The sequence below is a fragment of the Mesorhizobium sp. BR1-1-2 genome (genome assembly GCF_020165435.1).
GTDB lineage: Bacteria > Pseudomonadota > Alphaproteobacteria > Rhizobiales > Rhizobiaceae > Mesorhizobium.
In genome coordinates this window covers 1-112,381 of record NZ_JAIUID010000003.1, presented here as the reverse complement: position 1 = coordinate 112,381, position 112,381 = coordinate 1, and the positions used below count along the sequence as shown (strand labels likewise).

At 64.3% G+C, this 112,381-nt stretch carries 110 protein-coding genes (1 of these 110 cut by a window edge); 48 read left to right on the top strand and 62 right to left on the bottom strand.

Going from position 1 to position 112,381, the window contains the following annotated elements:
• From LB551_RS07025 to tesB, 3 genes are all read right to left on the bottom strand, one after another.
• Positions 1-214 carry the beginning of an ammonium transporter gene (locus LB551_RS07025; protein ID WP_411910484.1) on the bottom strand. 968 nt of this gene lie to the left of the window's left edge, so the window shows 214 of its 1,182 coding nt (coding positions 1-214); it begins with the start codon at positions 212-214; its stop codon lies beyond the left edge, outside the window.
• A 203-nt stretch (positions 215-417) separates the two neighbouring features.
• Positions 418-756, bottom strand: coding sequence for a P-II family nitrogen regulator (locus LB551_RS07020; RefSeq protein WP_013528889.1), 339 nt, complete (start codon positions 754-756; stop codon positions 418-420).
• Positions 757-1,005: 249 nt separating this feature from the next.
• Positions 1,006-1,866: an acyl-CoA thioesterase II gene (gene tesB, locus LB551_RS07015; protein ID WP_224625118.1), complete on the bottom strand. Its 861-nt coding sequence runs from the start codon at positions 1,864-1,866 to the stop codon at positions 1,006-1,008.
• A gap of 99 nt (positions 1,867-1,965) precedes the next feature.
• Between tesB and LB551_RS07010 the strand changes: the two genes are divergently transcribed.
• On the top strand, positions 1,966-3,225 hold the full coding sequence (locus LB551_RS07010) for a ubiquinone biosynthesis hydroxylase (protein WP_224658643.1): 1,260 nt from the start codon (positions 1,966-1,968) through the stop codon (positions 3,223-3,225).
• A 13-nt stretch (positions 3,226-3,238) separates the two neighbouring features.
• Here LB551_RS07010 and LB551_RS07005 read toward each other — a convergent pair whose 3' ends face one another.
• Together LB551_RS07005 and LB551_RS07000 are read right to left on the bottom strand one after the other, a co-directional pair.
• The gene (locus LB551_RS07005; protein WP_140550698.1) at positions 3,239-3,595 is read right to left on the bottom strand and encodes a YciI family protein; all 357 of its coding nucleotides are present in this window, start codon (positions 3,593-3,595) and stop codon (positions 3,239-3,241) included.
• Positions 3,592-3,819 carry a hypothetical protein gene (locus LB551_RS07000; protein ID WP_224625120.1) on the bottom strand — a complete coding sequence of 76 codons (228 nt, stop codon included), beginning with the start codon at positions 3,817-3,819 and terminating at the stop codon, positions 3,592-3,594. The genes LB551_RS07005 and LB551_RS07000 overlap by 4 nt, the downstream gene beginning before the upstream one ends.
• 212 nt (positions 3,820-4,031) lie before the next feature.
• On the opposite strand from LB551_RS07000, the gene LB551_RS06995 reads away from it, so the two are divergent.
• A complete protein-coding gene (locus tag LB551_RS06995; protein ID WP_140492697.1) occupies positions 4,032-4,457 on the top strand; it encodes an OsmC family protein in 426 nt (141 codons plus the stop codon).
• A 48-nt stretch (positions 4,458-4,505) separates the two neighbouring features.
• Here the strand turns inward: LB551_RS06995 and LB551_RS06990 are convergent, their stop codons facing one another.
• The 6 genes from LB551_RS06990 to LB551_RS06965 all read right to left on the bottom strand — a co-directional run bounded on the left by LB551_RS06990 (position 4,506) and on the right by LB551_RS06965 (position 9,147).
• Positions 4,506-5,132, bottom strand: a complete 627-nt coding sequence (locus LB551_RS06990; protein WP_140559263.1) for a YceH family protein — start codon at positions 5,130-5,132, stop codon at positions 4,506-4,508.
• A 105-nt stretch (positions 5,133-5,237) separates the two neighbouring features.
• The gene (locus LB551_RS06985) at positions 5,238-6,017 is read right to left on the bottom strand and encodes a succinate dehydrogenase iron-sulfur subunit (protein WP_140518103.1); all 780 of its coding nucleotides are present in this window, start codon (positions 6,015-6,017) and stop codon (positions 5,238-5,240) included.
• A 39-nt stretch (positions 6,018-6,056) separates the two neighbouring features.
• Positions 6,057-7,892: a succinate dehydrogenase flavoprotein subunit gene (sdhA, locus tag LB551_RS06980; RefSeq protein WP_140550702.1), complete on the bottom strand. Its 1,836-nt coding sequence runs from the start codon at positions 7,890-7,892 to the stop codon at positions 6,057-6,059.
• Between the two features lie 4 nt (positions 7,893-7,896).
• Entirely contained in the window at positions 7,897-8,292 is a 396-nt protein-coding gene (gene sdhD / locus LB551_RS06975; RefSeq protein ID WP_140518101.1) for a succinate dehydrogenase, hydrophobic membrane anchor protein, read from the bottom strand.
• A 2-nt stretch (positions 8,293-8,294) separates the two neighbouring features.
• The gene (sdhC, locus tag LB551_RS06970) at positions 8,295-8,714 is read right to left on the bottom strand and encodes a succinate dehydrogenase, cytochrome b556 subunit (RefSeq protein ID WP_140550703.1); all 420 of its coding nucleotides are present in this window, start codon (positions 8,712-8,714) and stop codon (positions 8,295-8,297) included.
• 247 nt (positions 8,715-8,961) lie between these two features.
• Positions 8,962-9,147: a hypothetical protein gene (locus tag LB551_RS06965; protein WP_224658642.1), complete on the bottom strand. Its 186-nt coding sequence runs from the start codon at positions 9,145-9,147 to the stop codon at positions 8,962-8,964.
• Positions 9,148-9,568: 421 nt separating this feature from the next.
• On the opposite strand from LB551_RS06965, the gene LB551_RS06960 reads away from it, so the two are divergent.
• Entirely contained in the window at positions 9,569-9,931 is a 363-nt protein-coding gene (locus LB551_RS06960) for a hypothetical protein (RefSeq protein WP_224625122.1), read from the top strand.
• On the opposite strand, the gene LB551_RS06955 is transcribed toward LB551_RS06960, so the two are convergent.
• On the bottom strand, positions 9,915-11,117 hold the full coding sequence (locus LB551_RS06955) for a sensor domain-containing diguanylate cyclase (protein ID WP_224658641.1): 1,203 nt from the start codon (positions 11,115-11,117) through the stop codon (positions 9,915-9,917). The genes LB551_RS06960 and LB551_RS06955 overlap by 17 nt on opposite strands.
• A 189-nt stretch (positions 11,118-11,306) precedes the next feature.
• Entirely contained in the window at positions 11,307-12,503 is a 1,197-nt protein-coding gene (locus tag LB551_RS06950) for a GGDEF domain-containing protein (RefSeq protein WP_224658640.1), read from the bottom strand.
• A 160-nt stretch (positions 12,504-12,663) separates the two neighbouring features.
• Between LB551_RS06950 and LB551_RS06945 the strand changes: the two genes are divergently transcribed.
• On the top strand, positions 12,664-12,978 hold the full coding sequence (locus LB551_RS06945; protein WP_140492726.1) for a hypothetical protein: 315 nt from the start codon (positions 12,664-12,666) through the stop codon (positions 12,976-12,978).
• Between the two features lie 87 nt (positions 12,979-13,065).
• Here the strand turns inward: LB551_RS06945 and leuC are convergent, their stop codons facing one another.
• From leuC to rplS, 9 genes are all read right to left on the bottom strand, one after another.
• Complete coding sequence (gene leuC, locus LB551_RS06940; RefSeq protein WP_224658639.1) at positions 13,066-14,475, bottom strand: 3-isopropylmalate dehydratase large subunit; 1,410 nt, start codon at positions 14,473-14,475, stop codon at positions 13,066-13,068.
• Between the two features lie 66 nt (positions 14,476-14,541).
• The gene (locus LB551_RS06935) at positions 14,542-14,703 is read right to left on the bottom strand and encodes a hypothetical protein (RefSeq protein WP_181172466.1); all 162 of its coding nucleotides are present in this window, start codon (positions 14,701-14,703) and stop codon (positions 14,542-14,544) included.
• Between the two features lie 47 nt (positions 14,704-14,750).
• Entirely contained in the window at positions 14,751-15,122 is a 372-nt protein-coding gene (locus LB551_RS06930; protein ID WP_140550707.1) for a VOC family protein, read from the bottom strand.
• A gap of 160 nt (positions 15,123-15,282) precedes the next feature.
• A complete protein-coding gene (locus LB551_RS06925; RefSeq protein WP_224658638.1) occupies positions 15,283-15,918 on the bottom strand; it encodes a class I SAM-dependent DNA methyltransferase in 636 nt (211 codons plus the stop codon).
• Positions 15,919-15,974: 56 nt separating this feature from the next.
• Positions 15,975-16,790: an amino acid ABC transporter permease gene (locus tag LB551_RS06920; RefSeq protein ID WP_140550709.1), complete on the bottom strand. Its 816-nt coding sequence runs from the start codon at positions 16,788-16,790 to the stop codon at positions 15,975-15,977.
• A 116-nt stretch (positions 16,791-16,906) separates the two neighbouring features.
• Positions 16,907-17,704 (bottom strand): transporter substrate-binding domain-containing protein, encoded by a 798-nt coding sequence (locus LB551_RS06915; RefSeq protein ID WP_140550710.1) that lies wholly within the window; start codon positions 17,702-17,704, stop codon positions 16,907-16,909.
• Between the two features lie 176 nt (positions 17,705-17,880).
• Positions 17,881-18,390: a MarR family winged helix-turn-helix transcriptional regulator gene (locus LB551_RS06910; RefSeq protein ID WP_140643310.1), complete on the bottom strand. Its 510-nt coding sequence runs from the start codon at positions 18,388-18,390 to the stop codon at positions 17,881-17,883.
• A complete protein-coding gene (locus LB551_RS06905; RefSeq protein WP_181172449.1) occupies positions 18,387-18,803 on the bottom strand; it encodes an organic hydroperoxide resistance protein in 417 nt (138 codons plus the stop codon). Before LB551_RS06905 ends, LB551_RS06910 begins: the two co-directional genes overlap by 4 nt.
• A 154-nt stretch (positions 18,804-18,957) precedes the next feature.
• Positions 18,958-19,497: a 50S ribosomal protein L19 gene (gene rplS / locus LB551_RS06900; RefSeq protein WP_140492749.1), complete on the bottom strand. Its 540-nt coding sequence runs from the start codon at positions 19,495-19,497 to the stop codon at positions 18,958-18,960.
• A 305-nt stretch (positions 19,498-19,802) separates the two neighbouring features.
• Here rplS and LB551_RS06895 point away from each other — a divergent pair, with 305 nt between their 5' ends.
• On the top strand, positions 19,803-20,555 hold the full coding sequence (locus LB551_RS06895; RefSeq protein WP_224658637.1) for a sulfite exporter TauE/SafE family protein: 753 nt from the start codon (positions 19,803-19,805) through the stop codon (positions 20,553-20,555).
• Here LB551_RS06895 and trmD read toward each other — a convergent pair.
• Positions 20,537-21,238 (bottom strand): tRNA (guanosine(37)-N1)-methyltransferase TrmD, encoded by a 702-nt coding sequence (trmD, locus tag LB551_RS06890; protein WP_224658636.1) that lies wholly within the window; start codon positions 21,236-21,238, stop codon positions 20,537-20,539. The genes LB551_RS06895 and trmD overlap by 19 nt on opposite strands.
• The gene (gene rimM / locus LB551_RS06885) at positions 21,235-21,837 is read right to left on the bottom strand and encodes a ribosome maturation factor RimM (RefSeq protein ID WP_224658635.1); all 603 of its coding nucleotides are present in this window, start codon (positions 21,835-21,837) and stop codon (positions 21,235-21,237) included. Before rimM ends, trmD begins: the two co-directional genes overlap by 4 nt.
• Before the next feature lie 262 nt (positions 21,838-22,099).
• Between rimM and LB551_RS06880 the strand changes: the two genes are divergently transcribed.
• Positions 22,100-23,038, top strand: a complete 939-nt coding sequence (locus LB551_RS06880) for a tyrosine recombinase XerC (protein ID WP_224659007.1) — start codon at positions 22,100-22,102, stop codon at positions 23,036-23,038.
• A gap of 172 nt (positions 23,039-23,210) precedes the next feature.
• Positions 23,211-24,278 carry a TraB/GumN family protein gene (locus LB551_RS06875; RefSeq protein WP_224658634.1) on the top strand — a complete coding sequence of 356 codons (1,068 nt, stop codon included), beginning with the start codon at positions 23,211-23,213 and terminating at the stop codon, positions 24,276-24,278.
• A gap of 529 nt (positions 24,279-24,807) precedes the next feature.
• Here LB551_RS06875 and lpdA read toward each other — a convergent pair.
• From lpdA to mdh, 11 genes are all read right to left on the bottom strand, one after another.
• Positions 24,808-26,211 (bottom strand): dihydrolipoyl dehydrogenase, encoded by a 1,404-nt coding sequence (gene lpdA / locus LB551_RS06870; protein ID WP_224658633.1) that lies wholly within the window; start codon positions 26,209-26,211, stop codon positions 24,808-24,810.
• Positions 26,212-26,237: 26 nt separating this feature from the next.
• The gene (locus LB551_RS06865; RefSeq protein WP_224658632.1) at positions 26,238-26,993 is read right to left on the bottom strand and encodes an SDR family oxidoreductase; all 756 of its coding nucleotides are present in this window, start codon (positions 26,991-26,993) and stop codon (positions 26,238-26,240) included.
• The gene (locus LB551_RS06860) at positions 26,990-27,496 is read right to left on the bottom strand and encodes a hypothetical protein (RefSeq protein ID WP_411970934.1); all 507 of its coding nucleotides are present in this window, start codon (positions 27,494-27,496) and stop codon (positions 26,990-26,992) included. Before LB551_RS06860 ends, LB551_RS06865 begins: the two co-directional genes overlap by 4 nt.
• Positions 27,497-27,534: 38 nt before the next feature.
• Positions 27,535-28,821 carry a 2-oxoglutarate dehydrogenase complex dihydrolipoyllysine-residue succinyltransferase gene (gene odhB, locus LB551_RS06855; protein WP_140550721.1) on the bottom strand — a complete coding sequence of 429 codons (1,287 nt, stop codon included), beginning with the start codon at positions 28,819-28,821 and terminating at the stop codon, positions 27,535-27,537.
• Between the two features lie 46 nt (positions 28,822-28,867).
• Entirely contained in the window at positions 28,868-31,852 is a 2,985-nt protein-coding gene (locus tag LB551_RS06850; protein ID WP_224625137.1) for a 2-oxoglutarate dehydrogenase E1 component, read from the bottom strand.
• Between the two features lie 147 nt (positions 31,853-31,999).
• Entirely contained in the window at positions 32,000-32,902 is a 903-nt protein-coding gene (sucD, locus tag LB551_RS06845; RefSeq protein ID WP_224658631.1) for a succinate--CoA ligase subunit alpha, read from the bottom strand.
• Between the two features lie 26 nt (positions 32,903-32,928).
• The gene (locus LB551_RS30085) at positions 32,929-33,204 is read right to left on the bottom strand and encodes a PIN domain-containing protein (protein WP_411970933.1); all 276 of its coding nucleotides are present in this window, start codon (positions 33,202-33,204) and stop codon (positions 32,929-32,931) included.
• 449 nt (positions 33,205-33,653) lie between these two features.
• Complete coding sequence (locus tag LB551_RS06835; RefSeq protein ID WP_224658630.1) at positions 33,654-34,151, bottom strand: DUF1579 family protein; 498 nt, start codon at positions 34,149-34,151, stop codon at positions 33,654-33,656.
• Positions 34,152-34,154: 3 nt separating this feature from the next.
• Positions 34,155-34,526 (bottom strand): cupin domain-containing protein, encoded by a 372-nt coding sequence (locus tag LB551_RS06830; protein ID WP_140550727.1) that lies wholly within the window; start codon positions 34,524-34,526, stop codon positions 34,155-34,157.
• A 4-nt stretch (positions 34,527-34,530) separates the two neighbouring features.
• Positions 34,531-35,724, bottom strand: a complete 1,194-nt coding sequence (gene sucC / locus LB551_RS06825) for an ADP-forming succinate--CoA ligase subunit beta (RefSeq protein WP_224658629.1) — start codon at positions 35,722-35,724, stop codon at positions 34,531-34,533.
• A 30-nt stretch (positions 35,725-35,754) separates the two neighbouring features.
• On the bottom strand, positions 35,755-36,723 hold the full coding sequence (gene mdh, locus LB551_RS06820; RefSeq protein WP_140492808.1) for a malate dehydrogenase: 969 nt from the start codon (positions 36,721-36,723) through the stop codon (positions 35,755-35,757).
• Between the two features lie 235 nt (positions 36,724-36,958).
• Here mdh and LB551_RS06815 point away from each other — a divergent pair, with 235 nt between their 5' ends.
• Entirely contained in the window at positions 36,959-37,387 is a 429-nt protein-coding gene (locus LB551_RS06815) for a GNAT family N-acetyltransferase (protein ID WP_224658628.1), read from the top strand.
• Positions 37,388-37,442: 55 nt separating this feature from the next.
• On the opposite strand, the gene zapE is transcribed toward LB551_RS06815, so the two are convergent.
• From zapE to LB551_RS06800, 3 genes are all read right to left on the bottom strand, one after another.
• On the bottom strand, positions 37,443-38,642 hold the full coding sequence (gene zapE, locus LB551_RS06810; RefSeq protein WP_140550730.1) for a cell division protein ZapE: 1,200 nt from the start codon (positions 38,640-38,642) through the stop codon (positions 37,443-37,445).
• A 29-nt stretch (positions 38,643-38,671) separates the two neighbouring features.
• Positions 38,672-39,211, bottom strand: coding sequence for a protease inhibitor Inh/omp19 family protein (locus LB551_RS06805; RefSeq protein ID WP_140550731.1), 540 nt, complete (start codon positions 39,209-39,211; stop codon positions 38,672-38,674).
• 136 nt (positions 39,212-39,347) lie between these two features.
• Positions 39,348-39,791: a VOC family protein gene (locus LB551_RS06800; protein ID WP_224658627.1), complete on the bottom strand. Its 444-nt coding sequence runs from the start codon at positions 39,789-39,791 to the stop codon at positions 39,348-39,350.
• A 130-nt stretch (positions 39,792-39,921) separates the two neighbouring features.
• Here LB551_RS06800 and LB551_RS06795 point away from each other — a divergent pair, with 130 nt between their 5' ends.
• The 8 genes from LB551_RS06795 (at position 39,922) to LB551_RS06760 (ending at position 47,227) form a co-directional block, all read left to right on the top strand.
• Positions 39,922-40,923 carry an MBL fold metallo-hydrolase gene (locus tag LB551_RS06795; RefSeq protein WP_224658626.1) on the top strand — a complete coding sequence of 334 codons (1,002 nt, stop codon included), beginning with the start codon at positions 39,922-39,924 and terminating at the stop codon, positions 40,921-40,923.
• Positions 40,924-41,007: 84 nt separating this feature from the next.
• Entirely contained in the window at positions 41,008-41,169 is a 162-nt protein-coding gene (locus tag LB551_RS06790; RefSeq protein ID WP_140550734.1) for a DUF1328 family protein, read from the top strand.
• Between the two features lie 72 nt (positions 41,170-41,241).
• Positions 41,242-42,126 (top strand): diaminopimelate epimerase, encoded by an 885-nt coding sequence (gene dapF, locus LB551_RS06785; RefSeq protein ID WP_224658625.1) that lies wholly within the window; start codon positions 41,242-41,244, stop codon positions 42,124-42,126.
• Entirely contained in the window at positions 42,126-43,451 is a 1,326-nt protein-coding gene (mtaB, locus tag LB551_RS06780; RefSeq protein ID WP_224658624.1) for a tRNA (N(6)-L-threonylcarbamoyladenosine(37)-C(2))-methylthiotransferase MtaB, read from the top strand. The genes dapF and mtaB overlap by 1 nt, the downstream gene beginning before the upstream one ends.
• A gap of 159 nt (positions 43,452-43,610) precedes the next feature.
• The gene (gene ftsY, locus LB551_RS06775) at positions 43,611-45,296 is read left to right on the top strand and encodes a signal recognition particle-docking protein FtsY (protein ID WP_411970938.1); all 1,686 of its coding nucleotides are present in this window, start codon (positions 43,611-43,613) and stop codon (positions 45,294-45,296) included.
• A gap of 51 nt (positions 45,297-45,347) precedes the next feature.
• Positions 45,348-46,022, top strand: coding sequence for a septation protein A (locus tag LB551_RS06770; RefSeq protein ID WP_140550738.1), 675 nt, complete (start codon positions 45,348-45,350; stop codon positions 46,020-46,022).
• 23 nt (positions 46,023-46,045) lie between these two features.
• Entirely contained in the window at positions 46,046-46,666 is a 621-nt protein-coding gene (locus LB551_RS06765; RefSeq protein ID WP_140550739.1) for a pyridoxamine 5'-phosphate oxidase family protein, read from the top strand.
• 30 nt (positions 46,667-46,696) lie between these two features.
• Positions 46,697-47,227 carry an NADPH-dependent FMN reductase gene (locus LB551_RS06760; RefSeq protein ID WP_224658622.1) on the top strand — a complete coding sequence of 177 codons (531 nt, stop codon included), beginning with the start codon at positions 46,697-46,699 and terminating at the stop codon, positions 47,225-47,227.
• A 3-nt stretch (positions 47,228-47,230) separates the two neighbouring features.
• On the opposite strand, the gene LB551_RS06755 is transcribed toward LB551_RS06760, so the two are convergent.
• Complete coding sequence (locus tag LB551_RS06755; protein WP_013892236.1) at positions 47,231-47,437, bottom strand: tautomerase family protein; 207 nt, start codon at positions 47,435-47,437, stop codon at positions 47,231-47,233.
• Between the two features lie 25 nt (positions 47,438-47,462).
• On the bottom strand, positions 47,463-48,380 hold the full coding sequence (locus LB551_RS06750; protein WP_140550741.1) for an SMP-30/gluconolactonase/LRE family protein: 918 nt from the start codon (positions 48,378-48,380) through the stop codon (positions 47,463-47,465).
• A 309-nt stretch (positions 48,381-48,689) separates the two neighbouring features.
• On the opposite strand from LB551_RS06750, the gene LB551_RS06745 reads away from it, so the two are divergent.
• Positions 48,690-48,857 carry a hypothetical protein gene (locus tag LB551_RS06745; RefSeq protein ID WP_140550742.1) on the top strand — a complete coding sequence of 56 codons (168 nt, stop codon included), beginning with the start codon at positions 48,690-48,692 and terminating at the stop codon, positions 48,855-48,857.
• A gap of 113 nt (positions 48,858-48,970) precedes the next feature.
• On the opposite strand, the gene LB551_RS06740 is transcribed toward LB551_RS06745, so the two are convergent.
• Positions 48,971-49,564, bottom strand: coding sequence for a hypothetical protein (locus LB551_RS06740; RefSeq protein WP_224658621.1), 594 nt, complete (start codon positions 49,562-49,564; stop codon positions 48,971-48,973).
• A 44-nt stretch (positions 49,565-49,608) separates the two neighbouring features.
• On the bottom strand, positions 49,609-50,226 hold the full coding sequence (locus tag LB551_RS06735; RefSeq protein WP_140880321.1) for a TetR/AcrR family transcriptional regulator: 618 nt from the start codon (positions 50,224-50,226) through the stop codon (positions 49,609-49,611).
• Between the two features lie 73 nt (positions 50,227-50,299).
• Between LB551_RS06735 and LB551_RS06730 the strand changes: the two genes are divergently transcribed.
• Complete coding sequence (locus LB551_RS06730) at positions 50,300-51,583, top strand: MFS transporter (RefSeq protein ID WP_224658620.1); 1,284 nt, start codon at positions 50,300-50,302, stop codon at positions 51,581-51,583.
• A gap of 88 nt (positions 51,584-51,671) precedes the next feature.
• On the opposite strand, the gene LB551_RS06725 is transcribed toward LB551_RS06730, so the two are convergent.
• Positions 51,672-51,953: a hypothetical protein gene (locus tag LB551_RS06725; protein WP_140550746.1), complete on the bottom strand. Its 282-nt coding sequence runs from the start codon at positions 51,951-51,953 to the stop codon at positions 51,672-51,674.
• Positions 51,954-52,151: 198 nt separating this feature from the next.
• Between LB551_RS06725 and typA the strand changes: the two genes are divergently transcribed.
• Positions 52,152-53,981: a translational GTPase TypA gene (gene typA / locus LB551_RS06720; protein WP_224625154.1), complete on the top strand. Its 1,830-nt coding sequence runs from the start codon at positions 52,152-52,154 to the stop codon at positions 53,979-53,981.
• Positions 53,982-54,019: 38 nt separating this feature from the next.
• Entirely contained in the window at positions 54,020-54,580 is a 561-nt protein-coding gene (locus LB551_RS06715) for a hypothetical protein (RefSeq protein ID WP_224625155.1), read from the top strand.
• A gap of 44 nt (positions 54,581-54,624) precedes the next feature.
• Here LB551_RS06715 and LB551_RS06710 read toward each other — a convergent pair whose 3' ends face one another.
• On the bottom strand, positions 54,625-55,251 hold the full coding sequence (locus LB551_RS06710) for a DUF1062 domain-containing protein (RefSeq protein WP_224658619.1): 627 nt from the start codon (positions 55,249-55,251) through the stop codon (positions 54,625-54,627).
• Between the two features lie 384 nt (positions 55,252-55,635).
• On the opposite strand from LB551_RS06710, the gene LB551_RS06705 reads away from it, so the two are divergent.
• The gene (locus tag LB551_RS06705; protein ID WP_224625157.1) at positions 55,636-56,250 is read left to right on the top strand and encodes a LysE family translocator; all 615 of its coding nucleotides are present in this window, start codon (positions 55,636-55,638) and stop codon (positions 56,248-56,250) included.
• 62 nt (positions 56,251-56,312) lie between these two features.
• On the opposite strand, the gene LB551_RS06700 is transcribed toward LB551_RS06705, so the two are convergent.
• Complete coding sequence (locus tag LB551_RS06700) at positions 56,313-56,636, bottom strand: hypothetical protein (protein ID WP_224625158.1); 324 nt, start codon at positions 56,634-56,636, stop codon at positions 56,313-56,315.
• Between the two features lie 130 nt (positions 56,637-56,766).
• Positions 56,767-57,330, bottom strand: a complete 564-nt coding sequence (locus LB551_RS06695) for a peroxidase-related enzyme (protein WP_224625159.1) — start codon at positions 57,328-57,330, stop codon at positions 56,767-56,769.
• A gap of 135 nt (positions 57,331-57,465) precedes the next feature.
• Between LB551_RS06695 and LB551_RS06690 the strand changes: the two genes are divergently transcribed.
• Both LB551_RS06690 and LB551_RS06685 read left to right on the top strand, forming a co-directional pair.
• A complete protein-coding gene (locus tag LB551_RS06690) occupies positions 57,466-62,298 on the top strand; it encodes an NAD-glutamate dehydrogenase (RefSeq protein ID WP_224658618.1) in 4,833 nt (1,610 codons plus the stop codon).
• A gap of 172 nt (positions 62,299-62,470) precedes the next feature.
• Positions 62,471-63,847 (top strand): MFS transporter, encoded by a 1,377-nt coding sequence (locus LB551_RS06685; protein ID WP_224658617.1) that lies wholly within the window; start codon positions 62,471-62,473, stop codon positions 63,845-63,847.
• A gap of 108 nt (positions 63,848-63,955) precedes the next feature.
• Here LB551_RS06685 and purH read toward each other — a convergent pair whose 3' ends face one another.
• The 4 genes from purH to htpX all read right to left on the bottom strand — a co-directional run bounded on the left by purH (position 63,956) and on the right by htpX (position 70,025).
• On the bottom strand, positions 63,956-65,572 hold the full coding sequence (purH, locus tag LB551_RS06680) for a bifunctional phosphoribosylaminoimidazolecarboxamide formyltransferase/IMP cyclohydrolase (protein ID WP_224658616.1): 1,617 nt from the start codon (positions 65,570-65,572) through the stop codon (positions 63,956-63,958).
• Between the two features lie 90 nt (positions 65,573-65,662).
• Positions 65,663-67,387 (bottom strand): heparinase II/III family protein, encoded by a 1,725-nt coding sequence (locus tag LB551_RS06675; RefSeq protein WP_140550755.1) that lies wholly within the window; start codon positions 67,385-67,387, stop codon positions 65,663-65,665.
• Positions 67,388-67,635: 248 nt separating this feature from the next.
• Entirely contained in the window at positions 67,636-69,057 is a 1,422-nt protein-coding gene (locus LB551_RS06670) for an RsmB/NOP family class I SAM-dependent RNA methyltransferase (protein ID WP_263495722.1), read from the bottom strand.
• Positions 69,015-70,025 carry a zinc metalloprotease HtpX gene (gene htpX, locus LB551_RS06665; RefSeq protein ID WP_224658614.1) on the bottom strand — a complete coding sequence of 337 codons (1,011 nt, stop codon included), beginning with the start codon at positions 70,023-70,025 and terminating at the stop codon, positions 69,015-69,017. The genes LB551_RS06670 and htpX overlap by 43 nt, the downstream gene beginning before the upstream one ends.
• Before the next feature lie 118 nt (positions 70,026-70,143).
• Here htpX and LB551_RS06660 point away from each other — a divergent pair, with 118 nt between their 5' ends.
• Positions 70,144-70,362, top strand: a complete 219-nt coding sequence (locus LB551_RS06660) for a DUF1674 domain-containing protein (protein WP_224658613.1) — start codon at positions 70,144-70,146, stop codon at positions 70,360-70,362.
• A gap of 164 nt (positions 70,363-70,526) precedes the next feature.
• On the opposite strand, the gene LB551_RS06655 is transcribed toward LB551_RS06660, so the two are convergent.
• The gene (locus tag LB551_RS06655) at positions 70,527-71,192 is read right to left on the bottom strand and encodes an HAD-IA family hydrolase (RefSeq protein WP_224658612.1); all 666 of its coding nucleotides are present in this window, start codon (positions 71,190-71,192) and stop codon (positions 70,527-70,529) included.
• A gap of 199 nt (positions 71,193-71,391) precedes the next feature.
• Between LB551_RS06655 and LB551_RS06650 the strand changes: the two genes are divergently transcribed.
• From LB551_RS06650 to LB551_RS06640, 3 genes are all read left to right on the top strand, one after another.
• Complete coding sequence (locus LB551_RS06650; protein WP_224658611.1) at positions 71,392-72,261, top strand: transglutaminase-like domain-containing protein; 870 nt, start codon at positions 71,392-71,394, stop codon at positions 72,259-72,261.
• A 290-nt stretch (positions 72,262-72,551) separates the two neighbouring features.
• Entirely contained in the window at positions 72,552-74,030 is a 1,479-nt protein-coding gene (locus tag LB551_RS06645) for a TadE/TadG family type IV pilus assembly protein (RefSeq protein WP_224658610.1), read from the top strand.
• A 364-nt stretch (positions 74,031-74,394) separates the two neighbouring features.
• Positions 74,395-75,663: an SAM-dependent methyltransferase gene (locus tag LB551_RS06640; RefSeq protein ID WP_224625168.1), complete on the top strand. Its 1,269-nt coding sequence runs from the start codon at positions 74,395-74,397 to the stop codon at positions 75,661-75,663.
• Between the two features lies 1 nt (position 75,664).
• On the opposite strand, the gene LB551_RS06635 is transcribed toward LB551_RS06640, so the two are convergent.
• Together LB551_RS06635 and acs are read right to left on the bottom strand one after the other, a co-directional pair.
• On the bottom strand, positions 75,665-76,405 hold the full coding sequence (locus tag LB551_RS06635) for an MOSC domain-containing protein (protein ID WP_224658609.1): 741 nt from the start codon (positions 76,403-76,405) through the stop codon (positions 75,665-75,667).
• 8 nt (positions 76,406-76,413) lie between these two features.
• Positions 76,414-78,369 (bottom strand): acetate--CoA ligase, encoded by a 1,956-nt coding sequence (acs, locus tag LB551_RS06630; protein ID WP_224658608.1) that lies wholly within the window; start codon positions 78,367-78,369, stop codon positions 76,414-76,416.
• Between the two features lie 303 nt (positions 78,370-78,672).
• On the opposite strand from acs, the gene LB551_RS06625 reads away from it, so the two are divergent.
• On the top strand, positions 78,673-78,945 hold the full coding sequence (locus LB551_RS06625; RefSeq protein WP_140492921.1) for an usg protein: 273 nt from the start codon (positions 78,673-78,675) through the stop codon (positions 78,943-78,945).
• Between the two features lie 236 nt (positions 78,946-79,181).
• On the opposite strand, the gene LB551_RS06620 is transcribed toward LB551_RS06625, so the two are convergent.
• Positions 79,182-80,216: an aldo/keto reductase gene (locus LB551_RS06620; RefSeq protein WP_224658607.1), complete on the bottom strand. Its 1,035-nt coding sequence runs from the start codon at positions 80,214-80,216 to the stop codon at positions 79,182-79,184.
• Between the two features lie 77 nt (positions 80,217-80,293).
• Complete coding sequence (locus tag LB551_RS06615; RefSeq protein WP_224658606.1) at positions 80,294-81,475, bottom strand: MFS transporter; 1,182 nt, start codon at positions 81,473-81,475, stop codon at positions 80,294-80,296.
• Between the two features lie 124 nt (positions 81,476-81,599).
• On the opposite strand from LB551_RS06615, the gene LB551_RS06610 reads away from it, so the two are divergent.
• Positions 81,600-82,505: a LysR family transcriptional regulator gene (locus LB551_RS06610; RefSeq protein ID WP_224658605.1), complete on the top strand. Its 906-nt coding sequence runs from the start codon at positions 81,600-81,602 to the stop codon at positions 82,503-82,505.
• Between the two features lie 55 nt (positions 82,506-82,560).
• Here LB551_RS06610 and LB551_RS06605 read toward each other — a convergent pair whose 3' ends face one another.
• From LB551_RS06605 to LB551_RS06590, 4 genes are all read right to left on the bottom strand, one after another.
• Positions 82,561-83,610 (bottom strand): aldo/keto reductase, encoded by a 1,050-nt coding sequence (locus tag LB551_RS06605; RefSeq protein ID WP_224658604.1) that lies wholly within the window; start codon positions 83,608-83,610, stop codon positions 82,561-82,563.
• Between the two features lie 126 nt (positions 83,611-83,736).
• The gene (locus LB551_RS06600; RefSeq protein ID WP_224625174.1) at positions 83,737-84,138 is read right to left on the bottom strand and encodes a type II toxin-antitoxin system VapC family toxin; all 402 of its coding nucleotides are present in this window, start codon (positions 84,136-84,138) and stop codon (positions 83,737-83,739) included.
• On the bottom strand, positions 84,138-84,392 hold the full coding sequence (locus LB551_RS06595; protein WP_113192000.1) for a type II toxin-antitoxin system Phd/YefM family antitoxin: 255 nt from the start codon (positions 84,390-84,392) through the stop codon (positions 84,138-84,140). The genes LB551_RS06600 and LB551_RS06595 overlap by 1 nt, the downstream gene beginning before the upstream one ends.
• 90 nt (positions 84,393-84,482) lie before the next feature.
• The gene (locus LB551_RS06590; protein ID WP_224658603.1) at positions 84,483-85,145 is read right to left on the bottom strand and encodes a YggS family pyridoxal phosphate-dependent enzyme; all 663 of its coding nucleotides are present in this window, start codon (positions 85,143-85,145) and stop codon (positions 84,483-84,485) included.
• 152 nt (positions 85,146-85,297) lie between these two features.
• Between LB551_RS06590 and leuS the strand changes: the two genes are divergently transcribed.
• From leuS to LB551_RS06575, 3 genes are all read left to right on the top strand, one after another.
• Positions 85,298-87,922: a leucine--tRNA ligase gene (leuS, locus tag LB551_RS06585; RefSeq protein WP_224658602.1), complete on the top strand. Its 2,625-nt coding sequence runs from the start codon at positions 85,298-85,300 to the stop codon at positions 87,920-87,922.
• Positions 87,909-88,484 carry an LPS assembly lipoprotein LptE gene (lptE, locus tag LB551_RS06580; protein ID WP_224658601.1) on the top strand — a complete coding sequence of 192 codons (576 nt, stop codon included), beginning with the start codon at positions 87,909-87,911 and terminating at the stop codon, positions 88,482-88,484. The genes leuS and lptE overlap by 14 nt, the downstream gene beginning before the upstream one ends.
• A 262-nt stretch (positions 88,485-88,746) precedes the next feature.
• A complete protein-coding gene (locus tag LB551_RS06575; RefSeq protein WP_224658600.1) occupies positions 88,747-91,308 on the top strand; it encodes a DNA translocase FtsK in 2,562 nt (853 codons plus the stop codon).
• Positions 91,309-91,377: 69 nt separating this feature from the next.
• On the opposite strand, the gene fsa is transcribed toward LB551_RS06575, so the two are convergent.
• Positions 91,378-92,034, bottom strand: coding sequence for a fructose-6-phosphate aldolase (fsa, locus tag LB551_RS06570; protein WP_140550775.1), 657 nt, complete (start codon positions 92,032-92,034; stop codon positions 91,378-91,380).
• Positions 92,035-92,124: 90 nt separating this feature from the next.
• On the opposite strand from fsa, the gene LB551_RS06565 reads away from it, so the two are divergent.
• From LB551_RS06565 to LB551_RS06530, 8 genes are all read left to right on the top strand, one after another.
• Positions 92,125-94,308, top strand: coding sequence for a primosomal protein N' (locus LB551_RS06565; RefSeq protein WP_224658599.1), 2,184 nt, complete (start codon positions 92,125-92,127; stop codon positions 94,306-94,308).
• A gap of 44 nt (positions 94,309-94,352) precedes the next feature.
• Positions 94,353-95,048 carry an aspartate/glutamate racemase family protein gene (locus LB551_RS06560; RefSeq protein WP_224658598.1) on the top strand — a complete coding sequence of 232 codons (696 nt, stop codon included), beginning with the start codon at positions 94,353-94,355 and terminating at the stop codon, positions 95,046-95,048.
• Positions 95,049-95,143: 95 nt separating this feature from the next.
• Positions 95,144-95,539 carry a DUF4345 family protein gene (locus LB551_RS06555; RefSeq protein ID WP_140518245.1) on the top strand — a complete coding sequence of 132 codons (396 nt, stop codon included), beginning with the start codon at positions 95,144-95,146 and terminating at the stop codon, positions 95,537-95,539.
• A gap of 235 nt (positions 95,540-95,774) precedes the next feature.
• Entirely contained in the window at positions 95,775-96,335 is a 561-nt protein-coding gene (locus LB551_RS06550; protein WP_140550778.1) for a F0F1 ATP synthase subunit delta, read from the top strand.
• Positions 96,335-97,864 carry a F0F1 ATP synthase subunit alpha gene (gene atpA, locus LB551_RS06545; protein ID WP_140550779.1) on the top strand — a complete coding sequence of 510 codons (1,530 nt, stop codon included), beginning with the start codon at positions 96,335-96,337 and terminating at the stop codon, positions 97,862-97,864. The genes LB551_RS06550 and atpA overlap by 1 nt, the downstream gene beginning before the upstream one ends.
• Positions 97,865-97,910: 46 nt before the next feature.
• Positions 97,911-98,795 (top strand): F0F1 ATP synthase subunit gamma, encoded by an 885-nt coding sequence (locus LB551_RS06540; RefSeq protein ID WP_224658597.1) that lies wholly within the window; start codon positions 97,911-97,913, stop codon positions 98,793-98,795.
• A 70-nt stretch (positions 98,796-98,865) separates the two neighbouring features.
• Positions 98,866-100,452, top strand: coding sequence for a F0F1 ATP synthase subunit beta (gene atpD / locus LB551_RS06535; RefSeq protein WP_224658596.1), 1,587 nt, complete (start codon positions 98,866-98,868; stop codon positions 100,450-100,452).
• Positions 100,453-100,565: 113 nt separating this feature from the next.
• The gene (locus LB551_RS06530) at positions 100,566-100,973 is read left to right on the top strand and encodes a F0F1 ATP synthase subunit epsilon (RefSeq protein ID WP_140641182.1); all 408 of its coding nucleotides are present in this window, start codon (positions 100,566-100,568) and stop codon (positions 100,971-100,973) included.
• A 53-nt stretch (positions 100,974-101,026) separates the two neighbouring features.
• On the opposite strand, the gene LB551_RS06525 is transcribed toward LB551_RS06530, so the two are convergent.
• On the bottom strand, positions 101,027-102,517 hold the full coding sequence (locus LB551_RS06525) for a mannitol dehydrogenase family protein (RefSeq protein ID WP_224658595.1): 1,491 nt from the start codon (positions 102,515-102,517) through the stop codon (positions 101,027-101,029).
• Positions 102,518-102,878: 361 nt separating this feature from the next.
• On the opposite strand from LB551_RS06525, the gene LB551_RS06520 reads away from it, so the two are divergent.
• The 7 genes from LB551_RS06520 to LB551_RS06490 all read left to right on the top strand — a co-directional run bounded on the left by LB551_RS06520 (position 102,879) and on the right by LB551_RS06490 (position 108,554).
• Positions 102,879-103,856, top strand: a complete 978-nt coding sequence (locus LB551_RS06520) for a TRAP transporter substrate-binding protein (RefSeq protein ID WP_140550783.1) — start codon at positions 102,879-102,881, stop codon at positions 103,854-103,856.
• 79 nt (positions 103,857-103,935) lie between these two features.
• The gene (locus tag LB551_RS06515; RefSeq protein ID WP_140550947.1) at positions 103,936-104,487 is read left to right on the top strand and encodes a TRAP transporter small permease; all 552 of its coding nucleotides are present in this window, start codon (positions 103,936-103,938) and stop codon (positions 104,485-104,487) included.
• Positions 104,488-105,768: a TRAP transporter large permease gene (locus tag LB551_RS06510; protein WP_140560745.1), complete on the top strand. Its 1,281-nt coding sequence runs from the start codon at positions 104,488-104,490 to the stop codon at positions 105,766-105,768.
• Positions 105,769-105,776: 8 nt separating this feature from the next.
• The gene (locus LB551_RS06505; RefSeq protein ID WP_140518248.1) at positions 105,777-106,553 is read left to right on the top strand and encodes a FadR/GntR family transcriptional regulator; all 777 of its coding nucleotides are present in this window, start codon (positions 105,777-105,779) and stop codon (positions 106,551-106,553) included.
• Positions 106,554-106,575: 22 nt separating this feature from the next.
• Positions 106,576-107,427 carry a 5-dehydro-4-deoxy-D-glucuronate isomerase gene (kduI, locus tag LB551_RS06500; protein ID WP_224658594.1) on the top strand — a complete coding sequence of 284 codons (852 nt, stop codon included), beginning with the start codon at positions 106,576-106,578 and terminating at the stop codon, positions 107,425-107,427.
• Positions 107,424-108,188 (top strand): 2-dehydro-3-deoxy-D-gluconate 5-dehydrogenase KduD, encoded by a 765-nt coding sequence (gene kduD, locus LB551_RS06495; RefSeq protein WP_224658593.1) that lies wholly within the window; start codon positions 107,424-107,426, stop codon positions 108,186-108,188. The genes kduI and kduD overlap by 4 nt, the downstream gene beginning before the upstream one ends.
• A 27-nt stretch (positions 108,189-108,215) precedes the next feature.
• Positions 108,216-108,554 (top strand): cupin domain-containing protein, encoded by a 339-nt coding sequence (locus tag LB551_RS06490; RefSeq protein ID WP_224625186.1) that lies wholly within the window; start codon positions 108,216-108,218, stop codon positions 108,552-108,554.
• Between the two features lie 224 nt (positions 108,555-108,778).
• Here LB551_RS06490 and LB551_RS06485 read toward each other — a convergent pair whose 3' ends face one another.
• Positions 108,779-110,200 carry a coniferyl aldehyde dehydrogenase gene (locus LB551_RS06485; protein WP_224658592.1) on the bottom strand — a complete coding sequence of 474 codons (1,422 nt, stop codon included), beginning with the start codon at positions 110,198-110,200 and terminating at the stop codon, positions 108,779-108,781.
• 188 nt (positions 110,201-110,388) lie between these two features.
• Here LB551_RS06485 and recQ point away from each other — a divergent pair, with 188 nt between their 5' ends.
• Entirely contained in the window at positions 110,389-112,230 is a 1,842-nt protein-coding gene (recQ, locus tag LB551_RS06480; RefSeq protein WP_224658591.1) for a DNA helicase RecQ, read from the top strand.
• Positions 112,231-112,381 lie beyond the last annotated feature (151 nt).

The following is a 112,381-nucleotide window of genomic DNA, read 5'->3' as shown; positions in this document are numbered from 1 at the left end:
ACTTCGAGAAGCCGCCGAGATAGGCATTCATGCCGCCGCCGTCGGAAAAGGCCAGCGAATAGCCGAACATGAACCACAGCACCGTCACCAGGCAGGTGATGGCGAAGCTCTGCATGACGGTGGCAAGCACGTTCTTCTTGCGCACCATGCCGCCGTAGAACAGCGCCAGGCCGGGGATGGTCATCATCAGCACCAGCGCCGTCGAAGTCAGCATCCAGGCGGTGTTGCCGGTGTCGAGCACCGGGGTGGGAGCGGCCGGCGCGGCGGCAGCCGCGGCCGGAGCCGCTTCCTGCGCGAAGGCGGCGACGCTGCCCAACGCTGCGAGAGCGAGCGAGCCAAAAAGGGCGGCGCGTCCCGTCTTCTTCAAGGTGGAAGGAATATTCATTGAACTCTCCATTGGAATACGTGTTCGCCGCTTCAGAGCGCGTCGGTGTCTGTTTCGCCGGTGCGGATGCGCACCGCTTGGTCGATGCCGAAAACGAAGATCTTGCCGTCGCCGATCTGACCGGTCTTGGCGGCTGCGGTGATGGCCTCCACGGCCTTGTCGACCATGTCGGCGCTGACCGCGACCTCGATCTTGATCTTCGGCAGGAAACTGACCGCGTATTCCGCCCCGCGATAGATTTCCGTGTGCCCCTTCTGACGCCCGTAGCCTTTGACTTCGGTGACGGTCAGGCCCTGGATGCCGACGGCGGTAAGCGCTTCGCGTACCTCGTCGAGCTTGAACGGCTTGATGATTGCCATCACGATTTTCATAAGGTTTCACCCTTTTGCTGTTGCGGTCCCCCGCGTTTGCACACCTTCACCGATCCCGAGGAGCCGGAGAGTGCCGACGAGGATTCAAGCTCCGTGCCAATTGCCGAAGCAGCGGGTTAACTTGTTGTAAAAAAAGGATTTGACGCGCCCGCAATCGCACCGTGCCGATGGGCGCGGCACAGCTTCTGCTTAATAATTAAGCAATTTTCGGAAAACGCCTATTTTGGCGGCTTTGGTTGAAAAGACTGCTCAACGCTTGAGCCGGATCAAGCCTTCCTGGGCCATCGAGGCGATCAGCGTGCCGTCGCGGGCATAAAGCGTGCCGCGGCTGAACCCGCGCGATCCCGAGCTCGAGGGGCTGTCCTGCGCGTAGAGCAGCCAGCCGTCGAGCGAATGCGGGCGGTGAAACCACATCGAATGGTCGAGGCTGGCCGCCTGGATGTCGGGATCGAACAGCCCGCGCCCATGCGCGAAGGTCGAGGTGTCGAGCAGCGTCATGTCGGAGAGATAGGCGAGCAGCACCGATTGCAGCGCGCGGTCGTCTGGGACGGGGCCGGCGAGGCGGATCCAGACATTCTGCCGGGGCGGCAGCTTGTCGCGGCTTTCATAGTGCTGGAGATTGACCGGCCTGAGCTCCAGCGGTCGCTCGCGCGCCCAGAAGCGTCGCACCGCTTCCGGAACCCGGTCGGCATTTTCGAGCAGTTGGCGCTGCGTCTTCAGCCCTTCCGGCGGCGGCACGTCGTCGGGCAAAGCGAACTGGTGCTCCAGCCCCTTCTCATCGACCTGGAACGAGGCTTCCAGCGAGAAGATCGCGTTCCCGTGCTGGATCGCCAGCACCCGGCGGGTGGTGAAGGAGCCGCCGTCGCGGATGCGGTCGACCTCGTAGATGATCGGCACCTTGATGTCGCCCGGCCGCATGAAATAGCCATGCAGCGAATGCACGTAGCGGTCGGGCTCGACGGTCCGCTGTGCCGCTACCAGCGCCTGGGCGATGGTCTGGCCGCCGAACACGCGCTGCCACTCCACTTGGGGGCTGCGACCACGATACAGATTGTGTTCCAGCCTCTCGAGGTCGAGAATGCGCAGAAGCTCGTCCATGGCCGCCGTCATGTGTCGTGACCTCGCCTCAAGATTTCCTTGGCGGGTTTCCGACAGGAAGGACGGGCCGTCAAGGGCGGAGGGCAGGCTGGCTTGCAAGGAGCGAAGACCATGGAAGGCAAGGCAGAGGCTAAAACCAGGTCCGGGCTCGATGTTCTGGTCGCCGGCGCCGGCTATGTCGGCCTGGCCACCGCCGTGTCGCTGAAACAGGCGCAACCGGGGCTTGCCGTGGCCCTGGTCGATGCCGCGCCCGCCGGCTCCTGGCAAAGGGACGGCCGCGCCTCGGCCATCGCGGCGGCCGCCTGCCGCATGCTCGAGCGGCTCGGCGTCTGGGCCGAGATCGCGCCGGAAGCGCAGGCGATCACCGAGATGATCATCACCGATTCGCGTACCGCCGATCCGGTGCGCCCGGTCTTCCTCACTTTCGACGGCGAGGTGGCGCCGGGCGAGCCCTTCGCGCATATGGTGGCCAACCGGGTGCTGAACGGCGCCTTGCGCCGCAGCGCCGAAAAGCTAGGCGTCGACATCATCGAAGGCGTTGCCGTGCAAGGGTTCGAAACCAATGGTGCGGGCATCACCGTGCATCTGGCCGACAGCGCTACGCTGAAGGCGCGGCTGCTGGTCGCCGCCGACGGCGTCAACTCGAAGCTGCGTGACATGGCCGGCATCAAGACGGTGAAGTGGGAATACGGCCAGTCCGGCATCGTCTGCACCGTGGCGCATGAACGGCCCCACAACGGTCGTGCCGAAGAGCATTTCCTGCCCGCCGGCCCGTTCGCCACGCTGCCGCTGAAGCCGGGCGAGGACGGTTCCAACCGCTCGTCGATCGTCTGGGTCGAGCGGTCGGAGGATGCTCAGGCGCTGGTCGCCGGCGACGACCTCCTCTTCGAGCATGAGTTGGAACAGCGTTTCGGCCTCAAGCTTGGCGAGATCCGCGTCGCCGACAAGCCGCGCGCTTGGCCGCTGGGTCTTACCATCGCGCGCGCCTTCGTCGCGCCGCGCGTGGCGCTTGCCGGCGATGCCGCCCACGGCATCCACCCGATCGCCGGCCAGGGCCTCAATCTCGGCTTCAAGGATGTCGCCGCCCTGGCCGAGGTGATCGTCGAAGCCGACCGGCTCGGCCAGGATATCGGCGCGCTAGACGTGCTCGAGCGCTACCAGCAATGGCGCCGTTTCGACACGGTGCAGATGGGCGTCACGACAGATGTGCTGAACCGGCTGTTTTCCAACGACATCGGCCCGCTGCGCGCGGTGCGCGACATCGGCCTCGGCCTGGTCGAACGCATGCCGCGGCTGAAGGAATTCTTCATCCGCCAGGCGTCGGGGCTTTCAGCCGGCACGCCGCGTCTTTTGAAAGGCGAAGCGATCTGACCCGCCGCGCCGCCTATGACCCGGGCACGTCATAGATCGCCCGGACCTCGATCGTGCCGAGTTCGGCCAGCGGAATGCCGCCAGCGATGTCCAGCGCCTCCTGGAGGTCCTTCGCCTCGATCATGACGAAGCCGAGCAACTGCTCCTTGGTTTCGGCGAACGGGCCGTCGGTGACCAGCCGCTTGCCCTTGCGACGACGCACGGTCTTCGAGGTCTTCACCGATTGCAGCGCCTGCGCGACGATGAGCTTGCCTTGTTGGTCCAAGGACCGGTCATAGGCCAGCGAATCGGCGTCGAGCTTGGCCGAACCTTCCGGGGTGAGCGCATGGAGGTCTTTCTCCTCACCATAGACCAGGCAGACATATTTCATTTCGCGCTCCCTTGCTGCGAGGAATCATAGGATGCGGCGACGAGCGTGTCAGCCTTGCCTTCGACCGCTGCCGCATGGTCGAGAAGGCATGCCGCGACCGCGATGATGGCGACAGCAGCCAGCAGCCTGCGGACGCCGGACGGCGGCTGTTCCAGCCAGAAGTCTTGCCGTCGTTGAGCCTTGCGGCCTGGGATCTTCCATACTGCGAAAAACAGATTGTCCATGTGAACCTCCATCCGGCCACAATCCCGTGGTCGCCCGCAGGACGGTCGGGCCGAACGGAAGCCGACATTTTTGCACGCGGATTTTTTCGAAAGGAATGAACCGTCATCGCGCCGTGGTCCAAACAGCGCAGTGGTCTTCGCGCATGCCCGCGCTATAGTTGGCCGGACGCTGGGCTCACCTGGACAAGTTCACGACAACCAAGGAGGAATTCATGGACCGCACCGCAACCGCCGTCTGGAAGGGCAATCTGAAGGACGGCAAAGGCACGCTCGACAGCCAGAGCGGGACCCTGAACGGCACGCCCTATTCGTTCAAGGCACGCTTCGAGGACGAGAGCGGCAAATCCGGCACCAATCCGGAAGAGCTGATCGCGGCCGCGCACGCCGGCTGCTACGCCATGCAGCTGTCGCATTTCCTGGCCGAGAACGGCACCCCGGCGGCCGAACTCGACGCCAAGGCCGTGGTGACGCTGGTTCCCGGCACCGGCATCACGGGCAGCGCGATCACCCTTGTCGGCAAGGTGCCCGGCATCGACGCGGCGAAGTTCAAGGAATTGGCCGAGAAGGCCAAGGCCGAATGCCCTGTTTCCAAAGCTCTGGGCGCTATCAACGTATCGCTCGACGCCAGGCTCGGCTGAGACCCCGGCATCCCGGCGCGCATGGTCGCGCCGGGCACCCTCGAGCAATTAGGCACCCAGCGCGTCGAGCCGGGCGCGAAGGGCTGCGACTTCCTGCTCCAGCGCCTCCACTCTCGCTTCGAGGTCGGAAGCGGGCACGGCCGATGCAGTGCGCTGCGCCGACAGGGCGGCAACGTCCACCGGCCCGGCGAGGAGATGCACATAGCGATCCTCGCGTTGGCCTGGACCGCGCGGGATTTCCTGGACGAGCGGCGGTCGACGGCCGATCAGCATATCGAGCTCACCGCGCAAATCCTCGATCGATGAAAACCTTGCCATGCGCTCGCTGCGTGCCAGCAATTCATGCGCCGTCTGCGGCCCGCGCAGCAAAAGCAGGCCGACCAAGGCGGTCTGCGGCGTGGTCAGCGAGAAGCGCTGCGCCATCTGGTGCTCGTAGCGCTCGACGCGGGAGCCGAACATCTGCCGCACCAGCCCCTTCTGCTCAAGCAGCTTCAGCGCCCGGTGCACCTCTGTCTGCTCCAGCGCCATGACGGGCTCGCGCGCCGTCTTCTGGTTGGCGGCGGCAAGTGCTGCGTTCAGCGTCAGCGGATAGACGTCCGGCGTCAGCTCCTTCTTCTCGATGAGGCAGCCGAGCACACGCGCTTCGGGAGGAGACAGGATGGGAAGGTCCGTCATTGGATTGCAATCCTTTCTGAAGCTGGCAGGACAGCGCCCCTCTGTCCTGCCGGAGAAGAGGGGGCGCGAAGGATCGCTGCGTTCAAGACTGCCGCGAGCGAGCGCCTAAACCCTTCTCTCCACCATCATCTTCTTGATTTCCGCGATCGCCTTGGCCGGATTCAAGCCCTTGGGGCAGGTCTGCGCGCAGTTCATGATGGTGTGGCAGCGATAGAGCCGGAACGGGTCCTCGAGATTGTCGAGCCGCTCGCCCGTGGCCTCGTCGCGGCTGTCGATCAGCCAGCGATAGGCCTGCAGCAAGGTTGCCGGGCCGAGATAGCGGTCGCCGTTCCACCAGTAGCTCGGGCACGAGGTCGAGCAGCAGGCGCACAATATGCACTCGTAGAGCCCGTCGAGCTTCTCGCGCTCCTCATGGCTCTGCAGCCATTCCTTGGCAGGCTGCGGTGAGACCGTCTTCAGCCACGGTTCGATCGAGGCGTGCTGGGCGTAGAAATTGGTCAGGTCGGGCACGAGGTCCTTTATGACGGGCATATGCGGCAGCGGGTAGATCTTGACGGCGCCCGATATGTCGTCGCAGCCCTTGGTGCATGCGAGCGTGTTGGAGCCGTCGATATTCATGGCGCACGAGCCGCAGATACCCTCGCGGCAGGAGCGACGCAAGGTCAGCGTCGGGTCGATCTTGTTCTTGATCCAGAGCAGCGCATCCAGCACCATCGGCCCGCAATCGTCCATGTCGACGAAATAGGTGTCCATGCGCGGGTTCTCGTCATCATCCGGCGACCAGCGGTAGATGCGATATTCCCTGAGATTGGTCGCGCCTTCCGGCTTCGGCCAGGTCTTGCCCTGCTGGATCTTCGAGTTCTTGGGGAGCGTGAGTTCGACCATTACCTCAGGTCCTTTCGGATGACGCGGCTGGACGTCATTTCAATACACCCTGGCCTTGGGCGCGATCTTGGCGAGACTGATGCCGCCGTCCTTTTCGGCCAGCAGCGGTTCGGTGTGCACCGGACGGTAGGAGAGCGTCACCTCACCGGTCTCGCTCAGATGGGCGAGCGTGTGCTTGCGCCAGTTGGCGTCGTCGCGGGCCGAGAAATCCTCCCGCGCGTGCGCGCCACGGCTCTCCTTGCGCGCCTCGGCGCCGTAGACCGTGGTGATGGCGTTGGCCATCAGGTTTTCCAGCTCCAGCGTCTCGACCAGGTCGGAGTTCCAGATCATCGAGCGATCGAAAACCTTTATGTCCTTGAGCTCGCCCCAGATCTGCGAAATGCGCTTGCAACCGTTCTCCAGCGATTCCTGCGTGCGGAACACCGCCGCGTCTTCCTGCATGGCGCGCTGCATCTTTTCGCGCAGAACCGCCGTCGGCGTCGAGCCGTTGGCGTGGCGCAGCCGATCGAAGCGGTCCATGATCTTGTCGACCGAGGCCTGGTTGGGCGACGGGATTGCCGACTTGCGATCGATGACCTGGCCGGCGCGGATCGCCGCCGCGCGTCCGAACACGACCAGGTCGATCAGCGAGTTCGATCCCAGTCGGTTGGCGCCGTGCACCGAGGCGCAACCGGCCTCGCCTACCGCCATCAGGCCGGGCGAGACCTGATCAGGATTAAGGATCGTCGGGTTGAGCACCTCGCCCCAGTAATTGGTCGGCACGCCGCCCATATTGTAGTGCACCGTCGGCAGCACCGGAATCGGCTCCTTGGTGAGATCGACGCCGGCGAAGATCTTTGCCGATTCCGAGATGCCGGGCAGCCGCTCATGCAGTACCGCCGGATCGAGATGGTCGAGGTGCAGGAAGATATGATCCTTGTTCTTGCCGACGCCGCGGCCCTCGCGGATTTCCAGCGTCATGCAGCGCGAGACGACGTCGCGCGAGGCAAGGTCCTTGGCCGACGGGGCGTAGCGCTCCATGAACCGCTCGCCCTCGGAGTTGACGAGATAGCCGCCCTCGCCGCGCGCGCCTTCGGTGATCAGGCAGCCGGCCCCGTAGATGCCGGTCGGGTGGAACTGCACGAACTCCATGTCCTGTAAGGGGAACCCCGCCCGCGCGGCCATGCCGCCGCCGTCGCCGGTGCAGGTGTGGGCCGAGGTCGCCGAGAAATAGGCGCGGCCATAGCCGCCTGTCGCCAGCACAACCATCTTGGCCGAGAAGCGGTGGATGGTGCCGTCGTCGAGGTTCCAGGCGACGACGCCGGTGCATGTGCCGTCCGGCTCCATGATCAGGTCGAGCGCGAAATACTCGATGAAGAACTGTGCGTTGTTCTTCAGCGACTGGCCGTAGAGCGTGTGCAGGATGGCGTGGCCGGTGCGGTCGGCGGCCGCACAGGTGCGCTGCACGGGCGGGCCGTCGCCGTAATTCATCATGTGGCCGCCGAACGGCCGCTGGTAGATCTTGCCCTCCTCGGTGCGCGAGAACGGCACGCCGTAATGCTCGAGCTCGTAGACGGCGGCCGGCGCTTCACGCACCAGATATTCCATGGCGTCCACATCGCCCAGCCAGTCCGAACCCTTGACGGTGTCGTACATGTGCCACTGCCAGGAGTCCGGGCCCATGTTTGAAAGCGAAGCGGCAATACCGCCCTGCGCCGCAACCGTGTGCGAGCGGGTCGGGAAAACCTTGGTGATACAGGCGGTGCGCAGGCCCTGTTCGGCCATGCCCAGCGTAGCGCGCAGCCCCGCGCCCCCGGCACCGACGACCACGACGTCGAATTTGTGGTCGACATAGGTATAGCCTGCCGTATTGGCTTGTTTCGCGTCCTTGGCCAAAACGTCAGCCTCCGAATGCCAGTTTGAGCAGGGCGAAGAGCGAAGCCACGCCGACCGCTACGGTGAAGAAAGTGTTGAGGGCGATCAGCGCCAGCTTCATGCCTTCGCCATGCACGTAATCCTCGATGATCACCTGCATGCCGATCCGCATGTGATAAAGCGGCGAGATGAGCACAAGGGCCATCATCAGCGCCACAAGCGGGTTGGCGAGCGCTGCCCGCACCTCCGCATAGCCGGCGCCGTTGAGCGCGACCAGGAACCCGGTGAAGAACAGGATCAGCGGGATGTTGGCGATTGCCGTGAGGCGCTGGCGCCAGAAATGCCCGGTGCCTTCGCGGGCGGAGCCCAGGCCGCGGACTTTCGCCAGCGGCGTGCGCATGTCGGTCTTTCCAGTGCTCATGGTCAGGCTCCTCGCGCCATATAGCCGGCGATCCAGATCAGCAGCGTGAGCAGGATCGAGCCGGCCAGGGTCGCCCAGGCGATCTTGGAGGCGGTATGCTTTTCGAGGCCAGCGCCGGTGTCCCAGATCAGGTGACGCACGCCGCCCAGCATGTGATGCATGAGCGCCCAGGTGTAGCCGAACAGGATCAGCCGTCCGAGCCAGGTTCCGAAGGCCCAGCTCACCCAATCGAAAGTGGCTTGCGAGCTCGCCGCAGCCATCAGCCATATCGCGACCAGGAGCGTGCCGAAATAGAGCGCGCCGCCGGTGATGCGATGGATGATCGACATCGTCATGGTGATCGGCGGCCGGTACACGCTGAGGTGCGGCGAAAGCGGCCGTTCACGTCTGGCGAATTCGCGGGTGGCTGGTGATTTGCTCATGGCTCCCCCAGTTCGGCGTTCCTGGAGCCTCAGGTGGAAATGCGGCATTGCCGCTTCCGGTTGCGACTTCGGACAGCCGGTTTCTAATGCTCTTTTTGCACCGCGTCAAAGCCAGAAAACCGTTTCGAAAACGTAATTTAGTCTGATTAAAAGGCAGGTCCGGGCTTCAATCGATTAGGCGTCGACGATGCCAAGCCGGCCCGTTCTCGCTGCGGTGCAGCATATATGTGGCGGACGCGGGCTCGGCTCAGCGGGTGCAGGTCAGCGGCGCCGAGCCCGCCTTCATCACCAGCGCCTCGCGACCGTCGATCACGATCGCGTCATGTGTCTCGCCGTAACGGCTGTTCTGGTTTGCCGGCGCAGCCGGCAGGTCCTCGCTGGTACCGTCGGGACCCAACACCCGCACCGAGGAGCCGAGATTTTCGATGGTCATCCTGCCGCCGTCGGCGCAATTGTAGGTGCGGTGCGCGGCTGTGGCGCGGTGGCGTCAGCAACGAGGGCAAGCGACACGGGAGCGCCGCTTTTGTTGCCGCCTTCGCAGCGTCGTTCTCCGGCACGCAGGCCACCGCGACCAGCAGCGGAAGCAGCGCGAACGCCACCCGTAGTTTCCGGCGCAACACCATGGGCTGTCCTTCCGCGCGTTGGAATGCGCATGACCATGAAAACCGGAATCGGTTTGGCGACATGCGCGAGGGTGCGGGCAAGCGTGGCCGAATGATGACCGGCCGGCTTTCGCTCCTGCGTTAACCATGTTTATCAAGACATGGGTGAGAACCGCGCCAGCCCCTTAACAAAGGTTAAGAAAAGGTTAATTTCCGATTCGAGGAGGCTTTGTCTCCAACATGGAGGACGCCATGCGTTCGAATTCGGGCAGATCGCGCCTTGCGGCGCTCACAGTGGCGGTATTGGCCGTCGGCTCCGCCGCGCCGGCGCTGGCGGACGGACGCCACCAGGATCGGGTCTACGCCGATTCCTTCGGCAATCTCGTCATCGACAGTGCCGCCGGCTACAAGCGTATCCTCGTCGGCGAAGGCAAGCTCGCCAAGCAACTGTCCGACTATACCAGCGCCGGCCAGCCCAAGGTAATCTACGAGAACGGGCCTGACGCGATATCGGGCTATGGCGATTGCTATCGGCCGCCGGTGTTCGTGAAGGGGCGCAGTTATATGTATGGCCTCTCCGACGGCGAGATGCCTGAACTCAGCCCCTGCCGCTGAACAGCGCCACGGCCTCTGGCCTGGCTGGCCCGGCGGAAACGCGCACGCAGTCGCGCCCGGCATCCTTCGCCTGATAGAGCGCTTCATCGGCACGTCGCATCAGGTCGGAAAAATGCTCGCCGGCATGAAGTTCGGCAACGCCGAAGCTCGCCGTGCAGCGATTGTCGGCGGGGAGCCCGTCGATGGGCAGCGTCCCGAAGGCGCTGCGCGCGCCTTCAGCGAACAGCCGCGCGGCGACGAGATTGGTGCCGGGCAGGATGATGGCGAACTCCTCGCCGCCTATACGACCGGCGACATGGTGGTCGGCCGCGGCCTCGCGCAGGAAGCGGGCAAAGGCCTCGATGACCCGGTCGCCCGAGGCATGGCCGTAATTGTCGTTGATGGACTTGAAGTGATCGAGATCGGCGATGACCAGCGCGACTGGGACGCCGCGGCGCGCCGCGTCTCCCAGCGCCGTCTCGGCGTGACGCTCGAAGCCGCCGCGGTTGAGGAGCCGCGACAGCGTGTCCGTTTCCGATTTCGACGTCGCCTCGGCGAGCACGTCGCGCACCAGTATGGCCAGCGCCAGCAAGGCCAGCGCCACGCCGAACACGGTGCCGAGCGATTGCGACGCCAGGGCATAGCTGGTCTGCAGATAGGATTGCGGGGCGGCGCCGCGGCCGCCAAGCGCATCGGCGATGAATGGCTTGCTGGCGAACTGCACGGCGCTGGCCGCCAGCACCGCCATCAGCATCCGGTCGAGCCGGTCACGCCTTTGCCTGGACGACCAGACGATGCCGAACCCGGTAAGCTGCATGACGGCGTAGGGCAGTTGGTAGGCCATCTTGCTGGCAAGGGACTGGCGCGGCAGATCCTGGGCGAAATAGACCGCGACAGAGGCAAAGGCCAGGACCAGGAGCATCGCCGACCAGGGCGGCGTCACGCCGTATCTATGCGCAAGCCCGCCGTTGAAGGCGATGGTGGCGCCAAGGAAAACGGCGAAGGCTGCGACGACCACCAGCCGCGCATTGTCGAAGGCGGGGATGCTGAATTCAACGACGAAATAGGCCATGCCCAGCACATAGCCGAACGCCAGCCAGCGTGCCGAGACACGTCCGATGTCATAGACGGCGATCGCCATGAAGGCCGCCGCCAGCAGCCCGGCAACGAACAGATTGATGACAAGGATGAAGTCCGCGCCGCCCATGATTTCCCAAGCCCCTGACGGCAGCAAACCATCGACGGGCGAAAAAGAAGTTAACGTGAGGTCATACCGGGGCTCGCGCACGCCTCGGAGATTGGCCGGATGATGTTTGCCATCGCCCTTCACGGCGAAGCAAGGAACGAAGCGGTGCGGCGCGGGTCTTGGATGATAAAGGCGTCAGGCTGATCGCCTTCAGCCGGCTTTGAGCGGCTCCGGCACAAACAGCGTTTCCGGCCGCTCATAGGACAGGCGCACGCTGTCGCGCCCGTTTTTCTTGGCCTTGTAGAGGGCCTCGTCGGCGCGGCGCATCAACGGCTCCAGCGCTTCGTCGCCGCTGCGCGCCGCCACGCCGAAACTGGCGGTGACCTTGGTGCCGGGCGGAAGTCCGTCGACGCCGCCGGCCGAGTAGGCCACGCGCACGGCCTCTGCGAACAGCCGCGCGGCGGCAAGATCGGTCAAGGGCAGGAGCACCGCGAATTCCTCGCCGCCGATACGTCCGGCCTCACCGCGCGCACCGGCGGCGGCGCGAAGCCTGGCGGCGAAGTCAGCGATCACCCGGTCGCCCGCGGCATGCCCATGCAGGTCATTGAGCGCCTTGAAGTGGTCGAGGTCGGCGAGCACAAGGGCCACCGGCAATTTCGCCGCCGCGCAGCGTTGCAAGAGCAGGGCCGCCCGTTCCTCGAAGCCGCGCCGGTTGAGCAGGCCCGACAGCGGATCGGTGTAGGTCTCGACCTTCAGCGCCTTCATCACGTCGAGGGCTGCGGCGGAGAACAGGCAAAGCGCAATCAGCAGCGACAGCAGTGCGTGCGACAGCAAGGCTGTCGTCCAATAGGATGATGTATAGAGCTCGTCATAGGTCGCGAAAGGCCCATGCGCGACGATAACGGCAAGCGTGCGCACGAAGAAATTCAGCCCCGCGAGCAACGCCAGGACGAACAGGATCTTTTCCGTCGGGCCATTGTCACGCACATTGCGCAATTCGGCGGCCGCCACCAGGCTGATGCCGCCGAGTGCGAAGTTGATGACGAGGACCCGCCATGTCAGGTCCGGCTGGACGAACAGGAACCAGCAAAAAGCGGCCATGCCGCCGCTCGCCAAGACGCAAAGCCCGGCATAGGGCACTCGCCGGCCATACCGCGCCACGATCGCGCCGGCCAGGCAGGATCCGGCAACGCAGAAGCATAGATTGGAGAGCAGCTTCGACGATGCCAGGCCAACGGGCAGCGTGAAATGCTGGAACAGGAACCCGGCCGCCGCGAGCGAATAGCTGACCGCCAGCACGGCCAGATAGGGACGGTGGCGCTGATAGAACCAAAGCACGAGGAACGCCGCGCCAAGGGCCAGCGCGATCGTCGGGTTTAACAACGCTATCAGCAGGCCGGTGTCCAAAGGACCGTGACTTCCCCTCGCTTGACGTCAGGGAAGACCTTAGGCCGCAAGCCCAAACAAGCGGTTAAGCGAAAGCGAATATGCGTCACGCTGGTGCGGAGCGTGACGTGGAACCGGCGCGCCGGACCTGCGTTTGTCCAGCGCAGAAGAGGAACCGATAATGGCCGATACAATCACCCTGACCGATCACGAGGCAATCCGTTCGTGGGCCGCGTCGCGCGCCGGCTTTCCGGCCATTGTCGATGTGTCGCCCGAAGCCGGCACGCAGGCGATGCTGCGGCTGGTGTTCGGCCAGCACGCCTATGAGGACGAAGACCAACCGGAGCGTCCGATCAATGCCGGAGGTTATGAACTGGTCGAGTGGGACGAATGGTTCAAACTCTTCGATGAACGCGGGCTGGCCCTGGTGGTCGCCGCTGAAGAACCCGGGCGCCGCGAGCAGTTCCACGAGATCATCCGCCGCGACGACCGGTGAAGCCGCAACATGTGCTGGACGCTCAAGCAGAAGGCCCGAATCGCATCGCGATCCGGGCCCTTGCGTTTCGATCGAACCAGCCGCGATTTACTTCCAGTTGCGGATATCGACGAAGTGGCCGGCGATCGCCGCCGCCGCAGCCATGGCCGGCGACACCAGATGGGTGCGTCCCTTGAAGCCCTGCCGGCCCTCGAAATTGCGGTTCGAGGTCGAGGCGCAGCGCTCATGCGGCTTCAGCCGGTCGTCGTTCATGGCAAGGCACATCGAGCAGCCCGGCTCGCGCCAGTCGAAGCCGGCGGCGAGGAAGATCTTGTCCAGCCCTTCGGCCTCGGCCTGTTCCTTGACCAGGCCGGAGCCCGGCACGATCATGGCATTGACGCGCGGATTGACTTTTCGGCCCTCGACCACCTTGGCGGCGGCGCGCAGATCCTCGATGCGGCCGTTGGTGCAGGAGCCGATGAAGACGCGGTCGAGGGCGATGTCGGTGATCTTCGTTCCCGGCGTGAGGCCCATATAGTCTAGCGCGCGCTGCTTTGAGGTGCGCTTGTTTTCGTCGGTGATGTCTTCCGGGTTCGGCACAATCCCTTGCACCGAGACAACATCCTCCGGGGACGAGCCCCAGGAGACGATCGGCGGCAGTTTGGCCGCATCGAGCACGATCACCTTGTCGAAATGCGCGCCTTCGTCGGATTGCAGCGTCTTCCAGTAGGCGAGCGCGGCGTCCCAGGCGGCGCCCTTGGGCGCGCGCGGCTTGTCCTTGACATAGGCGAAGGTCGTCTCGTCGGGTGCAATCAGGCCGGCGCGCGCGCCGCCCTCGATCGACATGTTGCAGATCGTCATGCGGCCTTCCATCGACAGCGAGCGGATCGCCTCGCCGGCATATTCGATGACATAGCCGGTGCCGCCGGCGGTGCCGATCTCGCCGATGATGGCGAGGATGATGTCCTTGGCAGTTACGCCTTCCGGCAACTGGCCGTCGACGCGCACCAGCATGTTCTTGGCCTTACGCTGGATCAGCGTCTGCGTCGCCAGCACGTGCTCGACCTCCGACGTGCCGATGCCGTGCGCCAGCGCGCCGAAGGCGCCGTGGGTGGAGGTGTGGCTGTCGCCGCAGACGATGGTCATGCCGGGCAAGGTGAAACCCTGTTCCGGCCCGATGATATGGACGATGCCCTGGCGGATGTCGTTCTCGGAATAATATTCGACGCCGAAATCCTTGGCGTTCCTGGCCAGAGCCTCGACCTGGATGCGGCTTTCCTCGTTCTTGATGCCGAACTTGCGCTCGGGCGAGGTCGAGACGTTGTGGTCGACCACGGCCAGCGTCTTTTCGGGATGACGGACTTTGCGGCCACTCATGCGCAGGCCCTCGAAGGCCTGCGGACTGGTCACCTCATGGACGAGGTGGCGGTCGATATAGAGCAGGCAGGTGCCGTCGTCCTGGCGGTCGACGACGTGGTCGTCGAAAATCTTGTCATAGAGGGTGCGCGGTGCGCTCATGTGCGTAAATCCGTCGATATGAGAATGGGAAGGGCAGGCGCCGAGATGTCGGGCGGAACGAGTTGATCAGTCGGCCCGCGTAAGTCGGCTGGTCGGCGCGCCACAGACGCGCGCGGAGAAGCGCGACGGCAGGCGTTTTCTGTCCTGCAGCACGAACCCCTTGTAGGCCGGATCGCCAAAAAGCTCTTCCATGGCGGGGTAGATAGCAATGTTTTGGGTTTTCGGCAATTGCGTGCCTTCGCGGAACCTGGTTCCTAGGCCACGAAATGGGGAGATTACTGTCTGTCCTTCTTGAATTCGAACAGCTCAATGACGTTGCCCGATGGATCTTCAAGCAGGATAGCCCGGCCCGCACCGCCATCGCTGATGTTCCCTCGGAACGTCACTCCGGCCGCGCGCAGCCGGTTGATCAGGTCGTCCAACCCCTTGGTTACGACCATGAACCTGTTCCACCCACCTGGCTTCGGATTACCTCCGGCCTGACCACCGCTTCCCGCACCGGGAGCGCTGAGATACAAGGTAAGGTCGTCGCGAAGCAGCGCTGCGAACTTGCCAGGATTGTGCATTTCGACCTTGAATTCGAGACTGTCCCGGTAAAATTCTACCGCCTTGTCTACGTCGGCGACGATATAACGGACGGACGCCATTCAAACCGTCTCCTCTCGTGAGGAATTACTAGGGCCGCGCCATAGCCGCTTTCGCCTGGCGCAGCCCACACTTTCGGAACGCACCTAGCTTTCGGAACGCACTTACTTGCACATAGTTCCGGCCACTGGCGTTTGGATGCTGAAAACAGCCATCACTGCTCTACAGGATTTCGAACACGAAGCTCTTCACCAGCGCATCCGGCTCGGCGATGGCGTAGCAGCGGAACCATGGGCTTTGCTCGACCGGGCGCCATTTGCCCGCCTGCTCCAATTCGTCGAACACGGCCTGAAACCGGCCGCTCTCAAACACCTGGTCGCGCACGGTGAAGATGGCGTGGCCGCCTTTCTTCGTGATGCGCACCAGTTCGTGCAGGCCGGAAGCCGGCGCATGGCTGATGGTGAACACGCCGGTCGAGAAGAAGGCGCGGAAATGCCCGTCGGACCAGGGCAGCGGGCCGCCCAGCATTGCCTGCTTCAGCTCGCCATAGGCGTTGCGGCTGCCGGCGATCTTCAGCATGTCGTCCGACAGGTCGAGCCCGGCGATATCGCCGTAGCCCAGCGCCTTCAGCGACGGCCCGGACAGGCCGGTGCCGCAGCCGGCGTCGAGCAGCGGCCCATCGCCGGCCGGCACATGGCGCGCCACCCAGGCGGTGATGAGGAACGGCAGGAGATAACCGAGCGAAGCGGTCTCGCTGTCATAGGTCGCGGCCCATGCGGCATAAGCCTGCGCCAGGGTTTCGGGCGTATCGGCCGTATAGACCGAGTCCAGCGCGGCATTGGCCTTGTCGATGTTCATGGACATGCTCCTCCTCCAGTGCGCAGTCGGAACGTAACGCCGTCCTTGCCGAAAGACTATTCCTGATGCTGGCGGCGCAGCCGCCGTTCCAGCGCCCGGAGCGCCAAAGACAAACCGACGGTCAGGATGAGATAGATGTAGGCTGTTATCGAATAGGTCTCGAAGAAGCGGAAGGAGCCGGCGGCATAGACCTTGCCCATCTGCGTGATGTCGGCGACGCCGAGCACCGAAACCAGCGAGGAATCCTTGACCAGGGCGACGAAGTCATTGCCGAGCGGCGGCAGGATCGTGCGGATCGCCTGCGGAAAGACGATCAGCCGGAAGCGTTGCGTCCGCGTCAGCCCGAGCGCCTTGGCCGCTTCGATCTGGCCCTTCTCGACCGCCTGAATGCCGGCCCTGAACACCTCGGAGATGAAGGCGGAATAGCCGATGGTCAGCGCCATGATGGCGCGCCACAAGAGCGAGACGTCGCGCACCTGCAACTCGCCGAGATAGCCGGCGCTCTGCAGCGGCGCGGTCAGCGTGTTCCAGGCCGCGACGAAAGCCGGTGCGCCGGCAAACGCGATCCAGAACAAAAGCACCAGGATCGGCACACCACGGATGATTTCGACATAGAAACGCGCGATCTGCCGCAGCCACTGCGAACCCGACAATCCCATCAGCGCGATGCCGAGGCCGATCATCGAGGCCAGCGCGAAGGCGACAATGGTGACGAAGACGGTGACGCCGATGCCCTTGGCGACAGTGGCGAAGACCTGGGCATAGAGATCGCTGGCGGCGATGGCGAGCGCGGCGACCAGGGCAAGGACAAGGGCGGCGGCCAGCCACCAGGGAAATTCAGGTCTGGCGGAGGAGGAAGTCGAGGACGGCATCAGATATTGCCGGTGACAAAGATACCAAGGGTGCGTTCTGTCACACCCCCCTCTGGGCGCAGAGTCAGCGCAAGTTCCCGCGCATGACCATCACGCAATGCGCGTAACAACGAGGCTCACTGCCCCATCTTGTAATCAAGGAACCATTTTTTGTTCAGCGCGTCGAAGGTGCCGTCGGCCTTGAGCGCGGCGATCGCGGCGTTGACAGGCTTCACCAGATCGGAGCCCTTGGGGAAGATGAAGCCGAAATCCTCGGTGCCGAGCGGGCCGCCGATCAGCTTCAGCTTGCCCTCGGAAGCATCGACATAGCCCTTGCCCGCGGTGCCGTCCGTCAGCACCACATCGACGTCGCCAGTCTTCAGCGCCTGCACGGTGGCACCGAACGTCTCGAACAGCTTTATGCGCGGGTTCTGCTCATTGCCGTCCAGCACGCTGTAGACGGCGGTGTAGAAGGGCGTCGTGCCGGCCTGCGCGCCGATCAGCCCGTCCTTGAAGGCGCCGAAGGTCTTGGCGTCGGTGAAGCGGCTCTCGTCGCCGCGCACCAACATGAACTGTTCCGAGCGCATATAAGGGTCGGAGAAATCCACCTTCTGCTTGCGGTCGTCCTTGATGGTGATTCCGGTCATGCCGATGTTGTACTGGTTGTCGGAAACCGCCTGGATCATCGCGTCCCAGGAGGTGTTCTGGTACTCGACGGTGAAATTCAGCCGCTTGGCGATCTCGTTCATCGCGTCATATTCCCAGCCGATCTGTTTTCCGGTCTTGGCATCGATGAACTGCAGCGGCGGATAGGCGTTTTCCGTCACCACCACCACCTTCTTGCCGCCAAGATCGGGCAGCGCCTGGGCGAAGGCGGCAACGGGCGCGAGCATGAGGGCGAGCAGGCCGGCCAGCAGCAGTTTCGATTTGGTCATGACACACTCCCGGAAGTGAAAGCGCCCGGACATGGCCGGGCCTGCAAAGGAAATCCGGCGCCGACTTTAGCTCTCCGCAAGCGCCATGCAAGACGCTCCGCTACGCCACGGCTGGCGAAAAACGCAAATAGATACTTTCGGCCGGGATTTTTCGGAACGATCCTTGCCGTGGCCGATCAGCCGCGCTGCGGCGCTCCGGCATCGGCCTCGCGCAGCCCCGCGACAAAGCGGGTCAGCGTGCCATGCAGCGACTTCAGCTCGGCTGGGTCGAGAGGCAGGCTGCAGAGCATGGCGGCGGGGATGTCCCTGGCGCGCTCGCGCAGGGCCTGGCCCTTGGCGGTCGGCTCGACCAGCACGCGGCGCTCGTCGGCAGGATCGCGCCGGCGCGTAACCAGGCCGCCGGCCTCGAGCCGCTTGAGCAGCGGCGTCAGCGTCGCCGAATCGAGGCCTAGCGCCTCGCCGAGCTCGCCTACCGTGCTCGGCGCGCGCTCCCACAGCGCCAGCATGGCCAGATATTGCGGATAGGTCAGGCCAAGCGGATCGAGCAACGGCCGGTAGAGCTTCGTCATCAATCCGCTTGCCGAATAGAGCGCGAAGCAGAGTTGATCGCGGAGCCTTGGAACCGCGCTGGTCCCGGCGTCATCCGCCGGGACCTGGTCGGCCGTGTCTTTGGTTTTCGCCGTCATGTCGCCTTTGCCGAAATCGCCACCTCGATATTGCCCCTGGTTGCGTTGGAGTAGGGGCAAATCTGGTGCGCCGCCGATACAAGCGCTTCTGCGGCCGCCTGATCAAGGCCTTTCGTCTCGGCCGCCAAGGAAACGCCGAGCTTGAAACCCTCGCCATTGGGAAGAAGGTCGACGGTCGCGGTTACCGCGGCGTCGGCAAGCGGAAGCTTCTGTTTGCGCGCGACGAAGCGGATGGCGCTTTCGAAGCAGGCGGCGTAGCCGATGGCGAAAAGCTGCTCGGGATTGGTGGCGCCGCCCGGCCCGCCGAGCTCCTTGGGCATCGCCAGATCGACCTTGAGCAGACCGTCGCTGGTCTCGCCATGACCGGCGCGGCCGCCGGTGACGCGAGCCTGTGTGGTATAAAGTGCCATAATACATCTCCAATTACATTGTACACGATTAATTAGTGCACTATTAAACGTTTCGTCAACACCCGGATCCTGATCCTGCGGAGAAAAAGCGATCACAGTCTGGTGAAACGAAAAAAGGCGGCCGAAGCCGCCTTTTCAAAATCCTTCGTCGAAAACCTTATTCGGCGGCAGCGGCTTCCGCAGCCTTGGCGGCTTCGTCGGCGGCCTTCTTCTCGGCGGCTTCCTTGGCGGCCGTCTCGGCGGCCAGCGCCTGCGCGGCGGCAACCTTCTCGGCCTCGATGCGCGCCTTCTCGGCGTTCAGCGCATCGCGCTCCTCATCGTTGAGCTTGCGGGCGCGCACGCCGGTGTTCTCCGAAATACGGGCCGACTTGCCGCGACGGTCGCGCAGGTAATAGAGCTTGGCACGACGCACCTTGCCGCGACGCACGATCTCGACGCCTTCGACCATTGGCGAAAACACCGGGAAGACGCGCTCGACACCTTCGCCGTAGGAGATCTTGCGGACGGTGAAATTTTCCTGGAAGCCCGAACCGGCGCGGGCGATGACGACGCCTTCATAGGCCTGGACGCGGGTGCGGGTGCCTTCGGTCACGCGGACCTGGACGCGCACGGTGTCGCCGGGCTGGAATTCGGGAAGCTTGCGCTTGGCTTCGATCTTGGCGGCCTGTTCGGCCTCGAGCTGACGGATGAGATCCATCTCAATAATCCACTTCTTGTTCTTCCGACAGTCAGAGCGCCCGGCGCTCGCCTTGCAGTTCCAATGACCGCTCGGCTATGCCCTTTGTTCGAGAACATCGGGCAGGGGCGACTACACCGCCATTGTTGACGGGTCCGGCAGATTTCTCCCGGTTCGGCGGGCACATACAGCTATTTCGACGCTTTGTCACGTCTTGGCCGCGTCTTTTTTGCTCGCGTGCACCATCGTATCCGTCCACTGCCGGGTTGCAAGGGCCCTTCAAGCTGCCTAAGGCGGGGCAACCATAGTTCTCCGACGGCATCCTCATGTCCTTTTTCGACGCGGTCCTGCTATTCATGGCGGGTTTTCTTTCGGGCGCCGCCAATGCGGTCGCGGGCGGCGGCACCTTCATCACCTTCGGTGCCATGACCTTGGTCGGCCTGCCGCCGATCGTCGCCAACGCCACCTCCTCGGTGACGCAATTTCCCGGCTATATCACCTCGACGCTGGCCTACCGGGACGACATCCGTCATTTCTGGCGTGGCGCCCTGCTGCTCTGCATGATATCGGCGCTCGGCGCACTGGCCGGCGCACTCATCCTGTTGGCGCTGGACAATCCGTCATTTCGCGTCCTGGTGCCGTGGCTGCTGCTGGCCGCGACGGCGCTGTTCGCCGCCGGGCCGTGGCTGAAGCCCGCACCCAAGCCGGGGCATGAGGCTTCTGTGGGCTCCTTGGCCGGCTCGCTGGCGCAGTTCGTCACGGCCATCTATGGCGGCTTCTTCGGGGCCGGCATGGGCGTGATGATGCTGGCGACGCTCGGCCTCACCCAGGCCGGCGACTACCACCGCCTGAACGCGCTGAAAAACATGCTGGCCATCGTCATCGCGGCGGTCGCCATCGTCGTCTTCGTCTCGGGTGGCGTCGTCGCCTGGCCGCAGGCGATCATCATGATCCCCGGCGGCGCGCTGGGCGGCTATGCCGGCGTGTGGATCGCCAAGCGCGTGCCCCAGAATGTTGTGCGCGGCTTCGTCGTCGCGGTGGGGCTGTTTCTCGCCTTCTACTATTTCGCCAAGGGCTGAGGCGAGCCGAGCAAGTCCGGCCGCCGTTCTCGAGTCAGCTTCTCCGACTCTGCCCGCCGCCAAGCTGCGATCTTGCCGTGGTTGCCCGAGGTCAGCACCTTGGGAATGGGCCGGCCCTCGAATTCCTGCGGCCGCGTGTAATGCGGGTGTTCGAGCAGGCTGTTTTCAAAGCTTTCTTCTTCGCCCGACACCGCATTGCCCATCACTCCGGGCAGCAGCCGCACCACCGCGTCGAGCAGCACAAGCGCCGCCGGCTCGCCGCCGGACAGAATGAAGTCTCCGACCGAGACTTCCTCCAATTTCCGCGCGTCGATCACCCGCTGGTCGACGCCTTCGAAGCGGCCGCACAGGATGACGGCGCCTAGCCCGGCGGCGAGCTCCCGCACACGCGCCTGGGTCAGAGGTTCGCCTCGCGGGCTCATCAGAAGGCGGGGACGCTCGTCACCCGGCGGTGAAGCATGGTCGATCGCCCTGGCCAAGACATCGGCGCGCATCACCATGCCGGCGCCGCCGCCGGCCGGCGTGTCGTCGACGGTGCGGTGCTTGTCGGTGGCAAAGTCGCGGATCTGGATCGCCTCCAGCGACCATGTGCCGGCCTCCAGCGCCCGCCCGGCCAGCGACAAGCCGAGCGCGCCCGGAAACATCTCGGGATAGAGCGTCAGCACGGAGGCTTTGAATGTCACCGGTTGCCTCCGGCGTCCCTCGGTCCGCGCGGCCGGCCCTTCGGATCGAAGTCCTGTTCGCGCCCGCGAGCCTGGCCATCCTCTTCGTCGACCAGCCCGGCCGCCGCCGGATCGATGCGCACAAAGCCCTCGGCGATCGACACGCCAGGCACCGCGGCCTGCGTGAACGGGATCAGCACGCCCTTGCGGCCGGAGAGCGTCACATCGAGGATGTCGCCGCCGCCGAAATTGTGCACGGCGACGACCTTGCCAAGGACGGCTCCCGTATCGTCCCGAACCTCCAGACCGATCAGGTCGGCATGGTAGAATTCGTCCTCCTCGCCATCATCGGGCAGCATGGAGCGATCGACGAACAGCTCCGTGCCGGCCAGCGCCTCGGCCGCGTTGCGATCGCTGACGCCCTTGAAGCGCACCACGACGACGGTGTTGGCGGGCCGGATGTCGATGATCTGGAAGGCGCGGCCGTCCCTCGCATAGAGCGGCCCGTAGTCGGCCAGCGCCAGCGGCTCGCCAGTGAAAGTCTTGACGCGCAATTCGCCCTTGATGCCGTGGGCGGCACCGATCACGGCCATCTGGACGGGGTTCTGGGGCTTGGACATGGCGCTTTTACCCTTCGTCATCCACGGGCGGAGCAAGCGCGAAGCGGCTGCGCAGACCCGAGGATCCATTCCGTTATGGTGGCCAAAACGCACGGCGGTTCAAAAAGACCCACAGGGGTCGGGCCTCTCGGCCAATCGCCAGGGTTTTGACTTGCCACCAATCGACTGTCTCCTAGCCCCAGCGGCTTGTCATTTCAATGACGGCCTCTTCACCGCTTCCTAACCCGGCTGCCGGAAAATGACGGCGAACGGGAACGACGCCATGCAGGAATTCCTCATCCCGGCAAAGCCGGACCTCCAGGCAGCCCGCGAAAGCTGGCTGAAGATGCTGGCGCGCGAACGCCGCCTGTCGCCGCAGACCGTCGAAGCCTATGAGCGCGACACGCGTCAGTTCCTGCATTTCCTGACAGGACATTGCGGCGGCCCGCCCGGCATTGCCGACATCGCCGACCTGCGCCCGGCCGACCTGCGCGGCTTTCTCGCCGCCCGCCGCACCGCCGGCGCCGGCGCCCGCACGCTCGGCCGTGGGCTGGCCGGCATCCGCTCGCTGCTGCGGTTCCTCGAACGGCGCGGCCTGGTCAACGCGGCAGGCGCCACGGCCCTGCGCGCGCCGCGCCAGCCCAAATCCCTGCCGAAGCCGTTGACGGCCAGCGATGCAAAGCATGTCGTCTCGGTCGAGGGCCAATTGGCGGAGGAACCCTGGATCGCCGCCCGCAACGCCGCCGTGCTGACGCTGCTCTACGGTTCGGGCCTGCGCATTTCCGAGGCGCTTGGACTGGCCGGTGCCGATCTTGCCTCGGAGGCCGAGACGGTGCTGCGCGTTACCGGCAAGGGCGACAAGACGCGGCTGGTGCCGGTGTTGCCGGTAGCGCTCAAGGCGGTTGCCGAATACCGCCGGCTGTGCCCCTACCACCTTGATCCCAAGGGCCTGTTGTTTCGCGGCGCGCGCGGCGGCCCACTCAACCCGGCCATCGTCCAGCGCGAGATGGCCAGGCTGCGCTCGGCGTTCAACCTGCCGGACACGGCAACGCCGCACGCCCTGCGCCATTCCTTCGCCACTCATTTGCTCGGCCGTGGCGGCGACCTGCGCACCATCCAGGAACTGCTTGGCCACGCCAGCCTGTCGACGACGCAAATCTACACCGGCGTCGACACTGCGAGACTGTTGGAGATCTATGAATCGGCTCATCCGAGGGCGTGAAGTATTGGGGTGTGCGAGGCTTGCGGACTTCGCCACGGGATGACGATGGGTGGCGGCTCAACTAACCACAGGCCGTTCAGTAATTCGAGCGATCGTCAAAACTGATTGAACCGGAGACAATTTCATTCTCCCGGTTAACCGTTTTGCCGTTTTTCCAGCTTAGGAAAGGATCATGAAACGGGTCATCGTCATCGCCGACCGCGCTGCGCTCTTCTCGCTGAAGCTGCTGTTGGCGCTCCATGTGCTGTTTTTCCTGTCTCTGCTCGCCGTCCTGTTGTTCGCGGCCGGCAAGGCGCATGCCGAAATCCCGTCCTGCACGGGTGCCGACATGTTGTCGGCCTTGCAGAAGAGCGACCCGTCCACCTATCGCAAGATCGAGGCGGAAGCCGCCGCAACGCCGAACGGCAAGGGCCTGCTGTGGAAGCTGGAGAAGACGGGCGAACAGCCGTCCTTCCTGTTCGGCACCATGCACATGACCGATCCGCGCGTCACCGCGCTGCCGCCGGCGGCGCAGAGGGCCTATGACGGCGCCGGCACCGTCGTGATCGAGACCACCGAAGTGCTCGACAAGCAGAAGATGATGGCGGCCTTGCTCAAGGAGCCGGAGCTGATGATGTTCACCGACAGCACGACGCTGTCGTCGCTGCTGTCGCCCGACGATGCTGCGGTTGTCGATAAGGCGCTCGATGAACGCGGCATCCCGCCGGCAACCGTCGCCAAGATGAAGCCGTGGATGCTGTCGGCCATGGTGGCGCTTCCAGCCTGCGAGCTCGCCCGAAAGGCCGGCGGCGCGCCGGTGCTCGACGTCAAGCTTGCCGAGGATGCCAAGGCCTCCGGCAAATCCGTCGAAGGGCTGGAAACCGTTGCCGATCAGCTGCGCGCCATGGCCTCGCTGCCGATTGCGTTCCACATGAAGGGACTGGTCGACACGCTGAAGCTCGGCGACAGGATGAACGACGTCAACGAAACCATGATCGTGCTCTACCAGCGCGGCGAGACCGGCATGTTCTGGCCGCTGTTTCGCACCGTGCTGCCCGGCGAAACTGGCGACGCGACGGGCTATGCGGCATTCGAGCAGACCATGATCACCAGCCGCAACAAGGCGATGGTCGATCATGCCGGACCATTCCTCGCCAAAGGCAACGCCTTCATCGCCGTCGGCGCACTGCATCTGCCCGGTCCCGAGGGCCTGGTCGAGGATTTCCGCAAAGCCGGCTATACTGTCACCGCTGTCGATTGAGTCGCGTGGGCAGTGGAGGAACCAGGCGCCGCGTTTTCGGCGCTTTCCTTCCCTAGCGTGAAACCCCTTCAACGGTTGCGCGTTGATGGCTGTTGATTGATCATTTTCATCCACGGAGGACACTTTTATGGCGAATCCATCAAATGACACGCCCAGGCCAGGTGGCGGTGGCAGCCCTTGGCTGATTGCATTGGTCGTCGTTATTCTGGCTGTAGTCGCGTATTATGTTTTCGGAAGAAGTGGTGAGCATCCGGCGACCGAACCGCCGGCCGCGAGCACACCGGCCCCGGCTCCCGCGCCCGCGGAACCGATGAAGCCCGCCGAACCGGCACCCGCGCCTGCCCCGGCACCCGCGCCGGCTCCTGCACCGGCGACACCGGCTCCCGCGCCGGCCCCAGCTCCCGCGCCCGCACCGGCCCAGTAATCCGGGCCACGGCTTTCAACGAAGAACGGCCCGCCTTCCGGTGGGCCGTTCTGCTTTGGGGTAGTTCCTGACGAAAAGCCGTTTCACGGCTTTCCGGGGATAACTCTAAATATGGATCGGCTTGAAGAACGTCGCCAATGCCGCTTCCTTCACTGCTTCCGACATGGTCGGATGGGCATGGCAGGTGCGGGCGAGATCTTCCGACGAGCCGCCGAATTCCATCAGCACCGCCGCCTCGTGGATCATCTCGCCGGCGCCGAAGCCAACGATGTGAACTCCGAGCACGCGGTCGCTGGCCTTGTCGGCCAGAATCTTGACGAAGCCGTCAGTGTGCAGCATGGCGCGCGCCCGGCCATTGGCGGTGAACGGGAACTTTCCGACCTTGTAGTCGATGCCGGCCTTCTTCAATTCCTCCTCGGTCTTGCCGACCGAAGCGATCTCCGGGCTGGTGTAGACAACGCTCGGAATGACGTCGTAGTTCACATGGCCGGCCTGGCCGGCAATCGTCTCGGCCACCGCCACGCCCTCATCCTCGGCCTTGTGCGCCAGCATCGGCCCGGCGATGACATCGCCGATGGCATAAATGCCTGATACGTTGGTCCTGAGGTGCGCGTCCGTCTTGACCCGCCCGCGCTCATCGACCTCGATGCCCGCTTCCTTCAGGCCGAGGCTGTCGGCGAAAGCGCGGCGGCCGGTGGCGATCAGCACCATGTCGGCCTCGATCGTCTCGGCCGCGCCGCCTTTCACAGGCTCGAAAGTGACGCTGGCGCCCTTCTTGGTCTTGGCTACGCCGGTGACCTTGGCGCCGAGCTTGAATTCGAAGCCCTGCTTGGAGAGCAGCCGCTGGAATTGCTTGGAGACCTCGCCGTCCATACCGCCGAGGATGGTGTCGAGGAATTCGACCACGGTGACCTTGGCGCCGAGCCGCGCCCAGACCGAGCCGAGCTCGAGCCCGATGACGCCGCCGCCGACCACGACCAGATGGCCGGGCACCTTGTCCAGCGACAGCGCGCCGGTCGAGGACACGATGACTTTCTCGTCGAAGTCGACCTTGACGCCTGGAATACCGGCGACGTCCGAGCCGGTGGCGATGACGATGTTCTTCGTCTCGATTTCCTCGACCTTGCCGTCCTCGCTCGTCACCGACACCTTGCCCGCAGCGACCACCGTGCCGACGCCGCGAAAGCTGTCGATCTTGTTCTTCTTGAACAGGAACGCGACGCCGTTGACGTTCGCCGTCACCGTCGCGTCCTTGTGCGCCATCATCTTCTTCAAATTGAGCTTCGGCGTCACTTCGACACCCAGCGTATCGAAGGAATGGCCGGCCTCGGCGAACATCTCGGAGGCATGCAGCAACGCCTTGGACGGGATGCAGCCGATGTTGAGGCAGGTGCCGCCGAAGGTCGGGTTCTTCTCGACCACCGCGACCTTCAGCCCGAGCTGCGCCGCCTTGATGGCGCAGACATAGCCGCCCGGTCCCGAGCCGATGATTACGACGTCATAAGCCATGTTTGTTTCCCTTTTTCTTGGGGCGCTCAGCGGCCGCCGCTGACATTCAGAATCGCGCCGGTCGCGTAGGACGCGGCATCGGACAACAGGTAGAGAACCGCGCCCGCGACCTCGTCCGCGGTGCCGGCTCTTTTCATCGGCAGAAGATCGCGGAACCGTTCTATCCGGTCCGGCTGTCCACCCGAGGCATGGATTTCGGTATCGATGATGCCCGGCCGCACCGCATTGACGCGGATGCCTTCCAGCGCCACCTCGCGGGCGAGCCCGATGGTGAAGGTGTCGATCGCGCCCTTTGAGGCGGCATAGTCGACATATTCGCCCGGCGAGCCCAAAGTCGCCGCCGCAGATGAGATGTTGACGATGGCACCGCCCGAACCGCCGTGACGGCTCGACATCCGCTTCACCGCTTCGCGGGCGCAGAGGAACGACCCCACGACATTGATGCGCATCATGCGCTCCAGCCGTGAAACATCCATCTCATCGATGCGCACCTTGACGTCGACGATGCCGGCGTTGTTGACGAGAGCGTCGAGCCGGCCATAGGTGCGGTCGACGGCTTCAAACATGGCAACGATATCGGATTCGACGCCGACATCGCCCCTGACCGCAAAGGCCTCGCCGCCCGCAGCCTTGATTTCGCCGACCAGCGCCTCGGCGGCTGTCCGGTTGGAGGCGTAGTTGACCGCCACGCGATAGCCAGCCTTCGATCCGAGCCGGCAAATGGCGGCGCCGATGCCGCGGCTGCCGCCGGTGACAAGCAGCACCTTTTGCGCTTCACTCATTCCTGGCATCCCTTCAAGGCAAACACATCCGACGGCACTTTCGAAAACCCGGCGCCGCCATAGGCGGTGGATTGATGCAACACCGGACCGAGATCGGGCAGGATCAGCGTCTTCGGTGCTTTGACGCCTTCGGCCGGCAACAGGCCGATGCCGCCCTTCTCATCCGACGTATAGATGACGCCGTTCCACAAGGTGCAGGCGGCAAGCTCGGTGCCGGTCACGTCGCCTGCCGGGCATTTGTACATCAGCGCCCCGTTCGGCCGCGAAACACCTTCATTCCATTGGACGATGCCGTTCAGCACCACATTCTTGTCGAGGATCAAGCGGAACGTGTTGGTGACGGTCGCCGACGTGCCGGTCGGAGCAAAATTGATCTCACTGCCGCTCTGGGCATCGCCGTAGACGGCGAGTTCGATTGGGCATGCGGCATTAGCGTGGACGGCGGCGAATGCCATACCGGCCGCCAGCGCTATCGGTCCGGCGGGCCCAGGGACCAGGGCCATTATTGGCTACTCCGACCGCGAGCCGCCATCCGACCGCCTCAGAGATCAAGCACCAACCGTTCCGGATCCTCCAGGCTTTCCTTGACACGAACCAGGAAGGTGACCGCTTCCTTGCCGTCGACGATGCGGTGATCGTAGCTCAGCGCCAGATACATCATCGGCCGGATCACGATCTGGCCGCCGACCACCACGGGCCGGTCCTGGATCTTGTGCATGCCCAGAATGCCCGACTGCGGCGCGTTGAGGATCGGCGTCGACATCAGCGACCCGTAGACGCCGCCGTTGGAAATCGTGAAGGTGCCGCCCTGCATGTCCGCAACCGACAGCTTGCCGTCGCGCGCGGCGATGCCAAGCCGGCCGATCTCCTTCTCGATCTCGGCGATAGACATCTGGTCGGCGTCGCGCACGACAGGCACGACCAGGCCCTTTTCAGTGCCGACGGCGACGCCGATATGGGCGTAGTTCTTGAAGATGATGTCGGTGGCGTCGATCTCGGCGTTGACCGAGGGGATTTCCTTCAGCGCGTGCGTGACGGCCTTGGTGAAGAAACCCATGAAGCCGAGCTTTACGCCGTGCTTCTTCTCGAACACGTCCTTGTACCTGGTCCGGAGCGCCATCACCGCGCTCATGTCGACCTCGTTGAAGGTCGTGAGCATGGCGGCGGTCGACTGCGCTTCCTTCAGCCGGCGAGCGATGGTCTGGCGCAGCTTGGTCATGCGCACGCGCTCCTCGCGCGCGGCATCGTCACCCGACGAGGGTGCGCGGGCGACCGCTGGCGCGGCGGGTGCGGGTGCCGCCTTTGGCGTCTCGGCCGGCTGCGACGGCGCGCCCTTGGAGATGGCATCGAGCACGTCGCCCTTCAGCACCTGGCCGCGCTTGCCCGAACCGGAAAGCTGGTCGACCGACAGATTGTTCTCGGCGATCAGTTTCGCCGCCGCCGGCGCGGGCGGCATGGCGCGCGGCTCGACCGGACCGGCGTCACCGGCGACCTTGGCGGTCTCGGCGGCGGCCTGCTTGGTGGTCTGCGCCGCGTCGGGGCTGGATGCCTGCGCCACGGCTTGCGGCTTGGTCACTGGTGCGGCGGCGCCGCCGGCCGAAATCGAGCCCAGAAGCGCGCCGACCCCGACCGTCTCGCCTTCCTTGGCGGCGATCTCGCCCAAGGTTCCGGCGCCCGGCGAGGGAACTTCGACCGTCACCTTGTCTGTTTCGAGCTCGACCAGCGGCTCGTCGGCGGCAATGGCATCGCCCACCTTCTTGAACCATTTGCCGATGGTCGCCTCGGTGACGGATTCGCCGAGAGTGGGAACGCGGATTTCGGTAGCCATTGTGCCTGTCCGTTTCTGTCTGTCTGTTCTATTCGCTCAACTCTGCTTACTCGCCGAGCGCGTCTTCGAGCAAGGCGGCGAGCTGAGCGAGGTGCTTGGACATCAAGCCGGTCGCCGGCGAGGCCGATGCCGGCCGGCCGGTGTAGCGCACCCGCTGGTGCTTGGCGTCGATATGCGCCAGCACCCATTCCAGATACGGGTCGATGAACGACCAGGCGCCCATGTTCTTGGGTTCCTCCTGGCACCACACCATTTCGGCATTGCGGAAGCGCGACAATTCGGTGATCAGCGCCTTGGCCGGGAACGGGTAAAGCTGTTCGACGCGCAGCAGATAGATGTCGTTGATGCCACGCTTCTCGCGCTCCTCGTAGAGATCGTAATAGACCTTGCCCGAGCACAGCACGACACGGCGGATCTTGGAATCCTTGGTCAGCTTGATGGCCTGGTTGGGCAACAGCTGGGCATCGTCCCACAACAGCCGGTGGAACGAGCTTTCGCCCGACATTTCCGGCAGCGTCGACACCGCCCGCTTGTGGCGCAACAGTGACTTCGGCGTCATCAGGATCAGCGGCTTGCGGAAATCTCGCTTCAACTGCCGGCGCAATATGTGGAAGTAATTGGCCGGCGTCGTGCAGTTGGCCACTTGCATGTTGTCTTCGGCGCAGAGCTGGAGGAAACGCTCAAGCCGGGCAGACGAATGTTCCGGCCCCTGGCCCTCATAGCCATGCGGCAGCAGGCAGACGAGGCCCGACATTCTGAGCCACTTGCGCTCTCCGCTGGATATGAACTGGTCGAACACCACCTGGGCGCCATTGGCGAAGTCGCCGAACTGCGCTTCCCACAGCGTCAGCGCCTTCGGCTCGGCCAGGCTGTAGCCATATTCGAAGCCGAGCACGGCTTCTTCGGACAGCATCGAGTTGATGACCTCATAGCCGGCCTGCGCCGCCGAAAGATTGTTGAGCGGGATGTAGCGGGTCTCGTCGCGCTGGTCGTAGAGCACGGAATGGCGCTGCGAGAAGGTGCCGCGCTCCGAATCCTGCCCGGAGAGGCGGATCGGGTTGCCGTCGAGCAGGATGGCGCCGAAAGCCAGCGCCTCGGCCGTCGACCAGTCGATGCCTTCGCCCGATTCGATGGCCTGGCGGCGGTTTTCGAGGAAGCGGATGATCGTCTTGTGCGCCTCGAAATCCTTCGGCACCTCGGTCAGCTTCTTGCCGATCTCCTTCAGCGTCTTGACCGGCACGGCGGTCTTGCCGCGTCTTGTTTCATCCTGATTGTCGGCTGTGCGCAAGCCCGACCAGGCGCCATCGAGCCAGTCCGCCTTGTTGGGCTTGTAGTGCTGGCCGACTTCCCATTCGGATTCCAGATGCTCACGCCAGTCGGCCTTGAGCTTGTCGAACTCGGCCTGGGTCATGTGGCCTTCGGCGATCAGCCGGTCGGCATAGATCTGCACCGTCGTCTTATGGGTGCGGATGTTGCGATACATGATCGGCTGCGTGAACGCCGGCTCGTCGCCTTCATTGTGGCCGAAGCGGCGATAGCAGAACATGTCGACCACGACAGGCTTGTGGAACTTCATGCGGAATTCGATTGCCACCTTGGCGGCATGCACCACGGCTTCCGGATCGTCGCCATTGACGTGGAAGATCGGCGCCTCGATCATCTTGGCGACGTCGGACGGGTAGGGAGACGAGCGCGAGAAGCGCGGATTGGTGGTGAAGCCGATCTGGTTGTTGATGATGAAATGCAGCGTGCCCGCGACGCGGTGGCCGCGCAGGCCCGACAGGCCGAGGATCTCGGCAATGACGCCCTGGCCGGCAAAGGCGGCGTCGCCATGCAGCAAAAGCGGCAGCACCTTGGCTCGCTCTTCCAGCGGCACGATCTCCTCGCGGCCACGGCCGAACAGATAATCCTGTTTGGCGCGCGCCTTGCCCATCACCACCGGGTCGACGATCTCCAGATGCGAGGGATTGGCGGTCAGCGACAGGTGTACCTTGTTGCCGTCGAACTCGCGGTCCGACGAGGCGCCGAGATGGTATTTGACGTCGCCCGAGCCCTCGACCTCGTCGGGCGCGGCCGAGCCGCCCTTGAATTCGTGGAAGATGGCGCGATGCGGCTTGGCCATCACCTGGGAGAGCACGTTGAGGCGGCCGCGGTGCGCCATGCCGAGCACGATCTCCTTCAGCCCGAGCTGGCCGCCGCGCTTGACGATCTGTTCCAGTGCAGGGATCAGCGCTTCGCCGCCGTCGAGGCCGAAGCGCTTGGTGCCCTTGAACTTGACGTCGGCGAACTGCTCGAAGCCCTCGGCCTCGATCAGCTTCTGTAGGATCGCCTTCTTGCCGGTCGCGGTGAAGGAGATCTCCTTGTCGGCGCCCTCGATGCGCGCCTGGATCCAGGCCTTCTCTTCCGGATCGGAGATGTGCATGAATTCGACGCCCAGCGTCGAGCAATAGGTGCGGGTCAGGATGTCGAGCATCTGACGGACGGTGCCGAATTCGAGCCCGAGCACATTGTCGAGGAAGATCGGCCGGTCATAATCGGCTTCGGTGAAGCCGTAATTCTCCGGCGACAGTTCGTTATAATCCTCGAGCGTGGCGATGCCGAGCGGGTCGAGATTGGCGTGCAGATGGCCGCGCATGCGGTAGGCGCGGATCATCATGATGGCGCGCACGGAATCGCGCGTCGCCTGATGCACGTCGGCGTCGGAGGGGACAGCGCCGTTGACGGCAGCCTTCTCCTTGACCTTCTTTTCGATGTGCTTTTCGACCAGGCCCCAATTGCCGTCGAGCGCCGACACCAGCTCGCCATTGGCCTGCAGCGGCCAGGAGGGCTTGGCCCAGGAGGCGCCCTTGGCGTTCTTGCGGACATCCCCGGCATCGTCCTTCAGGCCGGCGAAGAACTCCTGCCATTCGGGATTGACCGAGGCTGGATCATCCTCATACGCCGCATAGAGCGCGTCGATATAATCGGCATTGCCGCCATAGAGGAAAGAGGTGAGCGAAAACTGGTCGTTGGCCTGATCTTGTCGTGCCATTTTTGTTCGCGGAGCCTGGCTCCGTCTCCTGTTTTTGGAGGGGAGTAGGGCAGTAGGGGAGTAAGGCAGTAGGGAAAGCAGGCGGCGCCGCGCTCATCCCGTTCTTCCTATTCCCCTACTGCCATACTGCCTTACTCCCTTACTGCCTTAACCCTTGATCGCCTCGACCAGCGTCGTGCCCAGCCGGGCCGGCGATGGCGAAACTTTTATCCCGGCCGATTCCATTGCCGCGATCTTGTCCTCGGCGCCGCCCTTACCGCCCGAGATCACCGCGCCGGCATGGCCCATGGTGCGGCCGGCCGGTGCCGTGCGGCCGGCAATGAAGCCGGCCATCGGCTTGCTGCGGCCGCGTTTGGCCTCGTCCTTGAGAAACTGCGCGGCGTCTTCCTCGGCCGAGCCGCCGATCTCGCCGATCATGATGATCGACTTGGTCTCGTCGTCGGCGAGGAACATTTCGAGCACGTCGATGAATTCGGTGCCTTTGACCGGATCGCCACCAATCCCGACGGCGGTGGTCTGGCCGAGGCCGACATTGGTGGTCTGGAACACGGCTTCATAGGTAAGCGTTCCCGAGCGCGAAACAACACCGACCGACCCCTTGCGGAAGATGTTCCCGGGCATGATGCCGATCTTGCATTCGTCGGGGGTGAGCACACCGGGACAGTTCGGGCCGATCAACCGCGACGTGGAACGGTCGAGCCGCGCCTTGACCTTGATCATGTCCATGACAGGTATGCCTTCGGTGATGCAGACGATGAGCGGGATTTCGGCCTCGATGGCCTCGATGATGGCTTCGGCAGCACCCGCCGGCGGCACATAGACGACGGAAGCGTTGGCGCCGGTCCTGGCCTTGCCTTCGGCGACGGTAGCGAAGATCGGCAGGTTCTCGCCCTTGGCGCCGGTCCAGGTCTCGCCGCCCTTCTTGGGATGGATGCCGCCGACCATCTTGGTCCGGTGATAGGCCAGCGCCTGTTCGGTGTGAAACGTGCCGGTCTTACCGGTCAGGCCCTGCACGAGCACCTTGGTGTTCTTGTCGACGAGAATGGACATGGTGAGAACGCCTCTGAATTCAGCGATTACAAGAAAGGATTGACGGCTCGCACCGAGCCATAAACCTGGTTGCGGTTGAGATCTTCGGTGTAGAAAATCGGCGCGCCGAGATATTCGGCCGCGGCAAGAAGCGCGGCGTCGTCATAGTGAATTCGGTAGTGGCGTGCGAGGTCCAGCCCTGCGCGAACATAGCTTTCGTCGACAGGCGCCAGCGGACAAGTGCCGAGGTGGACCAGCCATTGGTCGACCGGATCATCCCTAAGAAGGGATTTGGTCCGCGATACGGCGACGAATTCGGCCAAAGTTTGCCCCGAAACGCCAAAGATGGTCCCCGAGACAAGTTCTGCAGTGATTGGCGCGCGGCGCGGATCACGATTTTTCTCCGTAGATCAGGACGTTCGTCTCGAGAAAGCAATCGATCTTCCCGGTCGGCATGGGCGTCCCTTCGATCCCACCTGTAGGAAGCGTCGGCGCTGTCGCTTCGTTTCGCGGCCTCATCCATGAGCCGCTCCATTCCCGCCTTGGCCCAAGCGATCCGGTCTTCCTGCTCGACCTCATGCGCAAGCGGCGAATGGATGTGGGCGTTGAGCGTCGTCTTGCAGCGTCCCGCAAGGCCTCGCGCCTTCTCGAGCAGAGCTTCGTCCATGGCCAGGGTGACGTCCTTCATCGTCCGTCTCCACATAAATACACAGGCATTATAGGTGTGTTTATGTGTGGTCCTTCAACTGGCTTGCCTGCGATCAGCATCTGCTCAGCCTTCCCTCATCTCGGAAGGCGAGACGCGCCGGTAGACGCCGCTCACCATGTCTTGCCAGGCGTCACTGCCGGCGGGTTTGAAATGCAATCGCATGCGGTAAGCGTCGGGACCGTCGAAAATATATGCCACGCGCGCCGCGCCGCGCGGCGACGAGCGCTCCAGAGTGAGTTCGTCGCCATTCCACGCGCCGGTAGCCGGTGACATCGGCACAAATCCCATCGAGTCGAATTGGTGCATGGTGACGGTGCCGTTCTGTTGGTCGAAGCCGAACACATTGTGGGCGCCGAAAGAGACCGTGCCGTCGCGGCGCTGGCGATAGCGCTGCACCACGAACTGGCCGCCGAACTCCGCTTCCGCTATCACTTCCGAAGTCGCAATACCTTCATCGGTCCATTGCGTCGCCGCCACCTCTTCCACGCCGTGCCACGCGCCGACCAGCGCCTGCAGGCGCTGGTGATCGGCCGAGAGCGAGGAGAAGGAGGCCGCGTTCATGGCTCAGAGCCGCTTCAGGTCGGTAACGGTGAGATCGCTCTTGGCGTTGCCGGTGTTGAGCGTCGTCGCCGGCTCGAACATCAGCACCACCGGCTCCAAGGTCAGCGAACGCGGCCGGTGCTCGACGCCGCGCGGCACGACGATGAAATCGCCTTCGCCGAGCTCGACCGGACCGTCGCGGAAATCGATGGCGATGCGGCCGCGCAGCACGAGGAAGGCTTCGTCCTCATCGACATGGGCATGCCAGTCGAAGGCCGCGCCGAACTTGGCGACCTTCGCCTGGCTGTCATTGACGTCGCCGGCGATATGCGGATCGAAGACCTTGGTGATCTTCTGATCCGCCGCCTCGACGAGATTTATCTTGCGCGGAGGCACTTGATCAGCCCTTCACCGCCGCCACGATCTTCTTGGCGGCGTCATCGAGATCGTCGGCCGACACGACGTTGAGGCCGCTGTCGTTGATGATCTTCTTGCCGAGTTCGGCATTGGTGCCTTCAAGGCGCACGACCAGCGGCACTTTCAGGCCCACTTCCTTGACCGCGGCGATGACACCTTCGGCGATGATGTCGCACTTCATGATGCCGCCGAAGATGTTGATCAGGATGCCCTTGACCGCCGGATCCCGGGTGATGATCTTGAAGGCCGCCGTCACCTTCTCCTTCGACGCGCCGCCGCCGACATCGAGGAAGTTGGCCGGCTCGGCGCCGTAGAGCTTGATGATATCCATCGTCGCCATGGCGAGGCCGGCGCCATTGACCATGCAGCCGATATTGCCGTCGAGCGCGACATAGGCGAGGTCGTATTTCGACGCCTCGATTTCTTTCTCGTCCTCTTCGGTGGTGTCGCGCAGTTCGAGCACATCCGGGTGGCGAAACAGCGCGTTGTTGTCGAACGACACCTTGGCGTCGAGCACGCGCAGGCGGCCGTTCTTCATGACGATCAGGGGATTGACCTCGAGCAGGCTCATGTCCTTCTCGACGAAGGCCTTGTAGAGGATCGAGAACAGCGTGTCGCCGTCCCTGGCAGCGTCGCCATCGAGCTTCAGCGCGCCATTGAGTTTCTTCACGTCATCCGCCGTCACGCCCTTTTCCGGATCGATGGCGACGGTGATGATCTTTTCCGGCGTGTCGTGGGCGACCGCCTCGATGTCCATGCCGCCTTCGGTCGAGACGACGAAGGCGATGCGGCCGACCGAGCGATCGACCAGGATCGACAGGTAGAGCTCGCGCTCGATGTCGGCGCCGTCCTCGATATAGAGCCGGTTGACCTGCTTGCCAGCCGGGCCGGTCTGCTTGGTCACCAGCGTGTGGCCGAGCATCTCGTTGGCGTTGTCGACGACGTCGGCGACCGACTTGGCCAGCCGCACGCCGCCCTTGGCGTCGGGGCCGAGCTCCTTGAACTTGCCCTTGCCGCGGCCGCCGGCATGGATCTGGCTCTTCACCACATAGAGCGGGCCGGGCAGCGCCTTGGCGGCGGCTTCAGCCTCGCTCGCCTTGAACACCGGCACGCCTTCGGCCACCGGCGCGCCAAAGCTCTTCAGCAGCGCCTTGCCCTGATATTCATGGATGTTCATCTGGATCGTCTCCGGATCAGCTGCTGGGGTTCACTTCGAGGCGAGTTGCGGCGCGATCTTGACGCAGGCCTCGGTCAGGCCCTGCACCGCTGCCACCGAGCTATCGAACATCTTCTGCTCTGGCTTGGAAAGCTCGATCTCGATGACGCGCTCGACGCCACCGGCGCCGATCACCACGGGAACGCCGACATAGGTGTTCTTCACGCCATACTGGCCGGAAAGATGAGCCGCGCAAGGCAGCACACGCTTCTTGTCCTTGAGATAGGCTTCGGCCATCGAGATCGCCGAGGCGGCCGGCGCATAATAGGCCGAGCCCGTCTTCAACAGGCCGACGATCTCGGCGCCGCCGTCGCGGGTGCGCTGCACGATCTGGTCGAGCTTCTCCTTCGAGGTCCAGCCCATCTTGACGAGATCGGGCAGAGGAATGCCTGCGACCGTCGAATAGCGGATCATCGGCACCATGGAATCGCCATGGCCGCCGAGCACGAAGGCGGTGACGTCCTCGACCGAGACCTTGAACTCCTCGGCCAGGAAATAGCGGAAGCGAGCGCTGTCGAGCACGCCGGCCATGCCCACGACATGGGTGTTGGGCAGGCCGGAGAATTTCTGCAGCGCCCAGACCATCGCATCCAACGGATTGGTGATGCAGATGACGAAGGCCTTCGGCGCATATTTCTTCAGGCCGGCGCCGACCTGTTCCATGACCTTGAGGTTGATGCCGAGCAGATCGTCGCGGCTCATGCCCGGCTTGCGCGGCACGCCGGCGGTGACGATGCACACGTCGGCTCCCTCGATGCCGGCATAGTCGTTGACGCCGGTCAGCCTGGAATCGAACCCGTCGACCGGCGACGATTGCGCGATATCGAGCCCCTTGCCCTGCGGGATGCCTTCGGCAATATCGAACAGAACCACGTCGCCGAGGTCCTTGAGGCCGATCATGTGAGCGAGCGTGCCGCCGATCATGCCAGAGCCGATAAGCGCTATCTTGTTGCGTGCCATGTCAGGATAGTTTCCCTTTGTTCGTGACGTCGCTCAAATCGCTGACGATCTGCTGGCGGCGTCGAGGAAGAGACCGGAATGCTGCGGGAATCCCGCGAGATTTCGCCGCACCCAATAGCCCCGCCGCCGTGTAAATTCAAACGATTATTTTGGAGCGAGCGTTTTCAATCGGTTAGACTAACTGGGATTTACGTAAACGTAAAAATTTTGGGCTGGATTGGAGAGAATTTACACGATGAAGATGGAGATCGTAAGACTTGAAGCCGGCGATGACGCCCTTGTGATGCAGGTCGCCGACGATGTGTTCGACGAACCGGTCAGGCCGGATCGATTGGCAGCCTATCTCAGGGAACCCGGCCATTTCATGGTCGTGGCGCTCGCCGACGGCGTGACCGTCGGTCAATGCGCCGCCGTCATCCACCGTCATCCCGACAAGGTGACGGAGCTCTACATCGACGAGGTCGGCGTATCGCCGGCCTTCCAGCGCCAGGGCATCGCACGAAAGATGCTCGACGCGATGTTTGCGATCGGCAGGGAGAATGGCTGCGAAGAAGCCTGGGTCGGCACCGAGCCGGACAACCGTGCCGCCCGCGCGCTTTACGAGTCGCGCAAGGAACCGCACGGTCCAGCGGAAGATTTCGTGATGTATGTATACGACTTGTAGGGCTCTCATAGCAGGAGCCGTACGGATCAGCCTTCGAAGGACCCGTCGGCTGGTTCTAGGCTTGCGCCTGCGCTTCGGTCGGCGTCGCCTTCGCCTTCCGCCGTTCCGCCCAAGCCTCCAGCCAGTCGCGGCTCTGCATCTCGATCAGCCGCGAAGCTGTGCGTTCGAACTCGAACACCTCGACGCCGCGCTTGGCTACATAGAGTTGCTGCGGCGGCGCCTCCGCGCTCACCACCAGCCTGGTGTGATGGTCGTAGAGCGTGTCGACCAGGAGGATGAAGCGCTTGGCTTCGTTGCGCCTGCCTTCACCCAGCACTGGAATGTGGTCGATAAAGACGGTCGAGAAGCGGTCGGCAATGACTAGATAGTCGCGCGCGCCGAGCGGTTTCTCGCACAGATCGGCGAAGGAAAATCGCGCGGCGTCGCCGGCGGCGCGCGGAACGGCCAGCTGCCGGCCCTTGACGGCAAGCGACGTCTCGGCCGTCGGCGCACCGCGCGTCATCGTTTGCCAGGCCGCGTCCAGCGCCTCATCGGCCGCCGCATCGGCAGGCGTGACATAGACCGGCGTACGGGCAAGCTTCTCCAGCCGATAGTCCTTGTCGGCATCGAGCGAGAGCACTTGCGCGTGCCGTTCCAATATGCCGATGAAGGGCAGGAAAAGCTGACGGTTCAGCCCGTCGCGATAGAGGTTCTCCGGCGCTACGTTCGACGTCGCCACCAGCACCACGCCGCTGGCGAACAGCGCCGAAAACAGCCGGGACAGGATCATCGCATCGGCGATGTCGGTGACCGAGAACTCGTCGAAACACAGCACCCAGGCCTGTTCGGCAAGCGCCCGCGCCACCGGCGGAATCGGATCGTCTTCCCTCACCGTGCCATCCTTGCGCTCCTGCCGGTGCTTTTGGATGCGGTCCTGCACCTCGGCCATGAAGTCGTTGAAATGCACGCGGCGCTTGCGCCGCACCGGCAGCAGCTCGAAGAACAAGTCCATCAACATGGTCTTGCCGCGGCCGACGCCGCCATGGATGTAGAGGCCCTTGACCGCCTCGTGCGTTTCGCGCCTGCGAGCGAAGAGCCAGCCAAGCGCGCTCGATTTGTGCGCCAGCCGCTTCACCGAAATCTCTGATATCAGCCGGTCGAGAGCGGTGACGATCCGCTCCTGCGCCGGATCGCGTTCGATGGCACCGGTGTCGACCAGATGGTCGTAACGCTGCCTGACGGTCACATGGGTCTGGAGGCCGTCACGCAGATGCATAGGTCACGTCGTTGTCGAGGGGGCTTGGCTTACCTTGTAAGCGAGATCGGCAGGCCATTGGAAGTCTGGCCGTCGAATTTCGAGCCGCCTGAGGAATAGAGCCGCGCCAGCGTGCCGCCATTCTCGTCATAGAGGGTCAACTGCTTGCCGGCGACGTTCCACGACTTGATGCCGTCGATCGGCGCCGGGCAATGCAGTGGTCCGGCGCGGAAGCCGGCGCCGAATTTGGTCTGCGGCGTCGCCACCTTGCAGCTCTGGCCGGAAACGCTGGCGTTCCACACACCGGCGACACTGGCCGCGGTCAGGTCCGGCGCACCCGCCGGCGCCGAACCGTCCGGCGGCAAGGAGGCGACCTGGCTGTTCTGCGGCGCGGTCGGGAATTGCGACGGATCCGTGGTGCCGGGAGAAGCTGGGGGCGGCAACTGGTTGGCCGTCACCTGACCGGAGGGCGCCGGCTGCAGCGGCGCCGGCTGCTGGTCGTCCATCGAGGAGAACCGTGAGGTTGAGCAGCCGCTCGCAACGAGCGCCGCCAGCGATACGGCCACCAGGCCGGTTTTCGAAAAAGTCATTCCAACCTCCGTCGGATCCGGCGGGGCTGCCGTCCGCACAATGTCACCCCCCACCAAGATGGAGAAGGTGGCGAAATTTCAACCCGATATGGTTAAAATAGGGTTTGCGCCAAGAATTGTTGCAAATTTGTCGCAATCATCCTGCCAGCGGAGCGCTCGGTACGAATATATAGCCGTCCGGCCCGACGACATAGCTCTCGCGCAGGCCGTGCGGCTTATCGATCGCTCCGGCCAGCACGATATGGCCATGATCGCGCGCGGCGGCCTCGACCGCATCCGGGTCGGCGCCGTAAAGACGCAGCTCGATGCCGGCGCCGCGTGTCTCGGCGCCGGTGATCGTCCCTGTCATGGCATTGTCGAGATAGGAATGGTCGGCGTGCAGCATGAACACCGAGCCCAGCAGCTCGATTGCCGCGAAATCCTCGTCGGCATAGATGATATCGGCGCCGAGCACGTCGCGGCAGAAGGCTTCCATGGCCGCCATGTCGCTCACCAGAAGATTGACGCCGATGCCGCGCGCCAGCGAGCGGCCGAAATCCCCGGCCTTCATCCACGGTGTCCTCGTCCGCTTCATCGCCATGGCGTCGTCCTCCCTCGATCCGATCCTACTCGAGCCAGCCGCTCGGGCCGCTGGCATTCGACCGGCAAACGCTTGCGCCAGCCGGCACAGGGCTTATGTCTATCAAGACGAAATTCGCTGGAGCCGCAAATTGGCTGCGAGACCGAAAGCCGCCAATCGCTATTACAATGGCCCGCCTAGCGATCATTTCGACGGAACCTTGTTCTTCAATCCCGGCGGCCAGCCGCCGGCGCGTTTCGCCGATCTGCTGAAATGGCAGTTCAACGGCCAGCGCTCGAAATGGCCGGCCACCAATCCGAGCTCCTTTCCGCAGGCAAAGCCGCCCGCGCGTGTCGAGGGGGCCGGCCTGGCCGTGACCATGGTCGGTCATTCCACGCTGCTGGTCCAGACCGCGGGCCTGAACATCCTCACCGACCCGGTATGGTCGCTGCGGGCCTCGCCATTCTCCTTCGTCGGGCCGAAACGCGTCAATGCGCCGGGCATCGCCCTGGCCGACCTGCCGCCGATCGATCTCGTGCTGGTCAGCCACAATCACTACGACCATCTCGACATCGCGACGCTGAAGCAGCTCAAGGCCCGGCACGACCCGCTGGTGATGACCCCGCTCGGCAATGACGTCCTCATTGTCGGCGCGGTTCCCGGCATGCGGCTGTCGGCGCATGACTGGGGCGACAGGGTCGACATCGGTGGCGTGGCCGTCCATGTCGAGCCGGCGCATCACTGGTCGGCGCGCGGCACACGCGACCGGCGCATGGCGCTGTGGGCCGCTTTCGTCATCGAGACGCCGGCCGGCCGGATCTATTTCGCAGGAGATACCGGTTTCCACAACGGCATCAACTACCGGCTCATGGCTCACAAGCACGGCGGCTTCCGCTTCGCCATCCTGCCCATCGGCGCCTATGAGCCGCGCTGGTTCATGGCCTCCCAGCACCAGAACCCGCAGGAGGCGGTGCAAGGCATGACATTGTGCAACGCTGCCTATGCGGCCGGTTGCCATTGGGGCACGTTCCAGCTCACCGACGAACCGATCGACGAGCCGGCACGCAAGCTCGACGAGGCGCTGGAGGCCGAGGGCCTGCCGCGCGAGCGGTTTCGCGCCTTGCGGCCGGGCGAGGTCTGGGACGTGCCCTGACGAGGCCGGATGCGGCCGCGGAACCCAAGCGCTATCGGCGCGTTTGTGGGCGGGTCACACTCTATCGCTTCGCGAGGCATTTCCATGCTCAGATGGATCATCATTCTCCTGATTATCGCCGCCGCTGCGAGCCTGCTCGGCATGCCCGCATTGGCAGGTGCGGCCGCCACCGGTGCGCGCATCCTGATCGGCATCGTCCTGATCATCTTCCTGCTGATCCTGCTTGGCGTCTTCGCCGTGACCTGAAGGCGCGATGCACTGGTAATTCCCGCCCGTTTCCGCCATATAGCGGCAAATAGCACGGAATGACCGGAAGAAATGGCAGGCACCGCCCCCTTCGCCAAGATGAACGGCATCGGCAACGAGATCATCGTTGCCGACATGCGCGGCCGTGCCGACCGGGTGACGGCGGCGGCGGCGATCGCGCTCAACGCCGATGCCTCGACGCGGTTCGACCAGATCATGGCGATCCATGACGCGCGGACGCCGGGCACGGCCTATTTCGTCGACATATTGAATTCGGACGGCTCGGGCGCGCAGGCCTGCGGCAACGGCATGCGCTGCGTCGTCCAGGCGCTGGCCGCCGAGACCGGACAAAAGACATTCACCTTCGAGACCGTCGCCGGGATCCTCAATGCGCAGGAACATGCCGACGGCTCGATCTCGGTCGATATGGGCACGCCGCGTTTCGGCTGGCGGGACATTCCGCTCGCCGAGGAATTTCGCGACACCCGCATGATCGAATTGCAGGTCGGCCCGATCGACGCCCCGGTGTTGCATTCGCCCTCGGTCGTCTCCATGGGCAATCCGCATGCCATCTTCTGGGTCGACCGCGACGTCTGGTCCTACGAACTCGATCGCTTCGGTCCGCTGCTCGAAAACCATCCGATCTTCCCCGAGCGCGCCAACATCACCATCGCGCAGGTAAGCTCGCCCGACAGCATGATCATCCGCACCTGGGAACGCGGCGCCGGCCTGACCAAGGCTTGCGGCACGGCCGCCTGCGCCTCGGTGGTCGCCGCGGCCCGCACCAGGCGGACCGGACGCAGCGTCAGCCTGCTGACCCCCGGCGGCGGCACGCTGAATGTGGAATGGCGCGACGATGACCATGTCATCCTGACCGGCGCCGCCGAATGGGAGTTTTCCGGCAGCTTCGATCCCTCGAGCGGCGCCTGGGCGCGCGACACCGAAAGCGCGGCCTGATGCCCGCTCCTTTCAAGGATGGCGATGTGGCGAAGGGCCCCAATCGCATCGAGATGGTGACCTTCGGCTGCCGGCTGAACACCTATGAATCCGAGGTGATGCGGCGCGAAGCCGAAACCGCGGGCCTCGGTGCGCTGGCGGGTGGCGCTGTTATCTTCAACACCTGTGCTGTCACCGGCGAGGCGGTGCGCCAGGCCAAGCAGGCGATCCGCAAGGCCCGCCGAGACAATCCTGAGGCTCGCATTATCGTCACCGGCTGCGCAGCGCAGACCGAGCCGCAGAATTTCGCTGCCATGGACGAGGTCGATCTCGTCCTCGGCAACGAGGAGAAGCTGAAGGCCAATTCCTATCGCGCGCTGCCGGATTTCGGCGTCAACGACAGCGAGAAGGCGCGCGTCAACGACATCTTCTCCGTACGCGAGACCGCCGGCCATATGGTCGATGCCATCGAGGGCAGGGCACGCGCTTTCGTGCAGGTGCAGAATGGCTGTGACCACCGCTGCACCTTCTGCATCATCCCCTATGGTCGCGGCAATTCACGCTCGGTGCCGATGGGCGCCGTGGTCGAGCAGGTCAAGCGGCTCACCGGCAATGGCTATGCCGAGATCGTGCTGACCGGCGTCGACATGACCAGTTTCGGCGCCGACCTGCCGGGCGCACCGAAACTCGGCAGGCTGGTGAAGACCATCCTTCGCCAGGTACCGGACGTGAAGCGCCTGCGCCTCTCCTCCATCGATTCCATCGAGGCCGACGACGATTTGCTCGACGCCGTCGCCACCGAGTCGCGGCTGATGCCGCATCTGCATCTGTCGCTCCAATCGGGCGACGACATGATTTTGAAGCGCATGAAGCGCCGGCATCTGCGCGACCAGTCGATCCGCTTCTGCGAAGAGGTGCGCAAGCTGCGCCCAGACGTCGTCTTCGGCGCCGACATCATTGCCGGCTTCCCGACCGAGACGGAAGCGATGTTCGAGAATTCGGCAAAGATCGTCGAGGAATGCGGGCTGACCCATCTGCACGTCTTCCCGTTTTCGCCGCGCGAAGGCACGCCCGCCGCGCGCATGCCGCAGGTCCGCCGCGAAGTGGTCAAGCAGCGCGCCGCCCGCCTGCGTGCCGCCGGCGAGACTGCATATCGCCGCCATCTGTCGTCGCTTTCCGGAACGCGCCAGTCGATCCTGATCGAGCGCGACGGGCTCGGCCGCACCGAAGGGTTTACGCTTGCCGCGCTCGCCACCGGCGCGCCGGGCGAGATCGTTGAAGCAACAGTCACCGGCCATGACGGCGCCCGGCTGATCGCGGCTCCGCTTGCCGCCCGCGCCGCCTGAGAAACGCAAGAGATGGCCGGGTTCTTCAAGAAGATATTTTCGTTCGGCAAGAAGGAGGTCGTCGAGGAGCGCGTCGACGAGACCGCCCCGCTGCCGCCGATCAAATGGGATCAGCTCGAAGCGCTGAAGCCGGCGGCCGAGCAGGCCGTTCCGGAATTCCTGAAGCGGGAGGAAACCCAGGCTCAGCCTGCCGTCGAGCCCGCGCCGCCCGAGGAGCCGACCCCCGAGCCTGCCCCGGCCATTCCGCCGGTGCCGGCGCCGGCCGTTCCGCCCGAGCCGGAACCGCTGCCGCAGCCGCCGCCGGAAGAGGAACCGGCATCGACGCCCGAGCGCCCGGAGCCGCCGGCCCCCGAGGAAGTTCCGACACCCCCGGCCATTCCGGAGCCTGCGCCCGAACCGCGGCCGCAGGAGGTACCGCCACCAGCGCCCGCCGAGCCGGAAATTGTCCCGTCGCGCCCGGAGCAGCTGCCGGAACCGGCACCCGTCGAAGTACCGACTCCCGCCGAAGTTCCGATCGAGACACCGGCGCCAATCGAGATTCCTGCGACACCGTCTTCCGCGCAGCCTTCACAGGCCGGCGCCGCCCCTCATCGGCCTGCAGGCACCTTCTCCCCGTATAATGACGGGGAGAAGGAAGAAGCTGCAACGCCAACGCCTCCCTCTCCCCGTCATTCACGGGAAGAGGGTAAGGGTGAGGGGCAGCGCCGACCTGTCGAGAACCTGGCACCCAGTGCCGAAACCGCCGCCGAAATCTCGCCGCCTATTCGCCAGCCTGCGCCCATCGAGTCGCAGCCTGTACGCGCCGAAATCGCGCCGGAACCTGAGGCAGTTCCCGCGCCGAAGCCCACGCCCTCCCCCGTCAAGGTGACGGTCGCCAAAAAGGTGGAGCAGAAGGCGGAGCCGCAGAAGGCGCCGGAGCCGGCGCCGCGGCGCTCCTGGTTCCAGCGCATGCGGGACGCGCTTGCCCGCTCCTCGCGCGAATTGTCGGGCAACATTGCCGGCGTCTTCACCAAGCGCAAGCTGGACGACGACACGCTGCAGGACCTGGAGGACGTGCTGATCCGCGCCGATCTCGGGCTGGAGACCGCGTTGCGCGTCACCGATGCGTTGGCCGCCAGCCGCTACGGCAAGGATGTCTCCGACGCCGAGGTCCGCGCCGTGATGGCGCAGGAGGTGGAGAAGGTGCTGACCCCCGTCGCCCTGCCGTTGGAACTCGACCTCAGCCACAAGCCGCATGTCATCCTGGTGGTCGGCGTCAACGGCACCGGCAAGACCACGACCATCGGCAAGTTGGCGGCCAAGCTGACCGAGGGCGGCCTGTCGGTGATGCTGGCCGCCGGCGACACGTTCCGCGCCGCCGCCATCGAGCAGCTCAAGATCTGGGGCGAGCGGACGAAATCGCCGGTCATCGCCTCGAAGCTCGGCGCCGATGCCGCCGGTCTCGCCTACGATGCCTTCGAGAAGGCGAAGGAAGCAGGCTCCGACGTGCTGATCATCGACACGGCCGGCCGCCTGCAGAACAAGGCCGAGCTGATGGCGGAGCTCGAGAAGATCGTGCGCGTGCTGGGCAAGCTCGATCCGGAAGCGCCGCACACCGTGCTGCAGACGGTCGACGCCACAACCGGCCAGAACGCGCTCAACCAGGTCGAGATCTTCCGCAACATCGCCGGCGTCAACGGCCTGGTGATGACCAAGCTGGACGGCACGGCGCGTGGCGGTATTCTGGTGGCGATCGCGGCAAAACACAGATTGCCGGTCTATTTCATCGGCGTCGGCGAACAGGTCGACGACCTCGAACCGTTCTCGGCAAGCGAATTCGCCAGGGCGATCGCTGGCGTTGCGTAACGGCATGATCCCGGAAGTTGCCTCAACCGGATCGTGCGTAAGAAGGAAGATATGAACCCACCCATTCTCGAACGCGATCCGTCCGACCCGCAGAAAGAGAAGAAGGAAGGCGTCAACCCGCTGCTCAAGCTCGTTCTCGAGCTAGGGCCGCTGCTGGTGTTCTTTTTCGCCAATGCGCGAGGCGAATGGCTGACGCAGAAATTCCCGGCGCTGGCTGAATTCGGCGGCCCGATCTTCGTCGCCACCGGCCTCTTCATGGCCGCCACCGCGATCGCACTGGTCGCGTCCTGGCTGCTGACCCGCACCTTGCCGATCATGCCGATGGTGTCGGGCGTCGTCGTCTTCATTTTCGGCGCGTTGACGCTCTACCTGCAGGACGACATTTTCATCAAGATGAAGCCGACCATCGTCAACACGCTGTTCGGCGGCGTGCTGCTCGGCGGGCTGTTCTTCGGCAGATCTCTGCTCGGCTACGTCTTCGATTCCGCCTTCAGGCTCGATGCCGAGGGCTGGAGAAAACTCACCTTCCGCTGGGGCCTGTTCTTCCTGTTCCTGGCTCTCGTCAACGAGGTGGTGTGGCGGAATTTTTCGACCGATGCCTGGGTTACCTTCAAGGTCTGGGGCATCATGCCGATCACGCTTCTGTTCACCTTCAGCCAGATGCCGCTGATCCTGCGCCATTCACTGGACGACAAGGCCGGCGGCGAAGAGAAGGCCGGCAAATAAGGCCTGCAAATTGGGGGAGTGCCATGGAATTCGTCACCACGCGCGAAGAGCTGCGGACGATCTACAAGACGCCGCGTCCGACGGATGGTTCGATCCGCAAGGAATTGAAGGCGCTGGACGGCCATTGCCGCTCCTTCATCGGCAAGAGCCCCTTCGTGCTGATCGGCTCCTCCGACGGCCAAGGCAATGCCGATGTGACGCCCAAAGGCGACAAGCCAGGCTTCGCCGCCGTGCTTGACGACAGGACCATCGCCATCCCCGACCGGCCCGGCAACAACCGGCTGGATACGCTGGAGAACATCCTGCTCAATCCGTCGGTCGGGCTGCTGTTCCTCATTCCCGGCATGAACGAGACGCTGCGCGTCAATGGCGATGCCCGCATCACCGTCGATGCGGGTTTGCGCGAACGGCTGGCCGTCGACGGCAAGGAGCCGCAGAGCGTCGTCGTGGTCGCCGTCAAGGCCGCCTACATGCATTGCGCCAAGGCCTTCATGCGCTCCGATCTGTGGAAGCCCGACAGCTGGTACGACCGCGCCACGCTGCCGACGCTCGGCCAGATCCTGCGCGACCAGCTGGCGCTCGCCGATTCGGCAGAGGCGACCGACCGCTGGCTGGACGACGAATACAAGCAGACAATGTGGTAGCGTGCGCGGAAGATTCGTCCGAGCGTCGCCTTGCTGAACCTCCTTGCCATTTCCGGCAGCCTGCGGGCGGCCTCCACCAATTCGGCCCTGGTCGCGGCACTGGCGCGGAACGCGCCAGAGAGCTGCCGCGTCGCCATCCATGAAGGGCTCGGCCTGCTGCCGATCTTCAACCCCGACGACGAGGGTGAGCGGACACCGTCGGAGGCGTCCAGGCTGATCGACGCCGTCACCGCCGCCGATGGCGTCATCATCTCATGCCCGGAATATGCGCATGGCGTGCCGGGCGGCCTGAAGAATGCGCTCGACTGGCTGGTGTCGCGCGACGCCGCCGTCGACAAACCGGCCATACTCGTGCACGCCTCGCCGCGCTCGCTCCATGCCCGCGCCGCATTGGCGGAGATCATGCGCACCATGTCGTTCGCGCTTCATGACGGCGAGCTGGAGATCGGGCTGCTCGGCAAGAGGCCGGCTGAGGTGGAGGCTGTCCTGGGAGGGCAGGCGAACGTGATGGCAATGCACGATGCGTTGTCCGCTTTCGCGGATTTCATTCGCGCGCGTTAGCGCCTACCCCTTCCTCAACGTCTCGACATCAGTCTTGCCGACGTACCAGTCGCGGGCATTGACCTCCTCGAAGACCACCCAGACATCGTCATTGCCGAGCCCGGTGGCGTCCATGATTGCCGCCGTGACTTTTTTGGCGATGTCGGCTTTCTTGCCGGCCGGATCGGCGGCGATCACTTCCTTGACGATGCGGATGTTGACGAATGGCATGACGTCCTCCCCTTATAATTTCAGCTCAGTAGGTCTTGGCGCCGTTCACCATCAGCCGGACCATGTAGAGCGAGGTGGTGCCGGCGATGTAGAGACAGTTCAGCTTGGCGCCGCCGAACACGCAATTGGCGGTCACCTCGGGCACCTTGACCTTGCCGATCAGCGTTCCGTCCGGATCGTAGCAATGGATGCCGTCGGCGGCGCTGGTCCAGATGCGCCCGGCATCATCGAGCCTGAAGCCGTCGAACAGGCCCGCGGTGCAATCGGCGAAGACTTTTTCACCCGAGACCTTCTTGCCGCCTTCGCCGACATTGAATACCCGCATGTGCGCCGGGTTCTGCGCGCCATGCGTGCGGCCGGTGTCGACGACATAGAGCTTGCTCTCGTCGAGCGAGAAAGCGAGCCCGTTCGGCCTGACCATGTCGGTGATGACGGCCTCGACCTCGCCCGTGCCGGGGTCGACCCGGTAGACATGGCAGGCGCCGATTTCGCTTTCGGCCTTGTCGCCCTCGTAATCGGTGTCGATGCCGTAGGTTGGATCGGTGAACCAGATCGAGCCGTCCGACTTGACCACCACGTCATTGGGCGAATTCAGCCGCTTGCCCTTCCATTTGGCGGCGATGGTGGTGACCGAACCGTCGAACTCGGTGCGGCTGACGCGGCGCCCCGAATGCTCGCAGGTCACCAGCCGGCCCTGCCGGTCGACGGTGTTGCCGTTGGAATTGCCGCATGGCTGCCGAAACACGCTGACGCTGCCGTCGGTTTCGTCGTACCGCATCATGCGATTGTTCGGGATGTCCGACCAGACGACATAGCGGCCGGCGGCGAACCAGGCCGGCCCTTCCGCCCATCGGCAGCCGGTGAAGAGCTTGTCCACTTGCGCATTGCCGTTGAACAGCCGCGCAAAACGCGGATCGAGAATTTCATAGTCGGCCGCGGCCATTCTTTCCTCCCGGTAACGTTGGCAATCCGGCGGCGATCAAGCCAGCAGGAGATCGATATGGCAAGGTCGTCGGCGATGACATTTCCGCAATTTGTAAGACAAAACGACCGGAACAGGCATTCCCATCATGCGAAGGGCAACGCGCCGGCGCCGGGGATGGCGTTCAGGCGCCATTAACCGGCTATGCACATAGCGCAATGGTGCATTGCAACATCTTCTTTTTGCGATGCACCATTCCTATGTCATGCTCCGTATCGATCAAGGGAGGAAGAAACCGGCCGCCAAATGCGGCACAGAAGGAAACTCGCTATGATCCTCGACAGCCTCTTGACCCGCGCCCGCAGCAGCATTGCCAAGCGCAAGCACTATAACCGCCTCGTCGCTGAAATCGACAGCTTCTCCAGCCGCGATCTGGCCGATATGCGCGCCGACCGCTCGGAAATGCTTTATCAGGTCCACAAGCAGATCTACGGCTGAGCCCACAACAAGCAGATCCGCGCGCCCCGAGACACTGCTGTTCCCAGCGGCGATGACGAGGGCGCGTCAACCCGAAGCCTATGACGCGTCGGCGAGAGGCGAACGCTTGTCCTTCAATTGTCGACGCGTCCGAAAGCCGGCACCTCGCCGATGACGGTGCGCCGATCCTTGCCGCAGGCGAAGGACCGTGCTTTCTCGTCGGCAAGCTTGCGCGCCTGATCGTTGGCAGCAGGATTTCCTGTAGCCAGCACCAGCGCGACCGTGCAGCCGTCGCGCGCATCCATTTGCGCGACCTTGGAGACGAGCAGCACGTCGGTGGGTTTCTTTTCGTCTTCCGGATTGCTGATCGAGCGGCGGTGAATGACCGCGAACGGCACCGTCTTGTCGCCGTCGGTCTCGATGCGCCACTCGATCCTGGCGCCTGAGGAATTGAAGCCGGAGAAACTTTCCCAGACCGATGTCATGTCGCCGCTGGGCGGGAAACCATAAAACAGCGATTCGCGCGCATCGTCATAGGCGATCAGCACCGGGTATCCACGATAGCCCGAACAGGCGAGGTCGGCCCAGTCGCCATCGCCGTCCCCGGCCCGCGCATAGGTGACGCAGTCGTTCTTCCAGTCGAGATCGGTGTAGGCGCTCGATATCTCGCCGGCATGCGCTGCCTGGCAGACGCTGGCGAGAACGAGCGGAAGAACCAGGCTGCGCATCGCGGACATCTCCGTTGAAGGTCGCAGCAGCCTATCGCCAAACACTATTTCTTCAAGCTCGCCTCGATCAGCAGATCGGCGTTTATGGCTACCGACGCCGCCGGGCCGCCGGCTCCGAACAACTGGCCGCTGATATAGGCGCCTTCGATCAGAAGGAGCAGACCATCGCCCAGCGTGTCGGCGTCGGCGGCATCCATCGCGGCGGCCATGGCGCGCAGGCGGCGGCGCAGTTCCTGCTTGTTGTCCTCGCTCACCACGCGCGCCGGATGGCCGCGCTCGGGATATTCTACGGCCGCATTGGTCATGCCGCAGCCGCGATAGTCAGGCTTCTGCGTGCGCTTGCCGACGCGGGTCAGGAAGGCTCGGATTTGCGCGCGCGGATCGCCGGGATAGGCGTCCACCGCCTCGTCGAAGCGTTCCCAGAACTCGAGATCGTATTGGCGCAGATAAGAGGCGGCCAATTCGTCCTTGGAGGGGAAGCTGCGATAGAGGCTGGGCTTCGTGACCCCGGCGCGCCTGACGATCTCGTCGACGCCGATTGCCCTGATGCCTCGCCTGTAGAACAGGTCGCGCGCCACGCCGAGTATCTTTTCCGCCGCCTTTGGCGGAGCCGACGCGTGAGCGCTGCTGATGGACGGTTCAATTTTATTGTCTGGTGGCATTCGCGGTCTCGGTTGACACTGTTACCGATCGGTACGTATACATGTTCCACCCTGCAACGTACCGGTCAGTAACATGCTAGCTCAATCCCGCCCGTCTGGCCAGCGCTACGCTTTCGTCGTGGTCGCCGTCATCTTTCTCTGCCTACTGATCGCGGCCGGCCTGCGCTCCGCGCCAGCCGTCATGATGCTGCCGCTAGAGGAAAGTTTCGGCTGGCGGCGGGATGTGGTGTCGCTGGCCGCCGCGGTCGGCATCTTCCTCTATGGCTTGACCGGGCCGTTTGCCGCCGCGCTGATGGAACGGATCGGGCTGCGGCGCACGCTGCTTGCCGCGCTTGTCGTGATGTCGGCCTCCACCGCGCTCAGCCTGCTGATGACCAAGCCATGGCATCTGCTGATCACCTGGGGCGTGTTTTCCGGCGTCGGCTCCGGCGCGGTCGCCACCGTGCTCGGCGCCACCATCGTCAACCGCTGGTTCAAGACCAATCGCGGTCTCGTCATGGGCTTGATGTCGGCCTCCAGCGCCACCGGTCTGCTGGTCTTCCTGCCGCTGCTGGCCTCGCTGGCGCAGTCAGGCGGCTGGAAGCCGGTCGTGATCGCCATCTCCGTCGCGACGGCCTGTCTCGTGCCGCTGGTGCTGCTGCTGGTGCCGGAACGCCCGGCATCGATCGGCATGGTGCGCTATGGCGCGGAAGCCGACGACGTGCCGCCGGTACCGCCGGCGGCACAAGGCAATTTCCTGACCCACACGCTGGCCACGCTGCGCCGCGCCGCCGGCACGCGCGTCTTCTGGTATCTGTTCGCCACCTTCTTCGTCTGCGGTTTCACCACCAACGGACTGGTCGGGACACATCTCATCGCGTTTTGCGGCGACATGGGCATCAACGAGGTTCAGGCGGCCGGCCTGTTGTCGCTGATGGGGATTTTCGATCTGATCGGCACCACGCTGTCGGGCTGGCTCACCGACCGTTTCGATCCGCGCAAGCTGCTCGGCGTCTATTATGCGATCCGCGGCCTTTCGCTGATCTATCTGCCCTATTCCGGCTTTTCGGCGACCAGTCTGATCATCTTCGCCGTGCTTTACGGTCTCGACTGGATCGCCACCGTGCCGCCGACGCTGCGGCTCGCCAATGAAGCCTTCGGCGACCGCAGCGGCCCGATCGTGTTCGGCTGGATCGTCGCCGGCCACCAGGTGGGCGCGGCAACCGCCGCCTTCTTCGGCGGCACCATGCGCGAACTGCAGGGCAATTACGAACTGGCCTTCCTGATCGCCGGCATGACCGCGATTGCCGCCGCCTGTATCTCGCTCCTGATCAACACCAGCCGGCCGGCGTTCGACCCGGAGCCGCAGGCGGCATAGTGCGCCTTCGAACGAGGGTGCCGTCGGTCAGATAGGCGATCTTTCGATAAGGGCGAGATTGGCGGCTTCGCCGACGGCGCGCAGCCGATCAGTCGGGATAGCAGACCGTCGGGACGTTGGGCCAAACCGCGCTATCGCAGTTGGCGCTTTCCTGCCTTTGCTTGAAGGCCGCGCTGACCGGTCCCGTTACGACCGGGTCGACGCCATCGGGCGCATCCGCAAAGACCTGTTCTGCGCTCGGGATATCGTTCGGCAGAGCGGGCCGCGCTTCCTTGAGCGTCGCCGCGGATTGGGCGGCGCCGGCAGCCAGCAGCACGGCGAGGGCCGCGGTTGCGAGAATCGGCCGAAATTTGACGACTGCGTTGGTCATGGTGTTCGAACTGCCCGGGCCCGCAAAAGGTTCCCGCCTTGGTTAACAAAACCATTTCACATGGCGATGCTTAAGATTTGATGATTATTTGGTGTCGCGCTTCCTCTTTCGCAATTGCGAAAAACCCTGTATGAGCCGCGCAACCGAAAGAGGCAGCGCCTTTTGGCCTGCTGCCTGCAACGCTCCCGAGACCAGATCATGAACCTCCGCAATATCGCGATCATCGCGCACGTCGACCATGGAAAGACCACCCTTGTCGACCAGCTTCTGAAACAATCCGGCGCCTTCCGCGACAATCAGCGCGTCGCCGAACGCGCCATGGATTCCAACGACCTCGAAAAGGAACGCGGCATCACCATCCTGGCCAAGGCGACCTCGGTCGACTGGAAGGGCACCCGGGTCAACATCGTCGACACCCCCGGCCACGCCGATTTCGGCGGTGAAGTCGAGCGCATCCTGTCGATGGTGGATTCGGCGATCGTGCTGGTCGACGCCGCCGAAGGCCCGATGCCGCAAACCAAATTCGTCGTCGGCAAGGCGCTCAAGGTCGGCTTGAGGCCCATCGTCGTCATCAACAAGATCGATCGGCCGGACGCCCGCCATGTCGAGGTGGTCAACGAGGTGTTCGACCTGTTTGCCGCGCTCGACGCCACCGACGAGCAGCTCGACTTCCCGATCCTCTATGGCTCGGGCCGCGACGGCTGGGTCTCGGAAAATCCGGAAGGTCCCAAGGACCAAGGCCTGTCGCCGCTGTTCGACCTCGTCCTCAAGCATGTGCCCGCGCCGACCGTGCATCCCGGCCCGTTCCGCATGATCGGCACCATCCTGGAAGCCAATCCGTTCCTCGGCCGCATCATCACCGGCCGCATCGAAAGCGGCACGCTGAAGGCCAACCAGGCGGTCAAAGTGCTGCATCATGACGGCACCCAGATCGAAACCGGCCGCATCTCCAAGATCCTGGCCTTCCGCGGCCTCGAGCGCCAGCCCATCGAGGAAGCGCAGGCGGGCGACATCGTCGCCATTGCCGGCCTGTCCAAAGGCACCGTCGCCGACACGTTCTGCGACCCGAGCGTGAGCGAGCCGCTGCATGCGCAGCCGATCGATCCGCCGACCGTGACCATGTCTTTCCTCGTCAACGATTCACCGCTGGCCGGCACGGAAGGCGACAAGGTGACCAGCCGCGTCATCCGCGACCGCCTGCTGCGCGAAGCCGAAGGCAATGTCGCGCTCAAGATCGAGGAATCGCCCGATAAGGATTCCTTCTTCGTGTCGGGCCGTGGCGAATTGCAGCTTGCCGTGCTGATCGAGACCATGCGCCGCGAGGGCTTTGAAATCGCCGTGTCGCGGCCGCGCGTGGTCATGCAGAAGGGCGAGAACGGCGAATTGCTGGAGCCGGTCGAGGAAGTCGTCATCGACGTCGACGAGGAGCATGCCGGCGTCGTCGTGCAGAAAATGTCCGAGCGCAAGGCCGAGATGGTCGAATTGCGCCCCTCCGGCGGCAACCGACAGCGCCTCGTCTTCCACGCGCCGACGCGCGGCCTGATCGGCTACCAGTCGGAACTCTTGACCGATACGCGCGGCACCGCCGTGATGAACCGGTTGTTCCATGCCTATGAGCCCTATAAGGGCGAACTGCCCGGCCGCACCAACGGCGTGCTGATCTCCAACGAGCAGGGCGAGTCCGTCGCCTATGCCATGTGGAACCTGGAGGATCGTGGCCCGATGGTCATCGATCCGGGCGTCAAGGTCTATCAAGGCATGATCATCGGCATCCACTCCCGCGACAACGATCTGGAAGTGAACGTGCTGAAGGGCAAGAAGCTGACCAACATCCGCGCCGCCGGCAAGGACGAGGCGGTCAAGCTGACACCGCCGATCCGCATGACGTTGGAGCGCGCGCTGGCCTGGATCCAGGACGATGAGCTGGTCGAGGTGACGCCGAAGACCATCCGTCTGCGCAAGCTCTATCTCGACCCCAACGAGCGCAAGCGCTTCGAGAAATCATCCAAGGCCGTCGGCGCGGCGTAGAGGCAGGCGCCAGAAGGCACGAACGAAATAGGCGAACCATGGCTGTCATTGCCGGCAAAGACTTGGAACGCTACTGGCAACATCACGACGCGCTGTTGGCGTTTCATAGTCTGTTCAACGAGCGGGAGACGGTGGACGAACGTGCCATTGCTTTAGTCGGCGCCACGTTTCTCGATAACATCCTTGAGCATATGCTCGTCAACTTCATGGTAGATGACGAGAAAGAATCGAAGAGGATGGTTGGTTTAGACTGTCCGTTGGGCACGTTTTCAAGCCGGGTAACCGCGTCTTACTGTCTCGGACTAATCTGCAAGACGGTGCGTGACGACCTTCGCGCCGTTGGCAAAATTCGCAACAAGTTCGCACACCAACTTGAGGCAGCGTTTGACATAGAGCCAATTCGCGGATGGTGCCTCTCGCTTAGGTGGCATGAGTTTTCCATGATGATGAAGGCTCCGGCAGATGCCACGCCGCGAGATGTTTTTAAGGTGGGCGTCAACCAACTGATCACTCACCTAAGTGGCATTTTGAGCATGGCTCGCTTGGAGCGCCGCAAGATGCGCGACGATGACCATGGTGGGCCGACACTGCTGAGATAGTTCCGGCGACATACTCAAGTGCAGAATGACCTTTTTTATTAATGTCACCCTGCCGCTGCTGAGATGACGACCTGCCGGTCAGGTTCGCCGGTCAGATCGATGTGGATCGTCGTTCCCGCACGCGCCGGCTTACGCAAAGCCCTGGCGCCGTCGGGAGCGACAACCAGCCGCCGCTTCTCCTCCAGCGCCTGAAGCCTCGACCGCGAGATGCCGAGTTCGCCGGCGAGCAGGCGATCGAGCCGCAACGATGTCGGCATTTCAAGCACGAGCCTGATTTCAAGCGCAGTTGCGTTCTCGTCTATGTTGCCGAGCCGATGCTTGCGAACAGCGACATCGGGGAACTCCTCGACCCGCCCCACCCGGTTGCGCAGTGCGACGATGTCGAAGGCGTAGCGCCGCGCCAGTGCCGGGTCGTTGCCTTCGAGCGCCCGCCGCAGTTCCGGTTCGATGTCGCGGCGGTTGCAGCGTTCGAAGATGCCGAAATTCCAGGAATTGTCGCAGTCGATGCAGCGATAGATCAGCCAGACATCGATGCGTTTGCCATTGGCGTTGACGCGAAATTTGCCGCTGCTGCGATGGGCTTTGACGCCGCCGCAGCGATTGCAGGTGGTCAGGAGGCGTGGTGCGGTTTGAGGTGCGATCGTCCAGCGGATGCGCAAGGTAGAAGACATGCCGGTAAGCCCTTCCCGTCGGGAAGTTCATCAGCTCGGCTATGTCGAGATACCCAGGCGGGCACGGCGTGGCGGTAGGCTGCGGTTCTTGGAATCGGGCGTCGCGGCGCATGCGACAGCGGCTCAGCAGTGCCAAACCGGTCTCGAACCGCCGCCCAGAGGAACACATGAAATGGAAAAAGGCACCGTTGTGGCGGCGCCATGCATTGTGTCGGGGGAGTTGACGAGACCGGCGGTTACGTAGGCAAAGTGAAGCTCGAAATTGTTTCGCGGCGATCTATCTAGCCGCGAGATGCCGGGCCGGCAAGCATGTTGATGCTACCGAAGCTCGATCGCTTGCGCTAATGTCTGGCATCGAAGGTTTTTCAAGCCGAGATCCTCGCCATGCACCTCACCTCGCTCCTGATCTTCGCCGCCGCGCTCTTCGTGGCCGCCGGTTCGCCGGGCCCTTCGATCGCGGCACTCGTCGCCCGCGTCATCGCCAAGGGATTTCGCGACGTGTTCCCGTTCCTGCTCGCCATGTGGATCGGCGAGGGCATCTGGCTGTCGCTGGCGGTGTTCGGGCTGGCGGTGGTGGCGCAGACCTTCCATTTCGCTTTCGTCATCGTCAAATGGGTCGGCGTCGCCTATCTCGCTTTTCTCGCCTGGAAGATGTGGACGGCGCCCGTCGAAGCGAAGGAAGGCGAGATGCCGCGCGAGGATTCGGCCGGCAAACTGTTCTTCGCCGGCATGGCCGTGACGCTCGGCAACCCCAAGATCATGATGTTCTACCTGGCCTTGCTGCCGACCATCATCGACCTTGCTTCGGTGACGGTGGTCGGCTGGGTCGAGCTGACCGCGACCATGGCCGTGGTCCTAGTGGTCATCGACCTCGCCTGGGTGCTGGCCGCCGCCCAGGCGCGCAAGCTCCTGAAGAGCAAGCGCGCCATGAGAATCGCCAACCGCGTCAGCGCCACCACCATGGCCGGTGCAGCCGCGGCGATCGCGGCGCGATCATAGGACATCCTCCCAACCGAAGCGGTGCTTCGGCAAGAGAGATCAGGCTTAAAACGGACGCTACGTCACTTCATTTCAATGATCGGGGCGATCTCAACGCTGAAAGCCGGGTTCATCAGGATAGGACATTCCTTGGCTTTGCCGACGGCGTCGTCGATGTCATCTGCTTCAATGATTGTGTAACCGGCGGTCGGGTTGCTGCCGCCATTGTTCTCGACCTTGCCGTCGGGCAGCACCGTCTTCGACATGCCGACCGGATTGCCGCCATCGACCACGGCCGAGCCGAGCTTGCCGTACCAGCCGTTCCAGGCATCCATGGCCGCTTTGCGTTCGGCCTCCTCGGCCGGCATCTTGCCGGAGCCGTGATAGACATAGAGAAATTTCGCCATGTTCTCCTCCCTTGTCGGCGGCATCGAACCGGCATGCGGATCATGCCGCCCGGCGATCATCGGACCAAACCGGGAAACAAGCAATGAGAATGAGAGACAGCTAATGTATGGCAAGGTCAGGCCCTGCTCGTCACCTTGCCATGGCGTGGTACTCGGGGTTCGGCCGCATATCGATTGCCGCCGCCACCCGGTTCGACATGTTGAAGAAGGCGGCCGTGGAGGCGATGTCCCAGATGTCGCGGTCGGTGAAGCCGGCCATGCGCAGCGCCGCGCGGTCGGCTTCGACGATCTTGGCCGGCTCCTCTGTCAGCTTGACCGCGAATTCCAGCATCGCGGTCTGCTTCGGTGAAAGGTCGGCGGCGCGGAAATTCATCACCATCATCTCGCCGAGCGAAGGGTCGCCCGACAGCTGCCGCACGGCGGCGCCATGCGCCGTCAGGCAGTAGTAGCAATGGTTGATGGAGGAGACGGCGACCGCGATCATCTCGCGCTCCAGCTTCGACAGGCCTGAATCGCCCAGCATCAGATCATTGTACATGTCGGTGAAGGCACGCAGCTTCTTGTCGTCGAAGGCATAGGCGCGCAACACGTTGGGGACCAGGCCGAGCTTCTCCTCGCATTTGGCGAAATAGGTCCTGGTCGCATCGCTCAGCTCAGCAGCGGCGAGATCGAGCGCGGTGATCTTGTCGGTCATGGCATTCCTCCTCGTTGGTCGCCGGCTGCCGCCGAATTGCGATAATTCTTGGCACGCCGTCAAACCTTTGTCGCCAAATAGCGGTCATCTGCTACAGATGTCCGCAAAAGCATACGACGGGAGGAAAGAAGCGTCATGGCCAGCGTGAAATCGGCGAGCAGGTCGAAGAAGAAAGCCACGGCGATGCCGAAGACGCAGGAAAGGCCAGCCAGGCTCGCCGACTACCTGCTCGCCCGCGCGCCTGCAGAAGACATTGCCGCCTATGAGGTGGCGGACCTCGAACGCGCTGCGGATCTCGCCGGCCGCGCCGTCGCCGGTCACAAGAAGGGCGCGTGCGCCGTCGCCGTCGATACCGATTCCGGTGTCGTTCGCGAGGGCCGACCCGTCACGATCGTCACCGTCGTCAACGACAATATGCCTTTCCTGTTCGATTCCATACTCGGCGAGATCACCGAGAGTGCCGGCGAGCCGACCCTGGTCACCCACCCCGTCATCACCGTCCGCCATGGCAAGGACGGCGTCGAGGAAATTCTCGGCGACGGCAATTTCGCCCGGGACGACGGCAGCCACGACCGGCTGAGCGTCATTCACGTCCATATTCCCCGGCTGACCCCGGAGCAGGCGAACGGCTTGGCCGAGCGGCTGCGCAAGATACTCGGCCAGGTCCATTCCGCCGTCAGCGACTGGAAGCCGATGTTGGCCCGCCTCGACCAGGCGATTTCGGAATTCCGCTATTCGGCGGTGCCGCTGGACAAGAAGAGCGTGGCCGAGGCGATCGCCTTCCTGGAGTGGCTGCGCGACGACAATTTCACTTTCCTCGGCATGCGCGAATTCACATATGTCGGCGGCGAGGAAAGCGGCACGCTGGAGCGTGCCGACAAGCCTGGTCTGGGCATATTGTCCGATCTGGACGTGCTGGTGCTGCGGCGCGGCACCGAAGCGGTGACGACAACGCCGGAGATCCGAGCCTTCCTGCATGGGCCGGAGCCGCTGATCGTCACCAAGGCCAATGCCAAGTCTTCCGTGCACCGGCGCATCTATCTCGACTATATCGGCATCAAGACCTACACCGCCAAGGGCGCGCTGGCGGGCGAACTGCGCATTGTCGGCCTGTTCACGTCGACCGCCTACACGCGCTCGGTGATGAAGATCCCCTATCTCAGGTCGAAGGCCGAAACCGTCATAGCAAAATCCGGTTTCGACCGGCACGACCATTCCGGCAAGGCGCTGATCAACGTGCTGGAGAGCTATCCGCGCGACGAGCTTTTCCAGGTGCCGGTGCCGATCCTGAGGAAGCATGCCGCGGCCATTCTGGGCCTCATAGAGCGGCCGCGCGTGCGGGCACTGGTGCGCGCCGACCAGTTCGACCGCTTCGTCTCCATCCTCGTCTTCGTGCCGCGCGACCGTTACGACAGCGTCGTGCGCGAGAAGGTCGGCACCTACCTCAAGACGGTGTTCGAAGGCCGGCTGTCGGCCTACTACCCGGCCTTCCCGGAAGGCGGGCTGGCGCGCGTGCATTTCATCATCGGCCGCTCCGGCGGCAAGACGCCGAAGATCGAACAGGCAACGATCGAGGCGGCGATCCGCGACATCGTGCGCACCTGGGAGGACGCCCTTTCCGAGGCGGCGGAAACCAGCGGCAGCGACCCGGCGCTGAAGAGGATCGCGGCACGATTTCCGGAAAGCTACCGGGACTCCTTCAGCGCCGGGGTGGCGCTGGTCGATGCCGGGCGTATCGCCAAGATCAGCGCCAGCAATCCGATCGCCATCGATTACTATCGCCATGCCGAGCAGAAGCCGCACCAGGCGGCGCTGAAAATCTATCACCATGGCAGCCCGGTGGCGCTGTCGCGGCGCGTTCCGGTGCTGGAAAACATCGGCTTCCGCGTCATCAGCGAGCGCACCTTCGAGGTCCGCGACGACCAGGCCGGCAATAGTGATCAGCCCGGCATGATCAATAGGGATCAGCCCGGCACGGTCTTCATCCACGACATGGAGCTGGAGAACAGCTACGGGAAGCCGATCGACCTCAGCAATGGCGGCGCGCTGTTCGAGGACGCGTTCCTGTCGGTGTGGCGCGGCGACGTCGACAATGACGGCTACAACGGCCTTGCCCAGACTGCCGGACTGTGGTCGGGCGAAATCACCATCCTGCGCGCCTATGGCCGCTATTTGCAGCAGGCCGGAATTCCGCAGAGCCAGGATTTCATCGCCGCAGCCCTCAACCGCTATCCTGAGATCGCGCGCGGCCTGCACGCGCTGTTCATCGCCCGGCTCGGGCCGACCGCCGAGACGGAAGGCGTGGTGGCGGCAAAGCATCTCAAGGCCAAGATCAGGGACGCGCTGGAAGACGTTCCCAACATCGATGACGACGCCATCATCCGCCGCTACCTCAATCTCATCGAAGCCTCGCTGCGCACCAATCATTTCGTTGCCGATACGAAAGCCAAGGGCCAGTCGCTGGCGATCAAACTCGATTCGCGCTCGGTCGACGGATTGCCCGAGCCGCGGCCATGGCGGGAAATCTTCGTCTACGGCTCAGAGGTCGAGGGCGTGCATCTGCGCTTCGGTCCGGTGGCGCGCGGCGGCCTGCGCTGGTCGGACCGCGCCCAGGATTACCGCACCGAGGTGCTCGGCCTGGTCAAGGCACAGCAGGTCAAGAACGCGGTCATCGTGCCGGTCGGGGCCAAGGGCGGATTCTATCCGAAGAAGCTACCGATGAGCGCCGGCCGCGACGCCATCTTCGAAGCTGGCACCTCGGCCTACAAGAACTTCGTCTCCAGCCTTTTGTCGATCACCGACAATATCGGCCTCGACGGCGTCATCCCGCCGGCCGGCGTTGTCAGGCGCGACCAGGACGATCCCTATTTCGTCGTTGCCGCCGACAAGGGCACGGCAACTTTCTCCGACACCGCCAACGCCATCAGCGAAAGCCATGGCTTCTGGCTTGACGATGCCTTCGCCAGCGGCGGCTCGGCCGGCTACGATCACAAGAAGATGGGTATCACCGCCAAGGGCGCGTGGGAGGCGGTCAAGCGGCATTTCCGCGAGATGAACCGCGACATCCAGACCACGCCCTTCTCCGTCGTCGGGGTGGGCGACATGTCGGGCGACGTGTTCGGCAACGGCATGCTGTTGTCGCCGAAGACTAGGCTGATCGCCGCCTTCGACCACCGCGACATCTTCATCGATCCCGATCCCGACATGGCGGCGTCGATGGCCGAGCGCCAGCGCATGTTCGCTCTTCCCCGTTCGAGCTGGCAGGACTACGACAAGAGCAAGCTGTCCGAGGGCGGCGTCATCGTCTCGCGCGGCCAGAAATCGATCACCTTGCCGGCCGCTGCTGCTGCTGCGATCGGCCTCAACAAGACGACCGCCACGCCGGTCGAGATCATGAGCGCCATCCTCAAGGCGCCTGTCGACCTCTTGTGGTTCGGCGGCATCGGCACATATTTGCGGGCCTCGACCGAGACCAACGCCGAGGTCGGGGATCGCGCCAACGACGCCGTCCGCATCACCGCGCTCGAGGTGCGCGCCAAGGTGATCGGCGAGGGCGCCAATCTCGGCGTGACGCAGCGCGCGCGCATCGAATTCGGCATGAATGGCGGGCGTTGCAATTCCGACGCCATCGACAATTCGGGCGGGGTCAACTGTTCCGACGTCGAGGTCAATATCAAGATCGCGCTGGCGTCCGCCATGCGCCAAGGGTCGTTGACCCGGCCTGCGCGCGACAAGCTTCTCGCCGAGATGACCGGTGAGGTCGGCGAGCTGGTCCTGTCCAACAACTACCAGCAGACGCTGGCGCTCTCGATCGCCCGCAAGCGCGGCCTCGCCGACATCGCACACCAGGCCCGCTTCATGTCGGCGCTGGAAGCACGCGGCCTGCTCGACCGCGCGGTCGAGACGCTGCCTTCGCCGGCGGCCCTTGCCGAGCGCGAGGCGCGCGGCGAGCCGCTGACCAGGGCCGAGCTCGGCGTGCTGCTCGCCTATGCCAAGATCGTGCTGTTTTCCGACATCGTCGCAAGCGACGTGCCTGACGAGCCGCATTTCGACCGCGACCTGATGGGTTATTTCCCCGACCGGATGGCGAAGAAATACGCCGCCGAGATCCACGGCCATCGCCTGCGCCGCGAGATCATCGCCCGCGTCGTGGCCAATGAGCTGGTCAACCGGGGCGGTCCATCCTTCGTCAACCGGTTGCGGGAAGCGACGGGGCGCACCGCCGCCGACGTGGTGCGCACCTTTGCCGTGGTGCGCGACGGCTTTGCGTTGCCGGCGCTCTATCGCGAGATCGACGCGCTCGACAATCAGATCGACGGCCAGATGCAACTCGACCTCTACCAGGCAGTCAGCCGGCTGATCTACGTGACCAGCGGCTGGTACCTGAAGAACGACGCCGGCACGGCGCCGCTTGCGCAGCGCATTGCCGAATTGCAGGAAGCGCGCAAGGCGCTGGAGCCGAAACTCGTTTCGCTGCTTCCCGATTATTCCCGCGAACGGATCGAAGAAAAACGGCATGGACTGTTCAAGGCCGGGACGCCGGACAGGCTGGCAGCGCAGCTGGCGCTGGCCGATGTGGCGGAGCTGATCCCCGATATCGCGTTGGCGGCGCGAACGGCAGGTGCCGACATCGTCGCCGCAGCGAAGGCCTTCTTCGCGGTCAGCGACGCCTTCCGTATCCCGCGCGTCGAGGAGGCGGCCCGCTCCATCACACCGGCGGACTATTACGACCAGCTCGCCCTGTCGCGCGCCACCGACACGATCGGGACCGCGCGGCGCGGCATCGCGGTGGCGGCACTCGCGAACCACGCCGGGGCAGCCGACCCGGTGGCGGCGTGGCTGGAGGCCGGCGGGGAGAGGATCGGCCGCACCCGCGAACGGCTGCAGGCGCTGACCGAGGGCGGCGACATCACCGTGTCGCGGCTGTCGGTGGCATCGGGCCTGATGAGCGATCTGACGGGGATGTGAACCATCGTGGCCTCATCCTCCCCCTGGTGGGGAGGGTGGCTGCCAAGCACGGGGTGGAGGGTAGCGCCAGACCCCACTCGGACCCTTCGACGCGTGTTCGTTTGCATGACCAGCGGAAAACATGCAGACATGGGGTGAACCGCCCAACGAAACGAAGGCGACCGGAGGGGACATGGCCGAAGTAGCAGTGCAGCGGGCGTCCGGGCGCGGCATCTGGGGGTGGATGTTGTTCGACTGGGCGGCGCAGCCCTTCTTCACGGTCGTCACCACCTTCATCTTCGGCCCCTATTTCGTTTCGCGCATGGCCAGCGATCCGACCACCGGCCAGGCCGTCTGGGGCTACGGCATCGCCGCGGCCGGGCTGGTTATCGCCGTGCTGTCGCCGATCCTCGGCTCGATCGCCGACCAGACCGGGCCGCGCAAGCCGTGGATCGCTTTCTTCGCCGCGGTCAAGATAGCCAGCCTGTCCCTGCTCTGGCTCGCGGCGCCCGGCTCCAGCCTGTTCCTGATCGTAGCATTGTTCTCGCTGGCGTCGGTGGCGGCTGAATTCTCCACCGTCTTCAACGATTCCATGATGCCGCGCCTGGTGCCGAAGAGCGAGATCGGCCGCATCTCCAACATGGCCTGGGGGCTTGGCTATCTCGGCGGCATGATCGCGCTGATCTTCGTCGTGCTGTTCCTGGCCGGATCGCAGGAGACCGGCAAGACCATCATCGGCCTCGACCCGCTGTTCGGGCTGGACCCGAAGCTCGGCGAGGATGCCCGCGCCACCGGGCCGCTGTCGGCCGGCTGGTATTTCCTGTTCATCCTGCCGATGTTCCTCTTCACGCCGGACGCCATCAGGGGCATTCCGATCGGGCCTGCGGTGCGCGAAGGCCTGTCGGAGCTGAAGTCGACCCTGGCCGAGGTGCGCAGGCGCGGCGGCATCTTCCGCTTTCTCGTCGCCCGCATGATCTATCAAGACGGCGTCAATGCGCTGCTGGCGCTCGGCGGCACGTTTGCGGCCGGCATGTTCCACTGGTCGATTACCGAGATCGGCATGTTCGGCATCATCCTCAACGTCGTCGCCATCTTCGGCTGCTGGATTGCCGCGCGGCTCGACACCGCCCTCGGCTCCAAGGCGGTGGTGATGATTTCGCTGGTCATGCTGTCGGTCGCCACCATCGGCGTCGTCTCGACCGGTCCTGGCTTCACGCTGCTCGGGCTTATCCAGCTCTCGACCACCGATTCCGGGGGCTTGTTCGGCACCGCGGCTGAAAAGGCCTACATCCTCTACGGATTGCTGATCGGGCTCGCCTTCGGCCCGGTACAGGCCTCATCGCGGTCCTATATGGCGCGCAGCGTCACGGCGTCGGAATCCGGCCGCTATTTCGGCATCTATGCGCTGGCCGGGCGCGCGACCAGTTTCCTGGCGCCGTTCCTGGTGGCGACCATCACGGCGGTGAGCGATTCGGCGCGGCTCGGCATGGCGGTGATCATCCTGTTCCTTGCCATAGGCATGGCGATCCTGATCAGGACGCCGTATCCGGCGGATCAGCCTGTGGAGTAGCGCTTCTTCCTTCTCCCCTTGTGGGAGAAGGTGGCCTCGCGAAGCGAGGTCGGATGAGGGGTGTTCCAGGGAACGCCAACGCCTCACTTCGCTGGAAGCAAGAAGCGCTCAATGCCTGAAATGTCTCACGCCGGTGAACACCATGGCGATGCCATGCTCGTCGGCGGCGGCAACCACATCGTCGTCGCGCATCGAGCCGCCGGGCTGGATGACGGCGGTGGCGCCAGCCTCGATGGCCGACAGCAGGCCGTCGGCGAAGGGGAAGAAGGCATCGGAGGCGACGACCGAGCCTTTGGTCAGCGGCTCTGTCCGGCCTGCCGCTTCCGCGGCGTCGAGCGCCTTGCGGGCGGCGATGCGCGAGGAATCGACGCGGCTCATCTGGCCGGCGCCGATGCCTACCGTGGCGCCGTCCTTTGCGTAGACGATGGCGTTCGACTTGACGTGCTTGGCGACGCGGAAGGCGAATTTCAGGTCGGCCAGTTCAGCCGGCGTCGGCGCCCGTTTCGTCACCACCTTCAGTTCGAGGTCGTCGACGACGGCATTGTCCCTGCCCTGCACCAGCAGGCCGCCGGCGACGGATTTGACGGTTGTGCCGATCGCGCGCGGATCCGGCAGGCCGCCGGCGACCAGCAGGCGCAGGTTCTTCTTCGCGGCCACGATCGCTGCCGCCTCGTCGGTGGCGCCTGGCGCGATAATGACTTCGGTGAAGGTCTTCACGATCTCTTCGGCCGCCTCGGCGTCGAGGACGCGATTCACAGCGACAATGCCGCCAAAGGCCGAGACTGGATCGCAGGCCAGCGCCCTGGCGTAGGCGACCTTCAGCGTCGAACCCTCGGCGACGCCGCACGGGTTGGCATGCTTGATGATGGCGACGGCGGCCGAGCGCGCCGGGTCGAACTCGCCGGCCAGCTCGAAGGCGGCGTCGGTATCGTTGATGTTGTTGTAGGAAAGCTGCTTGCCCTGAAGCTGGCGCGCGGTGGCTACGCCCGGCCGCCTGTCGCCATTGACATAGAAGCCGGCGCCTTGGTGCGGGTTCTCGCCATAGCGCATCACAGTCTCCAGCCTGCCGCCGAAGGCGCGCCAGGTCGGGTGCTCGATCTCCAGCGCCTCGGCGAACCAGCCCGAGATTGCCGCGTCGTAGCTGGCGGTGCGGGCAAAAGCCTTGGCCGCGAGCTTCTTGCGGAAATCCAGCGACAGCGAGCCGATATTCATCTCCAGCGCGTTGAGCAACGAGGCATAGTCGCCGGGATCGGTGACGATGGCGACATAGGCGTGGTTCTTGGCCGAGGCGCGGATCATCGCCGGGCCGCCAATGTCGATGTTCTCGACGATCGCCGCGTAGTCGGCGCCGGAGCGGCGGACTTCCTCGAACGGATAGAGATTGGAGACGACCAGGTCGATCGGCTCGATGCCATATTTGTGCATCGCCGCGGCGTGATCGGGATCATCGCGCACGCCGAGCAGGGCGCCATGCACTGACGGGTGCAGGGTCTTGACGCGGCCATCCATGATCTCGGGAAAGCCGGTGAGCTCGGAGACGTCGCGAACCGCCAGTCCCGCATCGGCGATCGCTTTTGCCGTGCCGCCGGTCGACACCAACTCGACGCCGGAAGCAGCGAGCGCCCTGGCGAGATCGATGAGGCCGGTCTTGTCGAAGACGGAGAGCAGCGCACGACGCACGGGAACGAGGTCGGGAGCGGGAATGTTCTTGGCGGCGACGGCCATGGGCGTGCTTTCACGGCTGGAGGGGCAGGCCCGCGCCGTATCATATGAGATCAGGAAATCAAGCCGCAAGCTCGGTCAGCGCCGGCACGGTCAGTTGTTTTCGGGATAGCCGGCGATAGAGGTGCGGGTGAGCTGCCAGTGGACTTCGGCGATGTCGGACGGCTGGAAGGCAAGCACGATCTGCCGGCTGCGGCGCGGGCCGCCGAGACCGGCGAAGTAGATTGATTCCTCGACCGCCGGCACCATCTCGGTGCAGGTGAACACCCAGCTGTCGACCTGCTCGGCGGTCAGCACCAGGCGGTCATGCTCGTCCTGCAAAAGGTTGATGTCGGGATGGACGTGGAAGCGCACGGTGACGAAATCGCGGCCATTGTTGCGGATCGCCGCACCTCCAGGACGCTGGAAGCGGTCCCTGCCGGTCAACACATTGCCGTTCGAGGACAGCTTCAGCTCGCGCTCGTGCAGGAAGCCGAAGCGCTGGATATAGCCGTCATGGCGGGCGATGAAGCCTTGAACGCCCTTCTGATCGATACGCTTGCACTGCACATGCTGCGGGCCGCCGATCAAAGGCGACCCCAGAAGATCGTTGATGCGCAGCGAATGGCTGAACCGCGCCGACGAGGTGTCGTTGATGGTGGCGGTCGAATGCGCGGCAGTGGCGCGGGCCAGGGGCCGGAATTCGGCGGCGCCATAGGTGTCGATGCCGGCATTGACGATGTAATGCTGGCGGCCCGACGACAGCTCGAATGCAAGGCAGCTGGCATGGGCGGCATTGGAGACGTGGACGGGCGGCGGCAGGCCGGTGTCGGCGATGACGGTGACGCCACCCATGGACAGCCGCTCATAGCCCGAATGCGGTGCATGCAGCAGCGGCGAGCCGGCGGTGTCGTCGTGGCGCAGGATGCTGGCGATGCGATCATGGATGGTGGCGCCCATGCCGTTGAAGCGGGCGAGGCTGCCGTCCTGGTGGCGAAAGAAGCGCAGGGCCGGCAGCATCCTGTCGATGGCGCCGATCAGGGCTTGTGGCGGCGCTTCCGCCTGATTGGCGTAGGTCTGCCGCAGCGGCAAAAGGTCGGCGAGGATTTCCAGCACCGCCATCGGGTTGCGCGAGATGTGACCGCCATCGGGAAGGATCTGGCGGTCGAGTTCCTCGGCGAGGTTGCGGGTCGCGCCGCGCAGCGCCGATGCGGGCGCCGGCAGCGACAGGGCGGCGAAGGCGAGGGCGATGCGGGCGCGCAGCCTGTCCTTGCCGTCAGGCATTTCGCGCGCCATCGACCTGAGGTAGCGGATCTGGACGGCCAGCGATTTCAGGAAGGCGCGGTAGAACGGGAATTCAGCGCCTTGCAGCACGATCGAGGAATGCTGCAGCCAGGCGATGATGCGCTTGGCGGCCGTGCCGGGCTCCCAGGCGATGCCGGAAATGTTGTTTCCATGCGTGGCGATCCAGTCGGACACCAGCGCACGCGCATTGGCGGCGGCAAGCTCGGTGCCGGCGGCGCGCATGTGTCGCAGCCAGCGAAAGCCATGCAGCGTCTTCTGCCAGCCGTAGTTGGGAACGCTGATCTGGAAAGGCGACTTGCCGCCGGTCTCGACCATATGTCCCGACAGGGGATAACGGCCATAGTAGATCTCGAGCGCGATCTGCGGGTCGGCCAGCCGCAGGTCCGGCGGCGCGATCAGCACCCGTTCGGGCGTGCGGCCGGAATAGCGCCAGCGATAGACCGGTCCGGCACGCAGGCGCCGGCGCGTTTTGCGCCAAAACTCCTTCGCGACAAGCGCCCACAGACGCGTCGTGTTGCCGGCAGCAAGTGCCAAAACCCCTCCTGATCGTCCTCTATCCCAACGGCAAGCTTATCTGATTCAACGATTCATGCGAAGGCGAAATCCCGCGAGCGGTGACACTCCGCCTGGCTTGGCCGCGGATGCTCCCGAAAAAGGTCAGCAACTTCCTATGCTTGAGCCCTGAAGCGGTTCAGCGCCCGATCGGCATCCATACTCCGCTCCAGTTCCTTGTTCCACGCAGTTCCGGACGGATAATCGTCACGCAGCTTTCGTGGAATGCCTTAGCCGGCGCGACGCATGCGCGCGGCGAAAAAGCCATCGAGACCGGAACGTTGCGGCGAGCCGAGATCGAGGTCGGCAGGTGTGGTGCGCAGCGTGCCAGCCTGCGTCAGGAAGGGATCGATGCCGACGATCTCGCCGGCGCGAAGCGGGTCGGCAACGATGCCAGGCGTCGCGGCGAGGAAGGCACGGTAAAGCTCCTCGCCTTCGAGTGGGTCGAGCGAACAGTTCGAAAAGACGATCCTGCCGCCCGGCTTGACCAGGGCGACGGCGCGCGCGAGCAGCCGGCGCTGGAGCTCGGCGAGCTTCTCGACGTCAGCCATCGTCTTGGTCCACGGCACGTCGGGATGCCGCCGCACCGTGCCGGTCGAGGAGCAGGGCGCGTCGAGGAGGACGGCGTCGAACAGATCGCCCGGCTCGTACTGGAGGAGGTCGGCCTGAACGATCTCCGCCGACAGGTGGAGACGTTCGAGATTCTGCGCCAGCCGCGCCAGCCGGTTCTTCGAGGTGTCGACCGCGGTGACGCGTGCGCCGGCCACGATCAATTGGGCGGTCTTGCCGCCGGGCGCGGCGCAGAGATCGGCGACGCGAAGCCCGCCGACATCACCGAGCAGCCGGGCAGGCAGGCCGGCTGCGGCATCCTGGACCCACCAGGCGCCTTCGGTGAAGCCAGGCAGTTCGGTGACCGGGCCGGCAAGCTTCTCCACCCGAATTGTGCCGGTCGGCAGGACAATGCCGCCGAGCCTTTCGGCCCAGTGCTCCGGATCGGCCTTGACCGAGAAATCGACCGGGGCCTCCTGGCGGTGGGCGGCGAGTATCCGTCTGGCCTCGTCCACGCCATAGGCGGCCTTCAAACGGTCGGAAAACCATTTCGGCGCTTCGTCGGTGGTAGCAAGGGCCTCTGGAAGTTCAGCTTCCTTGATCCGCGCGAGCGCGCGCAGCACACCGTTGACCAGGCCGGCAAAGCGCAATGTGCGTGGATCGGACTTGGCATGGGTGACGGCGAGGTCGACCGCGGCGCTGTCGGGAATGTCGAGGAACAGGATCTGCGCGGCCGCCACATGCAATATATGCGACAGCGCGGTGGCATTGGCCGGCAGCGGTTTTTCAAAACGGCGCGCCAGCAGCCCTGATATGGTCATGCGGTAGCGCAGCGCGGTGACCAGAATGGCGCGCACGAGACCGCGATCGCGCAGGTCTAGCGCCTTGTATTGCGGATGGCCGTTTTCATGGTCGGTCAGGCCGTCGAGCGGCGTCCTGGCATCAATGACGGCGGCCAGCAGCCGCGCAGCCGCCTTGCGGGCGGCAAGGCCGGCAACAAACTCGCCGTCCTTGTTGTGTTCCTGACCACCTGTGCGTCGAGGTGCCCTGCCCGCCACGCTCACGACCACGGGCCCTTGGGCCCGGTCGGATTGCGACCCCATGGATTGGATTTGGGCCCTGCCGGCGGTTCCGGCGCGGTCGGCTTGCCCCACGGTCCGGCCGATTGCGGCTCGTCGGCCTGCGGCGACGCGGGCGCCTGCTGCGGGGACCGTGATGCACCCCCGTCCATACGCTGCGCCATCGCTTGCAGCGCGGCGATACGATTCTCGGTGTTCGGATGGGTGGAGAACAGACTGTCCATGCGCTCGCCGGAAAGAGGGTTGATGATGAAGAGATGAGCCATCGCCGGATTGCGCTCGGCATCCAGGTTGGGTATGCGTTCGGCGCCGCGGGCGATCTTGTCAAGCGCCGAGGCCAGCCACAGCGGGTGTCCACAGATTTCGGCGCCGCGCCGGTCGGCCTCGTATTCGCGGGTGCGGCTGACCGCCATCTGCACGATCATCGCGGCAAAGGGCGCCACGATCATCGCCGCCAGCACGCCGACAAAGCCGAACGGGCTGTTGTTGTCGCGGTTGCCGCCGAGGAAGAAGGCGAAATTGCCAAGCATCGAGATGGCGCCGGCCAAGGTGGCGACGATCGTCATCGTCAAGGTGTCGCGATGCTGGACGTGGGCGAGCTCGTGCGCCATCACCGCGGCCACTTCCTCATGCGTCAGCCGTTGCAAAAGGCCGGTGGAAGCGGCGACAGCCGCGTTCTGCGGGTTGCGGCCGGTGGCGAAGGCGTTGGGCTGCGGATTGTCGATCAGGTACGTCCTGGGCATCGGCAGGCCTGCCTGCTTGGCCAGTGCCTGCACGATGGCGTAATATTCGGGCGCGTTCTTCTCGTCGACCTCGACGGCGCGGTTCATCGACAGCACCATCTTGTCGGCGTTCCAGTAGCTGAACAGATTGGTGGCGGCGGCGATCAGGAAGGCGATCATCATGCCGCCCGTACCGCCGATCAGGAAGCCGACGCCCATGAACAGCGCGGTCATCGCGGCAAGAAGCATGGCGGTGCGAAGTGTGTTCATCGTCTGCTCCCGTCCAAGTCGTGACGTAAGGGGGTCGATCCTCGTGGGCTCATCGCTATATGATGGGAAACGCCGGTACCCGTTTCAATCGGCCTGTTTCAATCCGCCGGAATATTGCATGAACGATGAGACCAGTAAAACACCTGCCAGGGACGACAAGGCGCGGCTGAAGACGCTGACGCCCGCTGCCCGTCGCGCGCTTGCAGAGGCCGCGGTTCGGCGCGAGGACTACCGCCGCAAAGAAGCCGCGGTGCCGAAGGAAATCGGCGGCCGCGGCGGCAAGGAGCCCGGCCGCTACGGCGACTGGGAGATCAAGGGCCTGACCAGCGATTTCTAAGGTATGCTGAGATTCAGTTGAGGCCGGCCTGCAAGCGTTGGTTTCCTGCGCTTCCGGTGGTCACGTACTTTAGTACGCTCCGCTCCGGTTCTCGGAAACCATCGCTTTCGACTCGGCCTGACCTGAATCTCAACACGCCTTGAGAGGGCGTTGCACTACAATCTTTAGGCGGCGCTGAGTTGCGGCTCGAGCGCGATCCAGCCGCGCTCGTCGACGGTAACGCCGATGGCGTCGTAGCCAGCGATCGCGGCATGCTGCGTCGCCAGGGGATGTCGGTGCGTAGCGTTTATGACCATGACCGCTGCGCCCGCCGCCTCGGCCGCGGTGATGCCCGCCGGGGCATCCTCGAACACGAGGCAATCGCGCACATCGACGCCGAGCCGCGTCGCGCCGAGCTGAAAGCAGTCGGGCGCCGGCTTGCCGCGCGAAACATCTTCCGCCGCGATCAACACGGCCGGGACGGGGATGCCGGCAGCCTTCATGCGCAAGAGCGCCAGTTCCCGCGGCGCCGAGGTTACGATCGCCCAGCGCTCCGGCGGGAGCGCGTTGAGAAACGCCGCGGCGCTGGCGATCTGAACAATGCCCTCCAGATCGGCGGCTTCGGCCTTGAGCAAGAGGTCGGCCTCATGCGCCGGATCGACGCCGGAGAGCGCCAGACCGGCGATCGTCTCGATCGCCCGCACGCCATGGATCGTCGGCAGGAAGGCGGCGACGTCGAGCCCTTGCCGCCGCGCCCAGTCGCTCCACACCCGTTCGGCCGAGGCAATGGAATTGATGAGCGTGCCGTCCATATCGAAGAGGAAGGCGGCGAATTTTCTGCCTGCGTACATGATTTTCCTTGATTTCGGGGAGGGTCTTTCGAGGGAGCGTCGATGGTAACGTCCCGGCACCGGCATTGGAAGCCGCGCGGACACCTTTTCGGCCGTTTCCCCTTTTTGGCCAGTCCCCTTTTCGGCAAGTCAGGGAACCGCGATCCGCCTCCGGCGTTTCAACTTCGCTGCTTTTCCACGACCATCGAAGGGGGACGCGATGCTGATTCGGCTCGGCTACGAAATGGCCATTGAATGCGCTGGAGCCACGCCGGTGATTTCGCTGCTCGAGATCCACAGGGACAGGCAGGCCGACATCAAGCGGCAGACCCGTGTGCTGACGTCGCCCGCGGTTTCGACCAAGCTCTACAGCGATCTGCATGGCAATTCGTGCCGTCGCTTTACCGCGCCTGCCGGCACCTTTCGCATCCTCTACGATGCGGTGATCGAGGACAGCGGCGAGGCGGACGAGGTCAACACGCTGGCGCGCGAGGTGCCGGTGGCCGAGTTGCCCGACGAGGTGCTGTTCTATCTGCTGGGCAGCCGCTATTGCGAGACCGATCACCTGAGCCAGCTTGCCTGGGAACTTTTCGGTCGTTTGCCGTCCGGCTGGGCGCGGGTGCAGGCGATCGTCGACTACGTCCACAACCGCCTGTCCTTCGGCTATGGCTATGCCCGCTCGACCCGCACCGCGGCGCAGGCCCATGAGGAGCAGGTCGGCGTCTGCCGAGACTTCGCCCATCTGGCGATCACGCTCTGCCGCTGCATGAACATTCCGGCACGCTATGTGAACGGCTATCTCGGCGACATCGGCGTGCCGGCCGATCCGGCGCCGATGGACTTCTCTGCCTGGATGGAGGTGTTTCTCGACGGCAAGTGGTACACCTTCGACCCCCGCCACAATGTTCCGAGGATCGGCCGCATCGTCATCGCGCGCGGACGCGATGCCACCGACGTGCCGTTGCTGCACAGTTTCGGCCCGCACCGGCTCAGCCTGTTCAAGGTATGGACCTACGAACAGGAGAACAATCTGTTCAACCCGCCCTACCACGCCATCGACAGGACGGTCACCGCGCAGATGCTGGCCTGACCCGGATTTCCATGCACCCGCATACTGCCTCGCTCTGGCACAGGTGCCGCTGTGCCGTGGCGGCACGCGGCCGCGGGCCCTGTACCGCGACTGGCAGGATCTTGGTAAGCGCTTCGTAAATGCCGCCAAACGCAGCATCGGCGTTTACCGGTCATTCACCTTTCCATTCCTGAAAGCAAAGCAAAAACAACAATCTAGTCCCTGGTGCGCGGCCGCTGACCGCGCCCGGCCGGAATCCTGCATCGATCCGTTTGCCCGGCGACGAGGCCGGGGCGAGCGGAGAGAGAACGATGCGGATTTTCGGGGGACTTGTGGACGCGGCCGGCGGTTTTGCCAGGCATCGCGGCGGAAATTTCGCCATCCTGTTCGGATTCGCCGTCTCGGTCTTGGCGCTGGGCGTCGGCTTCGCCGTCAACATCACCCAGCTCTACAACGCCAAATCGAGTCTTCAGGGCGTGGTCGACGCCGCGGTGACGTCGACGGCGCGGGACCTGACGACCGGCGTGATCAAGGAGGCCGACGCCAACAAATCGGTGCAGGCCTTCCTCGACGCCAACAGCACGGCCGGCATCCTGCAAGCCAACCAGATCGTGCTCGACAGGCTGACGGTCAACAGGACCGCCAGGACGGTGCAGGCGGACGCCCATGTCGACGTCGCCTTCTATTTCCCGCTGTTCGGCACGAGGGACATGCAGCTCGTCCCCGCCTCGACCACGGCGCTCTATTCGGACAAGCAGATCGAGGTGGCTATGATGCTCGACATCACGGGCTCGATGGCGAAGCGAGGCAAGGTCGACAAGATCGGCGATCTGAAAGCAGCAGCGAAAAACGCCGTTCGGACGATGCTCCAGAACCAGGATCCGAAGACCCCCCGCATCCGCGTCGCGATTGTGCCTTACGCGTCCGGCGTGAACGCCGGCAAGCTGGCGGAAAACGTCTATGCCGAGAAGCCGGCGAGCTCTGAGCTGCCACCCGTGGCCGGCAGTTCGCTTCTCGTCGCCAAGACGGGCAAAACTCTGCTGCCGTCCTTCACCGACTATATCTCCATTGTTGGCGCGGCGATGCCACGCCCCGATAATTGCGCCACGGAGCGCAAGGACAAAAATGGCGATGCGGATTTAAGCGCCGACGGCCCAGATGCTGTTCGCACGGACAAGAACGGCAAGAAGTACTACGCCCTGGTCAACCGGGATGATCATCTCGATGGCGAGGGAATGAACAAGTGTCCCGATGCGGAAGTGATCCCGCTGACCGCCGATTCCGGCGCATTGCTTGATTCGATCGAGGACTTCCAGGCTGACGGTTATACCGCCGGCGCGATCGCCATTCAGTGGACCTACTATATGCTGTCGCCGCAATGGCGCGCTGCGATCAAGAATGCCGGCCTCGGCAACGGCGCCTCGGACGTCAACGCGAAGAAGATTGCCAAGGTTGCGATCCTGATGACCGATGGCCAGTTCAATACCGCCTTCGCCGGTGCCAGGGGCCGCTACAACAGCCAGGGCAATCTTGCGCGCGGCAACGCCGAAACGCTGTGCGGCAACATGAAAAATGGCGGCATCGAGATTTTCACCATCGGCTTCGACCTGAACAACAAGGACATGTCGGCAACCGAGCGGGATCAGGCAAAAGCGGTGCTGAAGGACTGTTCGTCGAAAGATGCCTCCACCGCTCAAAAACATTATTTCGAGGTGTCGACCGGGGTGGAATTGGACGCCGCCTTTCAGGAAATCATCCGCAACACCGAAAAGGTCGCGCTGACGCAGTAAGCCGCACAAGGAAAAGGCCGCCGCTTCTTTCGAAGCCGGCGGCCTTTCGTGTTTCCGTCCATGGCGCGGCTCCTGGCGGCAACCCCAGGGGTCGCCCGCCGCGCATCTCGCGCCTTAACGGGAAGACTGCTTCCCGAAAGTGCAATCCGCTGAGGCCACGTTCTGGAAAACGAAATCACTCGACATCGGATCACCTCCTTTCAGTTTGTTGAACACGCACTGATGATGGGGTGCGTTGCAGCAAAAGACAAGACGGCGAATGGAAAAAGACGTTTTTCCGGCTTGGCCGCGTCCTTTCGTGCAATCGGGTTGCGGCCAGCGGTTCAAGCGGACAAGATCGGCCTACCGAATGCAGGGGAAGGGCATGGACGCCACCGAAAGAGCAGCACGCATCGTTCGAACGGTCGTCGAGGCATTGAAGCCGGGCTTTGCCGTCAGGCTTTGGACCGGCGAGCGCATCGGTCCGGCCGGCGGCCCGGTGCTTGCCATCAACGACCAGGACATCGTCTGGCAACTGGCCCGCCGGCCAAATTTCTCCACGCTGGTCGAGATGTGGATTTCCAAGGCGGTCGACGTGGAGGAGGGGTCGCTGTTCGACTTCTACGCCTTGCCTTCGCAAGGCAAGCTGCGGACGAAGCTGAAGTCATTGCCGAAGCTGGCGATCCTGCGTGACCTGCCGGCTGTGCTGTTTTCAAGGAAACAGATGACGGCGCGGGCCGACCTTTCGGGGCGCAATCCCTTCGTCAGCGGTTCGAGCCAGGAAGCGATCCAGCACCATTATGACATTTCGAACGCGTTCTATCAGCTCTTCCTCGACGAGCGCATGGTCTACAGCTGCGGCTACTTCAAGGATTTCGCCAACAGCATTGATCAAGCGCAGGTCGACAAGCTCGACCATATCTGCCGCAAGCTGCGGCTGAAACCTGGCGACAGACTGCTCGACATCGGCTGCGGCTGGGGAGCGATGCTCATCCATGCGGCGAAGAACTATGGCGTTGTCGGCCACGGTGTCTCGCTGTCGGACGCACAGACTAACCTCGCCCGCGAACGCATTCGGGCCCAGGGTCTGGAAGACCGGATCACCATCGAGATAAAATCCTATGCCGAGCTCACCGGAAGCTTCGACAAGATATCCTCGATCGGCATGTTCGAGCATTTAGGGCTGGCCAATCACGCCACCTATTTCTCGACCGTCCATCGCCTGCTCAAACCGGGCGGCATCTATCTGCATCATGCCATCACCAGGCGCAGCAAGGGCGATCTGAAAAAGACCCTGCGCAAGGGTCCGGAATACAAGGCGCTGATCAAATACATCTTCCCCGGCGGTGAACTCGACACGATCGGCATGACGTGTGGCAACCTCGAAGCACATGGCTTCCTCGTCCACGACGTCGAGAATTTACGCGAGCACTACGCCCGCACTTGCCGGCTATGGGCCGAGCGCCTGCATGCGCGCTTCGACGAGGCCATCGCGGAAGTGGGAGAGGCCAGGGCACGGTTGTGGCTGCTCTATCTTACCGGCTGTTCGATTACCTTCGAACGCGCCTCGGCGCAGATTTTCCAGACGGTCGCCACCAAGCGGACGCGAGGCCCGAGCGGCCTGCCGCCGACGCGGGCGGACCTTTACCGGTAGTTCAGGCGAATCGCATCCCGTCGCCGACCTTGACGCTGGCCGCGCGGTCGACGGTGCAGTAGACGCCGAGATTGTGCGCGTTATGACGTACCAGATTGCGCAGGATCGCCGGGTCGTTGGCGAAACCGTTCTGGGCGATGATGGTGAAGCCGCAGCGGCGGCACGGCTCGGAGACGGTCAACAGCAGGTCGCCGACGGCGAGCTTCCTGCCGATCCATTCGGTTTCGGGAAAAGTGCCTTCGACCGCCGCCATGTCGACCACGATGTTGGGACGGAAGCGGCGTGAGTCGGGAGTGCCTTGCGGATGCAGCGCCTTCAGGCGGGCCAGCGAGGCGGTGGTCAACAGGTGGATCGGCGCCTTGCGGTAGCGCGCCTCCGTCAACGGGCCGGCATAGGCGGGCGGGGCGTTCTCCAGGCCGAACGGCCGGATCGAGGCTGGAAAGCCGAGATAGTCGGAAACGGCGCGGTCGCTTTCGGCGCCGGGCGCCGCCAGCCAATCTGCGCCGGGAATCGCGATTTCGAGCCTGCGGTCGTCCGTCAGCCGGGTGCGGATGCGCGGCACCTTGTGCCACTTCGGCTCGCGATCGGGCCGGGCGATCTCATTGTCGGACGCATCGACCAGGCCGAACATACGGTCGCCCTCGATGCTATCGGTGCCGACCGCGATCGTCTCCAGGCGTTCGCCGGCGAGCGAACTCGCCGGATAGCGCCAGAGTTCGGCAACGCTGCCTATCACGGCCACGGCCGGCGTCAGCCTTTCTTGTTCTGGCGGTTGGCGACGAGATCGTCGACGACGGCCGGATCGGCAAGCGTCGAGGTATCGCCAAGGGCGCCGAAATCGTCCTCGGCAATCTTGCGCAGGATACGCCGCATGATCTTGCCCGAGCGGGTCTTGGGCAGGCCCGGTGCGAACTGGATCTTGTCGGGCGTGGCGATGGCGCCGATCTCCTTGCGGACATGGGCGAGGAGCTCCTTGCGCAAATCCTCGCTCGGCGTCTCGCCGGCCATCAGCGTGACGTAGCAGTAGATGCCCTGGCCCTTGATGTCGTGGGGATAACCGACGACGGCCGCTTCCGAAACCTTGTCGTGGCTGACCAATGCGGATTCGACCTCGGCCGTGCCCATGCGATGGCCGGAGACGTTGATGACGTCGTCGACGCGGCCGGTGATCCAGTAATAGCCATCGGCATCGCGGCGGCAGCCGTCTCCGGTAAAGTACTTGCCCTTGTAGGTGGAGAAATAGGTCTGCACGAAGCGGTCGTGATCGCCATAGACGGTGCGCATCTGGCCGGGCCAGGACTCGGTGATGCACAGATTGCCGTCGGCGGCTCCTTCAAGCACCGTGCCCTCGCCGTCGACCAGTTGCGGCTTGACACCGAAGAAGGGCCGCGTGGCCGAGCCAGCCTTGAGGTCGGTGGCGCCCGGCAGCGGCGTGATCATGATGCCGCCGGTCTCGGTCTGCCACCAGGTGTCGACGATCGGCACCTTGGCGTTGCCGACGACGTTGAAATACCACTCCCATGCCTCCGGATTGATCGGTTCGCCGACCGAGCCCAGCACGCGCAGCGATTTGCGCGACGCCTTTTTCACATGGTTGTCGCCGGCGCCCATCAGGGCGCGCAGCGCCGTCGGCGCGGTGTAGAAGATGTTGACCTGGTGCTTGTCGATGACTTCCCAGAAGCGCGACTGCGAGGGGTAGTTGGGCACGCCCTCGAACATCAGCGTGGTGGCGCCGTTGGCGAGCGGCCCGTAGACGATGTAGCTGTGGCCGGTGACCCAGCCGACATCGGCGGTGCACCAGTAGATGTCGCCGTCATGATAGTCGAAGACATATTGGTGCGTCATCGAGACGTAGACGAGATAACCGGCCGTGGTGTGCAGCACGCCTTTCGGCTTGCCGGTCGAACCCGACGTATAGAGGATGAACAGCGGATCCTCCGCCTTCATCTTCTCCGGCTTGCACTCAGCCTTAACGGTCGCGGCCTCTTCGTGGTACCAGACGTCGCGACCCGGCGCCCAGCCGATCTTGCCGCCGGTGCGGCGAACCACCACCACCTTTTCGACCCTGGTACCGGCTTTTGCCGCGATCTCGATTGCCTTGTCGGTGTTCTCCTTCAACGGGATCGGCTTGCCGCCACGCAGGCCCTCGTCAGCGGTGATGACGATGGTCGACTTGCAATCGTCGATGCGGCCGGCGAGCGCGTCCGGCGAAAAGCCGCCGAAGACGACCGAGTGGATGGCGCCGATACGCGTGCAGGCAAGCATCGCATAGGCCGCTTCCGGGATCATGGGCATATAGAGGGTGACGCGGTCGCCCTTCTTGACGCCGTGCTTCTTCAGCACGTTGGCGAAGCGGCAGACATGCGCATGGAGCTCATTGTAGGTGATCTTACGGTCGTCGTAGGGGTTGTCGCCTTCCCAGATGATGGCGGTCTGGTCGCCGCGCTTCTTCAGGTGGCGGTCGATGCAGTTGTAGGAAACGTTGGTCTGGCCGTCCTCGAACCATTTGATCGAGACCTTGCCGTCGAAGGAGGCGTTCCTGACCTTGGAGAAGGGTTTGAACCAGTCGATGCGCTTGCCGTGCTTGCCCCAGAACCTGTCCGGATTCTTCACGCTGTCGGCGTACCATTTGAGATAGGTGTCGTTGTCGATCAGCGCATTCTTCTTCCAGGCCGGCTGAACGCGGTGGACATGAATCTCGGACATTCCTGCTTTTCCTCCCGAAACCGACGCCGGCTTGAAACGCCGGCGGGATCGCGGCGACGCGGCCGCGAATTCGCGCGCATTATTAACAGTTCCGCGATGACGGCAACATTAGACGTTGGGTTTGCGCGGCGGGATGCCGCACATGGGCTCGCGGCTGCTGTCAGCACTTGCACCGGACGGCTGCTAACTTCATGTTTTCGCGGGCTAAAGCCGGTTTCGATCAAGAAAAAATCAATAGACGGTTAAGCAACCGCGCGCACAATCCATTGTTGGGAGGAAGGAGAATCAACCCGGGGAGCAAAAATGCGCGACCAGCTTGAAATGGACCTGATGCTGAGGGGCTATGGCCTGACTACGGCCAATATCCTTTATCATTTCCCAGACCATCCGCATCTCTTGCAGAGCTTCATATGGCAGGACTACGACATCGCGCCGAAGTTTCCGGTGCTGATCCGCTTCATCGAGTTCTGGAAGACCAAGCTCGAGGGGCCGTTGCATTCGGTCAGCTACACGCACCAGAAGCTCATCGCGCCCAACGAGTGGCGCAAGGTCGACGGCGAGTTCGTGCTGCATTAGGGCCAACGTAGGGAAGGCCGTTGAGGTAAACGCCCTACGGCGCCCCCCTCTGCCCTGCCGGGCATCTCCCCCACATGGGGGGAGATCGGCAGCATCGCTGATGGCGCCATCCTTTTACGCTGGAGATTGGCGAAAGCCGAAGTGACATCCAATCCCACTCCTCGTGGGGGAGATGCCCGGCAGGACAGAGGGGGGCGCTGTCCCGCGAACCCTATCCCGGCAGCGACCTTTCGCAATCACACCGCCGGCGGGTTGAGCCGGGCAAAGCCTTCCTGCCGCCGATAAGGGGAGTACGGATAGGGCGCGGTGACTTCGCTTGCCGCGTCGAGTTTCCCGATCTGCTCCGGCGTCAGCGCCCAGCCGACGGCGCCGAGATTCTGGCGCAATTGCTCCTCGTTGCGGGCGCCGATGATGACGGACGACACGGTCGGGCGCTGCAACAGCCAGTTGATGGCGATCTGCGGCACGGTCTTGCCGGTTTCCTGCGCCACCGCATCTAGGGCCTCCACGACCCGGTAGAGGTGCTCGTCCCCGACCGGCGGTCCGAAGCTCGCGGTGTCGTGCAGCCGGCTTTTGTCGGGCAATGGCTGTCCGCGGCGGATCTTGCCGGTGAGACGGCCCCAGCCGAGCGGGCTCCAGACCAGCGCGCCGACGCCCTGATCGAGGCCGAGCGGCATCAACTCCCATTCATAGTCGCGGCCGACCAGCGAATAATAGACCTGATGCGCGACATAGCGCGGATAGCCGTGCCTGTCGGCCAGCCCGAGCGACTTCATCACTTGCCAGCCGGAGAAATTGGAGACGCCGACATAGCGTAATTTGCCGGCGCGCACGAGGCCGTCCAGCGTCGACAGCACTTCCTCGATCGGCGTGCCGGCATCGAAGGCGTGCAGCTGCAACAGGTCGATGTAATCGGTGCCGAGCCGGTTCAGAGCGGCGTCGACGGCCTTGATCAGCCGCGAACGCGAGGAACCATAGTCGGCCGGTCCGTCGCCCATCGGCAGCGAGGTCTTGGTCGAGATCAGCACGGCATCGCGCCGGCCCTTGATGGCCTCGCCGAGCACGTCTTCCGAGGCACCGTTCGAATAGACGTCGGCGGTGTCGAACAGATTGACGCCGGCCTCGAGGCAGATGTCGACCAGCCGCCGCGCTTCCCTGGCGTCGCTGTTGCCCCAGGCGCCGAACAGCGGGCCGGAACCGCCGAAGGTTCCCGCTCCGAACGAGAGCACAGGCACTCTGAGGCCCGATGCGCCAAGATTTCGATAGTCCATTTTCTTACTCCTTGTGATTTTGAAAGAGGCGGGTGGTTTGGACAGAGGTCGAACTGTTCCGGCTTGGCCGGCGAGCTTCACGACCGGACGCAGACAGGCGCGCCGAGCGCGGTGCCGCGGTCGAGACGCAGGGCCAGTCCCGCCACGGCGAGTGCCGCGACCGGCAGCAGCGCGGCGACCCAGGTGAGCGAACCCAGGCCAAGACCTTGCGCGATGACCGCGCCGCCGAGCCAGGCGCCGGCGGCGTTGCCGAGGTTGAAGGCGGCGATGTTGAAGGACGAGGCAAGGCTCTGGCCAGCACCTTGTGCCTTTTCCAGCACCCACATCTGCAAAGGCGCCACAGTGGCGAAAGCGGCGGCGCCCAGCAGGCCGACATAGATCACGGCCAACACCTGGCTGTGTATAGCGACGCTCATGGTCGCCAGCACCAGGGCGAGCACCACGAGACTGCCGAGCACCGCCGGCACCAGCCAGCGGTCGGCGATCTTGCCGCCGGCGATATTGCCGGCGATTAGGCCGCCGCCGAAGACGAGCAGGATCGGCGAAACGGCCGCTTCCTTGAAGCCGCTGATCTCGGTCAACAATGGCGCGATGTAGGTGAAGACGGCGAAGACGCCGGCATAGCCGAGAACGGTGGTGGCGAAGCCGAGCAGAACCGGCGTGCGGCGCAGCACGGCGAGATCGGCGCGCAGGTCGCTCTTCTCCGGAGCTGTCCGATTGCGCGGCACCAGTGCCAGGATGACGGCAAAGGCCGCGAGACCGACCGCGGTCACCGCCCAGAAGGTGGCGCGCCAACCGAAAGCCTGGCCGAGCCAGGTGCCGAAGGGAACGCCGAGAATGTTGGCGATGGTCAGGCCGGTGAACATGAGCGCGATCGCCGACGCCTTCTTGTTGGGCGCGACGAGTCCGGTGGCGACCACGGAGCCGACGCCGAAGAAGGTGCCATGGGCAAAGGCGGTGATGACGCGCGCGCCCATCAGCGTCCAATAATCAGGCGCCAGCGCACAGGCCAGATTGCCAATGGTGAAGATCGCCATCAGCGCCAGAAGCACCGTCTTGCGCGGCCAGTTGCCGGTGGCGATCGTCAGCAGAGGCGCGCCGATGACGACGCCCAGCGCATAGCCAGAAATCAGTTGGCCGGCGGCCGAGATCGAGACGCCGAGATCCTTGCTGACGTCGATGAGCAGACCCATGATGACGAATTCGGTGACGCCGATGCCGAAGGCGCCGGCGGCGAGAGCACAGAGAGCGAGAGGCATGATGTTTCCACTTCGGCGGTGACGGGCGCCCTGTCCAGGCAGCGCCCCGACCGGGAAGATCGTGACGCCATGCGAGGTGAACCAGACTTGCTCCAGGCATACTTTCTGTGAAATAGATTCACAGATGGCGAGATCCGACATCAACCGTTCCGGCGAGATCGAAGTGTTTGTGCGCGTCGTTGAGGCGGGCAGCTTTTCGGCGGCGGCACGTGCTTTGCGCATGACCCCGTCCGCGGTGAGCAAATTGATCGCGCGGCTGGAGGCCAGGCTCGGCGCGCGGCTGGTCAGCCGCTCGACGCGCAAGCTGCAATTGACGCCGGAAGGCGCTGCTTTCTACGACAGCGGCATGCGCATCCTCGCCGACATGGACGCAGCCGAGCGCGAGGCGGCCGCGGGAGCCGCGCCGCGCGGCCGGCTGAGGGTCAACAGCTACGTGCCGTTCGGCCACCACCGGCTGATGTCGCTGCTGCCGCGGTTTCTGGAGCGTTATCCCGAGATTTCCGTCGAGGCCGTGCTGACCGACAGCGTGATCGACCTTCTGGAGGAGCGCGCCGATGTGGCGATACGCGCCGGGCCCTTGCGCGAGTCACGGCTGGTGGCCCGCAAACTGGGGCAGAGCCGGATGGTGCTGGTGGCAGCACCATCCTATGTCGAAGCGCGTGGGACGCCGCGCACGCTGGCCGATCTCGGACGTCACAATATGCTGGCCTTCGGCTTCGCGCGGCATATTGACGGCTGGCCTTTCGTCGATGCGGCAGGTGCGCCGGTCATCGTCCCGGTTATCGGAAACACAACGCTGACCGACGGGGAGGCGATGCGGCGAATGGCGCTGGCGGGAGGCGGAATCGCTCGGCTGGCGCGCTGGCATGTCCAGCCGGACATCGACGCCGGGGCATTCGTCCCGTTGCTGGAGGAATTCAACCCAGGCGACGAGGAGGCCACCCATGCCGTCTATGTCGGCCAGGGCAAGCATCTGCCGGCGCGGGTGCGGGCCTTTCTCGATTTTCTCTCGGAGGCCGTTCGCCTCTAGAACTGAGAAGCCGCGTACCTAAGGCGCGCGGCTTCGAAGCAGGCTCGGAAAACGATCAGGCCTTCGGCACGAACGGCGCCGGACGCCGGCCGGCGGCCTGCCGCTCCAGCATCCAGCCAGGATATTCGGCCGGCAGCGCGCTGACCTCGTCCAGTTTGGCGAGATCATCGGCATCAAGTTTGAGGTTCGTGGCGGCAAGGTTCTGTTCGAGCTGATCCATGCGGCTGGCGCCGATGATCACGCTCATCACGAAGGGCTTGGCCAGGACATAGCCGAGCGCCACGGTAGCGACGCTGACGTCATGCTTTTTGGCGATCTCGCGCATGACCGCGACCGCGGCCCAGGCGCGGTCCTCGTTGACCGGTGGGAAGTTGAAGGAGGCGCGACGGCCCTCGCCATTGCCGGGCGCACCGGGGCCGTATTTTCCGGACAGCAGGCCGCCGGCCATTGGCGACCAGACCATCAGGCCGAGCTTCTCTTCGTTGATCAGCGGCACGATCTCGCGCTCGAGATCGCGGCCGGCGATCGAGTAATAGGACTGGATGGTTTCAAAACGGGCAAAGCCCTTGCGGTCGGCGATGCCGAGCGCCTTGGCGATGCGCCAGGCCTGCCAGTTGGATACGCCGACATAGCGGACCTTGCCGCTGGCAACGAGATCGTCCAGTGCCCGCAGCGTCTCGTCGATCGGCGTCACCGCGTCGGTTCCGTGCAGCTGATAGAGATCGATGTGATCGAGCTGCAGCCGCTCGAGGCTGGCATCGACCGAATCCATGATGTGGCCGCGCGAGGAGCCGCGCTGGTTCGGGCCCTCGCCCATGGCGCCGTGGACCTTGGTGGCGACGACCACGCTCGACCTGGCAACGCCGAGGTCCCTGAGCGACTGGCCGAGCAGGCGCTCGGATTCGCCGAACGAATAGACATCGGCCGTGTCGAAGAAATTGACGCCGGCGGCAAGCGAGCGGCCGACGATCTCGTTGACGCCTTTCTGATCGAGACTGGCGATCAGGCCCCATTGGGCATTCTGGCCGGCGGCGCCGAAGGTCATGGTGCCGAGGCAGAGTTCGGAGACAAACATCCCCGTATTTCCAAGCTGGTTGTAACGCATGGCGAACGCTCCAGAGATTTGTGATGGCACAAAACAAATAAGAACGGTGCGTTTCGTTTCCAGCGCTGGCGCAATGATGGCCTTGGAAGTGGCCCAAGGGCATGGGCGTTCAGGTGATGGGGTCGGCTAGTCGTCCCAGGGATTGAGCACCGTCACACCTGTATCATCGAAATCGCTGACGTTACGCGTCACCAGAATCAGATCATGGACAAACGCGGTTGCCGCGATGAGCGTGTCGGCGCTGCCTCGTGTGCGGCCAGCGGTGATGCGGCCCCAAGCCAAAGCGACATCTTCCGTGACGGCAAGAATGCGGTCGGCATTGTCCCGGCGAAGCTCCCTGAGCCACAGATCGAGGCGCGTTGCCTTTTCGGAGTCGATCTTGCGTAGCTTAATGATCCCACGCTCGACCTCTCCGAGCGTAATGACGCTCAGGCTCACCGATGTCGGATCCACCGAAGCCAGCCATTCAGTTGGCTTGGGCAGCCGCCTCTGCACATCCGAAACGATGTTCGTGTCGAGCAGATACATCAGAGATCGACATCCCGGATCATCGTCTCCGAGCGGCGGTTGACCTCCTCGGCGAAATCATCGTCCCACACCGGGCCCGTCAAAAGATACTCGGCCAATGACTTTTTCTTCCCAGCCAGGCGGTCGTAATCCTCGGCGGAAAGCACCACTGCGGCACGCTCGCCGCGCAGCGTCACCGTCTGCGGTCCCTCGCTGCGCGCTCGTTGAACCACCTTGGAAAAATTGTTTTTTGCGTCCTGAAGGTGCCAGTTCATAGAATGCATCCTAGCTAGCTTGGCTAGATATAGCATTCGTCCGACGACGCGGCAAGGGATGCCGACAGGATGCTGTGTTGGTGCGGGAGACTAACGGCTGCCGAAGATCGCCGAACCAACCCTGACACTGGTGGCACCGAAGGCGATGGCCGTTTCGTAATCGCCTGACATGCCCATCGACAGTTTGGCGACGCCTGCCTCCCGCGCCAATTTTTCCAGCAGGGCGAAATGCGGGCCGGGGTTCTCGTCCGCCGGCGGAATGCACATCAGGCCTTCGATGGCGAGGCCGTGGACATCGCGGCAGCGAGCGACAAAGGTCACGGCGTCGCGCGGCTCGATGCCGGCCTTCTGCGGCTCGGAGCCGGTGTTGACCTGGACGTAGAGTTTCGGCGCCCGGCCTTGCCGGGCGACCTCCTTCGCGAGTTCGGCGGCGATCTTGTCGCGATCGACCGTCTCGATGACGTCGAACAGTACCACGGCTTCCCTGGCCTTGTTCGATTGCAGCGGTCCGATCAGATGCAGTTCGATGTCGGGGAAAGCCTCTTTCAGCGCCGGCCACTTGCCCTGCGCTTCCTGCACCCGGTTCTCGCCGAAGACGCGCTGGCCGGCCTCGATGACGGGCTTGATGTCGGCGGCGTCGAAGGTCTTGGACACGGCGACCAGCGTCACCGCGCCAGCGTCGCGCCGGGCTTCGCGCTCGGCGGCGGCGATCTTCGCCTTGACCGCTAAAAACTGCTGAACGGCATCGCCCATGTCCAAATCCCGCTGTTTTGACCGCGTTTTTTCCAGACGCGACACCCATATGGTTGACGGGTTTGCCAAACCATGGTGAACACCCGGACCACATCCAATGAACTGCCGAGCTGTCGCCCGCAGTCCGCATGCTTTTAAGTGAAAAACGTCCCATGGCAACCGAACGATACAATCCGCGTGCGTCAGAGCCCAAATGGCAGAAGGCCTGGGCGGACAGGAAGCTTTTCGAGGCGCACAACGATGATCCGCGCCCGAAATACTACGTGCTGGAGATGTTCCCCTATCCATCGGGACGCATCCATATCGGGCATACGCGCAACTACACGATGGGTGACGTGGTGGCGCGCTACAAGCGGGCCAAGGGTTTCAACGTGCTGCATCCGATGGGCTGGGACGCCTTCGGCATGCCGGCCGAGAACGCGGCGATGCAGAACAAGGTCCATCCCAAGGAATGGACCTACCAGAACATCGCCACCATGCGCGAGCAGCTCAAGGTCATGGGCCTGTCGCTGGATTGGGCGCGCGAATTCGCGACCTGCGATGTCGACTACTACCATCGCCAGCAGATGCTGTTCCTCGACTTCGTCGAGAAGGGCCTGGTGACGCGCAAATCCTCGAAGGTGAATTGGGATCCGGAGGACATGACGGTGCTCGCCAACGAGCAGGTCATCGACGGGCGCGGTTGGCGCTCGGGCGCGCTGGTCGAACAGCGCGAGCTGACGCAATGGTTCTTCAGGATAACCGACTTTGCGCAGGATCTCCTGGATTCGCTCGATCGCCTCGACGAATGGCCCGAGAAGGTCAAGCTGATGCAGCACAATTGGATCGGCCGTTCGGAAGGCCTGCTGATCCGCTGGCCGCTGGCGGCTCCCGTCGCCGGCGAGCAGGAGCTGGAAGTCTATACGACCAGGCCCGACACCATCTTCGGTGCCTCCTTCATGGCGGTCGCCGCCGACCATCCGCTGGCCCGGAAGGCTGCCGAGACCAATCCGGCGCTGGCGAGCTTCATCGACGAAGTCCGCCATATGGGCACTTCGGTGGCGGCGCTGGAGACGGCCGAGAAGAAGGGCTTCGACACCGGCATCCGTGTCGTGCATCCGTTCGACGAGAACTGGACGCTACCGGTCTACGTCGCCAATTTCGTGCTGATGGACTACGGCACCGGCGCCATCTTCGGCTGCCCGTCCGGCGACCAGCGCGACCTCGACTTCGCCAACAAATACGGCCTGCCGGTGATCCCGGTGGTGATGCCGGAAGGGGCTGATCCCAAGACCTTCCAGGTCATCGAGGAAGCCTATGTCGACGACGGCGTGATGATTAATTCGCGGTTCCTCGACGGCATGAAGCCGGCTCGCGCTTTCGACGAGGTGGCGAAGCTCTTGGAGCAGAAGACGATCGGCAACCGGCCGATGGCCGAACGCAAGGTCAACTTCCGCCTGCGCGACTGGGGCATTTCGCGCCAGCGCTACTGGGGCTGCCCGATTCCGATGATCCATTGCGAGGATTGCGGCGTGGTGCCGGTACCGAAGGCAGACCTGCCGGTGAAGCTGCCCGACGACGTCGAGTTCGACCGCCCAGGCAACCCGCTCGACCGCCACCCGACCTGGCGGCATGTCAAATGCCCGCAATGCGGCAAGGACGCGCGGCGCGAAACCGACACGATGGACACGTTCGTCGATTCGTCGTGGTATTTCGCCCGCTTCACCGCGCCCTGGGCGAACGAGCCGACCGACCCGAAGGCGGCGAACGAGTGGCTGGCCGTCGACCAGTATATTGGCGGCATCGAGCACGCGATCCTGCATCTGCTCTATTCGCGCTTCTTCACCCGGGCCATGCGCGAGACCGGCCATCTCGATCTGGCAGAGCCGTTCAAGGGCCTGTTCACGCAAGGCATGGTGGTGCACGAGACCTATCGCGTGGGGTCGGCATCGAACGGGCGCTGGCTGGCGCCGACCGAGGTGCGGCTGGAGGACGTCGACGGCAAGCGCCGCGCCATCGAGATCGCCACGGGCGAGACGGCGGAGATCGGCTCCCTGGAAAAGATGTCGAAGTCGAAGAAGAACACGGTCAGCCCGGAAGACATCACCGACGGCTACGGCGCCGACACCGCACGCTGGTTCATGCTGTCGGATTCGCCGCCCGAACGCGACGTCGAATGGACCGACGATGGCGCTGCCGGTGCACATCGTTTCATGCAGCGCATCTGGCGCCTGGTCTCGACCGCGGCCGAATCGCTGGCCGGGGTCAAGCCCGCGCCGGCTGACGGCGGTGGTGCCGGGGCGGTTTCGAAGGCCACGCACAAGATCCTGAAAGCGGTCGGCGAGGACATCGAGAAACTCGCATTCAACCGCGCCATCGCCCGCATCTACGAACTCGCCAACGTGCTGACCACGCCGCTCAACGAAGTGGCCGAAGGCAAGGCCGATGCCGCGCTCAAAGGCGCCTGCCGGGAGGCCGTGGAGGTGCTCGTTCACCTGATCGCGCCGATCATGCCGCATCTGGCCGAGGAATGTTGGGAGGCGCTCGGCGGTGCCGATCTGGTCGCCGAACGGCCGTGGCCGATCTTCGATCCGGCGCTGGTCGTCGACAATGAGGTCACCTATCCGGTCCAGGTCAACGGCAAGAAGCGCGGGGATTTGACAATTGCCCGCGACGCGGACCAAGGTGCGGTCGAAAAAGCCGTGCTCGCCCTCGACTTCGTGCAGAAGGCGCTCGAAGGCAAGGCTCCGCGCAAGGTGATCATCGTGCCGCAGAGGATCGTCAATGTCGTTGCCTGATCGGGAAAAGACAGAGCTGAGCCGTTTGCTGCGCCGTATCGCGCTTGCCGGCCTGGTCGGCTCGCTTGCGCTCGTTTCGGCCTGCCAGATGCGGCCGCTCTACTCGAGCGCGCCGCTGTCGACCGGCTCGAGCGCCAATGCCGAACTGGCATCGATCGCCGTCAAGCCGGTCGGGACGCGTTACGGCCAGCAGGTGCGCAACAACCTGATCTTCGGATTTGGGCGCGGCGCCGGCGAACCGGCCTCGCCGGCCTACTCGCTCGATCTCGGCGTGACCGAAGCCGTTGAATCCTCGGCGCTCGTGCAGGTCGGAACTGATCAGGACGAGCCGACCGCCGGTTCGGTGACGCTGACCGCCGGCTACACGCTGACCGATGCCAAAACCGGCGCGGTGATCGCGAGCGGCAGGCGGGCGATCACCTCGTCCTTCGACAGGCCGCGCCAGGAATTCGCCGCGTACCGGGCACAGATCGATGCCGAGAACCGCGCCGCGCGCGAGCTCGCCAACGCGCTGCAACTGTCCATAGCCCAGGATCTGGCACGGCACGGCAAGACTGGTTAAGCGCCGCTCTTCGTTTCACGGAAACATCGCGATCTGGTGCCTGGGTCGCCTTTGCCACGTCCCCGGAGCCAAATCTCCGCTCGCCTTTGGCCGAGGCGCGCGGGTGAGTGCACGATCTTGGGATGAGGATCAGCCGCACGGATCCGATCGTCCGACACCGCTGCGAAAGTCACGCTTCGCCGCTCCGGAGGAGCCGACGGGAAGCAACTGTTAACCACTCGCTCTCTATTGCTCAACAGACATTTCAGCGTGAGTCTTGAGCATGGAATCCAAGCGTTTTCCTCGGGTCAGTTCATTGAAGGCAGCGTCGCCCGATGACCCCGGGATGAAGCGTTTCATGGGTGTGGACAACAAGGCTGACGGCCAGCGAGCAGGAACAGCAGCAGGAGCCGGCCATTCCCCATCCCCTGTTGATCTCGGCGGCAACGAAAGCCCTGCCTGGCAAGAGTATTTCTTCCTGGCGCCCAATGTGCGGTTTACGCGCACGCCAGACTATGAAACCAGCACGCGCCGTCCGCGGGACGAGGCGATTGCCGTCGAGCAAAGCGAATCACCAGCACCGCAGGCGCACGGCCAATCCACCGCGGCTGGGACGTCTTCATCGGCGCCGATACCAAGCCGAAATCTTTCTTCGGGCGCCGCCAGGCCGCCCCTGGGCAACAGAGCCGTGGTGCAACCGGCCCCGGGGCCCGTTACGTCAGGGCATGCCGGCGAAAAGGCGCGGTCCACTCCGCCGGCGGGCCACAGGATGACCGCGGCGGCGCGGGCGTCCGCACCGGCAGCGCCCGCCCAAGCAACGGCGGCTCCGGTCAAGACGACGAGCCGCGAAAATGTGCGCTGGCCCTATCTGTCGGATCACGTCTTTTTCGAGGTCATGGCGCCCTATTTGGTCGAAGGCCCGTCACCCGCGCTGCGGGCCGTTCCGGTTGCACGCACGACCGCGCCCGTGGTCACCGAGCGGATCGACAACCGCCATGCGCCAGCGACCGATCCGACCGCGTTGTTCCGTGTCATCGAATGCCTTCCCGGGTCGCCGGCTCCGCCCGTCGCGCCGGATGTCCGTCCGGCCAACTCCAACCAGGCCGCGGTTCAGCCGGCGGCCAACCGCGTGCCGCAGCAAGCCCGGGCGAAGGCCGCGATTCCCGCCGTCGCGGGCAATGCCGTTCCGGCACAGGTCACGCAAAGTCCGGAGGAAACCGTCCCGGCTCCAGCTGCGCGCGCATCGTCGCGAGCACCACTGGTCGGCAGGATCGTGCCGACCGCGACGGGCGAGACGTACGAACTTCCCTCGGAAGAATTGTTGCAGCAGCCGCCGGAGGGACAAGGCTTCTACATGTCGCAGGAGCGGCTCGAGCAGAATGCCGACCTCCTGGAAAGCGTGCTCGAGGACTTCGGCGTGCGCGGCGAGATCATCCATGTTCGCCCCGGTCCGGTCGTCACCCTCTATGAATTCGAGCCGGCGCCGGGCGTGAAATCCTCGCGCGTCATCGGTCTTGCCGACGACATCGCCCGCTCCATGTCGGCGATCTCGGCGCGCGTTGCCGTCGTGCCGGGCCGCAACGTCATCGGCATCGAGCTTCCGAACGAGGCGCGCGAAACCGTCTATTTCCGCGAGCTGATCGAATCGGAGGGCTTCCGCAAGACCGGCTGCAAGCTGGCGCTCTGCCTCGGCAAGACGATCGGCGGTGAGCCTGTGATCGCCGAGTTGGCGAAGATGCCCCACTTGCTGGTTGCCGGCACCACGGGTTCCGGCAAGTCGGTTGCCATCAACACGATGATCCTGTCGCTGCTCTACCGGCTGAAGCCGGAGGAATGCCGGCTGATCATGGTCGATCCCAAGATGCTCGAACTCTCCGTCTATGACGGCATCCCGCATCTTTTGACCCCCGTTGTCACCGATCCGAAAAAGGCCGTCACCGCGCTCAAATGGGCGGTGCGCGAGATGGAGGACCGCTATCGCAAGATGGCACGGCTCGGGGTGCGCAACATCGACGGCTACAATCAGCGCGCCGCCGCTGCCCGCGAAAACGGCGAGACGGTCGTCATGACCGTGCAGGCGGGCTTCGAAAAAGGCACCGGCGAGCCGCTTTTCGAGCAGCAGGAAATCGACCTCGCGCCAATGCCCTATATCGTCGTTATCGTCGACGAGATGGCTGACCTGATGATGGTCGCCGGCAAGGAGATCGAAGGCGCCATCCAGCGCCTGGCGCAGATGGCGCGCGCGGCCGGCATCCACCTGATCATGGCGACGCAGCGTCCCTCGGTCGATGTCATCACGGGCACGATCAAGGCCAATTTTCCGACCCGGATTTCCTTCCAGGTCACCTCCAAGATCGACAGCCGCACCATCCTTGGCGAGCAGGGCGCCGAGCAGCTGCTCGGCCAGGGCGACATGCTGCATATGATGGGTGGCGGGCGCATCGCCCGCGTGCACGGCCCCTTCGTTTCCGACGTGGAGGTCGAGCATGTCGTGGCGCATCTGAAGGCGCAGGGTCGCCCCGAATACCTGGAAACCGTGACGGCCGACGAGGATGAAGTGGAAGACGAAGGCGATGAGGGCGCGGTCTTCGACAAGGGCGCCGTTGCGGCGGAGGACGGCGATTCCAGCTACGACGAGGCGGTCAAGGTGGTGTTGCGCGACAAGAAATGTTCGACGTCCTACATTCAGCGCCGCCTCGGCATCGGTTATAACCGCGCCGCCTCCCTGGTCGAGCGCATGGAGAAGGAAGGTCTGGTCGGCGCACCGAACCATGTCGGCAAGCGCGAGATCATCATGGGCCGGCGCCCGCCGGTAACCGCAGCTGAGGATGACGGCACGGATTGACCGGCCTCTTGATCCGCAGCGCATAAAAGGCCGGTTGCCCGGCCTTTTTCGTGTCGGATATAGGTTCGCTCAGCCGATCTTCTGGCCGGTCTTGGCCCAGTCGGCGAGGAAGGCGGCAAGGCCCTTGTCGGTCAGCGGGTGATTGACCAGCGCCTTCAGGGTCGCGGGCGGCGCGGTGACGATATCGGCGCCAATGAGCGCCGCCTGCTTGACGTGGTTCACGGTGCGCACGGAAGCGGTCAGGATCTCGGTCTGGAAATCGTAATTGTCGTAGATCTGACGGATCTCCTGGATCACTTCCATGCCGTCGGAGCCGGTATCGTCGACGCGGCCGACGAAGGGCGAGATGAAGGAGGCGCCCGCCTTGGCGGCGAGCAACGCCTGGTTGGCCGAGAAGCACAGTGTGACATTGACCATGCGGTTCATCTCGGTGCGGATCGTCTTGCAGGCCTTCAATCCGTCCAGCGTCAACGGCACCTTGATGGCGACATTCGGAGCTATCTTGGCCAGCACCTCGGCCTCGGCCATCATCTGCTTGTATTCGGTCGCCACGACCTCCGCGGAGACCGGTCCTTCGACGATGTCGCAGATCTGCTTGGTGACCTCGGCGATCTTGCCGCCTGACTTCAGGATCAGCGACGGGTTGGTGGTGACGCCATCGAGCAGCCCCAGATCGATAAGTTCACGGATTTCCTTGATATCGGCGGTGTCGGCAAAAAATTTCATGGCGGTCTCCTGACGATTTCGTCGTGCTTGGGAAGGCACGTTCAGCGTTGCCCTTTGATCTAGAGCAAAGTCGGGGCAAGGTCACGCCTCATGATCGAAGATTCGCCCTTTGTCGCAGCCGCACCGGTGCTGGTGCCGATGCCGGCCGAACGCCCCTACACCTATGCCGTGCCGGCCGGCATGCGGGTGGTGCCGGGCTCGATCGTGCGCGTGCCGCTCGGGCCCCGCCAGGTCGCCGGTATCGTCTGGGACGGCGCGGTCGAGACGGTCGACGCGAAAAAGCTGCGCCCGATCGAACAGGTCTTCGAATGCCCGCCGATCGACCGGGCGATGCGTCGTTTCGTCGACTGGGTGGCGCAGTACACGCTCTCGGCGCCGGGCATGGTGGCGCGCATGCTGCTGAGGGCGCCGGAGGCTTTCGATCCGGAACCTTGGATCGAGGGGTTGCAGCGAACCGCGGCGGTTCCGGACCGGATGACGGATGCGCGGGCCCGCGTGCTGGAGGCGGCCGACGGAGGACTGGCCTGGACGCGATCCGGTCTGGCCCATGCGGCCGGCGTGTCGTCGACGGTAATCGAAGGGCTGAAGGCGCAAGGCGTGTTCGAGACGGTGATGATTCCCCCGCGGCCCGTGGTGGCGGAGCCTGACCCAGCCTACGCCACGCCGGAATTGATGCCCGACCAGAACGAAGCCGCACGGCTGCTGCGCGCCAATGTCGCGGGTGGTGGCTTCAACGTCGCACTGCTCGACGGCGTCACCGGTTCGGGCAAGACGGAGGTTTATTTCGAAGCGGTGGCGGCGGCACTCGACCGGGGCAAGCAGGTGCTGATCCTGCTGCCTGAAATCGCATTGACCCATGCTTTCCTCGAACGGTTTCAGCAGCGTTTTGGCGCCAAGCCCGCCGAATGGCACTCCGACCTGCCGCCGAGGATGCGCGAACGCGTCTGGCGGCAGGTGGCGGAAGGCGGTGTGCGGGTCGTGGCCGGCGCACGCTCGGCGCTGTTCTTGCCGTTCAAGGAGCTTGGCCTGATCGTCGTCGACGAGGAGCACGACCCCGCCTACAAGCAGGAAGACCGCGTCTTCTACAATGCCCGCGACATGGCTGTCGTGCGCGGCCATATAGGCGGCTTCCCCGTGGTGCTGGCATCGGCGACGCCATCGGTCGAGAGCCGCGTCAATGCCAGCCAGGGCCGCTACGCCAGGGCGGTGCTGTCCGCCCGCTTCGCCGAGGCGGCACTTCCCGATCTGAAAGCGATCGACATGCGGCGCGCGCCGCCGGCGCGCGGCGGCTTCCTGTCGCCGGTGCTGATCGACCACATGCGCCGGACGCTGGAGAGGCGGGAACAATCGCTCCTGTTCCTCAACCGGCGCGGCTATGCGCCGCTGACGCTGTGCCGCGTCTGCGGCCACCGCTTCGGTTGCCCGGTCTGCTCGGCCTGGCTGGTCGAGCACCGCTTTCGCGGCCAGCTCGTCTGCCACCATTGCGGGCACAATGAGCGCCGTCCGGAAGCCTGTCCGGAATGCGGCACGCTCGATCATCTGGTCGCCTGCGGGCCGGGCGTCGAGCGCATCGCCGAGGAAGTCGTCACGCATTTCCCGGATGCGCGCACCATCGTCTTGTCGTCGGATCTAATGGGCGGCGTGCGGCGGCTGCGGCTGGAGCTGGAAGCCATCGCCAATGGCGAGGCCGACATCGTCATCGGCACGCAGCTCGTCGCCAAGGGTCACAATTTCCCCAACATGACCTTGGTCGGTGTCGTCGATGCCGATCTCGGCCTTGCCAATGGCGATCCGCGCGCCGCCGAGCGCACCTTCCAGCTGCTCAGCCAGGTGACCGGCCGCGCCGGGCGCACCGGCAAGAAGAGCCTCGGCCTGCTGCAGACCTTCCAGCCCGACCATCCGGTGATGCGGGCGATCGTCTCCGGCGATGCCGACGCGTTCTACGAGCGCGAGATTTCCGAGCGTGAGCGGGCGGCTCTGCCGCCCTTCGGCCGGCTGGCCGGCGTCATCGTCAGCGCGGTGACGCGGGCGGAAGCCGAGGGCCATGCCCGCGGCCTGCGCCGTGCCGCGCCCGAGGCGTCCGACCTGTTCGTGCTTGGGCCGGCCGAAGCGCCGCTGTCCCTGCTCGGCGGCCGTCACCGCTTCCGCCTGCTGATCCAGGGCGAGCGCCGCGCCGACATGCAAGGGTTTATCCGAACCATGCTGGCCAACGGGCCAAAGCAGCGCGGCTCGGTGCGGGTGCAGGTCGACATCGATCCGCAGAGCTTTTTGTAAAACGGGATCTCAACCATGGCGCCGCTGCTAGAGAAGGAGATCACATGAAAACTCTTGGGTTGCTCGGCGGCATGAGTTGGGAATCGACGGCGATCTATTATCGCCTGCTCAACGATCTGGTGAGGCAGCGTCTCGGCGGGCTGCATTCGGCGAAATTGCTGCTCTGGTCGTTCGACTTCGCCGAGATCGCCGAGCTGCAACATCACGGGGACTGGGAAGGCGCCGGCGTGCTCTTGGTCGATGCCGCGCGCAAGCTCGAGTCAGCCGGCGCGGAAGGCCTGCTTTTGTGCACCAACACCATGCACAAGCTCGCCGATCAGGTGCAGGCCTCGGTGTCGATCCCGCTGATCCACATCGCCGACGCCACCGCAGCCGGCATCAAGGCAGCCGGCATGCGGCGCCCGGCGCTGCTGGCAACGCGGTTCACCATGGAGCAGGATTTCTACAAGGGCCGGCTTGTCGACAAATATGGATTGCAGCCGATCGTGCCGGACCGGGCAGGGCGCGACATGGTTCATCGCGTCATCTATGACGAGCTCTGCCAGGGCATCGTCACCGAGGCATCGAAAGCCGCCTATGTCGCCGAGATCAACCGCCTGCGGCGCGATGAAAATATCGACAGCGTGATCATGGGCTGCACCGAAATCACCATGCTGATCGGCCAGCAGGATTTCGACATTCCGGTCTTCGATACGACGCGCATCCATGCCGAAGCGGCGGTCGCCTTCGCGTTGTCTTGATGCGTTTGGCCTAAAGTACCGGCCGCCATCTGGCGCGCGGCTTTTCCTCCGCTAGAATGCCCGCGATTTCAGAGCGGCATTTACGAGGGGACACTATGGATTTTGCGTTTCCATGGCCGGTGAGCCAGGGCGAATGGCTGGCCTGGTCGAGCGCCGTCGTCACGGTGCTGCTCGGCCTGGTGCTTTTCCTGGCGCCGGGGCTTGCCTTTCGCATCCTGCGCTTGCAGGTCAAGCCGGAGAAGGCGGCGGCGATCGCCGAAGGGCGCGGCCGCATGTCGGGCTTCTATCTCGGCGTCGGCCTCTGCTGCATCCTGCTGGCGCAGCCGCTGATCTACATGGCGCTCGGCTTCTCCTGGCTGTTCACCGCCTTCGGCCGGTTGCTGTCGATGATGTCGGATGGCGCCAACACGCCCTTCAACTGGGTTTCCATCGTCGTGGAACTGGCGCTGGCGGCGTTGCCGCTTGCCTTTGCCTTCGGCTTCCTGCCTTGAATCCACAGGCAATCCAGGGACTTCGTCGCCGGATGCGACAATAGTGCCTGAAAACCATGCGGAACGACGCATTGCGGTCTTAAAAGGCCTGTGCTAGACGGCAATCGACTTTCGGCCGGGGATAGCGGAAGCCGCGCCTCCGTGCTTGAAAAAATGCAGTAAGGTCAAAGATTTAGCCAGAGTTTTCGCTCGCGCCAACAATCTGCGGCCTGTCAGACAAGAGAAAAGACGGTCCGTGGCCCAATCGTCATCGCCAATCTCAGGTGTCGCAGAGCGCTATGCGGGTTCGCTGTTCGAACTGGCATCGCAGGCGAATTCCGTCGCCAAGGTCGAAGCCGACCTCAACAGTTTCGAGGCGATGCTCGCGGGCAGCGCCGACTTGACCCGGCTGATAAACAGCCCGGTGTTCTCCAGCGAGGACCAGGCCAAGGCCATCGCGGCCATCGCCGACAAGGCCGGGATCACCGGTCTCACCGGCAATTTCCTGCGCGTCGTCGCCAAGAACCGCCGGCTGTTCGCCGTGCCCGGCATGATCAAGGCATTCCGCCAGATCGCCGCTGAACATCGCGGCGAGACGGCCGCCGAGGTAACGTCGGCACATCAACTGACCGCTGCCCAGCAGGCCGAACTCAAGGCGGCGCTGAAGAGCGTTGCCGGCAAGGACGTTTCCATCTCCGTCACCGTCGATCCGTCGCTGCTCGGCGGGCTGGTGGTCAGGATGGGCTCGCGCCAGATCGATACGTCGCTCAAAACCAAACTCAATTCGCTCAAGCTTGCACTGAAAGAGGTCGGCTGATGGACATCCGCGCCGCGGAAATTTCCGCAATTCTGAAAGACCAGATCAAGAATTTCGGCAAGGAGGCCGAGGTCTCCGAAGTCGGACAGGTGCTGTCCGTCGGTGACGGTATCGCCCGCGTCTACGGCCTCGACAATGTCCAGGCTGGCGAGATGGTCGAATTCCCCGGCGGCATCCGCGGCATGGCGCTCAACCTCGAAGCCGACAATGTCGGCGTCGTCATCTTCGGCGCCGACCGCGACATCAAGGAAGGCGACACCGTCAAGCGCACCGGCGCCATCGTCGACGTTCCGGTCGGCCCGGGCCTGCTCGGCCGCGTCGTCGACGCGCTCGGCAACCCGATCGACGGCAAGGGCCCGATCAAGGCGACCGAGCGCAAGCGCGTCGACGTCAAGGCGCCCGGCATCATTCCGCGCAAGTCGGTGCATGAGCCGATGTCGACGGGCCTCAAGGCCATCGACGCGCTGATCCCGGTCGGCCGCGGCCAGCGCGAGCTGGTCATCGGCGACCGCCAGACCGGCAAGACCGCCATCATCCTCGACACGATGCTCAACCAGAAATCGGTGCACGACAACGGCCCCGAGAAGGAAAAGCTCTACTGCGTCTACGTCGCCGTCGGCCAGAAGCGCTCGACCGTCGCACAGTTCGTCAAGGTGCTGGAAGAGCGCGGCGCGCTCGAATATTCGATCATCATCGCCGCCACCGCTTCCGATCCGGCGCCGATGCAGTTCCTGGCGCCGTTCGCCGGCTGCACCATGGGCGAGTATTTCCGCGACAACGGCATGCATGCGCTGATCAGCTACGACGATCTGTCGAAGCAGGCCGTCGCCTATCGCCAGATGTCGCTGCTCTTGCGCCGCCCGCCGGGCCGCGAAGCCTATCCGGGCGACGTCTTCTACCTGCATTCGCGCCTGCTCGAGCGCGCCGCCAAGCTCAATGACGACATGGGCAACGGTTCGCTGACGGCGCTGCCTGTCATCGAAACGCAGGCCAACGACGTGTCGGCCTATATCCCGACCAACGTGATCTCGATCACCGACGGCCAGATCTTCCTCGAAACCAACCTGTTCTTCCAGGGCATCCGTCCGGCCGTCAATGTCGGCCTGTCGGTGTCGCGCGTCGGCTCCTCGGCGCAGATCAAGGCGATGAAGCAGGTTGCCGGCTCGATCAAGGGCGAGCTCGCGCAGTACCGCGAAATGGCGGCCTTCGCGCAGTTCGGCTCGGATCTCGACGCCGCCACGCAGCGCCTGCTCAACCGCGGTTCGCGCCTGACCGAGCTCCTGAAGCAGCCGCAGTTCTCGCCGCTGAAGACGGAAGAGCAGGTCGCGGTGATCTTCGCCGGCGTCAACGGCTATCTCGACAAGCTGCCGGTCAACCAGGTCGGCAAGTTCGAGCATGGCCTGCTCAGCCACATGCGTTCGGCCGGCAAGGACGTCCTCGACGCCATCCGCAAGGAAAAGGCGCTGTCGGACGATCTGCGCGGCAAGCTGAAGGCCGAGATCGACGCGTTCGCCAAGACCTTCGCCTGAGCGAAGCGCCAGTCCGGATGAGACAAGACGGGATCAGGTTTGAAGCATGCCTTCATTAAAAGACCTTCGTAACCGTATCGCCTCGGTCAAGGCGACGCAGAAGATCACCAAGGCGATGCAGATGGTCGCCGCGGCGAAGCTGCGCCGCGCACAGGAGGCCGCCGAAGCGGCGCGCCCCTATTCGGAGCGCATGGGTTCCGTGCTGGCCAATATCACCCAGGCGATCGGCGGCGGTGGCGATGCCCCGGCGCTGATGACCGGCACCGGCAAGGACGACGTGCACCTGCTCGTCGTCTGCACCGCCGAGCGCGGCCTGTGCGGCGGCTTCAATTCGCAGATCGCCCGCCTTGCCCGCGACCACATCCGCAGGCTCCTGGCCGACGGCAAGCAGGTCAAGATCATCTGCGTCGGCAAGAAGGGTTTCGATATCCTGCGCCGCGACTATGCCTCGATGATCCTCGACCGGATCGACCTGCGCGAGGTCAAGACGCTCGGCTTCGTCAATGCCGATGCGATCGCCAAGAAGATCATCCACCTCTTCAACGAGGGCGGCTTCGACATCTGCACGCTGTTCTATTCGCAGTTCAAGTCGGTGATCAGCCAGGTCCCGACCGCGCAGCAGATCATTCCGGCTGCCGAGCCCCCGGCCGCGGCCGAGTCCACGGATGGCGGCAACGCCGTCTACGAGTACGAGCCGGAGCCGGGTGAAATCCTGTCCGAGCTCATTCCGCGCAACATCGCGGTGCAGATTTTCCGCGCGCTGCTTGAAAATGCGGCGGGTGAGATGGGCGCCAAGATGAGCGCCATGGACAATGCCACGCGCAACGCCGGCGAGATGATCAACAAGCTGTCGATCACCTACAACCGCCAGCGCCAGGCGCAGATCACCAAGGAACTGATCGAAATCATTTCGGGCGCCGAGGCGCTCTAGGCACGGTTTTCCGGGGTCAACGACCTCGATCCGACCGCGCGAGAAACAAAGGACGAAAAGGGTAAAGACGATGGCGAAAGCAGCGACCCCCAAGACTGCGACCCCCAAGACTGCGGCTCCCAAGGCAGCAGCACCGGCAAAGGCTCCGGCCGCAGCAGCCAAGGCGGCTCCGGCCAGGAAAGCGGCAGCGCCGACCAGGGCCGCCGCAGTAAAAACCCCGGCCGTGGCCAGTAAGGCCACCGGCATCGTCGGCAAGGTCCGACAGGTCATCGGCGCCGTGGTCGACGTGCAGTTCGGCGATCACCTGCCGCCGATCCTGAATGCGCTCGAGACCACCAATGTCGGCAACCGCCTGGTTCTCGAAGTGGCCCAGCATCTGGGCGAAAACACGGTGCGCTGCATCGCCATGGATTCCACCGAAGGCCTGGTGCGCGGCCAGGAAGTGCGCGACACCGGCGGCCCGATCGCCGTGCCTGTCGGTCCGGGCATGCTCGGCCGCATCATCAACGTCATCGGCGAGCCGGTCGACGAAGCAGGCCCGGTCGACGCGGTCGAGTTGCGCTCGATCCACCAGCCGGCCCCGGCCTATATCGAACAGTCGACGGAAGCGCAGATCCTGATCACCGGCATCAAGGTGCTCGACCTGCTCGCGCCCTATGCCAAGGGCGGCAAGATCGGCCTGTTCGGCGGCGCCGGCGTCGGCAAGACCGTGCTGATCCAGGAACTGATCAACAACATCGCCAAGGCGCATGGCGGCTATTCGGTGTTCGCCGGCGTCGGCGAGCGCACCCGCGAGGGCAACGACCTCTATCACGAGTTCATCGAATCCGGCGTCAACAAGAAGGGCGGCGGCGAAGGCTCCAAGGCGGCGTTGGTCTATGGTCAGATGAACGAGCCGCCGGGCGCACGTGCCCGCGTCGGCCTGACCGGCCTGACGGTCGCCGAATATTTCCGCGACCAGGGCCAGGACGTGCTGTTCTTCGTCGACAACATCTTCCGCTTCACGCAGGCCGGTTCGGAAGTGTCGGCACTGCTCGGCCGTATCCCGTCGGCCGTGGGCTACCAGCCGACGCTCGCCACGGACATGGGCGCCCTGCAGGAACGCATCACCACCACCACCAAGGGCTCGATCACCTCGGTGCAGGCCATCTACGTGCCGGCCGACGACTTGACCGACCCGGCGCCGGCGACCTCGTTCGCCCATCTCGACGCGACGACGACGCTCAACCGCTCGATCGCCGAAAAGGGCATCTATCCGGCCGTCGATCCGCTGGACTCGACCTCGCGCATGCTCGACCCGCTGGTGGTCGGTGAAGAGCACTATGCCGTCGCGCGCCAGGTGCAGTCGATCCTCCAGCGCTACAAGTCGCTGCAGGACATCATCGCCATCCTGGGCATGGACGAGTTGTCGGAAGAGGACAAGCAGACGGTGGCCCGCGCCCGCAAGATCGAGCGCTTCCTGTCGCAGCCCTTCTTCGTCGCCGAAGTGTTCACCGGCGCGCCGGGCAAGCTGGTCGACCTCGCCGACACCATCAAGGGCTTCAAGGGCCTCTGCAACGGCGACTACGACCACCTGCCGGAAGCCGCCTTCTACATGGTCGGCGGCATCGAGGAAGCGGTCGAGAAGGCACAGCGTCTCGCGGCTGAAGCGGCTTAATCAAGGGAATAGGGAGTAGTCAGTAGTCAGTAGTGAATGGCAGGCAGGTGACCGGGGGCAATTGCCCTTTCTCCCTACTTCCCTACTCACTATTCCCTACTCACTAAATCGACATGGCAGAAGCTTTCAAGTTCGAACTGGTCTCGCCGGAGCGCCTGCTGGTTTCCGCAGAGGTGGAGGCCGTCGTCATTCCGGGTGCCGAGGGCGAGATGACCGTGATGGCGCATCACGCACCGGTCATGACCACCATCAAACCGGGCGTCGTCACGGTGAAGGCCGCATCGGGCGGTGAAGAGCGTTATGTCGTCTTCGGCGGCTTCGCGGACATTGTTCCGGCCGGCTGCACGCTGCTGGCGGAATCTGCTGTCGCGGTGAAGGATGTCGACCGCGCCGATCTCGCGCGCCGTATCCAGGAAGCCAGGGAAGACGCCGCCGACGCCAAGGATGACCAGTCGCGCACCAAGGCCGAACAATTCCTCAGCCAGCTCACCACGCTGGAAGGCGCCATCCTGCCGGCTTGAGGCCGGCACCAACAGTCGACTGAAAAGCGGGGCCTTGCCTCGCTTTTTCGTTTTTAAATGCCCAATGCCGCGAAGGCCTGAGCCGGTCCGCCACGGCGCAACTGCTCGAGATGGACGGCCGCGAGGTCCATCAATCCGGCCCGCTCCGGCGCTCCGGTTGCGAAGCCGGCGAGATCGAACACTGAAGCGACGGTTTCGGCAGCGGGCAGATTCCGGTCAATGATCGCCGTCATGGGCATGTCGAGCGGATCGGTGAAATGGCCCTCGGGCAAAGTCTTTCCGCGTGCTTCGCAGGCGGCGATCCAGGCGGCGACCGCCAGCATGAGATGCCGGGGCGCGGCGCCTGAATGGAGGCGCTTGATGGCAGAGGCCATGATGCGCTGCGGCAGTTTCTGGCTGCCGTCATTGGCGATCTGTGCGGTGCGGTGGGCGAGCGCGGTGTTGGAGAAACGCTGGGCAAGCTCTGCCGTATAGTTCGCGGTGTCCAGCCCGGCATCGGTGGGCAGGGTCGGGATTGCCTCGGCCCAGAGCGCATCGACAAAGCGCCTGATCGCCGGATCGGCGAAGGCGCGGTCGACGGTGGCGTGTCCGCTGAGCAGGCCGAGATAGGCAATGGCCGAATGCGCGCCGTTGAGCAGCCTCAGCTTCATGTCCTCGAAGGGCCCGACATCCCCGACCATGGTGACACCGAACTTTTCCCAGGCTGGGCGGCCTGCCGGAAAATTGTCTTCGACCACCCACTGGCAGAACGGCTCGGTCATGACCGGCCAGGCGTCGTCGACGCCGAGCTCGAGAGCGATCCGCGCCCGGTCGGCATCGGTCGTGGCCGGCACGATGCGGTCGACCATGCTGGAGGGAAACGCGACCTCGTCGGCGATATGGCCGGCAAGCCTGGTCGCGCCTTTCTCCCCGAGGCCGGCATCGCGCAGCGTTGCGAATTCCACCAGCAGCCTGTGCAAGGTCGCGCCGTTGGCAGGCAGGTTGTCGCAGCAGAGCACGGTGAAGGGCTGCAAGCCGGCCGCGCGACGGCGTGCAAGCGCCTCGGCCAGAAAACCGTGCGCGGTCTTCGGCAGATGCGGGTTCGCCAGATCGTAGGCAATATCAGGATGGGCCGCGTCGAGCCCGCCGCCGGCGGCCCGCAGATAGGCTTTCTCGGTGATGGTCAGCGTCACGATGCGGGTGCGCGGATCGGTCAACGTGGCCAGCACGGCGGCGGGATCTTCCGGCGCCACCAGCATCGCGCCGATGGAGCCGATGACATGAAGCCTTTCTTCGCCCCCGCTGCGGATCGCCAGCGTGTAGAGCTCGTCCTGCGGCGCCAGCGCATCGCGCGTGTCGGCACTGCGCAGCGACACGCCCACGATGCCCCAGTCCGTCTCTCCAGCACTCAAGCAATCGTCGACATAGGCTGCCTGGTGGGCGCGATGAAAGGCGCCGACCCCCAGATGCACGATGCCTTGCGTGACCGATGCGCGATCAAAACGCGGCACGGCGATCCTCGCCGGCAACGTCGCGATCGTATTCTTCGAAAGACGTCTGTTCATTGCTGCGCGAAGTCCCCGATTGGCCTTTGGGAGCCGCCCTGTAAGGTCGGCGAAGGAGAAACGGCAGCGGCGTAACATCCACTGCCGGCCGGCACAATGGCCCGTTCCCGATCCAAAGTCATCATACAACAATCTATTTTTTGTATGTTGACATTATTTCCTTGCGACCCTACCGATAGCGCCTCTTGGGAGGATCACCGTGGCACCGACAGATGCGGATTTGCTGCATAGCAGCGACGTGCGTCCACGCTCGCCCGCCCGCACCGGATGCTGGCCCAATGGCCAGGATGAGCAGGGATGACAGGCTGGGGATGCGCCGGCTCTGAGCCGGCGCCTTGATTTTTAAAAAAGGGAGGAAGTCATGTTGCATTTTTCGAAATTGACGGCGGCCACATTCGCCATTGGCTCGCTGTTGATCGGCATTGCCAACGCGCAAACCGTGCTTCGGTCGGCCGACACGCACCCCGACGGCTATCCGACGGTCGAGGCGGTGAAATACATGGGCGAACTGATCAAGCAGCGCACCGATGGCCGCTATTCGGTCGAGGTCTATCATTCGGCGCAGCTCGGCGAGGAGAAGGACACGATCGAGCAGACCCAGACCGGCGTCATCGACCTCAATCGTGTCTCGATGGGGCCGTTCAACGGCATCGTGCCGGAAACCGCGGTGCCGTCGCTGCCCTACATATTCCGCTCGGTCGAACATATGCGCCATGTCATGGACGGACCGATCGGCGACGACATCCTGAAAGCTTTCGAGGCACATGACCTGGTCGGTCTGGCCTTCTACGATTCCGGCGCACGCTCCTTCTACAACACCAAGAAGGACATCGCCTCGATCGCCGACCTGAAGGGCATGAAATTCCGCGTCATCCAGTCGGACGTGTTCGTCGACATGGTCAACGCACTGGGCGCCAACGCCACGCCAATGGCTTATGGCGAAGTCTATTCGGCACTTGAGACCGGCGTCATCGACGGCGCCGAAAACAACTGGCCGAGCTTCGAATCCGCCAAGCACTATGAGGTCGCCAAGCACTACACGCTCGACCAGCACCAGATCGTTCCGGAGGTGCTGGTGATGGCGAAGGCGAGCTGGGACAAGCTCTCGCCGGAAGACCAGGCGGTCGTGCGCCAGGCGGCCAAGGACAGCGTCGTCAAGATGCGCGAACTGTGGGACGCTCAGGAGAAGAAATCCCGCGACATCGTGGAGAAGGCAGGCGTCAAGGTCAGCGAGATCGACAAGCAGCCGCTGATCGACGCGATGAAGCCGGTCTATGACAAATATCTGTCGACGCCGGCGCTGAAGGACCTCGCCGCCCGCATCCAGGCAACCAAGTGAAGTCGGTCGCGGGGCGGGCAATGCATGCCGTCCCGCGCCTTCGTGACCGGCCGGCGATCGGGAGGATCAGATGGCGACAATGACAAGCAGCGCGGCGCCGCCACGGTTCAGCGTCGTGCTTTCGAGGATTTGCGACGGAGCGCTCTATCTGGCCGGCATCGGGCTGGTCGCCATGACCGCGCTCGTCGCCTATCAGGTCTTCTTCCGCTTCGTGCTCAATTCGTCGCCGAGCTGGACCGAAACCAGCGCCATCATGCTGATGAACTGGTTCATCTTCCTCGGCGCCGCCGTCGGCGTGCGGGAGAACTATCATATGGGGTTCGACGTGCTGCTTTATATCCTGCCGAAAGGCAGCAAGGGAGCGTTGCGCACGCTGTCCGACCTGATCGTGCTCGGCTTCGGGTTCGGCATGGTCTGGTACGGCTGCAAGCTTGTCGGCCTGACCTGGCACACCATCATCCCGGCGCTCGAACTGCCGGGCGGCTTCGACTATCTGCCGCTGGTCGCCGGCGGCGTGCTGATCTGCCTGTTCTCGGCCGAGCGCATCGCGCTGCGCTGGTCGGGCGTCGATATCGACAAGGACATCAATCTCGAGGACGTGCCGGAGATGCCGGCGGTGCAGGAGGCCTAGATGGAGCTCTGGATCCTGTTCGGCGTCTTCACGCTGCTGATGTTCGGCGGCACGCCGATCGCGTTCTGCCTCGGTGCTGCCTCCTTCGCCACCGTGCTCTATCTCGGCCTGCCGCCCCTGGTCGTGTTCCAGCAGATGAAGTCGGGCATGAGCGCGTTCTCCCTGATGGCGATCCCGTTCTTCATCTATGCCGGCGATCTGATGGTGCGCGGCGGCATCGCGCAGCGCATCGTTTCCTTTGCCGGCTCCCTGGTCGGCCATGTCCGGGGCGGCCTCGGCCAGGTCAACATCATCGCCGGCACGCTGTTCGGCGGTATTTCCGGCTCGGCCGTGGCCGAGGCCGCGGCCGTCGGCGGGCTGATGATCCCGCAGATGAAGGCACGCGGCTACGGCGCCGACTATGCCGTCAACGTCACCTCGATGGCGGCGCTGATCGCGCTGCTTTTGCCGCCGTCGCAGAACATGATCATCTACTCGATCGCCGGGGGCGGCAAGATTTCGATCGCCGACCTATTCACCGCCGGCATACTGCCGGGCCTTCTGTTCGCCGCCTCGCTGATGGTCACCGCCTATTTCGTCGCCCGCAGCCGCGGCTACCCGGTCGAGGCCTTCCCCGGTTTTTCGCGCGTCGGGCAGCTGGCGCTCATCGCTATTCCCGGACTGCTCCTGATCGGCATCATCTTCGGCGGCGTCCGCTCCGGAATCTTCACAGCGACGGAGAGTTCGTGCATCGCCATTCTCTACGCCTTGCTCGTTACCGTCCTCGTCTATCGCTCGATGGGCTGGAGCGATTTCGTCCACGCCACCAAGGGCGCCGTGCGCACCACTTCGATGGTGCTGTTGATCATCGGCACGGCGGCTTCTTTCAGCTGGCTGATGGCCTATCTCAAAGTGCCGGTGCTGCTGATCGCCGGCATGAATGCGATCTCCACCGATCCGCTCGTCGTGCTGCTGCTGCTCAACGTCCTGATGCTGGTGCTCGGCACCTTCATGGACATGGGGCCGATGATCATCATCTGCACGCCGATCTTCCTGCCGCTGGTCACGCATTACGGCGTGGATCCCGTGCATTTCGGTGTCATCACCATTCTCAATCTCGGCATCGGGCTGAACACGCCGCCGGTCGGCACGGTGCAGTTCGTCGCCTGCGCCGTCGGCAAGATCACGGTCTGGGAAGCGATGCGCTCGATCTGGCCGTTCTATGGCGCCGGTATCGTGGTTCTCGGGCTGGTGACCTATATTCCGGCCATCTCGCTCTGGTTGCCGAGCGTGTTCAAATAGAGGACGACATGGCATTGGATAGCGCAACCGACCTCAGGGTCGAGAGAAAACCCAAACTGTCGGAGACCGTCGTCGCGGCGATCCGCAGGCAGCTTCAGGCGGGTGAGATCCTGCCCGGCCACAAACTGCCGACCGAGGGCCAGTTGACCGAAACCTTCGGCGTCAGCCGCACCGTCATCCGCGAAGCCCTGGCCAAGCTCGCCGCCGACGGCCTGGTCGAGCCACGGCAGGGCGCCGGCGTCTTCGTCACCGAGCACATCTCGACGATGTTCGGGGCGCTCGCGGCCGATATGGGCAGCAAGGATTCGATCGCACTCAACGTGCTCGAAGTGCGGCTCGCCATCGAGATCGAATCGGCCGGGCTCGCCGCGATCCGCCGCAACGCGGCCCAGGAGGCGGCGATCCAGGAAGCCTTCTTCGAATTCGAGCGGCTGCTGCTCGCCAGCGAGCCGACCGGTCCGGCCGACCTCGCCTTCCATCGCGCCATCGCCAGCGCCACCAACAACCCGTTCTATGTCGAGATGCTCGACGTGCTCGGCCGGCGCGCCATTCCGTGCGACGTGACCTCGCCCTGGTCGACCGAGCTTGTGCAGTCGGACAGCTACCAGCGCGGGCTGCAGCGCGAGCACCTGGTGATCCTGAACGCGATCACATCGGGCGACGCCGAAGCCGCGCGCGAGGCGATGCGCACGCATCTCTCGGCGAGCCAGCAGCGCTATCGCGAGCGCCTGCACGCGCGGCAGGTCTATTATTCCGACTCGGTCAAGGCGGCCGGCGGCGAATGATCCATCTCAAGTCAGGACAGCAATGAGCCAGAACCATACCGACTATACATCGCGCTTTGCCATCGACCCCGCCGCCGCCGCGGCCATGGGAACCGACGAGCTGCGCCACAATTTCCACATCGACGACCTGTTCCAGCCCGGCCGCGTCAGCCTGACCTACACACATTACGACCGTATGATCGTCGGCGGCGCGATGCCGGCCGGCGCGCCGCTTCGGCTGGAGGCAATCAAGCCGACCGGAACGAAAGGCTTTCTCGATCGCCGCGAGTTGATCGCCGTCAATATCGGCGGCGCCGGCACGATCGAAGCCGGCGGCCAGCTCCACGAGCTGCAGGCGCGCGACATGCTCTATCTCGGCATGGGCACGCAGGATGTGTCGTTCGCCTCAGTCGACAAGGCCGCGCCGGCGAAGTTTTATCTGCTCAGCGCGCCGGCGCATCAAACCTTTCCCAGCCGGCTGATCCGTATCGGCGACGCCAGGCGTCTCGATCTCGGCAGCAACGAGGCCTGCAACGAGCGCTCGATCTTCCAGTTCATCCATGCCGACGGGGCCAGGACCTGCCAGCTCGTCGTCGGGATGACGCAACTCGCGCCGGGCTCCATCTGGAACACCATGCCGTGCCATGTGCACGACCGGCGCATGGAGGCCTATCTCTATTTCGACCTGCCGGAGGCGGCGCGCGTCTTCCATTTCATGGGCGAGCCGGACGAGACCCGCCACATCATCATGCGCAACGAGGAGGCCGTGCTGTCGCCGGGCTGGTCTATCCATTCGGGCGCCGGCACCTCCAGCTATGCCTTCATCTGGGCGATGGCCGGCGACAATGTCGACTACACCGATGTCGATCCGGTGGCGATGGAAGACCTGCGGTGAGCGATCTTTCCGCCTTCAGCCTGACCGGCCGGCGCATCCTCGTCACCGGCGCCAACACCGGAATCGGCCAGGGCATTGCCGTCTCGATCGCGCGCGCCGGCGGCATGGTCGTCGGTGTCGGCCGTTCCTCGATGGATGAGACGGCCGCAAGGATCGCCGCGGCGGGCGGGCGGTTCGAGGCGGTCGCGGCCGACCTTGCCGACACATCCGCCGCAGGTCCGATGCTGGAGCGCGTGTGGGACGAAAGCGGGCCGCTCGACGGGCTGGTCAACAATGCCGGCATCATCCGGCGCGCCGATGCAATCGACCTTTCTGAGGCCGATTGGGACGAGGTGCTCGACCTCAACCTGAAGACGGCTTTTCTGCTCTGCCAAGGCTTCGCCAGGCGCGTCCTTGCCGGCGGACGCAAGGGCAAGATCGTCAACATCGCCTCGGTGCTGAGTTTCCAGGGCGGCATCCGCGTCGCGTCCTACACCGCCTCGAAGCATGGCGTGCTCGGCATCACCCGGCTGCTCGCCTGCGAATGGGCAGCGAAGGGCATCAACATCAACGGCATCGCGCCGGGCTATATCGAAACCAACAATACGCAGGCGCTGCGCGCCGATCCCGACCGCAGCGGCTCGATCCTGGCGCGCATCCCCGCCGGCCGCTGGGGCCGGCCGGAAGACATTGGCGATGCGGCGGCCTTCCTGCTGGCGCCGGCGTCGGACTACATGCATGGCGCGGTGGTGCCGGTGGACGGGGGCTGGCTGGCGCGATGAGGATCTGTCTCGACGAGGAATATTGGGATGAGCGAAACGAAAATCTTCTCGCAGGCCGGCGCGGGCGCCTGGACGGTGACGCCGGACGGCAACAGGCGGCGCGTTCTCCTGCACACGGATGAACTGATGATGGTCGAGTTCGGCTTCGACAAGGGCGGCGTCGGCGCCCTGCATTCGCATCCGCATGTGCAGGCGAGCTACGTCGCCGAGGGCCGCTTCGAAGTGACCATCGACGGCCGGACCGAAATCATCGAGACAGGCGGCAGCTTCATCGTGCCGTCCGGCCTGGTGCACGGTGTCAAGGCGCTCGAGGCGGGCCGGCTCGTCGACAGCTTTACGCCGCACCGCGCCGATTTCCTCGCCTGAGGGGCGGCCATGCGATGAGCGACGGGCGCTCGTTCTGGCGCTGTTTCCAAATGAAAACCCGCGCCTCCGGAGAGGCGCGGGTCTGTTGCCTGGGCGCTTGCGCGCCGCGGTACTCGAAACGTGGCCGCAGGAGATGGACCCTGCCGCATCATGGTGAAGATAGGCTTAACGCGCGGCCCCATGTGATCGCGCCGGCCACTGACGAGGCAAGAGATGCACGGCGTTCAAGTGATGTGCCTGAGCAGGCCGAAAAGCCGTTCGAAGGTCTTGCCATAGGGCGGACGCAGAAGGCTTCCCGCGCTCAAGCGCGACTGCAGGAAGACCGGCTTCTCCTTGCTGAAGGTGCGGAAGCCCCATTCGCCGTGATAGGCGCCCATGCCGCTGGCGCCGACGCCGCCGAAGGGTTGGTTCTCCTGCACCAGATGCAACATGCAGTCGTTGATGGTGACGCCGCCGGCGATGGTCTCGTGCAGGATGCGTTGCCGGTTGCCGTCGTCCCGCCCGAACCAGTAGAGCGCCAGCGGCCGGTCGGCCCGGTTGACATGGGCGATGGCCTCGTCGATCCCGGCATATTCGAGGATCGGCAGCACCGGCCCGAAAATCTCCTCGCGCATCAGCCGCAGGTTGGAATCGGGCTTGCTCACCAGCGTCGGCGGCAGCTTGCGGCTGTCCGCGCCGAACGCCTCGCCGGCCGGGTTGACCTCGACTATCGTGGCGCCGCTGTCGCGGGCCTCGGCGATCATGTCGCGCAGGCGCTGATAATGCCGGTCGCTGACGATGGCAGTATAGTCCGGATTGTCGCGCAGGCTGGGGTAGAGCTTCGCCATAGCCGTTGCGAGCTTGGCGGCGACCGTTTCCGCCTGGCCTTGCGGCACCAGCAGATAGTCCGGCGCGATGCAGGTTTGCCCGGCATTGAGGAGCTTGCCATAGGCGACGCTGGCCGCCGCCGCATCGAGGTCGCATGAGGGGTCGAAGATCGCCGGCGACTTGCCGCCGAGTTCCAGCGTGACCGGGGTCAGGTTGGCCGCGGCGGCCAGTGCGACCTGGCGGCCGACGGCCGTCGATCCGGTGAACAGCAGGTGATCGAAAGGCATCGACACGAATGCCTTGCCGACCTCCGCATCGCCGGTGATGATGCTGAGTTCGTCCGGCGCGAAATGCTCGGCGGCCAGGCGCGCCAGCAGCGCTGAAAAGGCGGGCGTTAATTCCGATGGTTTGACCAGCACGCGATTGCCGGCGGCGAGCGCCGCGGTGGCCGGCGCGACGGCGAGCTGGAAAGGGTAGTTCCAGGGCGATACGATGCCGACGACACCGAGCGGCTGCGGGACGAGCCGGTTCCTGCCCGGCAGGAAGGGCAAGGTGGTGGCGACGCGGCGTTGCCGCATCCAGCCTTTCAGGTGGGACAGTGCGTGGCGGATGCCAGCCCGCACCACGAACAGCTCGGCAAGGCGGGTCTCATGAGCCGAGCGGCCGCCGAAATCGGCGTCGATCGCCGCGCAGATGTCGGCCTCGTGCTTTTCCGTGAGCGCGAGCAAGCGGGCGAGGCGATCCTTGCGGACATCGAGGCCCGGGAAGGGCTGCGCCTCGAAGGCGGCGCGCTGCAGCTTGAAGCGCTCGCCGAGAGCATCCTGTCTGGTCTGCAGCATCGCTCCCTCCCTGATGGCGCCGAGGCAAGCTTACATCGCGGCGCGTGAGGGAATCCAGCAGGGGTGCTGATGTCGCAGGGGAAGGCAAGAATTGGAGCCGGTGGGCGTGCCACCGGTATCCGCGGATAGCGTTCCGGCGATCTTCGCTTTAAGAACGGTGCCTCAGCCAAACAGGGGACCATTGCGAGATGGCGATATCGACGGCGAGCGTTGCGCCGGATGCACCAGACCCCAAGCGGCGCGTCCTGAAGGATGTGTTCGGCTTCGACGATTTTCGTCCCGGCCAGGCTGACGTCATGGAGGCGCTGCTGGGCGGACGCCATGTGCTGGCGGTCATGCCGACGGGTGCGGGCAAGTCGCTGTGCTATCAGGTTCCGGCGCTGGTCCTGGGCGGCCTCGCCATCGTCGTCTCGCCGCTGGTGGCGCTGATGCAGGATCAGGTCGCGGCGTTGCGCCTGGCCGGCGTGGCGGCCGATACGATCAACTCCTCGCTCGAGCGCGAGGCCAATGTGGCGGCGTGGCGCCGTGTCGCCTCCGGCCAGACGCGCCTGCTCTATCTCGCGCCGGAGCGGCTGATGACCGAGCGGATGCTCGACGCGCTGGCCAGGCTAGACGTCAGCCTGATCGCCATCGACGAGGCGCATTGCATCTCGCAATGGGGTCCGGCGTTCCGGCGCGAATATGAGGATCTGTCGCGGCTGCGCTCCATTTTCCCGCAAGTGCCGATCATCGCGCTGACGGCGACGGCGGACGAGGCTACCCGCACCGATATCGAAGCGCGTCTGTTCGCCGGGCGCGCCGAAACCCTGGTGCTGGGTTTCGACCGGCCGAACATCAAGCTTGCCCTCGAGGCCAAGCAGGACAGCAAGCGCCAGTTGCTGCGCTTCGTCGGGCGTCACGCGGGCAAGAGCGGCATCGTCTACTGCCTGTCGCGCAAGAAGACGGAAGAGATGGCGGCCTTCCTCGAGAAGAACGGCGTCACCGCGCTCGCCTATCACGCCGGGATGAGCAAGGAGGCGCGTGAGGCGAATCAAAACGCTTTCATGACGCTCTCCGGAGTCGTCATGGTGGCGACCATCGCCTTCGGCATGGGCATCGACAAGCCCGACGTCGCCTATGTCTTCCACACCGACCTGCCGGGCAGCCTGGAAGCCTATTATCAGGAGATCGGCCGCGCCGGCCGCGACGGGCGGGCGGCCGAGGCCCATATGCTTTACGGGCTCGGCGATATCCGCATGCGGCGCCTGTTCATCGACGACGAAGAGTCATCACCTGAACACAAGAGGCGCGGGCATCGCCGGCTCGACACGCTGATCGGCTATTGCGAGACGGCGCAGTGCCGTCGCCAGGTGCTGCTTGGCTATTTCGGCGAAGAAGCGGAACCTTGCGGCAATTGCGACAACTGTCTCGACCAGGCGCCGCGCGCAGATGGCGGAGCGGAGGCGCGGACCATCCTCGCGGCCGTCGCGCAGACCGGCGAGCGCTTCGGCGCCGCCCATATCATCGACATACTGCTCGGCCACGAGACGGAGAAAGTGCTGGCGAGAGGCCATCAAACGCTGACCAGTTTCCGGGCCGGCGCGGCGCATAGGAAAACGGTCTGGCTGTCGCTGATCCGGCAACTGGTCGCCGGCGGATTCCTGATGCCGGATCCGGACGGCCATGGCAGCCTCGCCATTTCCGAAAGCGGCCGCGCCCTCGCGCGCGGCGAGGTTGCGTTCCATTATCGCGTCGAGACGCGGGACCCTCTCGCGCGCGGCAGGAAGCGTTCCGGGGAAGGCTCCGCCGCCAGAGCCGAGGGTGTGGATGGATCGCTGCTGGCCGCGCTCAAGGCGCTGCGGCTGCGGCTGGCCAAGGAGCGGCAGGTGCCGGCCTATGTCGTGTTTTCCGACCGCACGTTGATCGACATGGCCGAACGCCGCCCGCACGACCTCGACGCCTTCGCCGAGGTGAATGGCGTGGGAGCGGCGAAGCTTAGGGAATTCGGGGAGGTTTTTCTGGGCGCAATCGCGGGACATCGTCCGAATTGAGCAGAACCGGTCGGCGCGTCACGCTCAGGCGACAGCGGGCAAACTGTTGCTCATGTCTCCGGGTTGTACAGAACTGAACGACCCGAGACATAGGTGACGAAACGTACCGGACACATGGGTAACACTTTTCGCTTTGCGGGAGGTGTTGATG

Excerpts from the sequence above, each read along its gene's own strand:
- LB551_RS06930 (WP_140550707.1), bottom strand. The coding sequence starts at position 15,122 with ATGGCGTCCGTCCGTTATATCGTCGCCGACGTAGACAAGGCGGTAGAA.
- LB551_RS06865 (WP_224658632.1), bottom strand. The coding sequence starts at position 26,993 with ATGAGTGAAGCGCAAAAGGTGCTGCTTGTCACCGGCGGCAGCCGCGGC.
- LB551_RS06520 (WP_140550783.1), top strand. The coding sequence starts at position 102,879 with ATGTTGCATTTTTCGAAATTGACGGCGGCCACATTCGCCATTGGCTCG.
- LB551_RS06650 (WP_224658611.1), top strand. The coding sequence starts at position 71,392 with ATGCTGATTCGGCTCGGCTACGAAATGGCCATTGAATGCGCTGGAGCC.
- LB551_RS06880 (WP_224659007.1), top strand. The coding sequence starts at position 22,100 with ATGCAGGAATTCCTCATCCCGGCAAAGCCGGACCTCCAGGCAGCCCGC.
- LB551_RS06875 (WP_224658634.1), top strand. The coding sequence starts at position 23,211 with ATGAAACGGGTCATCGTCATCGCCGACCGCGCTGCGCTCTTCTCGCTG.
- LB551_RS06595 (WP_113192000.1), bottom strand. The coding sequence starts at position 84,392 with ATGAACTGGCACCTTCAGGACGCAAAAAACAATTTTTCCAAGGTGGTT.
- LB551_RS06730 (WP_224658620.1), top strand. The coding sequence starts at position 50,300 with ATGCTAGCTCAATCCCGCCCGTCTGGCCAGCGCTACGCTTTCGTCGTG.
- LB551_RS06735 (WP_140880321.1), bottom strand. The coding sequence starts at position 50,226 with ATGCCACCAGACAATAAAATTGAACCGTCCATCAGCAGCGCTCACGCG.
- LB551_RS07000 (WP_224625120.1), bottom strand. The coding sequence starts at position 3,819 with ATGGACAATCTGTTTTTCGCAGTATGGAAGATCCCAGGCCGCAAGGCT.
- LB551_RS06715 (WP_224625155.1), top strand. The coding sequence starts at position 54,020 with ATGGCTGTCATTGCCGGCAAAGACTTGGAACGCTACTGGCAACATCAC.
- LB551_RS07020 (WP_013528889.1), bottom strand. The coding sequence starts at position 756 with ATGAAAATCGTGATGGCAATCATCAAGCCGTTCAAGCTCGACGAGGTA.
- LB551_RS06700 (WP_224625158.1), bottom strand. The coding sequence starts at position 56,636 with ATGGCGAAATTTCTCTATGTCTATCACGGCTCCGGCAAGATGCCGGCC.
- LB551_RS06990 (WP_140559263.1), bottom strand. The coding sequence starts at position 5,132 with ATGACGGACCTTCCCATCCTGTCTCCTCCCGAAGCGCGTGTGCTCGGC.
- LB551_RS06625 (WP_140492921.1), top strand. The coding sequence starts at position 78,673 with ATGCGCGACCAGCTTGAAATGGACCTGATGCTGAGGGGCTATGGCCTG.
- purH (WP_224658616.1), bottom strand. The coding sequence starts at position 65,572 with ATGGCCGTCGCCGCCAAGAACATTCCCGCTCCCGACCTCGTTCCCGTG.
- LB551_RS06790 (WP_140550734.1), top strand. The coding sequence starts at position 41,008 with ATGCTCAGATGGATCATCATTCTCCTGATTATCGCCGCCGCTGCGAGC.
- LB551_RS06640 (WP_224625168.1), top strand. The coding sequence starts at position 74,395 with ATGGACGCCACCGAAAGAGCAGCACGCATCGTTCGAACGGTCGTCGAG.
- leuC (WP_224658639.1), bottom strand. The coding sequence starts at position 14,475 with ATGAGCGCACCGCGCACCCTCTATGACAAGATTTTCGACGACCACGTC.
- LB551_RS06620 (WP_224658607.1), bottom strand. The coding sequence starts at position 80,216 with ATGGACTATCGAAATCTTGGCGCATCGGGCCTCAGAGTGCCTGTGCTC.
- LB551_RS06615 (WP_224658606.1), bottom strand. The coding sequence starts at position 81,475 with ATGCCTCTCGCTCTCTGTGCTCTCGCCGCCGGCGCCTTCGGCATCGGC.
- LB551_RS06955 (WP_224658641.1), bottom strand. The coding sequence starts at position 11,117 with ATGGGCGGCGCGGACTTCATCCTTGTCATCAATCTGTTCGTTGCCGGG.
- LB551_RS06695 (WP_224625159.1), bottom strand. The coding sequence starts at position 57,330 with ATGACCGACAAGATCACCGCGCTCGATCTCGCCGCTGCTGAGCTGAGC.
- LB551_RS06685 (WP_224658617.1), top strand. The coding sequence starts at position 62,471 with ATGGCCGAAGTAGCAGTGCAGCGGGCGTCCGGGCGCGGCATCTGGGGG.
- LB551_RS06860 (WP_411970934.1), bottom strand. The coding sequence starts at position 27,496 with ATGGCCCTGGTCCCTGGGCCCGCCGGACCGATAGCGCTGGCGGCCGGT.
- sdhD (WP_140518101.1), bottom strand. The coding sequence starts at position 8,292 with ATGAGCACTGGAAAGACCGACATGCGCACGCCGCTGGCGAAAGTCCGC.
- LB551_RS06710 (WP_224658619.1), bottom strand. The coding sequence starts at position 55,251 with ATGTCTTCTACCTTGCGCATCCGCTGGACGATCGCACCTCAAACCGCA.
- LB551_RS06560 (WP_224658598.1), top strand. The coding sequence starts at position 94,353 with ATGAAAACTCTTGGGTTGCTCGGCGGCATGAGTTGGGAATCGACGGCG.
- LB551_RS06750 (WP_140550741.1), bottom strand. The coding sequence starts at position 48,380 with ATGGCCGCGGCCGACTATGAAATTCTCGATCCGCGTTTTGCGCGGCTG.
- rplS (WP_140492749.1), bottom strand. The coding sequence starts at position 19,497 with ATGGATCTCATCCGTCAGCTCGAGGCCGAACAGGCCGCCAAGATCGAA.
- LB551_RS06565 (WP_224658599.1), top strand. The coding sequence starts at position 92,125 with ATGATCGAAGATTCGCCCTTTGTCGCAGCCGCACCGGTGCTGGTGCCG.
- lptE (WP_224658601.1), top strand. The coding sequence starts at position 87,909 with ATGTCGTTGCCTGATCGGGAAAAGACAGAGCTGAGCCGTTTGCTGCGC.
- LB551_RS06815 (WP_224658628.1), top strand. The coding sequence starts at position 36,959 with ATGAAGATGGAGATCGTAAGACTTGAAGCCGGCGATGACGCCCTTGTG.
- LB551_RS06490 (WP_224625186.1), top strand. The coding sequence starts at position 108,216 with ATGAGCGAAACGAAAATCTTCTCGCAGGCCGGCGCGGGCGCCTGGACG.
- atpD (WP_224658596.1), top strand. The coding sequence starts at position 98,866 with ATGGCGAAAGCAGCGACCCCCAAGACTGCGACCCCCAAGACTGCGGCT.
- LB551_RS06920 (WP_140550709.1), bottom strand. The coding sequence starts at position 16,790 with ATGCCGTCCTCGACTTCCTCCTCCGCCAGACCTGAATTTCCCTGGTGG.
- LB551_RS06590 (WP_224658603.1), bottom strand. The coding sequence starts at position 85,145 with ATGGGCGATGCCGTTCAGCAGTTTTTAGCGGTCAAGGCGAAGATCGCC.
- LB551_RS06945 (WP_140492726.1), top strand. The coding sequence starts at position 12,664 with ATGGCCGATACAATCACCCTGACCGATCACGAGGCAATCCGTTCGTGG.
- kduI (WP_224658594.1), top strand. The coding sequence starts at position 106,576 with ATGAGCCAGAACCATACCGACTATACATCGCGCTTTGCCATCGACCCC.
- LB551_RS06985 (WP_140518103.1), bottom strand. The coding sequence starts at position 6,017 with ATGGTCGAACTCACGCTCCCCAAGAACTCGAAGATCCAGCAGGGCAAG.
- LB551_RS06690 (WP_224658618.1), top strand. The coding sequence starts at position 57,466 with ATGGCCAGCGTGAAATCGGCGAGCAGGTCGAAGAAGAAAGCCACGGCG.
- htpX (WP_224658614.1), bottom strand. The coding sequence starts at position 70,025 with ATGAACACACTTCGCACCGCCATGCTTCTTGCCGCGATGACCGCGCTG.
- odhB (WP_140550721.1), bottom strand. The coding sequence starts at position 28,821 with ATGGCTACCGAAATCCGCGTTCCCACTCTCGGCGAATCCGTCACCGAG.
- LB551_RS06770 (WP_140550738.1), top strand. The coding sequence starts at position 45,348 with ATGAACCCACCCATTCTCGAACGCGATCCGTCCGACCCGCAGAAAGAG.
- fsa (WP_140550775.1), bottom strand. The coding sequence starts at position 92,034 with ATGAAATTTTTTGCCGACACCGCCGATATCAAGGAAATCCGTGAACTT.
- LB551_RS06800 (WP_224658627.1), bottom strand. The coding sequence starts at position 39,791 with ATGGCGATGAAGCGGACGAGGACACCGTGGATGAAGGCCGGGGATTTC.
- atpA (WP_140550779.1), top strand. The coding sequence starts at position 96,335 with ATGGACATCCGCGCCGCGGAAATTTCCGCAATTCTGAAAGACCAGATC.
- LB551_RS06960 (WP_224625122.1), top strand. The coding sequence starts at position 9,569 with ATGCGTTCGAATTCGGGCAGATCGCGCCTTGCGGCGCTCACAGTGGCG.
- LB551_RS06915 (WP_140550710.1), bottom strand. The coding sequence starts at position 17,704 with ATGACCAAATCGAAACTGCTGCTGGCCGGCCTGCTCGCCCTCATGCTC.
- LB551_RS06645 (WP_224658610.1), top strand. The coding sequence starts at position 72,552 with ATGCGGATTTTCGGGGGACTTGTGGACGCGGCCGGCGGTTTTGCCAGG.
- LB551_RS06910 (WP_140643310.1), bottom strand. The coding sequence starts at position 18,390 with ATGACGGCGAAAACCAAAGACACGGCCGACCAGGTCCCGGCGGATGAC.
- LB551_RS06995 (WP_140492697.1), top strand. The coding sequence starts at position 4,032 with ATGGACCGCACCGCAACCGCCGTCTGGAAGGGCAATCTGAAGGACGGC.
- leuS (WP_224658602.1), top strand. The coding sequence starts at position 85,298 with ATGGCAACCGAACGATACAATCCGCGTGCGTCAGAGCCCAAATGGCAG.
- lpdA (WP_224658633.1), bottom strand. The coding sequence starts at position 26,211 with ATGGCTTATGACGTCGTAATCATCGGCTCGGGACCGGGCGGCTATGTC.
- mtaB (WP_224658624.1), top strand. The coding sequence starts at position 42,126 with ATGCCCGCTCCTTTCAAGGATGGCGATGTGGCGAAGGGCCCCAATCGC.
- LB551_RS06725 (WP_140550746.1), bottom strand. The coding sequence starts at position 51,953 with ATGACCAACGCAGTCGTCAAATTTCGGCCGATTCTCGCAACCGCGGCC.
- LB551_RS06850 (WP_224625137.1), bottom strand. The coding sequence starts at position 31,852 with ATGGCACGACAAGATCAGGCCAACGACCAGTTTTCGCTCACCTCTTTC.
- LB551_RS06610 (WP_224658605.1), top strand. The coding sequence starts at position 81,600 with ATGGCGAGATCCGACATCAACCGTTCCGGCGAGATCGAAGTGTTTGTG.
- LB551_RS07005 (WP_140550698.1), bottom strand. The coding sequence starts at position 3,595 with ATGAAATATGTCTGCCTGGTCTATGGTGAGGAGAAAGACCTCCATGCG.
- LB551_RS06705 (WP_224625157.1), top strand. The coding sequence starts at position 55,636 with ATGCACCTCACCTCGCTCCTGATCTTCGCCGCCGCGCTCTTCGTGGCC.
- tesB (WP_224625118.1), bottom strand. The coding sequence starts at position 1,866 with ATGACGGCGGCCATGGACGAGCTTCTGCGCATTCTCGACCTCGAGAGG.
- LB551_RS06485 (WP_224658592.1), bottom strand. The coding sequence starts at position 110,200 with ATGCTGCAGACCAGACAGGATGCTCTCGGCGAGCGCTTCAAGCTGCAG.
- LB551_RS06965 (WP_224658642.1), bottom strand. The coding sequence starts at position 9,147 with ATGACCATCGAAAATCTCGGCTCCTCGGTGCGGGTGTTGGGTCCCGAC.
- acs (WP_224658608.1), bottom strand. The coding sequence starts at position 78,369 with ATGTCCGAGATTCATGTCCACCGCGTTCAGCCGGCCTGGAAGAAGAAT.
- dapF (WP_224658625.1), top strand. The coding sequence starts at position 41,242 with ATGGCAGGCACCGCCCCCTTCGCCAAGATGAACGGCATCGGCAACGAG.
- rimM (WP_224658635.1), bottom strand. The coding sequence starts at position 21,837 with ATGTCCAAGCCCCAGAACCCCGTCCAGATGGCCGTGATCGGTGCCGCC.
- LB551_RS06835 (WP_224658630.1), bottom strand. The coding sequence starts at position 34,151 with ATGAACGCGGCCTCCTTCTCCTCGCTCTCGGCCGATCACCAGCGCCTG.
- LB551_RS06655 (WP_224658612.1), bottom strand. The coding sequence starts at position 71,192 with ATGTACGCAGGCAGAAAATTCGCCGCCTTCCTCTTCGATATGGACGGC.
- LB551_RS06605 (WP_224658604.1), bottom strand. The coding sequence starts at position 83,610 with ATGCGTTACAACCAGCTTGGAAATACGGGGATGTTTGTCTCCGAACTC.
- LB551_RS06925 (WP_224658638.1), bottom strand. The coding sequence starts at position 15,918 with ATGAACATCGACAAGGCCAATGCCGCGCTGGACTCGGTCTATACGGCC.
- LB551_RS06755 (WP_013892236.1), bottom strand. The coding sequence starts at position 47,437 with ATGCCATTCGTCAACATCCGCATCGTCAAGGAAGTGATCGCCGCCGAT.
- LB551_RS06740 (WP_224658621.1), bottom strand. The coding sequence starts at position 49,564 with ATGCGCAGCCTGGTTCTTCCGCTCGTTCTCGCCAGCGTCTGCCAGGCA.
- LB551_RS06765 (WP_140550739.1), top strand. The coding sequence starts at position 46,046 with ATGGAATTCGTCACCACGCGCGAAGAGCTGCGGACGATCTACAAGACG.
- LB551_RS06540 (WP_224658597.1), top strand. The coding sequence starts at position 97,911 with ATGCCTTCATTAAAAGACCTTCGTAACCGTATCGCCTCGGTCAAGGCG.
- sdhC (WP_140550703.1), bottom strand. The coding sequence starts at position 8,714 with ATGAGCAAATCACCAGCCACCCGCGAATTCGCCAGACGTGAACGGCCG.
- LB551_RS06505 (WP_140518248.1), top strand. The coding sequence starts at position 105,777 with ATGGCATTGGATAGCGCAACCGACCTCAGGGTCGAGAGAAAACCCAAA.
- sucC (WP_224658629.1), bottom strand. The coding sequence starts at position 35,724 with ATGAACATCCATGAATATCAGGGCAAGGCGCTGCTGAAGAGCTTTGGC.
- LB551_RS06895 (WP_224658637.1), top strand. The coding sequence starts at position 19,803 with ATGTCCTTTTTCGACGCGGTCCTGCTATTCATGGCGGGTTTTCTTTCG.
- zapE (WP_140550730.1), bottom strand. The coding sequence starts at position 38,642 with ATGCATCTGCGTGACGGCCTCCAGACCCATGTGACCGTCAGGCAGCGT.
- typA (WP_224625154.1), top strand. The coding sequence starts at position 52,152 with ATGAACCTCCGCAATATCGCGATCATCGCGCACGTCGACCATGGAAAG.
- LB551_RS06530 (WP_140641182.1), top strand. The coding sequence starts at position 100,566 with ATGGCAGAAGCTTTCAAGTTCGAACTGGTCTCGCCGGAGCGCCTGCTG.
- LB551_RS06745 (WP_140550742.1), top strand. The coding sequence starts at position 48,690 with ATGATCCTCGACAGCCTCTTGACCCGCGCCCGCAGCAGCATTGCCAAG.
- sucD (WP_224658631.1), bottom strand. The coding sequence starts at position 32,902 with ATGTCCATTCTCGTCGACAAGAACACCAAGGTGCTCGTGCAGGGCCTG.
- LB551_RS06510 (WP_140560745.1), top strand. The coding sequence starts at position 104,488 with ATGGAGCTCTGGATCCTGTTCGGCGTCTTCACGCTGCTGATGTTCGGC.
- LB551_RS06600 (WP_224625174.1), bottom strand. The coding sequence starts at position 84,138 with ATGTATCTGCTCGACACGAACATCGTTTCGGATGTGCAGAGGCGGCTG.
- LB551_RS06660 (WP_224658613.1), top strand. The coding sequence starts at position 70,144 with ATGAACGATGAGACCAGTAAAACACCTGCCAGGGACGACAAGGCGCGG.
- LB551_RS06805 (WP_140550731.1), bottom strand. The coding sequence starts at position 39,211 with ATGACTTTTTCGAAAACCGGCCTGGTGGCCGTATCGCTGGCGGCGCTC.
- recQ (WP_224658591.1), top strand. The coding sequence starts at position 110,389 with ATGGCGATATCGACGGCGAGCGTTGCGCCGGATGCACCAGACCCCAAG.
- LB551_RS06515 (WP_140550947.1), top strand. The coding sequence starts at position 103,936 with ATGACAAGCAGCGCGGCGCCGCCACGGTTCAGCGTCGTGCTTTCGAGG.
- LB551_RS06670 (WP_263495722.1), bottom strand. The coding sequence starts at position 69,057 with ATGGGGTCGCAATCCGACCGGGCCCAAGGGCCCGTGGTCGTGAGCGTG.
- LB551_RS06555 (WP_140518245.1), top strand. The coding sequence starts at position 95,144 with ATGGATTTTGCGTTTCCATGGCCGGTGAGCCAGGGCGAATGGCTGGCC.
- LB551_RS07010 (WP_224658643.1), top strand. The coding sequence starts at position 1,966 with ATGGAAGGCAAGGCAGAGGCTAAAACCAGGTCCGGGCTCGATGTTCTG.
- mdh (WP_140492808.1), bottom strand. The coding sequence starts at position 36,723 with ATGGCACGCAACAAGATAGCGCTTATCGGCTCTGGCATGATCGGCGGC.
- LB551_RS06575 (WP_224658600.1), top strand. The coding sequence starts at position 88,747 with ATGGAATCCAAGCGTTTTCCTCGGGTCAGTTCATTGAAGGCAGCGTCG.
- LB551_RS06525 (WP_224658595.1), bottom strand. The coding sequence starts at position 102,517 with ATGAACAGACGTCTTTCGAAGAATACGATCGCGACGTTGCCGGCGAGG.